100 protein-coding genes, 10 pseudogenes and 1 riboswitch are annotated in these 108,308 nt (G+C 71.1%); of the genes and pseudogenes, 56 read left to right on the top strand and 54 right to left on the bottom strand.

Annotation, left to right across the window (positions count from 1 at the left end):
* Window positions 1-186 (bottom strand): annotated as a pseudogene (locus IO33_RS51830) (hypothetical protein); the annotation flags it as partial.
* Between the two features lie 342 nt (window positions 187-528).
* Between IO33_RS51830 and IO33_RS0131890 the strand changes: the two are divergent.
* The 3 genes from IO33_RS0131890 (at window position 529) to IO33_RS0131900 (ending at window position 4,777) form a co-directional block, all read left to right on the top strand.
* Window positions 529-1,491 carry an SCO0930 family lipoprotein gene (locus IO33_RS0131890; RefSeq protein WP_031171424.1) on the top strand — a complete coding sequence of 321 codons (963 nt, stop codon included), beginning with the start codon at window positions 529-531 and terminating at the stop codon, window positions 1,489-1,491.
* Between the two features lie 332 nt (window positions 1,492-1,823).
* Window positions 1,824-2,636, top strand: a complete 813-nt coding sequence (locus IO33_RS0131895) for an SAM-dependent methyltransferase (protein WP_031171426.1) — start codon at window positions 1,824-1,826, stop codon at window positions 2,634-2,636.
* A complete protein-coding gene (locus tag IO33_RS0131900; RefSeq protein ID WP_031171428.1) occupies window positions 2,633-4,777 on the top strand; it encodes a putative bifunctional diguanylate cyclase/phosphodiesterase in 2,145 nt (714 codons plus the stop codon). The genes IO33_RS0131895 and IO33_RS0131900 overlap by 4 nt, the downstream gene beginning before the upstream one ends.
* A 360-nt stretch (window positions 4,778-5,137) precedes the next feature.
* On the opposite strand, the gene IO33_RS0131905 is transcribed toward IO33_RS0131900, so the two are convergent.
* Complete coding sequence (locus IO33_RS0131905) at window positions 5,138-6,022, bottom strand: LysR family transcriptional regulator (protein ID WP_031171430.1); 885 nt, start codon at window positions 6,020-6,022, stop codon at window positions 5,138-5,140.
* Between the two features lie 120 nt (window positions 6,023-6,142).
* Here IO33_RS0131905 and IO33_RS0131910 point away from each other — a divergent pair, with 120 nt between their 5' ends.
* The 7 genes from IO33_RS0131910 to IO33_RS0131940 all read left to right on the top strand — a co-directional run bounded on the left by IO33_RS0131910 (window position 6,143) and on the right by IO33_RS0131940 (window position 12,538).
* Window positions 6,143-6,814 (top strand): succinate dehydrogenase, encoded by a 672-nt coding sequence (locus IO33_RS0131910; RefSeq protein WP_031171432.1) that lies wholly within the window; start codon window positions 6,143-6,145, stop codon window positions 6,812-6,814.
* 1 nt (window position 6,815) lies between these two features.
* Complete coding sequence (locus tag IO33_RS0131915) at window positions 6,816-8,765, top strand: fumarate reductase/succinate dehydrogenase flavoprotein subunit (RefSeq protein ID WP_031171433.1); 1,950 nt, start codon at window positions 6,816-6,818, stop codon at window positions 8,763-8,765.
* A complete protein-coding gene (locus IO33_RS0131920; RefSeq protein ID WP_031171435.1) occupies window positions 8,762-9,511 on the top strand; it encodes a succinate dehydrogenase/fumarate reductase iron-sulfur subunit in 750 nt (249 codons plus the stop codon). The genes IO33_RS0131915 and IO33_RS0131920 overlap by 4 nt, the downstream gene beginning before the upstream one ends.
* Before the next feature lie 237 nt (window positions 9,512-9,748).
* Window positions 9,749-10,519, top strand: a complete 771-nt coding sequence (locus tag IO33_RS0131925; RefSeq protein ID WP_031171437.1) for a GNAT family N-acetyltransferase — start codon at window positions 9,749-9,751, stop codon at window positions 10,517-10,519.
* A complete protein-coding gene (locus IO33_RS0131930) occupies window positions 10,519-11,328 on the top strand; it encodes a lysophospholipid acyltransferase family protein (RefSeq protein WP_031171439.1) in 810 nt (269 codons plus the stop codon). The genes IO33_RS0131925 and IO33_RS0131930 overlap by 1 nt, the downstream gene beginning before the upstream one ends.
* A gap of 84 nt (window positions 11,329-11,412) precedes the next feature.
* Complete coding sequence (locus tag IO33_RS0131935; protein ID WP_031171442.1) at window positions 11,413-11,973, top strand: hypothetical protein; 561 nt, start codon at window positions 11,413-11,415, stop codon at window positions 11,971-11,973.
* A gap of 31 nt (window positions 11,974-12,004) precedes the next feature.
* A complete protein-coding gene (locus IO33_RS0131940; protein WP_031171443.1) occupies window positions 12,005-12,538 on the top strand; it encodes a hypothetical protein in 534 nt (177 codons plus the stop codon).
* A gap of 43 nt (window positions 12,539-12,581) precedes the next feature.
* On the opposite strand, the gene IO33_RS0131945 is transcribed toward IO33_RS0131940, so the two are convergent.
* The 3 genes from IO33_RS0131945 to IO33_RS0131955 all read right to left on the bottom strand — a co-directional run bounded on the left by IO33_RS0131945 (window position 12,582) and on the right by IO33_RS0131955 (window position 16,238).
* Window positions 12,582-14,933, bottom strand: a complete 2,352-nt coding sequence (locus IO33_RS0131945; protein ID WP_031171445.1) for an ATP-binding cassette domain-containing protein — start codon at window positions 14,931-14,933, stop codon at window positions 12,582-12,584.
* Window positions 14,934-14,961: 28 nt separating this feature from the next.
* Entirely contained in the window at window positions 14,962-15,156 is a 195-nt protein-coding gene (locus tag IO33_RS0131950; RefSeq protein ID WP_031171447.1) for an antitoxin, read from the bottom strand.
* A 74-nt stretch (window positions 15,157-15,230) separates the two neighbouring features.
* Complete coding sequence (locus IO33_RS0131955) at window positions 15,231-16,238, bottom strand: LLM class flavin-dependent oxidoreductase (RefSeq protein ID WP_031171449.1); 1,008 nt, start codon at window positions 16,236-16,238, stop codon at window positions 15,231-15,233.
* Window positions 16,239-16,318: 80 nt separating this feature from the next.
* On the opposite strand from IO33_RS0131955, the gene IO33_RS0131960 reads away from it, so the two are divergent.
* Entirely contained in the window at window positions 16,319-16,810 is a 492-nt protein-coding gene (locus IO33_RS0131960; protein WP_031171451.1) for a phosphatase domain-containing protein, read from the top strand.
* 4 nt (window positions 16,811-16,814) lie between these two features.
* On the opposite strand, the gene IO33_RS0131965 is transcribed toward IO33_RS0131960, so the two are convergent.
* Window positions 16,815-17,030: a dodecin gene (locus IO33_RS0131965; protein WP_031171453.1), complete on the bottom strand. Its 216-nt coding sequence runs from the start codon at window positions 17,028-17,030 to the stop codon at window positions 16,815-16,817.
* Window positions 17,031-17,241: 211 nt separating this feature from the next.
* Between IO33_RS0131965 and IO33_RS0131970 the strand changes: the two genes are divergently transcribed.
* Window positions 17,242-18,495, top strand: coding sequence for an extracellular solute-binding protein (locus IO33_RS0131970; RefSeq protein WP_031171454.1), 1,254 nt, complete (start codon window positions 17,242-17,244; stop codon window positions 18,493-18,495).
* 1 nt (window position 18,496) lies between these two features.
* Here IO33_RS0131970 and egtD read toward each other — a convergent pair whose 3' ends face one another.
* The 4 genes from egtD to egtA are packed head-to-tail and all read right to left on the bottom strand — an operon-like array spanning window position 18,497 to window position 22,933.
* On the bottom strand, window positions 18,497-19,456 hold the full coding sequence (gene egtD / locus IO33_RS0131975; RefSeq protein WP_031171456.1) for an L-histidine N(alpha)-methyltransferase: 960 nt from the start codon (window positions 19,454-19,456) through the stop codon (window positions 18,497-18,499).
* Window positions 19,453-20,232 (bottom strand): ergothioneine biosynthesis protein EgtC, encoded by a 780-nt coding sequence (gene egtC / locus IO33_RS0131980; RefSeq protein WP_031171459.1) that lies wholly within the window; start codon window positions 20,230-20,232, stop codon window positions 19,453-19,455. Before egtC ends, egtD begins: the two co-directional genes overlap by 4 nt.
* A complete protein-coding gene (egtB, locus tag IO33_RS0131985; RefSeq protein WP_031171461.1) occupies window positions 20,232-21,587 on the bottom strand; it encodes an ergothioneine biosynthesis protein EgtB in 1,356 nt (451 codons plus the stop codon). Before egtB ends, egtC begins: the two co-directional genes overlap by 1 nt.
* Window positions 21,584-22,933 (bottom strand): ergothioneine biosynthesis glutamate--cysteine ligase EgtA, encoded by a 1,350-nt coding sequence (gene egtA, locus IO33_RS0131990; protein WP_031171462.1) that lies wholly within the window; start codon window positions 22,931-22,933, stop codon window positions 21,584-21,586. The genes egtB and egtA overlap by 4 nt, the downstream gene beginning before the upstream one ends.
* A gap of 277 nt (window positions 22,934-23,210) precedes the next feature.
* On the opposite strand from egtA, the gene IO33_RS0132000 reads away from it, so the two are divergent.
* Window positions 23,211-24,080, top strand: coding sequence for a TIGR02452 family protein (locus IO33_RS0132000; RefSeq protein WP_031171463.1), 870 nt, complete (start codon window positions 23,211-23,213; stop codon window positions 24,078-24,080).
* On the opposite strand, the gene IO33_RS0132005 is transcribed toward IO33_RS0132000, so the two are convergent.
* From IO33_RS0132005 to IO33_RS0132020, 4 genes are all read right to left on the bottom strand, one after another.
* Window positions 24,065-24,511, bottom strand: a complete 447-nt coding sequence (locus tag IO33_RS0132005; RefSeq protein ID WP_031171464.1) for a type II toxin-antitoxin system PemK/MazF family toxin — start codon at window positions 24,509-24,511, stop codon at window positions 24,065-24,067. The genes IO33_RS0132000 and IO33_RS0132005 overlap by 16 nt on opposite strands.
* A gap of 117 nt (window positions 24,512-24,628) precedes the next feature.
* Entirely contained in the window at window positions 24,629-26,050 is a 1,422-nt protein-coding gene (locus IO33_RS0132010) for an amidase (RefSeq protein WP_031171465.1), read from the bottom strand.
* 147 nt (window positions 26,051-26,197) lie between these two features.
* Window positions 26,198-27,172: an alpha/beta hydrolase fold domain-containing protein gene (locus tag IO33_RS0132015; protein WP_031171467.1), complete on the bottom strand. Its 975-nt coding sequence runs from the start codon at window positions 27,170-27,172 to the stop codon at window positions 26,198-26,200.
* Window positions 27,173-27,281: 109 nt separating this feature from the next.
* Window positions 27,282-28,520: an MFS transporter gene (locus IO33_RS0132020; protein WP_051927095.1), complete on the bottom strand. Its 1,239-nt coding sequence runs from the start codon at window positions 28,518-28,520 to the stop codon at window positions 27,282-27,284.
* Window positions 28,521-28,576: 56 nt separating this feature from the next.
* On the opposite strand from IO33_RS0132020, the gene IO33_RS0132025 reads away from it, so the two are divergent.
* A complete protein-coding gene (locus IO33_RS0132025; protein ID WP_031171471.1) occupies window positions 28,577-29,554 on the top strand; it encodes an ArsR/SmtB family transcription factor in 978 nt (325 codons plus the stop codon).
* Between the two features lie 46 nt (window positions 29,555-29,600).
* Here IO33_RS0132025 and IO33_RS0132030 read toward each other — a convergent pair whose 3' ends face one another.
* Window positions 29,601-30,164, bottom strand: a complete 564-nt coding sequence (locus tag IO33_RS0132030) for an NAD(P)H-dependent oxidoreductase (protein WP_031171473.1) — start codon at window positions 30,162-30,164, stop codon at window positions 29,601-29,603.
* A gap of 99 nt (window positions 30,165-30,263) precedes the next feature.
* On the opposite strand from IO33_RS0132030, the gene IO33_RS0132035 reads away from it, so the two are divergent.
* Window positions 30,264-30,944 (top strand): TetR/AcrR family transcriptional regulator, encoded by a 681-nt coding sequence (locus IO33_RS0132035; protein WP_031171475.1) that lies wholly within the window; start codon window positions 30,264-30,266, stop codon window positions 30,942-30,944.
* Window positions 30,945-31,061: 117 nt separating this feature from the next.
* On the top strand, window positions 31,062-32,063 hold the full coding sequence (locus tag IO33_RS0132040; protein WP_031171477.1) for a LacI family DNA-binding transcriptional regulator: 1,002 nt from the start codon (window positions 31,062-31,064) through the stop codon (window positions 32,061-32,063).
* Between the two features lie 42 nt (window positions 32,064-32,105).
* Here IO33_RS0132040 and trxA read toward each other — a convergent pair whose 3' ends face one another.
* Entirely contained in the window at window positions 32,106-32,483 is a 378-nt protein-coding gene (gene trxA / locus IO33_RS0132045; protein ID WP_031171478.1) for a thioredoxin, read from the bottom strand.
* A 119-nt stretch (window positions 32,484-32,602) separates the two neighbouring features.
* Here trxA and IO33_RS0132050 point away from each other — a divergent pair, with 119 nt between their 5' ends.
* Window positions 32,603-34,033, top strand: a complete 1,431-nt coding sequence (locus IO33_RS0132050) for a dihydrolipoyl dehydrogenase family protein (RefSeq protein WP_031171480.1) — start codon at window positions 32,603-32,605, stop codon at window positions 34,031-34,033.
* 8 nt (window positions 34,034-34,041) lie between these two features.
* Here the strand turns inward: IO33_RS0132050 and IO33_RS0132055 are convergent, their stop codons facing one another.
* Window positions 34,042-34,686, bottom strand: coding sequence for a peptide deformylase (locus IO33_RS0132055; RefSeq protein WP_031171482.1), 645 nt, complete (start codon window positions 34,684-34,686; stop codon window positions 34,042-34,044).
* A 132-nt stretch (window positions 34,687-34,818) separates the two neighbouring features.
* On the opposite strand from IO33_RS0132055, the gene IO33_RS0132060 reads away from it, so the two are divergent.
* Genes IO33_RS0132060 through IO33_RS0132070 form a run of 3 tightly spaced genes read left to right on the top strand, consistent with a single transcriptional unit; the run spans window position 34,819 to window position 37,590 of the window.
* The gene (locus IO33_RS0132060; protein WP_031171484.1) at window positions 34,819-36,219 is read left to right on the top strand and encodes a PepSY-associated TM helix domain-containing protein; all 1,401 of its coding nucleotides are present in this window, start codon (window positions 34,819-34,821) and stop codon (window positions 36,217-36,219) included.
* Between the two features lie 36 nt (window positions 36,220-36,255).
* Window positions 36,256-36,654, top strand: coding sequence for a BlaI/MecI/CopY family transcriptional regulator (locus tag IO33_RS0132065; protein ID WP_031171486.1), 399 nt, complete (start codon window positions 36,256-36,258; stop codon window positions 36,652-36,654).
* Between the two features lie 6 nt (window positions 36,655-36,660).
* Window positions 36,661-37,590, top strand: coding sequence for a M56 family metallopeptidase (locus IO33_RS0132070; protein ID WP_031171488.1), 930 nt, complete (start codon window positions 36,661-36,663; stop codon window positions 37,588-37,590).
* A gap of 78 nt (window positions 37,591-37,668) precedes the next feature.
* On the opposite strand, the gene IO33_RS0132075 is transcribed toward IO33_RS0132070, so the two are convergent.
* Entirely contained in the window at window positions 37,669-38,016 is a 348-nt protein-coding gene (locus IO33_RS0132075; RefSeq protein WP_031171490.1) for a tetratricopeptide repeat protein, read from the bottom strand.
* A gap of 126 nt (window positions 38,017-38,142) precedes the next feature.
* Between IO33_RS0132075 and IO33_RS46155 the strand changes: the two genes are divergently transcribed.
* On the top strand, window positions 38,143-41,370 hold the full coding sequence (locus IO33_RS46155; protein WP_051927096.1) for an ATP-binding protein: 3,228 nt from the start codon (window positions 38,143-38,145) through the stop codon (window positions 41,368-41,370).
* A gap of 65 nt (window positions 41,371-41,435) precedes the next feature.
* Complete coding sequence (locus tag IO33_RS0132085; protein WP_031171494.1) at window positions 41,436-42,848, top strand: FAD-binding oxidoreductase; 1,413 nt, start codon at window positions 41,436-41,438, stop codon at window positions 42,846-42,848.
* Window positions 42,849-42,864: 16 nt separating this feature from the next.
* Here the strand turns inward: IO33_RS0132085 and IO33_RS0132090 are convergent, their stop codons facing one another.
* A complete protein-coding gene (locus IO33_RS0132090; protein WP_031171496.1) occupies window positions 42,865-43,185 on the bottom strand; it encodes a GYD domain-containing protein in 321 nt (106 codons plus the stop codon).
* Window positions 43,186-43,504: 319 nt separating this feature from the next.
* On the opposite strand from IO33_RS0132090, the gene IO33_RS0132095 reads away from it, so the two are divergent.
* Window positions 43,505-44,485, top strand: coding sequence for a LysR family transcriptional regulator (locus IO33_RS0132095; RefSeq protein WP_167349487.1), 981 nt, complete (start codon window positions 43,505-43,507; stop codon window positions 44,483-44,485).
* A 146-nt stretch (window positions 44,486-44,631) separates the two neighbouring features.
* Window positions 44,632-46,230, top strand: coding sequence for a M4 family metallopeptidase (locus tag IO33_RS0132100; protein ID WP_031171499.1), 1,599 nt, complete (start codon window positions 44,632-44,634; stop codon window positions 46,228-46,230).
* Window positions 46,231-46,689: 459 nt separating this feature from the next.
* Here IO33_RS0132100 and IO33_RS0132105 read toward each other — a convergent pair whose 3' ends face one another.
* Complete coding sequence (locus tag IO33_RS0132105) at window positions 46,690-47,517, bottom strand: oxidoreductase (protein ID WP_031171501.1); 828 nt, start codon at window positions 47,515-47,517, stop codon at window positions 46,690-46,692.
* A gap of 95 nt (window positions 47,518-47,612) precedes the next feature.
* On the opposite strand from IO33_RS0132105, the gene IO33_RS0132110 reads away from it, so the two are divergent.
* From IO33_RS0132110 to IO33_RS0132120, 3 genes are all read left to right on the top strand, one after another.
* Window positions 47,613-48,065: a MerR family transcriptional regulator gene (locus IO33_RS0132110; RefSeq protein ID WP_037686506.1), complete on the top strand. Its 453-nt coding sequence runs from the start codon at window positions 47,613-47,615 to the stop codon at window positions 48,063-48,065.
* A gap of 82 nt (window positions 48,066-48,147) precedes the next feature.
* Entirely contained in the window at window positions 48,148-48,957 is an 810-nt protein-coding gene (locus IO33_RS0132115; RefSeq protein ID WP_031171505.1) for an SMI1/KNR4 family protein, read from the top strand.
* An 86-nt stretch (window positions 48,958-49,043) separates the two neighbouring features.
* Window positions 49,044-49,111: riboswitch (guanidine-III (ykkC-III) riboswitch) on the top strand.
* A gap of 12 nt (window positions 49,112-49,123) precedes the next feature.
* Complete coding sequence (locus IO33_RS0132120) at window positions 49,124-50,002, top strand: MBL fold metallo-hydrolase (RefSeq protein WP_031171507.1); 879 nt, start codon at window positions 49,124-49,126, stop codon at window positions 50,000-50,002.
* A gap of 179 nt (window positions 50,003-50,181) precedes the next feature.
* Here the strand turns inward: IO33_RS0132120 and IO33_RS50640 are convergent.
* A pseudogene (locus tag IO33_RS50640) lies at window positions 50,182-50,283 on the bottom strand (VOC family protein); the annotation flags it as partial.
* Between the two features lie 337 nt (window positions 50,284-50,620).
* Here IO33_RS50640 and IO33_RS0132125 point away from each other — a divergent pair.
* From IO33_RS0132125 to IO33_RS0132135, 3 genes are all read left to right on the top strand, one after another.
* On the top strand, window positions 50,621-53,545 hold the full coding sequence (locus tag IO33_RS0132125; protein WP_245235936.1) for a SpoIIE family protein phosphatase: 2,925 nt from the start codon (window positions 50,621-50,623) through the stop codon (window positions 53,543-53,545).
* A gap of 170 nt (window positions 53,546-53,715) precedes the next feature.
* The gene (locus IO33_RS0132130; protein ID WP_031171511.1) at window positions 53,716-54,813 is read left to right on the top strand and encodes a PP2C family protein-serine/threonine phosphatase; all 1,098 of its coding nucleotides are present in this window, start codon (window positions 53,716-53,718) and stop codon (window positions 54,811-54,813) included.
* Between the two features lie 222 nt (window positions 54,814-55,035).
* Window positions 55,036-55,569 (top strand): GNAT family N-acetyltransferase, encoded by a 534-nt coding sequence (locus IO33_RS0132135; protein WP_031171514.1) that lies wholly within the window; start codon window positions 55,036-55,038, stop codon window positions 55,567-55,569.
* A 396-nt stretch (window positions 55,570-55,965) separates the two neighbouring features.
* Here IO33_RS0132135 and IO33_RS52850 read toward each other — a convergent pair.
* Window positions 55,966-56,136, bottom strand: a pseudogene (locus IO33_RS52850) (transposase); the annotation flags it as partial.
* A gap of 78 nt (window positions 56,137-56,214) precedes the next feature.
* On the opposite strand from IO33_RS52850, the gene IO33_RS0132145 reads away from it, so the two are divergent.
* Entirely contained in the window at window positions 56,215-56,976 is a 762-nt protein-coding gene (locus tag IO33_RS0132145; protein WP_031171518.1) for a maleylpyruvate isomerase family mycothiol-dependent enzyme, read from the top strand.
* A 117-nt stretch (window positions 56,977-57,093) separates the two neighbouring features.
* On the opposite strand, the gene IO33_RS0132150 is transcribed toward IO33_RS0132145, so the two are convergent.
* The 3 genes and pseudogenes from IO33_RS0132150 to IO33_RS0132155 form a co-directional block, all read right to left on the bottom strand.
* Window positions 57,094-57,426 (bottom strand): hypothetical protein, encoded by a 333-nt coding sequence (locus IO33_RS0132150; protein WP_051927098.1) that lies wholly within the window; start codon window positions 57,424-57,426, stop codon window positions 57,094-57,096.
* Window positions 57,423-57,662: pseudogene (locus IO33_RS51365) on the bottom strand (hypothetical protein); the annotation flags it as partial. The gene IO33_RS0132150 and the pseudogene IO33_RS51365, both read right to left, overlap by 4 nt.
* Window positions 57,663-57,687: 25 nt before the next feature.
* Window positions 57,688-58,005, bottom strand: a complete 318-nt coding sequence (locus IO33_RS0132155; RefSeq protein ID WP_209438953.1) for a nucleotidyl transferase family protein — start codon at window positions 58,003-58,005, stop codon at window positions 57,688-57,690.
* A 341-nt stretch (window positions 58,006-58,346) separates the two neighbouring features.
* On the opposite strand from IO33_RS0132155, the gene IO33_RS0132160 reads away from it, so the two are divergent.
* Window positions 58,347-59,357 (top strand): hypothetical protein, encoded by a 1,011-nt coding sequence (locus tag IO33_RS0132160; protein WP_031171524.1) that lies wholly within the window; start codon window positions 58,347-58,349, stop codon window positions 59,355-59,357.
* A gap of 544 nt (window positions 59,358-59,901) precedes the next feature.
* On the opposite strand, the gene IO33_RS0132165 is transcribed toward IO33_RS0132160, so the two are convergent.
* Complete coding sequence (locus IO33_RS0132165; protein ID WP_031171526.1) at window positions 59,902-61,374, bottom strand: alpha/beta hydrolase; 1,473 nt, start codon at window positions 61,372-61,374, stop codon at window positions 59,902-59,904.
* A gap of 330 nt (window positions 61,375-61,704) precedes the next feature.
* Between IO33_RS0132165 and IO33_RS50645 the strand changes: the two genes are divergently transcribed.
* The 4 genes and pseudogenes from IO33_RS50645 to IO33_RS52855 form a co-directional block, all read left to right on the top strand.
* A complete protein-coding gene (locus tag IO33_RS50645) occupies window positions 61,705-62,166 on the top strand; it encodes a hypothetical protein (RefSeq protein ID WP_157857944.1) in 462 nt (153 codons plus the stop codon).
* 262 nt (window positions 62,167-62,428) lie between these two features.
* Entirely contained in the window at window positions 62,429-63,268 is an 840-nt protein-coding gene (locus IO33_RS50650; RefSeq protein ID WP_157857945.1) for a hypothetical protein, read from the top strand.
* A gap of 834 nt (window positions 63,269-64,102) precedes the next feature.
* Window positions 64,103-64,831, top strand: coding sequence for an SDR family oxidoreductase (locus tag IO33_RS0132180; protein ID WP_031171530.1), 729 nt, complete (start codon window positions 64,103-64,105; stop codon window positions 64,829-64,831).
* Window positions 64,832-64,853: 22 nt separating this feature from the next.
* Window positions 64,854-65,107, top strand: a pseudogene (locus tag IO33_RS52855) (nitroreductase family protein); the annotation flags it as partial.
* A gap of 548 nt (window positions 65,108-65,655) precedes the next feature.
* Here the strand turns inward: IO33_RS52855 and IO33_RS0132185 are convergent.
* The 4 genes from IO33_RS0132185 to IO33_RS50655 all read right to left on the bottom strand — a co-directional run bounded on the left by IO33_RS0132185 (window position 65,656) and on the right by IO33_RS50655 (window position 67,365).
* Complete coding sequence (locus tag IO33_RS0132185) at window positions 65,656-65,925, bottom strand: DUF4235 domain-containing protein (RefSeq protein ID WP_031171532.1); 270 nt, start codon at window positions 65,923-65,925, stop codon at window positions 65,656-65,658.
* Window positions 65,926-65,930: 5 nt separating this feature from the next.
* Window positions 65,931-66,413 (bottom strand): DUF3618 domain-containing protein, encoded by a 483-nt coding sequence (locus IO33_RS0132190; RefSeq protein WP_031171534.1) that lies wholly within the window; start codon window positions 66,411-66,413, stop codon window positions 65,931-65,933.
* Window positions 66,410-66,856, bottom strand: a complete 447-nt coding sequence (locus IO33_RS0132195; protein ID WP_390989133.1) for a phage holin family protein — start codon at window positions 66,854-66,856, stop codon at window positions 66,410-66,412. Before IO33_RS0132195 ends, IO33_RS0132190 begins: the two co-directional genes overlap by 4 nt.
* A 125-nt stretch (window positions 66,857-66,981) precedes the next feature.
* On the bottom strand, window positions 66,982-67,365 hold the full coding sequence (locus tag IO33_RS50655) for an STAS domain-containing protein (protein WP_157857946.1): 384 nt from the start codon (window positions 67,363-67,365) through the stop codon (window positions 66,982-66,984).
* A 134-nt stretch (window positions 67,366-67,499) separates the two neighbouring features.
* Between IO33_RS50655 and IO33_RS44650 the strand changes: the two are divergent.
* Window positions 67,500-67,975: pseudogene (locus IO33_RS44650) on the top strand (ATP-binding protein).
* A 287-nt stretch (window positions 67,976-68,262) separates the two neighbouring features.
* Here IO33_RS44650 and IO33_RS0132205 read toward each other — a convergent pair.
* Window positions 68,263-68,574, bottom strand: a pseudogene (locus IO33_RS0132205) (ATP-binding protein); the annotation flags it as partial.
* Window positions 68,575-68,720: 146 nt separating this feature from the next.
* The gene (locus tag IO33_RS0132210) at window positions 68,721-69,716 is read right to left on the bottom strand and encodes an L-threonylcarbamoyladenylate synthase (protein ID WP_037686517.1); all 996 of its coding nucleotides are present in this window, start codon (window positions 69,714-69,716) and stop codon (window positions 68,721-68,723) included.
* Between the two features lie 351 nt (window positions 69,717-70,067).
* On the opposite strand from IO33_RS0132210, the gene IO33_RS0132215 reads away from it, so the two are divergent.
* The 8 genes from IO33_RS0132215 to IO33_RS0132255 all read left to right on the top strand — a co-directional run bounded on the left by IO33_RS0132215 (window position 70,068) and on the right by IO33_RS0132255 (window position 78,110).
* Window positions 70,068-70,787 carry a YqjF family protein gene (locus IO33_RS0132215; RefSeq protein WP_031171542.1) on the top strand — a complete coding sequence of 240 codons (720 nt, stop codon included), beginning with the start codon at window positions 70,068-70,070 and terminating at the stop codon, window positions 70,785-70,787.
* Window positions 70,784-71,146 (top strand): hypothetical protein, encoded by a 363-nt coding sequence (locus IO33_RS0132220; protein ID WP_031171544.1) that lies wholly within the window; start codon window positions 70,784-70,786, stop codon window positions 71,144-71,146. The genes IO33_RS0132215 and IO33_RS0132220 overlap by 4 nt, the downstream gene beginning before the upstream one ends.
* Window positions 71,147-71,171: 25 nt before the next feature.
* The gene (locus tag IO33_RS0132225; RefSeq protein ID WP_051927100.1) at window positions 71,172-71,858 is read left to right on the top strand and encodes a hypothetical protein; all 687 of its coding nucleotides are present in this window, start codon (window positions 71,172-71,174) and stop codon (window positions 71,856-71,858) included.
* A gap of 781 nt (window positions 71,859-72,639) precedes the next feature.
* The gene (locus IO33_RS0132235; RefSeq protein ID WP_031171548.1) at window positions 72,640-73,188 is read left to right on the top strand and encodes a ferritin-like domain-containing protein; all 549 of its coding nucleotides are present in this window, start codon (window positions 72,640-72,642) and stop codon (window positions 73,186-73,188) included.
* Window positions 73,189-73,392: 204 nt separating this feature from the next.
* Window positions 73,393-74,913: an FMN-binding glutamate synthase family protein gene (locus tag IO33_RS0132240; RefSeq protein ID WP_390989313.1), complete on the top strand. Its 1,521-nt coding sequence runs from the start codon at window positions 73,393-73,395 to the stop codon at window positions 74,911-74,913.
* 19 nt (window positions 74,914-74,932) lie between these two features.
* Window positions 74,933-76,660, top strand: coding sequence for a thiamine pyrophosphate-dependent enzyme (locus tag IO33_RS0132245; RefSeq protein WP_031171551.1), 1,728 nt, complete (start codon window positions 74,933-74,935; stop codon window positions 76,658-76,660).
* Between the two features lie 175 nt (window positions 76,661-76,835).
* Entirely contained in the window at window positions 76,836-77,021 is a 186-nt protein-coding gene (locus IO33_RS0132250) for a CsbD family protein (protein ID WP_031171553.1), read from the top strand.
* A 159-nt stretch (window positions 77,022-77,180) separates the two neighbouring features.
* Window positions 77,181-78,110, top strand: coding sequence for a YihY/virulence factor BrkB family protein (locus IO33_RS0132255; protein ID WP_078963985.1), 930 nt, complete (start codon window positions 77,181-77,183; stop codon window positions 78,108-78,110).
* An 84-nt stretch (window positions 78,111-78,194) separates the two neighbouring features.
* On the opposite strand, the gene IO33_RS0132260 is transcribed toward IO33_RS0132255, so the two are convergent.
* The 4 genes from IO33_RS0132260 to IO33_RS51370 all read right to left on the bottom strand — a co-directional run bounded on the left by IO33_RS0132260 (window position 78,195) and on the right by IO33_RS51370 (window position 80,267).
* A complete protein-coding gene (locus IO33_RS0132260; protein WP_031171557.1) occupies window positions 78,195-78,815 on the bottom strand; it encodes a PAS domain-containing protein in 621 nt (206 codons plus the stop codon).
* A gap of 275 nt (window positions 78,816-79,090) precedes the next feature.
* Entirely contained in the window at window positions 79,091-79,522 is a 432-nt protein-coding gene (locus IO33_RS0132265) for a PRC-barrel domain-containing protein (RefSeq protein WP_031171559.1), read from the bottom strand.
* A complete protein-coding gene (locus tag IO33_RS0132270) occupies window positions 79,519-80,124 on the bottom strand; it encodes a PRC-barrel domain-containing protein (protein WP_031171561.1) in 606 nt (201 codons plus the stop codon). Before IO33_RS0132270 ends, IO33_RS0132265 begins: the two co-directional genes overlap by 4 nt.
* Window positions 80,121-80,267: a hypothetical protein gene (locus IO33_RS51370; RefSeq protein ID WP_167349488.1), complete on the bottom strand. Its 147-nt coding sequence runs from the start codon at window positions 80,265-80,267 to the stop codon at window positions 80,121-80,123. Before IO33_RS51370 ends, IO33_RS0132270 begins: the two co-directional genes overlap by 4 nt.
* Before the next feature lie 149 nt (window positions 80,268-80,416).
* Here IO33_RS51370 and IO33_RS44655 point away from each other — a divergent pair.
* Window positions 80,417-81,109: pseudogene (locus IO33_RS44655) on the top strand (amino acid transporter); the annotation flags it as partial.
* 58 nt (window positions 81,110-81,167) lie between these two features.
* On the opposite strand, the gene glgX reads toward IO33_RS44655, so the two are convergent.
* The 3 genes from glgX to IO33_RS54215 all read right to left on the bottom strand — a co-directional run bounded on the left by glgX (window position 81,168) and on the right by IO33_RS54215 (window position 84,524).
* Complete coding sequence (gene glgX / locus IO33_RS0132285; RefSeq protein WP_031171566.1) at window positions 81,168-83,261, bottom strand: glycogen debranching protein GlgX; 2,094 nt, start codon at window positions 83,259-83,261, stop codon at window positions 81,168-81,170.
* A 271-nt stretch (window positions 83,262-83,532) separates the two neighbouring features.
* Window positions 83,533-83,982 (bottom strand): helix-turn-helix domain-containing protein, encoded by a 450-nt coding sequence (locus tag IO33_RS0132290; RefSeq protein ID WP_157857947.1) that lies wholly within the window; start codon window positions 83,980-83,982, stop codon window positions 83,533-83,535.
* A 35-nt stretch (window positions 83,983-84,017) separates the two neighbouring features.
* Window positions 84,018-84,524: an STAS domain-containing protein gene (locus IO33_RS54215; protein ID WP_078963986.1), complete on the bottom strand. Its 507-nt coding sequence runs from the start codon at window positions 84,522-84,524 to the stop codon at window positions 84,018-84,020.
* 188 nt (window positions 84,525-84,712) lie between these two features.
* Here IO33_RS54215 and IO33_RS51375 point away from each other — a divergent pair, with 188 nt between their 5' ends.
* The gene (locus tag IO33_RS51375; RefSeq protein ID WP_167349489.1) at window positions 84,713-84,889 is read left to right on the top strand and encodes a hypothetical protein; all 177 of its coding nucleotides are present in this window, start codon (window positions 84,713-84,715) and stop codon (window positions 84,887-84,889) included.
* 53 nt (window positions 84,890-84,942) lie between these two features.
* Window positions 84,943-86,109 (top strand): AI-2E family transporter, encoded by a 1,167-nt coding sequence (locus tag IO33_RS0132300; RefSeq protein ID WP_078963987.1) that lies wholly within the window; start codon window positions 84,943-84,945, stop codon window positions 86,107-86,109.
* 12 nt (window positions 86,110-86,121) lie between these two features.
* Here IO33_RS0132300 and IO33_RS0132305 read toward each other — a convergent pair whose 3' ends face one another.
* The 6 genes from IO33_RS0132305 to IO33_RS54220 all read right to left on the bottom strand — a co-directional run bounded on the left by IO33_RS0132305 (window position 86,122) and on the right by IO33_RS54220 (window position 92,877).
* Window positions 86,122-86,904: a phosphatase PAP2 family protein gene (locus IO33_RS0132305; protein ID WP_031171573.1), complete on the bottom strand. Its 783-nt coding sequence runs from the start codon at window positions 86,902-86,904 to the stop codon at window positions 86,122-86,124.
* A complete protein-coding gene (locus tag IO33_RS0132310; RefSeq protein ID WP_031171575.1) occupies window positions 86,905-87,858 on the bottom strand; it encodes a YihY/virulence factor BrkB family protein in 954 nt (317 codons plus the stop codon). It abuts the gene before it with no gap.
* Window positions 87,859-89,634: a bifunctional phosphatase PAP2/diacylglycerol kinase family protein gene (locus IO33_RS0132315; protein WP_031171577.1), complete on the bottom strand. Its 1,776-nt coding sequence runs from the start codon at window positions 89,632-89,634 to the stop codon at window positions 87,859-87,861. It abuts the gene before it with no gap.
* A gap of 163 nt (window positions 89,635-89,797) precedes the next feature.
* Entirely contained in the window at window positions 89,798-90,100 is a 303-nt protein-coding gene (locus IO33_RS48055) for an XRE family transcriptional regulator (protein ID WP_245235937.1), read from the bottom strand.
* A 711-nt stretch (window positions 90,101-90,811) separates the two neighbouring features.
* Window positions 90,812-92,353, bottom strand: coding sequence for a bifunctional phosphatase PAP2/diacylglycerol kinase family protein (locus tag IO33_RS0132320; protein ID WP_031171580.1), 1,542 nt, complete (start codon window positions 92,351-92,353; stop codon window positions 90,812-90,814).
* Complete coding sequence (locus tag IO33_RS54220) at window positions 92,350-92,877, bottom strand: sigma factor-like helix-turn-helix DNA-binding protein (RefSeq protein WP_078963988.1); 528 nt, start codon at window positions 92,875-92,877, stop codon at window positions 92,350-92,352. The genes IO33_RS0132320 and IO33_RS54220 overlap by 4 nt, the downstream gene beginning before the upstream one ends.
* Before the next feature lie 234 nt (window positions 92,878-93,111).
* Here IO33_RS54220 and IO33_RS0132325 point away from each other — a divergent pair, with 234 nt between their 5' ends.
* On the top strand, window positions 93,112-94,320 hold the full coding sequence (locus tag IO33_RS0132325) for a phospholipase D-like domain-containing protein (RefSeq protein WP_031171581.1): 1,209 nt from the start codon (window positions 93,112-93,114) through the stop codon (window positions 94,318-94,320).
* 135 nt (window positions 94,321-94,455) lie between these two features.
* Here IO33_RS0132325 and IO33_RS52865 read toward each other — a convergent pair.
* The 5 genes and pseudogenes from IO33_RS52865 to IO33_RS0132345 form a co-directional block, all read right to left on the bottom strand.
* Window positions 94,456-95,125, bottom strand: a pseudogene (locus IO33_RS52865) (glycogen debranching enzyme); the annotation flags it as partial.
* A 71-nt stretch (window positions 95,126-95,196) separates the two neighbouring features.
* Entirely contained in the window at window positions 95,197-95,718 is a 522-nt protein-coding gene (locus tag IO33_RS52870) for a hypothetical protein (protein WP_342448359.1), read from the bottom strand.
* Between the two features lie 235 nt (window positions 95,719-95,953).
* Entirely contained in the window at window positions 95,954-96,358 is a 405-nt protein-coding gene (locus tag IO33_RS0132340; RefSeq protein WP_051927101.1) for an STAS domain-containing protein, read from the bottom strand.
* Window positions 96,359-96,579: 221 nt separating this feature from the next.
* Window positions 96,580-96,939: pseudogene (locus tag IO33_RS48070) on the bottom strand (transposase); the annotation flags it as partial.
* Between the two features lie 146 nt (window positions 96,940-97,085).
* Window positions 97,086-97,571 (bottom strand): MarR family winged helix-turn-helix transcriptional regulator, encoded by a 486-nt coding sequence (locus tag IO33_RS0132345; RefSeq protein WP_031171588.1) that lies wholly within the window; start codon window positions 97,569-97,571, stop codon window positions 97,086-97,088.
* 161 nt (window positions 97,572-97,732) lie between these two features.
* Between IO33_RS0132345 and IO33_RS0132350 the strand changes: the two genes are divergently transcribed.
* The 7 genes from IO33_RS0132350 (at window position 97,733) to IO33_RS0132380 (ending at window position 104,863) form a co-directional block, all read left to right on the top strand.
* A complete protein-coding gene (locus IO33_RS0132350) occupies window positions 97,733-98,893 on the top strand; it encodes a PP2C family protein-serine/threonine phosphatase (RefSeq protein WP_031171593.1) in 1,161 nt (386 codons plus the stop codon).
* Between the two features lie 145 nt (window positions 98,894-99,038).
* Entirely contained in the window at window positions 99,039-99,917 is an 879-nt protein-coding gene (locus IO33_RS0132355; protein ID WP_031171595.1) for an STAS domain-containing protein, read from the top strand.
* 1 nt (window position 99,918) lies between these two features.
* Window positions 99,919-100,332 (top strand): STAS domain-containing protein, encoded by a 414-nt coding sequence (locus IO33_RS0132360; protein ID WP_031171597.1) that lies wholly within the window; start codon window positions 99,919-99,921, stop codon window positions 100,330-100,332.
* A complete protein-coding gene (locus tag IO33_RS0132365; protein WP_031171598.1) occupies window positions 100,332-100,775 on the top strand; it encodes an ATP-binding protein in 444 nt (147 codons plus the stop codon). The genes IO33_RS0132360 and IO33_RS0132365 overlap by 1 nt, the downstream gene beginning before the upstream one ends.
* Window positions 100,775-101,830, top strand: coding sequence for a SpoIIE family protein phosphatase (locus IO33_RS0132370; protein ID WP_031171600.1), 1,056 nt, complete (start codon window positions 100,775-100,777; stop codon window positions 101,828-101,830). Before IO33_RS0132365 ends, IO33_RS0132370 begins: the two co-directional genes overlap by 1 nt.
* Window positions 101,827-103,668 carry a PP2C family protein-serine/threonine phosphatase gene (locus tag IO33_RS0132375; protein ID WP_031171602.1) on the top strand — a complete coding sequence of 614 codons (1,842 nt, stop codon included), beginning with the start codon at window positions 101,827-101,829 and terminating at the stop codon, window positions 103,666-103,668. Before IO33_RS0132370 ends, IO33_RS0132375 begins: the two co-directional genes overlap by 4 nt.
* A complete protein-coding gene (locus tag IO33_RS0132380) occupies window positions 103,646-104,863 on the top strand; it encodes a PP2C family protein-serine/threonine phosphatase (protein ID WP_031171604.1) in 1,218 nt (405 codons plus the stop codon). Before IO33_RS0132375 ends, IO33_RS0132380 begins: the two co-directional genes overlap by 23 nt.
* 3 nt (window positions 104,864-104,866) lie before the next feature.
* On the opposite strand, the gene IO33_RS0132385 is transcribed toward IO33_RS0132380, so the two are convergent.
* From IO33_RS0132385 to IO33_RS0132400, 4 genes are all read right to left on the bottom strand, one after another.
* Window positions 104,867-105,373, bottom strand: coding sequence for a MarR family winged helix-turn-helix transcriptional regulator (locus IO33_RS0132385; protein ID WP_037686544.1), 507 nt, complete (start codon window positions 105,371-105,373; stop codon window positions 104,867-104,869).
* Between the two features lie 504 nt (window positions 105,374-105,877).
* Window positions 105,878-106,843, bottom strand: coding sequence for a pirin family protein (locus IO33_RS0132390; RefSeq protein WP_031171608.1), 966 nt, complete (start codon window positions 106,841-106,843; stop codon window positions 105,878-105,880).
* 155 nt (window positions 106,844-106,998) lie between these two features.
* Window positions 106,999-107,337: a hypothetical protein gene (locus IO33_RS0132395; protein ID WP_031171610.1), complete on the bottom strand. Its 339-nt coding sequence runs from the start codon at window positions 107,335-107,337 to the stop codon at window positions 106,999-107,001.
* On the bottom strand, window positions 107,334-108,017 hold the full coding sequence (locus tag IO33_RS0132400) for a SigE family RNA polymerase sigma factor (RefSeq protein WP_031171611.1): 684 nt from the start codon (window positions 108,015-108,017) through the stop codon (window positions 107,334-107,336). The genes IO33_RS0132395 and IO33_RS0132400 overlap by 4 nt, the downstream gene beginning before the upstream one ends.
* Window positions 108,018-108,308 lie beyond the last annotated feature (291 nt).

Below are 108,308 nucleotides of genomic sequence, written 5' to 3' on the forward strand. Positions count from 1 at the left end.
GGGTGGTGGCGGTGTGGGTGTCGGCGTCGGTGGGGTGGGTTGGGGGCAGGGCGGCAGGGCGGGCCGGTAGTGCCCGCCGGCGTAGGCCGTCGCCACCGGGCCGTCCGGGCCCGTGGAGGCGTACGCACAGGCGTCGGCCGACGCGCTGCCGACCGGGCAGCCCACCAGGGTCCAGGTAAGCGTCACCAGGGCCAACACCCGTGCTGCGGGCGCGCGTCGGGTCGCTTCGGGTCCATGCACGACGAAGATCATGGGGTGTCGAACCCGGTCGTACGCCGTAGTGCGCCGGGATTGCTCCGAAAGGGGTACATCGTGTGATCAATGGTTTGAACAGGTGAACTGTGCTGGTGGTGCGATGTGTACGTCTGTGCGAGCCGTCCGTGGCGGCACGTGTCACAGGATCCGGAAAGGATTTCCCGAAGAACTTCTCCCTCCCGTTGAACGCTCCGCCCCCCTCGGTGCGTACCCATGGCCGTGCGGCGACGCGGCAGAGCGCTGCAACATCCAGGCGATGATGGGGAGTTGGACATGAAGACCTCGTGGCGGACCGCCGCACTGGTGGCCACGGCCGCCTCGGTGCTGACGCTGACGACGGCGTGCGGTCAGGACAACAGCACCACCCCGGCATCGGCGGCCCAGAACGTCGGGGCCACCGCGCCCGCGGGCAGCCCGACCAACGGCGCCGGCACGGGCACGGGCACGGGCAACGGTTACGGTGCCGACGGCAACCAGGCCTCCAGCTCCCCGACCGCGGCCGCCCCCGCCGGCAAGCTGACCGTGGCCGCCAACCCCGACCTGGGCAACGTACTGACCGACGGCTCCGGTCTGACCCTGTACCGGTTCGACAAGGACACGGCCAATCCGCCCAAGTCGAACTGCGACGGCGACTGCGCCACCACCTGGCCGCCGGTGCCCGCCGACGACGCCACCGCCGGCGCGGGCATCGACAAGGCGCTGCTCGGCGAGGTCACCCGCGCCGACGGCAGCAAGCAGCTCACCATCGGCGGCTGGCCCGCCTACCGCTACGCCAAGGACGTCAACGCCGGTGACGTCAACGGCCAGGGCGTGGGCGGCAAGTGGTTCGCGCTCGCGCCCGACGGCAAGAAGGCCTCCCTCGCCTCCATGCCCGGTCTGTCCGTGCGCAAGGACGCCAAGCTCGGCGACATCGTCGTGGACAAGAACGGCAGGACGGTCTACCGCTTCCTCAAGGACAAGGCCTGGCCCAAGTCCGTCTCGAACTGCACCGGAGCCTGCCTGGAGAAGTGGCCGGCCGTCGCCCCGGTCAAGCCCGAGGACACCAAGGGCGTCAAGAAGAAGGGCCTGATGGGCTTCACCCGTCCCGACGGGGTGAAGCAGATGACCGTCAACTGCTGGCCGATCTACACCTTCTCCGGCGACAAGGCCCCCGGGGACACCAACGGTCAGGGCGTGGGCGGCACCTGGTACGCCGTCTCGCCCGACGGCAAGCCGGTCGGCGCGCCGGGCAACTAGATCACCTCCCCAGGGTCGATCGCCCCGCCCGACCCGGAGCGCCACCGCCGGCCCGCCCCCTCCGCACCGCACGGAGGGGGCGGGCCCTTTCGCGCGCCCGGAAGGGGCGCGGGCAGGCCGATACGCGGCTCCGTCGCGCGGGTCCGGCCGCCCCCCTCGCGACCCGCATCCGTAAGACGGGCAAACCCGGCACACGCGACAGCGATCTCGCAGGCAGTGACCGGGAACGGACGGTCAATTTCCGGTTTGGGTCGCTCCTTTGGCGGGCGATCAGTAGCCTCAGCTCGAACACCGGATCGCCTGTCCCTGTCGCCTACGCCTTGGAGTGATACATGGAGCGCCCCGCCTGGGCCCCCCGGAGCATCGACATCTCGGTGCCGAGCGTCTCGCGGATCTACGACTACTACCTGGGCGGTTCGCACAACTTCGAGGTGGACCGGGAAGCGGCCCGCAAGGCGATGGAGTTCATGCCGGGCCTGCCGAAGATCATGCAGGCCAACCGGGCGTTCATGCGCCGCGCCGTGCGGTTCGCGGCCGGCGAGGGCATCACCCAGTACCTCGACATCGGATCCGGCATCCCGACCTTCGGCAACGCCCACGAGGTGGCCCAGGCGGCCGTACCGGGCGCCCGCGTGGTCTACGTCGACCACGACCCGGTCGCCGTCGCGCACAGCCAGGCCGTCCTGGCGGGCAACGACGCCGCGGACGTGGTCGCCGCGGACCTGCGCAAGCCGAAGGAGATCCTGTCCAGCCCCGAAGTGGAGCGGCTGATCGACCTGAACCGCCCGGTCGCGCTCCTCCTCGTTGCCATACTGCACTTCGTGGAAGACGCGGACGACCCCTACGGTGCGGTGGCCGAGCTGCGCGACGCGCTCGCGCCCGGCAGCCTGCTGATCCTCACCCATGCCTCGTACGAGGGAATCCCGGTGCCTGCCGAGCGGGCCGAGGGCGCGGTGGACGTATACAAGGACATTCGCAACCCGCTGATCATGCGTTCGCGCGACGAGATCGCGCGGTTCTTCGAGGGGTACGACATGGTGGAACCGGGACTGGTGCCGATGCCGCACTGGCGGCCGGAGTCGGCGCCGGAGGACGAGGATCCGTTCGCCTTCTCCGGATTCGCCGGCGTGGGGCGCACGGCGTGAGCGCCGAGCCGGACGGGCCGGAGGACAGACTGCGCCGGTTCACGACGATCTGGAGCCGGGCGGTCTACCCGGTGACCTCCACGTCGCTGACCCGTGCCGAGTTCGAGCAACAACTCCTTCCGCTCGCACGCCGGTTGAGCGAGCTGCTGCGCGCGCACGGCTTCGACGCCGACGGTGCGAAGGCGGTGGGCGCCGCGCTGGTCGGCGCGCACTGCACCGACCCCGAGGCGCTCGCCCGCACGCTGGACTGCGTCGACGCCTACCTGGTGCTGTACTGCGCCGGCGACGGCCCCCAGGACGAGCCGCGCATACGGTGCTCACGGCTGCAGCACGCGATGGCCGCCGGATACGCCGAGGCGCTGCGCCGGCGCACCCTCGCCGAGCAGGAGTCCATCGCCCAGGCCGCGCTGCGGGCCCAGGGCGTGGTCGCGCAGGCGCTGCACGCCAGCGAGGCCCGCTTCCGCGCGGTCTTCGAGGGTGCGGCCATAGGGGTCGGCATCGCCGACCTCGACGGCCACGTCCTCCAGGCCAACCAGGCGCTGCTGCGCATGTTCGGCCTCTCCGAGCAGACCCTGCGCGGCCGCCGTGTCCAGGACTGGGTGCACCCCGAGGACGCCCCGCAGACCTGGAAGCTCTACGACGAACTCGTCCGCGGCGAGCGCGAGCACTACCACCTCGAAAAGGCCTTCAACCGGCCCGACGGCACGGTCCTGTGGACCAATCTGACCGTCTCCCTGCTGCGGGACGCCGACGGCAGCCCGCAGTACCAGCTCGCCCTCATGGAGGACACCACCGAGCGCCGGCTGCTCAACCTCCGGCTGCGCTACGAGGCGACGCACGACGCGCTCACCGGCCTGCCCAACCGCACGCTGTTCTTCGAACGCCTGGAGAAGGTGCTGAACGCGGGCGAGGGCCAGCGCTTCGGCCTGTGCTACCTCGACCTGGACGGCTTCAAGACCGTCAACGACAGCCTCGGCCACGCGGCCGGCGACCGGCTGCTGGTGGAGGTCGCCGACCGGCTGCAGTCCTGCGCGACCGCGCCCGGTGAGATGGTCGCGCGGCTCGGCGGCGACGAGTTCGTGGCCCTCACCACCGGCCCCGGCACCGCGCGCAAGGTGGACGAACTGGCCGATCGCATCATGAACGCGCTGATCACCCCGATCAGCATCGACGGCCGGGACCTGATGGTGCGCGGCAGCCTCGGCATCGTCGAGGGCCCGGCGGGGGAACGCACCGCCGCCGAGGTGCTGCGCAGCGCGGACATCACCATGTACCGGGCCAAGTCGGCGGGCGGCAACCGCTCCGAACTCGCCGACCCCGAGGCCGACGCCCGCGCCATCACCCGCCACGGCCTGACCACGGCCCTGCCGACGGCGCTGGAGCGCGGCGAGTTCTTCATCGAGTACCAGCCGCTCGTGCATCTCGGCGACGGCAGTGTGCGCGGCGCCGAAGCCCTGGTGCGCTGGCTGCACCCGCAGCACGGCGTGCTCGGCCCCGACCGTTTCATCCCGCTCGCCGAGCACACCGGCCTGATCGTCCCGCTCGGCCGCTGGGTCCTGGAGGAATCCATCCGCCAGGCCCGCGCCTGGCGAGAACGCCACGGTGAGGACGCCGCTGCCGGGCCCCTGCGCATCAACGTCAACCTGTCGCCCTGCCAGCTCAGCCATCCGGGCCTGGTCCAGGACACCGTCGACATCCTGGAGCGGGCGGGCGTGGCCCCGGACGCCCTGTGTCTGGAGGTCACCGAGTCCGCGCTCATCGGTGCCGACGACGATCTGCTCAAACCCCTGCACAGGTTCGCCGAGATGGGCGTCGACATCGCCCTGGACGACTTCGGCACCGGCTACTCCAACCTGGCCAACCTGCGCCGCCTTCCGGTGCGCATCCTCAAGCTGGACCGCTCCTTCACCCGGGGCATGCAGCAGTTCCCCGCCGACCCCGTCGACCTGAAGATCGTCGAGGGCATCGTCTCCCTCGCCCACAGCCTCGACCTCGCGGTGACGGTCGAGGGCGTGGAGACCGGCGCCCAGGCCGAACAACTCCGGATACTGGGCTGTGACACGGCCCAGGGCTGGTACTACGCCCGCCCGGGCCCACCGGAGCGGCTCCACGACCTGGCCCTGGTGGACGCCACGGGCTGAACGGGTCTCATGGCTGCGCGGTGGCGGCCGCCGACGGGGCCGGACGAGGCGGCGCTTGCGGCGTCGTCAGCTGGTCCGCCCAGGCGGTCGCGAGCACGGTCACGGCCGCCGTGACAGCGGCGACCAGGACCGTGCTCACCGGCGCGGCCAGGGAGGAGAGCCGGCGGAAGTGGCCCTTGCCGGGCCGGGAGCGTGCGAGGGTCCGGTCTCTCGACGAGCTGAGTGTCCTTGACGACGTGCTTCTCCGTGCGCCGCTCATACGTCCGGACCTGCGCCTGCAGTCCTCGGTCCACTGCCGAGACGCGCCGTGCCCGCCGCGCCACCGCAGAGCCGAACGACCTCCCTCCGCCGGAGGCGGCTTCAGCGTTCCAGCAGCATCCGCTGCAACTCCCTGGCGGCCCGCGGCGGAGCCACATCGCTGCGGTGCGCCAGCGCGATCGTCCGCTGCAGCCCGGGACGGGCCAGCGGCGTCACCCGGAGCCCCAGCCCGGCCCGGGTGGCCACCATCCGCGGCACCACGGCCACCCCCAGCCCGGCCCGCACGAACCCCAGCACCGCGTCCATCTCGCCCCCCTCCACGGCGAACTCCGGCTCGAACCCCGCGGAGCGGCACGCCGCCACGGTCAGCTCCCGCAGGTCGTACCCGTGCCGGAACATCACCAGCCGCGCGCCCTCCAGTTCGGCGATGTCCACCGCCCGGCCGCCGCGCCCGGGCGCCGGCGCCTCGGCCGAGGACACCACGACCAGTTCCTCCCGCAGCAGCTCCACCGTGGACAGCGCGGGCGCCGGCGTGGGCAGCGGCAGAACGACCAACGCGAGATCAAGGGCACCGCGCGCCAGCTCCCGCACCAGGTCGTGCGAGCCGCCCTCCTCGACCAGCAGCTGAATGCCGGGATAGCGGTCGTGGAAGGCGCGCAGCACATCCGGCAGCAGGCCGGTGCACAGGCTCGGTGTCGCGCCGAGCCGTACCCGGCCCCGCCGCAGCTGCACCAGCTCCTGCACCTCGTACCGGGCCGTGTCGGCGTCGGCGAGGATCCGCCGGGCCAGCGGCAGCAGCGCCTCGCCGGCGTCGGTGAGCGTGATGTTGCCCCGTGCGCGCAGGAACAGATCCGCGCCCAGCTCCCGCTCCAGCGCCTTGATCTGCTGCGACAGCGACGGCTGGGCGACATGCACCAGCTCGGCGGCGCGGGTGAAGTGCCGGGTCTCGGCGACGGCCACGAAGTATTGGAGCTGCTGGAACTGCATACAGCAATGATAGGCGCCACCTATGGAAACGAGCTGGACCATGTCTTGGACCGATCGGGTCACTCGCCCCTAGCGTGCTGTTCCATGGCTCTGGCAACGCGGACGGACCGACGGCCGTCCATGGCGCGCACGATGTGGGACTCCACCGTCGGCAAGAAGACGGTGATGGCCGTCAGCGGCCTGATCATGCTGCTGTACCTGGTGGCGCACATGATCGGGAACCTGAAGATCTACTTCGGGGCGGGCGAGTTCAACCACTACGCCCACTGGCTGCGCACCGTCGGCGAACCCTTCATGCACTACGAGTGGACGCTCTGGCTCATCCGGATCGTCCTGGTCGTCGCCGTGGTCGCCCACGCCACCTGCGCGTACCAGCTCAGCCGCCGCGACATCAGGGCACGGCCCAGCAAGTACGTGCACAGGAAGCAGCGGGCCACCTACGCCACCCGCACCATGCGCTGGGGCGGCGTCATCCTCGGCCTGTTCATCGTCTGGCACCTCCTGGACCTGACCACCGGCACCGTGCACTCCGGCGGCTTCCAGGAGGGGCACCCGTACCAGAACGTGGTCGACACCTTCTCCACCTGGTACGGCGACGTCGTCTACATCGTCGCGATGCTCGCGCTCGGCCTGCACATCCGGCACGGCTTCTGGAGCGCCGCGCAGACCCTCGGCGTCGGCAGCCGCGCCCGCGACCGCGCCCTGAAGACCGTCGCCGACGTCCTCGCGTTGCTGCTCACGGCCGGTTTCATCGCCGTACCCGTGGGCGTCATGACCGGAGTGGTGAGCTGACATGACCGACTACGTGAACTACGCGACCGGCGAGCCGGTCACCGACGCCAAGGCCCCGTCCGGCCCGATCCACGAGCGCTGGGACAAGCGCCGCTTCGAGGCCAAGCTGGTCAACCCCGCCAACCGGCGCAAGCACACGGTCATCGTCGTCGGTACCGGCCTCGCCGGCGGCTCCGCGGGCGCCACCCTCGCCGAACAGGGCTACCACGTCGTCCAGTTCTGCTACCAGGACTCCCCGCGCCGCGCCCACTCCATCGCCGCACAGGGCGGCATCAACGCGGCGAAGAACTACCGCAACGACGGCGACTCGATCCACCGGCTGTTCTACGACACCGTCAAGGGCGGCGACTTCCGGGCGCGCGAGTCGAACGTCCACCGGCTGGCGCAGATCTCCGTGGAGATCATCGACCAGTGCGTGGCCCAGGGCGTGCCGTTCGCCCGTGAGTACGGCGGTCTGCTCGACACCCGCTCCTTCGGCGGTGTCCAGGTCTCCCGCACCTTCTACGCCCGCGGCCAGACGGGTCAGCAGCTGCTGCTCGGCGCCTACCAGGCGCTGTCCCGGCAGATCGCCGCCGGGAACGTGGAGATGCACCCGCGCACCGAGATGCTGGACCTGATCGTCGTGGACGGGCGGGCCCGGGGCATCGTGGCGCGGGATCTGGTCACGGGCCGCGTCGACACCTACTTCGCCGACGCGGTGGTGCTGGCCTCCGGTGGCTACGGCAACGTCTTCTACCTCTCCACCAACGCCATGAACTCCAACGCGACCGCCGTCTGGCGGGCGCACCGGCGCGGCGCCTACTTCGCCAACCCCTGCTTCACACAGATCCACCCGACCTGCATCCCGCGCACCGGCGACCACCAGTCCAAGCTGACGCTGATGAGCGAGTCGCTGCGCAACGACGGCCGGATCTGGGTGCCCAAGGCCAAGGGCGACACCCGGCCGCCGAACCAGATCCCCGAGCACGAGCGCGACTACTACCTGGAACGGATCTACCCGTCCTTCGGCAACCTGGTGCCGCGCGACATCGCCTCCCGCGCCGCGAAGAACGTGTGCGACGAGGGCAGGGGGGTGGGCCCCGGCGGCCAGGGCGTCTACCTGGACTTCGCCGACGCGATCCGGCGCATGGGCCGGGCGGCCGTCGAGGCCAGGTACGGCAACCTCTTCGACATGTATCAGCGGATCACCGACGAGGATCCCTACGAGGTGCCGATGCGGATCTACCCGGCCGTGCACTACACCATGGGCGGCCTGTGGGTCGACTACGACCTGCAGACCACGATCCCGGGCCTGTTCGCGGTCGGCGAGGCCAACTTCTCCGACCACGGCGCCAACCGGCTCGGCGCCTCCGCGCTGATGCAGGGCCTGGCCGACGGCTACTTCGTGCTCCCCGCCACCATCAACGACTACCTGGCCCGCAACCCCCGCCAGGAGCCCGTCACCACCGAACACCCCGTCGTCCAGGAGGTGCTGGCCGAGACCGAGGACCGCCTCAACCTGCTGCTGTCCGTCGACGGCGACCGCACCCCCGACTCCTTCCACCGCGAAGTCGGCGAACTGATGTGGGAGTTCTGCGGCATGGCCCGCACCGACGCGGGGCTGCGCAAGGCCCTGGAGCGCATCCCGCAGATCCGCGAGGAGTTCTGGCGCCGGATCAAGGTGCCCGGCACCGGCGAGGAGTTCAACCAGTCGCTGGAGAAGGCCAACCGCATCGTCGACTACCTCGAACTCGCCGAGCTGATGTGCCTCGACGCGCTGCACCGCGCGGAGTCCTGCGGCGGCCACTTCCGCGAGGAGTCCCAGACCCCGGACGGCGAGGCCGCGCGCAGGGACGACGCGTTCGGCTACGCGGCCGCCTGGGAGTTCACCGGCACCGGTGAGGCCCCCGTCCTGCACAAGGAAGACCTCGTCTTCGAGTACGTCCATCCCACCCAGCGGAGCTACGCATGAAGCTCACCCTGCGCGTCTGGCGGCAGAAGAACGCCGGCGCCGAAGGAGCGATGTCCACATACGAGGTGGACGGCATCTCGTCCGATATGTCCTTCCTGGAGATGCTGGACGTCCTCAACGAACGGCTCATCCTCGCCGGCGAGGACCCCGTGGCCTTCGACCACGACTGCCGCGAGGGCATCTGCGGCGCGTGCTCGCTCGTCATCAACGGCGACGCGCACGGGCCGGAGCGCACCACCACCTGCCAGCTGCACATGCGGTCCTTCCAGGACGGCGACACGATCGACATCGAGCCGTGGCGGGCCTCGGCCTTCCCCGTGATCAAGGACCTGGTGGTCGACCGGTCCGCGTTCGACCGGATCATCCAGGCCGGCGGCTACGTCACCGCGCCCACCGGATCCGCGCCGGAGGCGCACGCCACGCCGGTGCCGAAGGCCGACGCCGACTTCGCGTTCGAGCACGCGGAGTGCATCGGCTGCGGGGCGTGCGTGGCCGCCTGCCCCAACGGTGCGGCGATGCTGTTCACCTCCGCCAAGGTCAACCACCTGAACGTGCTGCCCCAGGGGGCCCCCGAGCGGGAGACGCGGGTGCTGGACATGGTGGCGCAGATGGACGCGGAGGGGTTCGGCGGGTGCACGCTGACCGGTGAGTGCGCGACGGCTTGTCCGAAGGGGATCCCGCTGGTCTCGATCACCGGCATGAACAAGGAGTGGCTGCGGGCCGCCCGGAAGGCGGGGAAGAGGTAGCGCCCCCCTGAGCAGGAGACGTTCGTCGCACAGGCGAACGGGCGGGGCCGGGAGTGGTGCTCACCGGCCCCGTCTGGTCTTCACCGTGATCGCCGGACCCCGGCGTTCAGCAATCCCACATCCGCTCTCCCCGCTCAGGTCACGCGCACGCCAACCGGCGTCGGAAGAACAGGAGCGGCGGGCCGAAACGCAGTGCCCGCCGCCGTCGCCGAACCGGCCCGTGACCAGGAGAGAGCCATGACCGGCGTTTCCACCCTCGACCGCCCCCCACAGCCCGCGGCACCGACCCGCTACACCGTCACCCTCGCCCGCGACGAGGACGACGTGCGGGCCGCGCAGCAGCTGCGGCACGACGTCTTCGCCGGTGAGATGGGGGCCCTGCTGGCCACGCCGCAGCCGGGGCTCGACGTCGACGCCTTCGACGCCTACTGCGACCACCTGCTCGTCCGGGACACGGCGACCGGCCAGGTCGTCGGCACCTACCGGCTGCTGCCGCCGGAGCGGGCCGCGGTCGCGGGCCGGCTCTACTCGGAGGGCGAGTTCGAGCTGGCCGCGCTCGATGCGATCCGGCCCGGGCTGGTCGAGGTAGGCCGCTCCTGTGTGCACCCCGACCACCGCGACGGCGCCGTCATCGGCCTGATCTGGGCCGGGATAGCCCGCTACATGGTCGACCGCGGACACGAGTGGCTCGCGGGCTGCTGCTCGGTGCCGCTCGCCGACGGCGGGGCCCTCGCGGCGGCCACCTGGGAACGGGTGCGCGCCAAGCACCTGGCGCCCGAGGAGTTCCGGGTACGGCCGCTGCTGCCGTGGGTCCCGGACGCCGAGGCGCCGGCCGGGCACAGCGAGCTGCCCGCCCTGCTGCGCGGCTACCTCCGCCTCGGCGCCTGGGTGTGCGGCGAGCCCGCGCACGACCCGGAATTCGGGGTCGCCGACCTGTACGTGCTGCTGTCGATGCGCCGGGTCAACCCGCGCTATCTGCGGCACTTCCTCTCCCTCGTGCCGGCCTGATGAGCGTCTGGCTGCCCAGCGCGCCCTGCACCCCGGGCGCCTGTGTGGAACCGGCCCCGGCCGCCGCGGCCGTACCCCGTGCGGTGCTGCGGCTGGCCGCGGTCGTGGTCCTGGTGCTCGCCGGGATCGTGCTGTCCCCGCTCGGCGGGAGGATTCCCGCCGAGTGGGTCAGGCGGTGGTGCCGGGCGATCGTGCGGGCCGTCGGGGTCCGGGTCCGCCTCACCGGTGCCGCCCCACCGGCCGGCGGGCTGCTGCTGGTCGCCAACCATGTCTCGTGGCTGGACATCCCGCTGCTGACCGCCGTACGGCCGGCCCGGATGCTCGCCAAGACCGAGATCCGGCGGTGGCCGGTGGCGGGCGCGCTGGCCGCGCGCGGCGGGGCCCTGTTCATCGAGCGGGACCGGCTGCGAGCCCTGCCCGAGACGGTGGCCCGGATCGCCGGGGCGCTGCGGGCGGGGGCGGCCGTGGCCGCGTTCCCCGAGGGCAGCACCTGGTGCGGGCGGGCCCACGGCCGCTTCCACCGGGCCGTCTTCCAGGCCGCGCTCGACGCGGGCGTGCCCGTGCAGCCGGTGCGGCTCCGCTACACCCAGCAGGGCGGTACGGCCAGCACGGCCGCCGCCTTCGTCGGCGAGGACACCCTGCTCGCCTCCCTGTGGCGGGTGGCCCGTACCCGGGGAATGACCGCGGAGGTGGAGATCCGGCCGGCGATCCTGCCCGGCACCCACGCCGACCGCCGTTCCCTGGCGCGTGCCGCCCAGCCGGAGGCCTCGGAACCGGCGTGGACGCACGCGGCCCTGGTCACCACCTGACAGCAAAATAGCCGGTATGCCTAGAATTGCGCGGAAGGGGAACCTGGGAAGCGCACATCACTACTCCCCGAGGAGCGTGTGCCCATGTCCACGGGAACGCTTCTGGCGATCATCATTCCGATCGTGGTGGTGGTCGCTCTGGCCGCTGTGGCGGTCTCACAGCTGATGCGGCGCCGTCACCTTCGTGAGCGCTTCGGCCCGGAGTACGAGCGGACGGTCGAGGGATCCGACAGCCGGCTCGCCGCCGAGCGCGAGCTGAGGGAACGCGAGAAGCGACATGACTCGCTCGACATCAAACCGCTGCCCCCCGTCTCCCGGGACCGCTACACGCGGGAGTGGAGCAGCGTGCAGGAGGAGTTCGTCGACCGGCCGGAGGACGCGGTGCACGATGCCGACCGGCTGGTGACCTCCCTGATGCACGAGCGCGGGTATCCGACCGAGGGGTTCGAGCAGCAGATGAAGGATCTCTCGGTGGAGCACGGCGCCACGCTGGAGCACTACCGGGCCGCGCACGAGGTGGAGACCCTCTCCACCCGCACGCGGGCCACGACCGAGCAGCTGCGGGGTGCCATGGTGCACTACCGTGCCCTGTTCGACGAGTTGCTCTCCGACGGTGGCGGCCGCGCGCAGGCCGCCCGGTCCTGACCGACACCACGACCCCGCATGGAGGAACGCCATGCACAGAAACGAGGACGCGGACCGCACCACCAGCGGTCTGTCCACCGAAGACCTGGCCCGGCCGACCGGCGCCGACACGGACGCCGCACCGGACGCGGCCTCCTCGGAAGCGCCCGTCTATCCCGGTGAGAGCACCGGGACGGCGAGCGGGGAGGGGGCGTCCGGCGCCGGTGGTGCCGATGCGCAGGCAGCGGCCCCCGAGTCGTCCGGCACCGCCACGGCCGCGGACGCCACGGGTGCTCCCGGCGCTTCGGACGACGAGGCTCCGCAGCTGATGACGGACGACGAGGAACGGGCCTTCCGCGACCGCTGGCAGACGATCCAGAACAGGTTCGTCGACGACCCGCGCGAGGCCGTGCACGACGCCGACACCCTGGTCGCGGACGTCATGCAGAGTCTGGCCGCCACCTTCTCCGAGCACAAGAAGGGCCTGGAAGGGCAGTGGAGCCAGGGCGAGAAGGTCGACACGGAGGCCCTCCGCGGAGCGCTGCGGCGCTACCGGTCCTTCTTCAACCGGTTGCTCAGCACCTGACACCGGCCCGCTGTGCTAAGGAGCCCACGGCGCCCTGCCGACCTCAGGGCATGACCCGGGCCAGATAGGGCGCCGTCACACTGCCCGCCGCACGGGCCACCTGTTCCGGCGGCCCCGCCGCCACGATCCGCCCGCCCCGGTCACCCCCGCCGGGGCCCAGGTCGATCACCCAGTCCGCGGCCGCGACCACCGTCATGTCGTGCTCGACCACCACGACCGTGTGCCCGGCGTCGACCAGCCCGTGCAGCCGGTCCATCAGCACCTCCACGTCGGCGGGGTGCAGCCCGGTCGTCGGCTCGTCCAGCAGATAGAGCGTGTGGCCGCGCCGGCCGCGCTGCAGTTCGCTCGCCAGCTTGATCCGCTGTGCCTCGCCGCCGGACAGCTCGGTCGCGGGCTGGCCGAGCCGCAGGTAGCCGAGGCCCACGTCGAGCAGGGTGCCGAGGCTGCGGACGGCGGCCGGGATGTCGGCGAAGAACTCCGCCGCCCCCTCCACGGTCAGGTCCAGCACCTCGGCGATGTTCCTGCCCCGGTACGTCACTTCGAGCGTCGCGGGGTTGTAGCGGGCACCACCGCAGTCGGGGCAGGGCGCGTACGTGCTCGGCAGGAACAGCAGCTCGACGCTGACGAAACCCTCGCCCTGACAGGTCTCGCAGCGCCCACCGGAGACGTTGAAGGAGAAGCGCCCGACACCGTACCCGCGCGACCGCGCCTCCTCCGTTTCGGCGAACACCTTGCGTACGACGTCGAACAGGCCGGTGTACGTGGCCAGGTTGGAACGCGGGGTGCGCCCGATGGGCTTCTGGTCGACCCGGACCAGCCGGTCCACCCCCTGAAGTTCCTCCGTCAGCTCGCCGACGAGCGTGGACTTTCCGGAACCTGATACTCCGGTGATGGCGGTGAAGGCACCGATGGGGAACTCGGCCGTCACCGCGCGCAGGTTGTGCCGGGTCACCGGGCCCACCTTCAACCAGCCGCGTGCCACCCGGACTTCGCGAGCCGGTCCGGGCGACTCGTCGAAGAGGAACACGGCCGTCGCCGACTCCTCGACGGACGCCAGCTCGGCCGGCGGCCCGCTGTACAGCACGCGTCCGCCGTGCTCGCCGGCGCCGGGGCCCACATCGACCAGCCAGTCGGCGCCGCGCACCACCTCCAGGTGATGCTCCACCACGAACACCGAGTTGCCCGCGGCCTTCAGCCGGTCCAGCACGGTCAGCAGTGCCTCGGTGTCCGCCGGGTGCAGTCCGGCGGACGGCTCGTCCAGCACGTACACCACGCCGAACAGCCCGGAGCGCAACTGCGTGGCCAGCCGCAGCCGTTGCAGCTCGCCCGCCGACAGGGTCGGGGTGGAGCGGTCCAGGCTCAGATAGCCGAGGCCCAGCTCGACGACGGGCGCGATCCGGGACGTGAGGTCCTCGGTGAGCACCCGGGCCGTCTCGGTGCCGCCCTCGCCGCCGCCGTCGAGCAGTGCGGCCAGGTCGGTCAGCGGCAGTGCGGCCAGTTCGGCGATGGTCCGGCCGCCGAAGGTCACCGCGAGCGCCTCGGGCCGCAGCCGGCTGCCCCCGCACACCGTGCAGGGCGTGCTGGTCAGGAACCGTTCCGCCTTCGCCCGCAGCGACGCGGACCTGGTGTCCGAGAAGGTCTTCAGCACATACCGGGCGGCGCTCGTGTACGTGCCCTGGTACGGCCGTTGGATGCGGTCGGCGTCCCGGACCGGGTGGACGGTGACGACCGGCTGCTCGTCCGTGAACAGGATCCATTCCCGCTCCCTCGCGGGCAGCTCGCGCCAGGGCCGGTCCACGTCGTGGCCGAGCGCGTCGAGGATGTCCCTGAGGTTCTTGCCCTGCCAGGCGCCGGGCCACGCGGCGATGGCGCCCTCACGGACGGACAGCGAGGGATCGGGCACCAGCAACTCCTCGCTGGTGCCGTGCACATGGCCCAGGCCGTGGCATTCCCGGCAGGCCCCGGCCGCCGTGTTCGGCGAGAACGCGTCCGAATCGAGCCGCTCCGCGCCCGGCGGATACGTCCCGGCGCGCGAGAACAGCATGCGCAGGGAGTTGGAGAGGTTCGTGACCGTACCCACCGAGGAGCGCGCGGAGGGGGCCGAGCGGCGCTGCTCCAGCGAGACCGCGGGCGGCAGCCCGGTGAGCTCGGCGACCTTGGGCGCCCCGACCTGGTGGATCAGCCGGCGTGCGTAGGGCGCGACCGACTCGAAGTACCGCCGCTGCGCCTCGGCGTAGATCGTGCCGAACGCCAGGGACGACTTCCCCGAGCCGGACACGCCCGTGAACACGGCCAGGACGTCCCGCGGGATGTCCACGTCGACGCCCTTGAGGTTGTGCTCACGGGCCCCGCGCACGCGGACGTACGGGTCGTGCGGATCATGGGGGCTGCGCATGGGGGGCAACTCTATCCGCCCCCTTGCGCTACGACTGCGGCGGGTTGTCCCGGTTCGGACGTGTGCCGAACTCGTCCCTCATCTTGTCCTGGGCGGTGTCGACCTGGGACTTGTACGTGTCGCCGGTGCGCTGGTCGATGTAGTCGCCGCCCTTGTCGATGCCCTTGTCGGCCATGTCCTCATGGCCCTTGAGCATGCCCTTGATCTTGTCCATGAAGGACATGGCAGCCCTCCTCGTCGCTTACGGCTTCCTCTCCCAGGGTCACCGGCCCCGGCCGGGTTCGCATCCCGAGCCCGTCAGTGGTCCGGCGCGAACAGCGCGGCCAGGCGCCGGTAGGAGTCCGACAGGGCCGTACGGTCGTACCCACTGGTGGTGACGAGGACCTCGTCGGCCTCCGTCTCCTTCAGTACGGTCCGCAGCTCGTCGGCGACCTGCTCGTCGGTGCCGGCGACATGACCGGCGAGAGAGGCCTCGTAGAAGCCGCGCTCCTTCGCGGTCATCGGGCGGCCCTCGGTCTCCTCGGCCGGCGCGAGGGGCGGGAAGGTGCCGTGGGTGCGCGAGTACGCCATCGACCAGGCCTCCGGCACCAGCAGCCGCCGTGCCTCCGCCTCGCTGCCGGCGACGGCTATCGTGCCGGAGATCACGACATACGGCTCGGCCGCCCACGGGGACGGGCGGAACCGGGAGCGGTACACGTCGATGCCGCGCAGCATCTTCTCGCGGCCGCGCAGATCGCCGATCACCATGGGCAGCCCGGCGCGCGCCGCGATCAGCGCGCCCTCGCCCATGGCCAGCACGAACGGCGGCACCCGCAGCCCCTCCGCCGGGCGGGCCCGCACCCCGGTCGGCGAGCTGCCCTCGAACCAGCCCAGCAGCTCGGCGAGCTGTGCCGCGAAGTCCTCGGCGTCCTCCTTGTCCCGGCCGAGGGCCCTGCGGACCCCGTCCGTGAAGCCGACGGAGCGCCCGAGGCCCATGTCGATCCGGCCGGGGTACAGGGACTCCAGGACACCGAACTGCTCGGCGACGACGAGGGGTCGGTGGTTGGGCAGCATCACACCGCCGGTGCCGACCCGGATCGTACGGGTGGCGGCGGCGACCGCGGCGGCGAGCACGGTCGGCGCGGACCCGGCGACACCGGGCACGCCGTGGTGTTCGGACACCCAGAAGCGGTGGTAGCCGAGCGCCTCCGCCTCCCGCGCCAGGGCGACGGTGTCGCGCAGGGCCTCGCCGGGCGGGCGCCCCGCACGGGTGCGCGAACGGTCGAGGACGGAGAACCGGGTCCGGGCGATCACTGTGCTGCTCACGCACGGTTCAACGTCCTGGCGGGCCGGGGATTCCCGGGGCGGTCGCGGCCGGCCTCGGCGGGCCTGGCTAGGGTGGTCCCGTGACCGACAGCAACGGGCGTCCGCTCGCCGTGTTCGACCTTGACAACACCCTGGCCGACACCGCTCACCGGCAGCACTTCCTGGAGGGCCGGCCGCGGGACTGGGGCGCGTTCTTCGCCGCCGCGCCCGCGGACCCGCCCCTCGCCGAGGGAGTGGCGCTCGCCTTGGAGAGCGCCCGGGAGTGCGAGGTCGTCTATCTCACGGGCCGCCCCGAGCGGTACCGCCGGGACACCCTGGAGTGGCTCGCGCGGCACGGGCTGCCCGAGGGGCGGGTGTACATGCGGAGCAACGCCGACCGCAGGCCGGCCCGGTTCACCAAGCTGGAGATCCTGCGCCGGCTCGCCCGGGACCGGGAGGTCCGGATCCTCGTGGACGACGACGAGCTGGTCTGCGACGACGCCGAACGCGCCGGGTTCACCGTGGTGCGCGCCCGCTGGGCCGCCAAGTCCGCAGCGCTCGAAGAGGCGCAGGAACGCGAAGGGCGAACCTGACGGCTCAGTCGCCGCCCTCGATGCGGAAGCCCACCTTCAGGCCCACCTGGTAGTGCTCGATCCGTCCGTTCTCGATCTGGCCGCGGACCTGCGTCACCTCGAACCAGTCCAGGTTGCGCAGGGTCTGGTCGGCGCGGGCGATGCCGTTGCGGATGGCCTGGTCGACGCCCTCGTGCGAGGTGCCGACGATCTCGGTGACCCGGTAGGTGTGGTTCGACATGCGGGTGCTCCTCTCGTGTCACGCCGTACTCCACGGTGCCGCATCCGGGCCCGGACCGCACGGCGGTCGCGCGCCTACCGTGAGTAGCCCTTGACCTCCGTATTGGTCCATACCAAAATCCCAGCACACCCGTACGAGCCCCCCGCTCGTCCCCCCACGTCGGGCCCCCAGCCCTGTCCGCACCGCTCTGCCAGACAGAACAGGACCCCTCGTGAGACGTCGTCTGCTCGCCCTCGTGTGCGTCACCGCCTCCCTCGTCAGCGCCTGCGGGATGCTCCCGCACGAGCACCAGCGCAAGACGGTCACCGTGTGGCTGATGAAGGACAGCGCCTCGGAGGGGTTCCTCCGGCGCTTCACCGCCGACTTCGAACGCACCCACAAGGACCTGCGCCTCGACATCCGCGTCCAGGAATGGACCGGCATCGTCGACAAGGTCCGCAAGGCGCTCAGGGACGACTCCGGCAACGGGCCCGACGTCATCGAGGTCGGCAACACCCAGGTGCCGCTGTACGCCGACGGCGGCCGACTCGCCGACCTCACGCTGGAGTCGATGCGCGACTGGGGCCAGGACACCTGGCTGGCCGGCCTCGCCGAGCCGGGCAAGGACGGCAACAAGCAGTACGGCATCCCCTGGTACGCGGCCAACCGCGTCGTCGTCTACCGCAAGGACCTGTTCGAGGCGGCCGGTGTCAGCCGCCCGCCGAAGACCCGCGAGGAGTGGCTCACCGACACCGGGAGGCTCAACGCCGGCGGCAACCAGGGCATCTACCTCGCCGGCCAGGACTGGTACACCCTCTCCGGCTTCATCTGGGACGAGGGCGGCGACCTCGCCCAGCAGCGGGACTACCGGTGGAAGGGCGCCCTGGACACGCCGGCCGCGCTGCGCGGCATGGAGTTCTACCGGCGGCTGCAGTCGCTGGGCCGCGGGCCGGTGGACGCGGACGAGGAACACCCGCCCCAGGCCGGGGTGTTCGCCGCCGGCAAGGTGGCGCAGATCGTCGCCGTACCGGGGCTCGCCCGGTCCATCGTGGAGCAGAACCCGGATCTCAGGGGCAAGCTGGGGTTCTTCCCGGTGCCGGGGAAGACCGCCGCGCGCCCCGGCACGGTGTTCACCGGCGGCTCCGACCTGGTCGTCCCGGAGAACACCCGTGACCAGTTCGCCGCGACCGCCGTCGTCGGGGCGCTGACCGGCGCCCGCTGGGACACCGAACTGGCCCGCACCATGAACTACGTCCCCAACCGGACCACACTGGCGCGTGCGGTCGCCGGCGAGGAGGGGGTCGCCGCCATGGCCGCGGGCGCGGCCCACGGCCGGGCGACCCCCAGCACCCCTCAGTGGGCCGACGTCGAGGCCGACAACCCGATCAAGGGGTACATGACCCGGGTGATCGAGGGGGCGGACCCGGCGACGGAGGCCCGCCGGGCCTCCGCCAGGATCACCAGGGACCTCGCGCCGGACGTCTGACTCACCGCACCACGCTCAGCGAGAGCGCGAAGCGGTCCTGCGCGTCCGTCCACCAGTGGGTCAGCTCCAGCCCGGAGGCGGCCAGTTCGGAGGTCACGCCCTCCTTGCGGAACTTCGCCGACACCTCGGTGCGCAGGTCCTCGCCCGCCGCGAAGTCCACGGCGAGGTCCAGCGCGGGCACCTTCACGGTCTGCGCGGTCCGGGAGCGCAGCCGCATCTCGATCCATTCGCGCTCGGCGTCCCACAGCGCCACATGGTCGAAGGCGTCCGGGTCGAAGTCGGCGCCCAGCTCGCGGTTCACGACGGCCAGGACGTTCTTGTCGAACGCGGCCGTCACCCCGGCCGCGTCGTCGTACGCCCGGACCAGCACCCGCTCGTCCTTGACCAGGTCCGTGCCGAGCAGCAGCCCGTCCCCCGGCTCGAGCAGGGAGCGCACGGAGGCCAGGAACGCCGCACGCTCACCGGGCAGCAGATTGCCGATCGTGCCGCCGAGGAAGGCCACCAGCCGGGGCCCGGGCGTGGCCGGCAGCTCCAGCGGGGCGGTGAAGTCGGCGATCAGCGCATGCACGTCCAGGTCCGGGTGATCCTCGACGAGGGCCTTGCCGGCCTGGGTGAGGGCGCTCTCGCTGACGTCGACCGGGACGTACGCCGCCGGGGAGAGCGCCTCCAGGAGGAAGCGGGTCTTCTCCGAGGAGCCCGAACCGAGTTCGATCAGCGTGCGGGCACCGCTCGCCTCGGCGATCTCGCGGGACCGGGTGGCGAGGATCTCCCGCTCGGCGCGGGTGGGGTAGTACTCGGGCAGCTCGGTGATCTGCTCGAACAGCGCGCTGCCGCGGGCGTCGTAGAACCACTTGGGCGGCAGCGACTTGGGGTGGACGGTGAGGCCGTGCCGGACGTCGGCGCGCAGCGCGGCGTCCGTCGCGTCCTCGGGGAGGGTGCGGGTGACATACAAGGGGCTCACGTACAGGGCTCCTTCGATGGTGCGGATGCCGGATCCTCCAGCGATGCGAGCAGCACGCCGGCGCGGCTCGCGGTGAGCACGGTGCGGTCGGGGACCTCCTGCCACAGCGGGTCGTCGTCGTACGGCTCGGAGGCGACGACCGTGCCACGGCCCGGCTCCGTGCGGTACCACAGGCTGTCGCCCCAGGCGGTGGCGGTGATCGTGGTCCCGTCCGTCAGCAGCAGGTTGAGCCGGGAGGCCGGGGCCGCCTCGGCCAGCAGGCGGACCGACTCGCCGAGCGCCTGGTCCGGCTCGTCGCCACGGCGCAGCCGGTGCAGGACCAGCGCCCAGACGAACGCCGAGTCGGTACGGGCCTGCAGCGACAGCAGGTCCACGGGGGGCAGCGCGGACACCAGCGGGGCCGCTGAGTCGGGCCAGCCCGCGACGACGCCGTTGTGGCTGAACAGCCACCGGCCCGACACGAAGGGCGCCGCGGCGGCCTCCGCGTCGGCACCCGCGAGCGTCGCGTCCCGCACGGCGGCCAGGACGGCGCCGGAGCGCACCACCCGCGCCAGGTCGGCGAAGGACAGGTCCGCCCAGATCGGTCCCGCGCGCCGGTAGCGGGCCGGCAGCGGATCGTCCGGGGCGTACCAGCCGACCCCGAAACCGTCGGCGTTGACGGTCCCGTAGCGCTGCCGCCGGGGGGCCCACGACTGGCGCAGCAGGCTGTGCTCGGGCTCCACGAGGATCCGGCCGAGTGTCGTCTCGGGACCCACGTAAGCGAGGTGACGGCACATCAGACGGCCTCCGATCGGGCGGTGCGGAACCCGGAGAAGATCTGCCGCCGGACCGGGTAGTCCCAGTTGCGGAACGTGCCCCGGCAGGCCACCGGGTCCACGGCGAACGAACCGCCGCGCAGCACCTTGTGGTCGGAACCGAAGAACACCTCCGAGTACTCCTTGTACGGGAAGGCCGTGAAGCCCGGGTACGGCAGGAAGTCGCTCGCCGTCCACTCCCACACGTCACCGATCAACTGCCGTACGCCGAGCGGGGATTCACCGGCCGGGTAGCTGCCCGCGGGCGCGGGCCCGAGGTGCCGCTGGCCCAGGTTGGCGTGCTGCGGCGCCGGGTCCGTGTCGCCCCACGGGTAGCGCGTCGAGCGGCCGGTGGCCGGGTCGTGGCGGGCGGCCTTCTCCCACTCCGCCTCGGTGGGCAGCCGCCGCCCGGCCCAGCGTGCGTAGGCGTCGGCCTCGTACCAGCACACGTGCAGCACCGGCTCGTCCGGCGGGACCGCCTCGGTGACCCCGAAACGGCGCCGCAGCCAGCTCTCGCCGTCCCGGCGCCAGAACAGCGGCGCCGTGATCGAGTGCTGCCTGATGTGCGTCCAGCCCTGCGGGGTCCACCAGCGCTCGGTGTCGTAGCCGCCGTCCTCGATGAACGCCTGGTACGCCGCGTTCGTCACCGGGGTGGTGTCGATCCAGAACGGAGCCACCTCCCGGACGTGCGCCGGGCGCTCGTTGTCCAGCGCCCACGGCTCGGCCGAGGTGCCCATGGTGAACGGGCCGCCGGGCACGAGGACTTCGGCGGGACCTGTGAACAGCGGGGCCGGCTCCGGGTCCGGGGCGGTCAGCGCCTGCGGACCCTTCCTGAGCTGGTGGGTGATCAGCATCGTCTCGTCGTGCTGCTGCTCGTGCTGGGCGATCATCCCGAAGGCGAACCCGGCCTCGGTCAGACGGGTGCCGTGGAAGTCCGCGCCCTGCAGCAGGTCCATGACCCGCCCGCGCACCTCGGCCGCGTAGCGGCGGGCCTCGCCGGGCGCCAGCAGCGGCAGCGACGGCCGCTCGGCGCGCGGGTGCTCGAAGGCGTCGTACAGGCTGTCGATCTCCGGCCGCATGGCGTCCCGGCCGCCGACCGCCCGCAGCAGCCACAGCTCCTCCTGGTTGCCGATGTGCGCGAGGTCCCACACCAGCGGGGACATCAGCGGCGAGTGCTGGGCGGTGAGGTCGGGGTCCTCGACGCAGCTGGTCAGCAGCGTGGTGCGGGCGCGGGCCCTGGCCAGCGAGGCCAGCGCGCGCTCCCGCAGCGCCTCGGTGTCCCCGTCCGTCGTCTGCGTCGTCCCGGTCGTCGCGGTGTCGGTCTCGGGGGCGGTCATGTGCGGATGTCCTTCCTCCCGTGGGCGGTGGGGGTGCCCCCGGTGCGGCCGGGCCGGGACGGGGGCGGGCCGCCGCTGTCCAGCCGGTCCAGCAGGTCATGGGCCGGACAGCGGCCCCGGGCGACATAGCGGTCCCGGTACGCGGCCACCGCGTCCGTCACCTCGGCGGTGGCGCCCAGCCGGGGCAGGGCCTCCAGGGCCGCCGTGAAACACAGCGCGGCGACCTCGCGCAGTTCCGGGTCGGTGAGCCCGCCCCGGGCCGCGTCGGTCCACAGCGGGTTGTGCGGGGCGGGCAGGTTCAGGGCCCGCTCCGCGAGGGGTTTCACACCCCGGTACGCCGTCTCGGCGGCCTCCGGATCGTCGAACAGTGCCGCCGTCACCGCGAGCGGCACGATCCAGCCGTCGTCGCCGGGCTGCGCGTCGATCATCCGCAGCTCCAGATGACCGCGCGGCCGGACCGGAGGGAACAGGGTGGTCAGGTGGTAGTCGAGGTCCGCCCGGGTGGGCGGCCGCGGCGACCGGGAACGGGTCCACTCCCGGAAGGTGAGCCCCTCGGGCACCTGCCACGGCCCGCTGTCCTGGCGCACGCACATCACCGGCGCGTCCAGCACATGCCGGGCCCAGGCGGCCCGTGCGCCGCCGTCCAGCGGGGGAGCGCCCGCGCGGCCCGCGCCGATCTCCATCCACAGCAGCTGCCGGGTGGACAGCCAGCCCGTGGGCTCGCGGCCGAGCAGCGGGGAGTTGGCGAACGCGGCCACCAGGACCGCCCCGAGCTGGTGGGCCAGCCACCAGCGCCGCTCGTGTCCGAGCGGGCCGGGTTCCTCGTGGCCGGCGTCCACGCAGACCTGCACGGAGGCGGAGGTGCACATCATGTGCCGGCCCGCCGGGCCGGTGCGGTCCAGGCAGGCCTCCATCGCGTCGTAGCGCGGCTCGTGCAGGAACCTGCGGGGGGTGTGCCACGGGTCGTGGCCGATGCCGACGAGACCGAGACCCTCCTCGGCGAGGACGGCGCGGACGGTGTCCAGGTCGGCGGAGACGGTGCCGATGCACTCCATCAGAGAGGCGGCGGGCGGCGAGCTCAGCTCCAGCTGGCCGCCGGGTTCCACGGTGAGCGGCGACCGCAGGGGCACGGCCCGCAGCGCGGCGTACACCGCTTCGAGTCGTTCGGGTGTCACGGGGAGCTGCGGCATCCGCAGCTCATGGATGAGCCACTCCAGCTCGACACCGAGCGCACGGGGCGGCCCGGTCTTGAAGCAGATGCCCCGGACCAGGGCCTCCACCTCGGCTTCGGTGACAGCGGTGCGGTGGTCCGTACAGTCGCCACCGTCACTCTGTGAATCGGACATGTCGGGATCCTCCTGAGATTCCACCATGCCACCGGCCCGGTTCGGACGTGGGGCCGGGCGGGCGCGCGTTCCACCCAAGACCCTCGAGCCGATTCGCACAAGGGTGCCCCCGTGGACGTCCCGGATCGGTCATCTCCCTTTCCGTATGCGTTTCCGGGCGGTTCCGGGGGCGGGAAACTCCGTTGCACCGCATCACCAGCATCACCCAGGATGCGTACATGAGCACGACGGGGGAGACCGCGCGGGCCGCGGTCGCGGCGCCCACGGGGGTGGCGCCGTGAGCGCGCGCCTGCGCGGGATCGCCGCGGAGACGGAAGCGATCGTGGCGGCGGGCGGGTACCGCGCGCCGGACGGCCGGCAGGTGTCCCTGGCGGCGGAGATCGAGGCCGCGCGGGGCGGCACGCAGCTGTTCGGGCCGCAGCCGCTCTCCCCGCGGGAACCCTTGCCGCTCCCGCGGCAGGCCACCGTCGTCGAGGTCACCGGGGAGAGCAGTCTGGAGGCCGCCCGCCGGCTGGCCGGCGCTCCGGTCGCCGTCCTGAACTTCGCGTCCGCCCGGAATCCGGGCGGCGGCTACCTCAACGGCGCACAGGCCCAGGAGGAGGCCCTGTGCCGCGCCTCCGCGCTGTACGCCTGCCTGCTGACGGCCCGCTCCTTCTACGACCACCACCGCGCCCACCGCGACCCGTTCTACACGGACCGGGTGATCCACTCACCGGCCGTCCCGGTGTTCCGCGACGACCGGGGCCGGCTGCTGGCCGAGCCGTATCACGCCGGCTTCCTGACCGCGGCCGCCCCCAACGCGGGTGTCGTACGGCGTGCGACACCCAAGCGCGCGGGCGAGCTGCCGGGTGCCCTGGCGGTACGGGCCGAGCGGGTGCTGGAGACGGCCGCCGTGCACGGCTATCGCCGCCTGGTGCTCGGTGCCTGGGGCTGCGGAGTGTTCCAGAACGACCCCGCGCAGGTCGCGGGCGCGTTCCGGGCCCTGCTGGGCCCCGGCGGCCGCTTCGCCCGGACCTTCGAGCACGTGGTGTTCGGGGTGCTGGACCGGACGCCGGGGGCGGTCGTGCGGGAGGCGTTCACCCGGGCGTTCCCCGAGTCGCGCGACCGCACGACCGACGCGCCGTACGCCCGTCAGGTCCAGCCGTAGCGTTCGTGCAGCCGCTGCCGGACGAGGTTGAACCGCATGCGGTCCAGCGCGCACGCCTCACGGCGCATGCCCTCCTCGTGCAGCCGCAGCACCCGGTCCACGTCCACCCACGAGTCCCGGCCCGACCGGTCCCACGGCCCGCTGCCGATCGCCACCCACTCGCGGTCGCCGTCGTGCCGCTTGCTGGACAGCTGTACGGCGAGGAAGGTGCCGGCCGCCTCGCGGGCGACGACCAGCACCGGGCGGTCCTTGCCCCGGCCGTCGTTCTCCTCGAACGGCACCCAGGTCCACACGATCTCGCCGGGGTCCGGGTCGCCGTCGTGGGCCGGGGAGTACTCGGTGCGCACCCGTCCGACCTCGTGCGGGTCGGCCTCGGCGGTCGCATGGGGGCCGTGCCGGCCGGGTACGTTCTCATCGGTAAACGTGGTCACGGAGGCACCCTAGTGGGCCGCGCCGGGGCCGCAAGGGGCGCCCGCCGTCCGCAGGTTGCCGCAGGGGCGGCCTGACGGGCATGGCCCGGTGCTGATCGACCGCGCGCGGACCGGCCGTCAGGCGGCCCGCCACGTGCGGGCGGTGCCCGGCGGCCACCGTTCGTGCCAGCGCAGCTCCGCCTCCAGCTGGGCGGCGACGGACACCAGCAGCGGTTCGCTGTGGGCGGGCCCGAGCAGTTGCGCGCCCACCGGCAGACCGTCACCGACGAAGCCGGCGGGCACGTTGACGCCCGGCCAGCCCAGCACGTTCCACGGCCAGGCGTACGGGCAGGCGGCGATCATCGCGCGGTCCGTGGCCAGCCCGCGCAACCCGTACAGGGCGCCGATCCGGGGCGGGGGAGCGGCCGTCGTGGGTGCGAGGATCACGTCGTAACGCTCGAAGAACGCGCCGATACGGCGGTGCAGCACCGCTTCGGCACGCCGGGCCGCCCGCAGCGGGGCCCCGCCGAGCAGCCGGCCGAGCCGGGCCGCGTCCCGGGTGCGCGGATCGAGCAGTGCCGGGTCGGGGGCCTCGCGGACCCAGTCGGCGATACCGGCGGTGGCGCGCGGCACGAACGTCAGCCCGATCTGCCCGTACGGCGGATCGGCCTCCTCGACGTCGTGCCCCACTCCGGCCAGCCGCTCGGCCAGTTCGACGACCCGGGCGCGGACCTCCGGGTGCAGCCGGGCCGGTACGGCGGTGAACGGCGGCTTGAGGGACAGGGCGACGCGCAGCCGGCCCGGGTCGCGGCCGACCGCGTCCGCCACGGTCAGGGCGGGCGGCCGGTGCGGGTCCCGGTCGTGGTTGCCGCTCGCCGCGTCCAGCAGCAGGGCCGCGTCGGCGACGGTCCGGGCGAGGGTGCCGTTGACCGTGATGCCGTGGAAGGACTCGCCGCGCGGCCAGGTCGAGATACGGCCGCGCTGCGGCTTGATGCCGATCAGACCCGTCCACGAAGCCGGGATGCGCACCGATCCGGCGCCGTCCGAGCCGAGGGCGGCGGGGACGAGCCCGGCCGCGACGGCGGCGGCCGAGCCCCCGGACGAACCCCCGGGCGTGTGCCCGGTGTGCCACGGATTCCGGGTGTCGCCGAACGCCGCCCCCTCGGTGAACGGCCACTGCCCCAGCTCACAGGTGTTCGTCTTGCCGACGATCACGGCACCGGCCGCGCGCAGCCGCCGTACCGCCTCCCCGTCCTCGGCGACCGGCGGGAACGCGCCCCGGCAGCCGAACGCGGTCGGCTCGCCGGCCACGTCCATGTCGTCCTTCACCGCCACCGGCACCCCGAGCAGCGGGCGCCGTCCCCCGGCGGCCAGCTCCCGGTCGGCGGCGTCGGCTTCGGCGAGCGCGGCCTCGGCCCGCACGATCCGGAAGGCGTTCAACGTCCCCTGCGTCGCCTCGATCCGCTCCAGTGCCCGTTCCACCAGCACACGGGAGGTCACCGCTCCCTCGGCGAGCGCACGCCTGCTCTCCACCAGCGGGGCGGCACGGTCGTCCGACATGAGCGAGTACCTCCGCAAGGCTCCGGGACCGGTGTCTACCGAACGGTAACGTCAGAGGGGGCGGCCGTACACGGTTTTCACGCGGATGCCTTCGGTGCCGGTCACCGCACTCCGGCCCACGAGGCGTGCGCCGGCAGGGCGCGCGCCTCATCGCTCCCACAGCCGCCGCAGCCAGGCCAGCCGGGCCGCGCGTGCCGCGCGGGAGAGGGCGGCCTGAGGGGCGAGGGTGTCGAAGCCGTGGAAGGCGCCCGGCCAGACGTGGAGTTCGGCCTCGCCGCCGCACTGCCAGATACGGGACGCGTAGGCGACCACCTCGTCCCGGAAGGTCTCCGCGGAGCCCGCGTCGAGGTAGGCCGGGGGCAGGCCGGACAGATCGCCGGCACGGGCCGGGGCGGCGTACGGCGGAACGTCGGGGCCGCCGCGGCGATCGCCGAGCAGCGCCGTCCAGGCCGTCTCGTTGGCGGTACGGTCCCAGACACCGACGCCCGCCATCTGGCGGCTGGAGACCGATGCGCCGCGATCGTCGAGCATCGGGGCCATCAGAACCTGGCCGAGCAGGCGCGGGCCCCGCCGGTCCCGGCTCAGCAGGGCGAGCGCCGCGGCGAGACCACCGCCCGCGCTGGCGCCCACGACGACGATCCGGTCCGGGTCCCCGCCGATCTCCCGCGCGTGCCCGGCGGTCCACAGCAGCCCCGCGTACACGTCCTCCACCGGCGCCGGGTGCGGATGCTCGGGAGCGAGCCGGTACTCCACCGAGACCACGACCGCGCCCAGCTCGCGCGCCCACGCCAGAGGCTGGTCCACGCCGGCCCGGCACGTGCCGAGCATCATGCCGCCGCCGTGCACGTGGTACAGCACCGGCAGCGGCGCCGCGGACCGGGTGCGCGCGGGGCGGCAGAGCAGGAGGGAGATGTCCGGGGCGCCGTCCGGGCCCGGCACGGCACGGTCCTCCACCTCGAAGGCGCCGTCGAAGGTGAGGTCCAGCAGACCGAGCAGTTCGCGGCCCGTGGCGCGGGCGGACTCCAGCTCGTCCAGGGTGAACCCGGGCGCGGCCGCGTCCCCCAGCTGTTCGAGCGCGGCGGCGAGTTCCGGATCGAGGGGCGGCGGGACCAGGGGCGGCATGGACTCTCCTGACGTGGCGTGTCGGCATACGGCCGACGTGGCGCGTGGGCGTACGGGTGGTGGGGCGCGTGGGCGTACGAACGGTGGGGTGCGTGGGTGGACCGGTCGGTCACACGCCTACCCCGTCGCGGGGCCGTGACCGGCCTCCCGCGGCATTCGTTCGCCGGCCTGCCCGGACGCCCAGGTGCCGTACCAGCCCGAGCCCGGCCGACACGGCGACCAGAGCGCACACCCCGGACCAGCCGTGCCCCGCGTACGCGCGGGTGCCGAGCCAGGAGCCGAGACCGCCGCCCAGGTAGGCGCACGTCATGTAGGCGGTGTTGAGGCGGCTGCGGACGTCCGCGGCGAGGGCGTAGACGCGCACCTGGTTGGCGACCATGCCGGACTGCATGCCGACGTCCAGCAGCAGCGTGCCCGCCACGAGGCCCAGCAGACCAGGGGTACCGCCGAGAGCACCGAGGGCGAGGGGCGCCGCGCAGGCGAGGACCAGCAGGAAGCAGACCAGGTTCACCCGGTCGGCGCCCCGCCGGTCCACCAGCCGGCCCGCGAACGGCGTGACGAGCATGGTCACCGCGTTGACCAGTGCGAGCAGCCCGACCGCGGCCGCCCCGAACCCGTACTCCGGCCCCGTCAGCAGCAGCGCCACCCCGGTCCACACGGCGGAGAAGCCGGCGAACACCGTCGCCTGGTAGAAGCAGGAGCGGCGCAGGGCCGGTTCGGTGAACAGCAGGCGCACGGGCTCGGCGAGCAGGCGCGGGTAGCGCTGCCGGGACGGCGGGGCCGTGGCCGGGAGCGCGCGGGCCAGCAGCAGCGCGACGGCGAAGGTCAGCAGGGCCGCCAGGACGTACGGCGCCCGCCAGCCCAACCGGTCGCCGAGGGCGCCGCCGGCCGTGCGGGAGAGCAGCATGCCGGCCAGCGCCCCGCTCAGCAGGGTGCCGCCGGCCACGCCCCGCCGCTGCGGCGGGACCAGCCCCGCCGCCAGGGGGCCGGCCAGCGGGGCGATCACCGTGGCCGCGCCGACCAGCACGCTCGCCGCGAGCAGCGGCGGCAGCGCGGGCGCGGCGGCAGCGGCGCCGAGACCGAGGCCGGTCACGGTGAGCAGGGTGACCAGCAGCGGGCGGGCCGGCCATCGGTCGCCGAGCGGGACGAGCAGGAAGATGCCCGCCGCGTAGCCGAACTGGGCCGCCGTCACCACCCCCGCCGCCGCGCCGGAGGGGACGCCGAGGCCCGCCGCCACGAGCGGGACGACGGCCTGCGGGAAGTACACGTTGCCGACCGCGACCCCGCAGGCCAGCGCCAGCAGCGGCACGAGTCGCGGAGTACGCTGCGCGGTGTGGTGATCCGTCATGTCCCGAAGTCCACGCCCTGCGGGGGCCGTTGGCGAACGATGTAGACGGGGGCTAAATGATCAGCTTCCGGCTCGGGGTCGACGACCTCGCCGACACCCGCTTCGCCATCTCCCCGCTCGGCGAACTGATGGAGAGCCTGCGCGTCCTGCGCGCCCCGGCTCTGCACCCCCTGCACCGCGGCTGGCGCCGCACCGCCCTCGCCGCCCTCGCCCCCGCCGACCTGCCCCTGCTGTCCGCCCTGGTCGGTCCGACGCTCGCCCTGCCCGACTTCCTGACGCCCCGGCCCACGGCCCCCGCCCCGTCGCTCGACGAGGAGCTGACCGTCGTACGGGCCACGCCCCCGGAGACCGTACGGCGCGATCTGCGCGCCGCGCACGCCCCGCGCCCGCTCCCCGGCGTGCTGCGGCAGGCCGCCGAGCCCGGCGACGGCCCGGTCCTCGAACTCCTCGACGCCCTCTGCTCGTTGCTGTGCCGCTACTGGCAGACGGCCCTGCTGCCGTACTGGCCCCGGATCCGGCTGGTCCTGGAGGCCGACATCACGCACCGCGCGGGACAGCTGGCCACCGGCGGCGCGCGGTCGCTCTTCTCCGCTCTGCACCCGAACCTCGACTGGCGCAACGGTGTGCTGACCGTCGACAAGATGATCGGCCGGCACGCGGTGGAGGGCGCCGGTCGGGGGCTGCGGCTGGTCCCGTCCGTGTTCGCGCACAAGCCGGCGCCCCCGATCAGCGCCGAGGTGCCGCCGATGCTCGCCTACCCGGGCCGGGGCACGGCGACCCTGTGGGAACCGCGGCCCGCGCCCGACGGCTCCGCGCTCACCGCCCTGCTGGGCGCGCCCCGGACCACCCTGCTACGGCTGCTCGCGGAGCCCCTGCCCACGGTGGAACTCGCCCGCCGGCTCGGTGTGACCCCGAGCGCCGTCTCGCAGCACCTGCGGGTCCTGGACGCCACCGGCCTGGTGACCCGGGCCCGGGACGGCCGACGGGTGCTGTACCGGCGCAGCGCGCTGGCCGAGCGGCTGGTGTCGGGCTGAAAGGAGAAGGGGCCGGACGGAGCCGGCCCCTTCTCGGTGCTGTGCGTCAGGCGGCCGTGGCCTCGCCCACGTTGCCGTGCAGACGGGCGACGACCTCGGTCAGCTGGGCGGCGACCTCGGCGTCGTCCACCGGGTGGGTCTCGGCGAAGCGGGTCACGGAGCCGGGGATGGACAGCTTGATGTCCTCGATCACCTTGCCGCCGGCGATGCCCACGGCCTTGCGGGTGTCGTCCTGCGCCCACACGCCGCCGTACTGGCCGAAGGCGGTGCCGATCACGGCGACGGGCTTGCCGCCGAAGGCGCCGGCGCCGTACGGGCGGGACAGCCAGTCGATGGCGTTCTTCAGGACGGCCGGGATGGTGCCGTTGTACTCGGGGGAGAAGAGCAGGAAGGCGTCGGCGCCCTGCGCGGCCTCGCGCAGCTTCGCGGCGGCGTCCGGCACGCCGCCCTCGACGTCGATGTCCTCGTTGTAGAAGGGGACGTCGGCCAGGCCCTCGTACAGCACGACCTCGGCGCCCTCGGGAGCGAGCTTGACGGCGGCCTCGGCGAGCTGGCGGTTGTGCGAACCGGCGCGGAGGCTGCCGACGAGCGCGAGGATGCGAACAGACATGAGAACTCCAAAAGGGCTGAAACATCGCCGTTACGATCCGGACCAGGGTCCGCTTAATTCCTATCACCCTAAGCGGACCGCGGTCCAGTTTTGTTCCGGATGCTTTACGCTGGCTTCATGTCCAGCGTCCTGCCGCCCTTCCCGCCGTCTCGAGAGCCCGTCGACGTGCCGCAATTGCTGGAGGTCGGCCCGTCGCCCGAGGAACCGTGCCTGCGCGCCGACGCGGCGCGCAACCGGGCCCGGCTGCTGGACGCCGCCGCCCGGCTGATCGCGGAGCACGGGGTGGCCGGGGTCACCATGGAGGCGGTGGCCGCAGCGGCCCAGGTGGGCAAGGGGACGGTGTTCCGGCGCTTCGGTGATCGCACGGGGCTGCTGATGGCCCTGCTCGACCACTCCGACCGGCAGCTGCAGGCCGACTTCCTGTGCGGACCCCCGCCGCTGGGTCCCGGGGCGCCGCCCCTGGAGCGGCTGCGGGCGTTCGGTGTGGCGGTGCTGTACCGCTCGGCCGAGCGGCTCGATCTGCAGCTCGCCGCGCTGACGGAGCCGACCCGCCGGTTCTCCCACCCGGCCCACCAGGCCCTGCGCACCCACGTGGTCATGCTGCTGCGGCAGATCGTCCGGGACGCCGACTGCGAGCTGCTCGCCCAGACGCTGCTGGCCTCGCTCGACCCCGCGCTGATCCACTACCACACCAGGCAGTGCGGCATGCCCATGGAACGGCTGGAGGCCGGCTGGACCGACCTGGTCGCCCGAGTGACCGGCACACCGCAGCCCCGCTGAAAGCCGTGCCGCCGGAGCACCGGAGCACGGCTCAGCGAGGCCGGATTTCGTCGAATGATGAACCACGATGCCCCGCCTGCTCCCGGTCTCCGCCCCTCTGCCAAGATGCGGAGTGTCATGGTGCAGATACCGAACACGCCCACGAGTGCCGACGTGGCCCGCCTGGCCGGCGTCTCGCGCGCGACCGTGTCCTACGTCCTCAACAACACCAGCGCCGTACGGATCAGCGAACCGACGCGCCGGCGGGTGCGCGAGGCCGCACGGGAACTGGGGTACGTCCCCCACGCCGCCGCCCGCAGCCTGCGCGCCGGACACAGCCGCATGGTCCTGATGCCCGCCCCGGCGATCCCGGTGGGCCCCCTCTACAGCAGGTTCCTCAGCGAGCTGCAGTGGGCGCTCGGCCGGCTCGACTACACCGTCGTGCAGTACGGCACCCTCGGCCTCCGGGGGGACGAAGCCGCCCGCGCCTGGGCGGAGTTGCGGCCGGTCGCCGTCCTGGTCCCCGGCGCGGAACTCGGGCCGCAGGGTGTCGGCGTCCTCAAGCGCTCCGGCGCCCGAGCCGTGGTCACGCTCGGCCCCGGACGCGTCGAGGGCGCGCACGCCCTGCTGATGGACCACGGCACCGTCGGGCAGAGCGCGGCCGCCCATCTGTACGCCCAGGGCCGGCGCCGGATCGGTGTCGTGGTGCCCGAGGAACCCGGTCTGGAGGTGTACTCCCGGCCACGGCTCGCCGGAGCGCGCCAGGCACTGCAGGGCACGGACGCCGTCGTGACGGAGCTGCCGCTCGCGTACACGGAGGAGGCGGCCGCACAACTCGCCTCACAATGGCGGGAGTCGGGCCTGGACGCGGTGTTCGCCTACAACGACGAGTACGCGATGCTGCTGATGCGCGCCCTGCAGGACGAGGGTGTGCGCGTCCCCGAGGACGTGGCCGTGATCGGCGCCGACGACCTGATGCTCGGCCGGCTTCTGCGGCCCCGCCTGAGCACGGTCCACATCGACCTGCCCTCGGGCCGCGATCTCGCGGAACTGGTCGACCGGGCGGTGCGGAACCCCGGTGGAGAGCCGGAGGTCCACAAGGTACTGGGTGCCTCGGTGATCCGCCGCGAGTCCAGCTGACGCCGACCCCGTGCGGACACCCGGTGAAGCCCGTCGGGAGTGTTACCCGGCGTTGCCCTGCTGGGCGGCGATGCTCTTGCGGACCTCGTCCATGTCCAGGTTCCGGGCCTGCCCGATGATGTCCGTCAGCGCGGGCTCGGGAAGGGCGCCCGGCTGGGCGTAGACGGCGACCTTGTCACGGACGATCATCAGCGTCGGGATGGACTGGATGCCGAAGGCCGCGGCCAGCTCGGGCTGCGCCTCGGTGTCCACCTTGCCGAACACCAGGTCGGGATTGTCCTCGGCAGCCTTCTCGTACACCGGGGCGAACTGCCGGCAGGGCCCGCACCACTCCGCCCAGAAGTCGATGAGAACGAACTCGTTCTCCGTGACGGTCTGGTCGAAGTTCTCCTTGGTCAGCTCCACGGTGCTGCTGCTCATGGCGTGCTCCCTCGTTCCTAGGTGCGGGCGAAGCCGTGGGCACAACACGGTCACCCGGCGACGTATTCCGCGCCCCTACCCGTGTGGCCGTAGCGCACACCACCCACCAGACTGACCCCATGACGGAAACGGAAACCATCGCGTACGACGTCGTGGTGATCGGGGGCGGACCCGTGGGGGAGAACGTCGCCGACCGGACCCGCGCGGCCGGACTCAGCACCGCGGTCGTGGAGAGCGAACTGCTCGGCGGCGAGTGCTCCTACTGGGCGTGCATGCCCAGCAAGGCCCTGCTCAGGCCGGTCATCGCCCAGGCCGACGCGCGCCACCTGCCCGGCCTGGCCCAGGCCGTCCAGGGCCCGCTCGACACCCCGGCCGTCCTCGCCCGCCGGGACGAGTACACCTCCCACTGGAAGGACGACGGCCAGGTCGCCTGGCTGGAGGGCACCGGCGCCGACCTCCACCGCGGCCACGGTCGCCTCGCCGGACCCCGTACGGTGACCGTGACCGCTCCCGACGGCACGGTCACGACCCTCACCGCCCGGCACGCCGTCGCCGTCTCCACCGGCACCCGCGCCCAGCTCCCCGACCTTCCCGGCCTTGCCGAGGTGAGGCCCTGGACCAGCCGCGAGGCCACCAGCGCCAAGGCCGCCCCCGGCCGGCTGATCGTCGTCGGCGGCGGTGTCGTCGCCACCGAGATGGCCACCGCCTGGCAGGCCCTCGGTTCCCGGGTCACCCTGCTGGTGCGCGGCAAGGGCCTGCTGAACCGGATGGAGCCGTTCGCCGGGGAACTGGTCGCCGAATCGCTCGCCGACGCGGGCGCCGACATCCGCACCGGCACCTCCGTGGAGTCCGTCCGCCGTGAGAACGGCACCGTCGTCGCCGTCACCTCCGCCGGCGACCGGATCGAGGCCGACGAGATCCTCTTCGCCACCGGGCGCGTCCCGCACACCGACGACATCGGCCTGGACACCGTCGGCCGGGAACCCGGCTCCTGGCTGGACGTCGACGACACCCTCCGCGTCACCGGCACCGACTGGCTGTACGCCGTCGGTGATGTCAACCACCGTGCCCTGCTCACCCACCAGGGCAAGTACCAGGCACGCATCGCCGGCGCCGCCATCGCCGCCCGCGCGGCCGGCGACCCCGTGCTGGACGAGTCCTGGGGCGCCCACGTGGCCACCGCCGACCACCACGCCGTACCCCAGGTCGTGTTCACCGACCCGGAGGCCGCCGCGGTCGGTCTCTCCCTCGCCGAGGCCGAACAGGCCGGGCACCGCGTCCGCGCCGTCGACGTCGAGTTCTCCTCGGTCGCGGGCGCCGGCCTGTACGGCGACGGCTACAAGGGGCGCGCCCGCATGGTGGTCGACCTGGAGGACGAGATCCTGCGCGGCGTCACCTTCGTCGGTCCCGGCGTCGGTGAACTCGTCCACTCGGCGACCGTCGCCGTCGCCGGCCGGGTCCCGGTCAGCCGGCTGTGGCACGCGGTCCCGTCGTACCCGACGCTGAGCGAGGTGTGGCTGCGGCTGCTGGAGGCCTACCGGGACAACTGAGCCCGGAATCAGGGGAGTTCGAAGCCGAGGGCCTCGGCCGCCGCCCGCGGTGTCGGCTGGGCCCACAGGGCCGCCACCGCCTCGTTCGTGGACAGGGAGCGCGGCTCGGCGCGGTCCAGGTAGAGCGTGCCGTCCAGGTGGTCCGTCTCGTGCTGGACGATCCGGGCGGGCCACCCGGTGAACAGCTCGTCCAGCGCGCGGCCGTGCTCGTCCTCGCCGCGCAGCCGCACCTCGGCGTGCCGGGCCACCACCGCCTGCCAGCCCGGCACGCTCAGACAGCCCTCGAAGAACGCGACACGCGCGGTGCCGACGGGCTCGTACACCGGGTTGACCAGGACACGGAACGGCTGCGGAACCCGGCCCCGGGCCACCGCGACCTCCTCCGGCACCGGCGCCGGATCCTCGATCACCGCGATCCGCAGGGGCACGCCGACCTGCGGTGCGGCGAGGCCCACCCCGGGGGCGGCGTGCATGGTGGCGCGCAGAGCCTCGATGAAGCGGGCGAGCAGGGCGGGGCCGAGCTGGCCGTCGTACGGCTCGGTGCCGCGCCGCAGCACCGGCTGCCCGGCGGCGACGATGGGCAGGGGGCCGCCGGCGGCGAGGAGTTCCTCGACCCGCTCGGCGAGCGGTGCGTGATCACGGGGAGGTGCCATCGCGTCAGCATGCCATGCCCTCCCGGCACCCCCTGTGGCACAGGTCACCAACACCCCGGGGAACTCCGCCCCTTGGCGGTCCGACCACTGGACCGTCCCCGCTCGCGCCCCCGCCTCCCGGAGAACTCCCCGATGACCTCCGCTCCTCCCGCCCCCAGCGCCGAGGCGTCCGGCCCCGGCGCCCGCAGCCGCTGGGCCCCCCTGCGCCCGCTCGTCCTGCGCCTGCACTTCTACGCCGGTGTGCTCGTCGCCCCCTTCCTGCTGGTCGCCGCCGTCACCGGACTGCTGTACGCGGGCTCCCTCCAGGCCGAGAGACTCGTCTACGGCCATGAGCTGACCGTCCCCGCCGGGAAGACCCCGCTGCCGGTCTCCGCCCAGGTCGCCGCCGCCCGCAAGGCCCACCCCGAGGGCGCCGTCGCGGCCGTACGCCCCTCGCCCGAGGCCGGCGCCACCACCCGCGTGCTGCTCTCGGGCGTCCCGGGCGTCGACCCGGAGCACACCCTCGCCGTCTTCGTCGACCCGTACACCGGCAAGGTCCGCGGCGCGCTCGAACAGTACGGCTCGACCGGCGCGCTGCCGCTGCGCACGTGGATCGACGGGCTCCACCGCGATCTGCACCTCGGCGACACCGGCCGCCTCTACAGCGAGCTGGCCGCCAGCTGGCTGTGGGTCATCACGGCCGGCGGGCTGGTCCTGTGGTTCTCCCGCCGCCGCGCCCTGCGCAGGGTCCGCGGCACCGGCGGCCGGCGCCGCACCCTCGGACTGCACGGCACGGTCGGGGTGTGGACCGCCGCCGGATTCCTCTTCCTGTCGGCGACCGGGCTGACCTGGTCGGCGTACGCCGGTGCGCACATCGACGAGCTGCGCACCTCGCTGGGCCAGGCCACCCCGTCCGTCTCCGCGTCCACGACCGCGGGCGAGCACGCGGGCCACGGCACGGCGGCCGGCCCCGGTGGCGCTCCCGGACGCGGTGCCGGCCTGGACCAGGTGCTCGCGGCGGCCCGCACCGCGGGTCTGGGCGACCCGGTGGAGATCGTGCCGCCCGCCCACGGGCACAGCGCCTACGTCGTGCGGCAGATCCAGCGCAGCTGGCCCGAGAAGCAGGACTCCGTCGCCGTCGACCCCGTCACCGGCAAGGTCACCGACGAACTCCGGTTCGCCGACTACCCGGTGCTCGCCAAGCTCACCCGCTGGGGCATCGACCTGCACACCGGCGTTCTCCTCGGTCCGGTCAACCAGATCGCCCTCGCCGTGCTCGCCGTCGCCCTGATCCTGCTGATCCTGTGGGGTTATCGCATGTGGTGGCAGCGCGGGCGCGGCTCGGCCTTCGGCCGGCCCGTGCCGCGCGGCGCCTGGGCGGAGGTGCCGCCGTACCTCCTGGTCCCGGCACTCGCCGCGGTCGCCGTACTCGGCTGGTTCGTGCCGCTGCTCGGCATCCCGCTGGCCGCCTTCCTCGCCGCCGACATCGTCCTGGGGGAGATCGCGCACCGGCGGGGACGCCGTACCTACGGGGGTGCGCCCGGCATGAAGTAGCGTGGTCCGACACGCCGACGCCGGAGGGAGACGGAGATGGCTCGGGAAGACGGCCGGGGCCGGCGGCGCGGGCAGGGCGAGCTGGAGGGCCAGGTCCTCGGCGCACTGCGCGAGGCGCACGGACCGGTCACCGCGGCCTGGGTGCGGCAGCACCTCGGCGGCGACCTCGCCCACACCACCGTCGTCACCATCCTCACCCGGCTGCTCGCCAAGGACGTCGTCGCCCGCGAACGGCACGGCCGCTCCTTCCTATGGACGCCGACGGGCGACGTCGCCCGGCTCGCCGCCCTGCGCATGCGCCGCCTGCTGGACGGCGAGCGGGACCGCGAGGCCGTCCTGGCGAGCTTCGTCACCGCCCTGCCGCCGGGCGACGAAGAAGTCCTGAGGGCACTGCTCGACGCCCCGCACGCGGACGGCGCGGGTACGGAAGACTGACCGCCCATGGGGGTCTTCGTCTTCCTGCCACTGGTGCTGCCGCTGTCCGCGTGGCCGGTCGCCCGGCTCGCCGAGACGCGGCTGCATCCGCGCACCGCGACCCGGCTGCTGACGGCGGTCGCCGTCGTCATGGCCGGCTGCAGCACGCTCTGCCTGGCCCTGCTCATGGTCGTCGGCACCGCCCAGCTGCCCGGCAACCCGCTCCCCGACGGCTGGTCGGACCCGCAGGTACGGGCCGCCGTCCCGTACGACGAGATCGCCGGCCGGGCCGCCATCCCGGCCCTCGCCCTGGTCGCCGCCGCCTGCGCCCGCTCCCTGCTCCGGCACCGCCGGGTCACCCGCCGCGCCCGCCGGGCCGTCGCCGCGCTGCGGGGCCCGACGGTGGCGGTGCTGCCCGACAGCACCCCGTACGCCTACGCCCTGCCCGGCGGCCGGGGCCGGATCGTCGTCAGCACCGCGCTGCTGGCCGGGCTCGCTCCCGCCGAGCGGCGCGCCCTGTTCGCCCATGAACGCGCCCATCTGACGGCCCGCCACCACCGCCATCTGCTCGCCGCGCACCTGGCCGCCCGCGCCAACCCGTTCCTGCGGCCCCTGCGCACCGCCGTCGTCTACACGGCCGAGCGCTGGGCGGACGAGGAGGCGGCCCGGGCGGTCGGCGACCGGCGTACCGTCGCCCGCGCCATCGGCAGGGCCGCGTTGCTCCTCGCCGGCACCCCCGCGCCCACCCTCGCAGCGCTCGCGGCCACCGGTCCCGTGCCGCGCCGGGTGGCCGCGCTGCTGGCCCCCGCACCCGTGGCCCGTACCTGGCCGCCGGCCTGCACCTCGGCCGGCCTCGCCGTGTGGGGCGCCGCCGCCGGGGCGCTGGTGTCCGCGATGTCGTCGGCGAACTCCGCCGTCACCCTGTTCCTGATCCTGCACGCGACGGCCTCGCTCTGACGCCGGGCACCCGCCACCACCGCGCGCGGTCATGCCGAGGGCCCGGTTCCGTGCCGGAACCGGGCCCCTCCGTACGGCTCACTTTCGCGGGAAGTCGCCCGCGAGTGCCGAGGCGATCCGCAGCTGCCGCTCCGCCTCCTCGTGCCGGCCCTGCCGCTGGAGCGTGCGGCCCAGCATCAGCCGGGCGTAGTGCTCCACCGGTTCACGTTCGACGATGAACCGCAACTCGGCCTCGGCGCGGCGCAGTTGGGCCGAGTGGTAGTAGGCGCGGGCCAGCAGCAGCCGGGGTCCGGTCTGCTCCGGCGCCTCCTCGACCAGCCCGGTCAGCACCCGCGCCGCGCCGGCGTAGTCCTTGGCGTCGAAGAACCGCCGCGCGCGCTCCCAGCGCTCGGCCGGCGTGCCGTGGTCGTAGTACGTGCTCTCCACCTGGGTCTCCACTCGTGACCTCCTTCGGCGGGCACAACGGGAGCCAGTTGTTGAATATTCCACCAACTGTTCCGCGCGGGGGAAACCGTCCCACGGTGAAGCGGTAGCCTGCTCGTGAGGGCAGCCATGGCCGATGAGGTGAGCATCCGGCTCCTCGGCGGGTTCGCCGTGGCGGTCGCGGACCGCCCGGTCGCCGCCGGGGCGTGGCGGCTGCGCAAGGCCCGGAGCGTGGTGAAACTGCTGTGCCTGTCACCGGGCCACCGCCTGCACCGGGAGCGGCTCTACGACCTTCTGTGGCCGGGCCTGGACCGGCCGGCCGCCGCCAACAACCTGCACCAGGCGCTGCACTCGGTACGGCGTGCCCTGGCCTCCGCGGGCGCCTCGGGCGATGTCGTCGTCCTCCGCGACGACATGGTGCTGCTCGGCCCGGACGGCGGCGTGCACATCGACCTCGACGCGTTCGACGAGGCCGCCCGGCGGGCCCTGGCGGACGGCGCGACCGCGGACTACCGTGCCGCGCTCGCCCTCGCCGCGGTCGGCCTGCTGCCCGAGGACCGCTACGAGCCCTGGGTGAGCGAGGCGGCCGAGGCGCTGCGGACGCGGCGCACGGCGCTCCGGCTGGGCCTCGCCGAGGCGCTGGAACACGATCACCAGGAGGCCGACGCGATCGAGGTGCTGCGGACCCTGATCGCCGACGACCCGCTGCACGAGCCCGGCCACCGGGCCCTGATGCGGATCCTGGCCGCCGCAGGCCGCCGCCGGGAGGCGCTGACCGGCTACGAACAGCTGCGGGACGCGCTCCGGCGCGACACCGGCGCCGACCCCGACCCGCGGACCCGCCGCCTCTACCGCGAGCTGCTGGCCGACTCGGTCGAGACGCCCGCGCAGCCCGGGGACGACGCCCGGCATCCGCTGCCCGCGCCCGCGACCGCCCTCATCGGCCGGGAGCGTGAGATCGCCGAGGTGGAGCACCTGCTCGCCCGCGGCGGACTGCTGACCCTCACCGGGGCCGGCGGCTGCGGCAAGACCCGGCTCGCGCTGGCCGTGGCGGCGCGCCGGGGCGAACACTTCCGGGACGGCGCCTGCTTCGTGGACCTCGCCGCACTGGCGGAACCCGACCTCGTGCCCGAAGCCGTCGCCTCCGCGCTGGGACTGCACCTCCCGCCGTCCGGCGACAGCCTGGAAAACCTGGTCGCACAGCTCGGTGCCCGGGAGATGCTGCTGGTACTGGACAACTGCGAGCACCTGATCGACGCGTGTGCGTCGCTGGCCGCACGGGTCACCGCCCGCTGCCGGGGCGTGTCCGTCCTCGCGACCAGCCGGGAGGCACTGCGCAGTTACGGCGAGCGCACCTTCCGGGTGCCCTCGCTCGGGCTGCCGGATCCGCGCCGGCTGCCCACCGTGGCGGAACTGGGCCGTTTCGCCTCCGTCCGGCTGTTCACGGAGCGCGCCGCCGACGCCGACCCGGGATTCCGGCTGTCGCCGCAGAACGCGGCGGCCGTGGCCCAGATCTGCTTCCGGCTCGACGGGATGCCCCTGGCCCTGGAGCTCGCGGCGGCCCGGGTGCACGTCCTGGCGCCGCGTCAGATCGCCGAACGCCTGGACGACGCGCTGGCGCTGCTCAGCCGGGGCACCCGGCACGGCGTGACGCGGCAGGAGACACTGCTGGCCACGCTGGAGTGGAGCCACCGGCTGCTCGACGACGAGGAACGGCGCCTGTTCCGGCGGCTGGCGGTCTTCGCGGGCGGGTTCTCCCTCGCCGCGGCCGAGGACGTGTGCGCGGACACCGCACAGGACACCGCCGTGCTCGACGTCCTGGGCCGGCTCGCCGACAAGTCCCTGGTCTCGGTGGAGGCCCGGCAGGACGAGGTCCGCTACCGGCTGCTCGAGACGATCCGCCAGTACGCCGCGGACCGTCTGCGGGCCGCCGGGGAACAAGCGGCCACCGAGGCCCGGCACCGGCGCCACTACCTGGCACTCGCCGAGGCCCGGGACCGCGAGCCGCCCACAGGGGTCTCGGGAGCGGCGTCGCTGGAACTGGAGGCCGACCACGGCAACCTCCGGGCCGCGCTGCGCTCCCTGCTGCGCCACGAACCGGACGACGCGCTCCGCCTGGCCGCCGCCCTGCGCTCGTTCTGGCCGGAACGCGGGCACCTCGCCGAGGGCCGCCGGTGGCTGGAGGACGCCCTGGCCGCCGCACCGGAGCCCTCCCCGCAGCGGGCGCGGGCGCTGATGGGGCGGGCCGTGCTGGCGATCCGCCTCGGGGACGGCTCCCCCCTGGAGGACATCGCCGGGCAGCTCGTCCGGATGCACCAGCGGCGGCCGGACCCGGCGGCGCTGGCGTACGCGCACGGACAGCAGGCGGTCCTGCTCTGGATGAGCGGCGCGTGGGACGGCGCCAGCACCGCCCTCGGACTGGCCCGCACCCTCGCCCACGAGGCGGGCGCCCCCGCGGTCCTCGCCGCCGCCGCGCACCTGGAGGGCGTCTGGGCCGTGTGCCGGGGCGAGGGCCGCGCGGCTCGCCGGGCCTGCGCGGAAAGCATCCGGCTGCTGGAGGACGTCGAGGCCGGCACCGAACCGTTCTTCCCGGTCATGACACCGGGCTACGCGGTCGGGACCGACACGGCCGGGCAGGTGTCGCTGTTCTTCGAGGAGACGGTCCTCGCCGGCCGCACGGTCGGCCCGGCGCGGGCACGCGGGTACGCCCTGGCCAACCTGGCATGGGCGGGCCGCCTGGACGATGACCCCGGCTCAGCCGTCGCGGCGGCCGAACGCAGCGCCGACTGCTTCCGCGCGCTCGACGACCCGCACGGGGAGTCCCTGGCTCTCAACGTCCTCGGCAACGTCCACCGCGGCCACGGCGACCACGACACGGCCAGGAAGCACCTGGAGACGGCGCTGGCGATCAGACGCCGGCTCGGCGACCGCCGGGAGGAGGGCATCACCCTCGGTTGCCTGGGCCTGCTCCACCTGGCCGAGGGCGACACCGACGGCGCGCGGGCGACCATCGCCCGGGCCCTCGCCGGCTTCGAGGAGACCGACGACATCCCGGGCGCCACCAACAGCCTGCTCCACCTCTCCCTCGTCGCCCGGGCCGCCGGTGACCCGGCGCGGGCCCGTACGCTGCTGACCCGCGCCCAGCGCCTGGAGCACATCGCCGGATCGCGCCCCGCCGCCGGATGGGCCGCCCTCATGCTGGCGCAGCTGCTGTGGCGGGCGGGCGACCGCGAGGCCGCCGACGCGGCGGCGGCCCGGGCGGGTGACCTCTTCGCCCACTTCGGCGACACCCGTGGCCAGGCCGTCCAGCGGCGCTCGACGCCCCGGGCACCCACCGGCAAAGCGGCTGCTGAGTGACTGCTAAGAGAGGCTCCCTACGGTCCTGGGTGTCAGCGAAAAGCACGCACACCAAGGAGCCGACCATGTCGATCGACACGGCCCGGGGCATCCTGGGGGACGCCACCCTCGCCGAACTGGAGACAGGCCTGCGCGGCAGCGTCGTCCGTCCCGGCGACGCCGAGTACGACCAGGCCCGCGCGGTCTGGAACGGGGCCCACGACAAACACCCGGCCGTGATCGTGCGCTGCGCCGGGACCGCGGACGTGATCCGTGCCGTCGAGTTCGCCCGCAGCCAGGACCTGCTCGTCGCGGTGCGCGGCGGCGCGCACAGCATCGCCGGGTTCTCGACCTGCGACGACGGGATCGTCATCGACCTGTCGCCGATGAAGGGCGCCGTCGTCGATCCCGCACGGCGCCGGGTGGTCGCCCAGGCCGGCATGACCTGGGGGGACCTCGACCACGAGACCCAGGCCTTCGGACTCGCCGTGACCGGCGGCCTGGTGTCCACCACCGGCATCGCCGGATTCACCCTCGGCGGCGGGGTGGGCTGGCTGCTGCGCCGCCATGGGCTGGCCTCCGACAACCTGACGGCGGCCGAGGTGGTCACCGCGGACGGCCGCGTGGTCCGCGCCGCCCCGGACGAGCACCCCGAGCTGTTCTGGGCCCTGCGGGGCGGCGGCGGCAACTTCGGCGTCGTCACGTCCCTCGAGTACCAGCTGCACCCGGTGGGCCCGCAGGTCCTGGCCGGCCTGATCGTCTATCCGCTCGAAGAGGCCCGGCAGGTCGTCACCGGCTGGCGTGCACTGATCGGCGACGCCCCCGACGACCTGACGACACTCGTCAACCTGACGACGGCGCCCCCGCTGCCGTTCCTGCCCGAGGAGGTCCACGGCACCCGCGTGGTGGCCGTACTCGGCATGTACGCCGGCGACCTGGCGGCCGGCGAGGCGGCGGTCGGTCCGCTGCGCACGCTCGGGACGCCCGTCGCCGACGTCATGGGCCCCATGCCGTACACCGCGATGCAGTCCCTGCTCGACCCGCTGTGGGCGGCCGGCGCCCCCACCTACTTCACGTCCGCGTTCATCGAGCCGTCCGACGCCGCCCTCGACGCTCTGCTGCGACGGCACCTGACGACACCCACCCCGTTCAGCGAACTGCACCTGCACCAACTGGGCGGTGCGTTCGCCCGTGTTCCGGCCGAGGCCACGGCCTTCAGCCAGCGGGAGGCGAGCGTGCTGTGCAACGTGATCGCGCGGTCTCCCGACAGGGTGGGTTTCGACGCCCGCGTCGCCTGGGCCCGCGGAGCCCGCGAGGAGATCGCACGCCACGGGCACGGGGCCATGTACGTCAACTTCACCGGTGACGCCGCCGAGGACAAGGTGCGCGCCTCGTACCCCGACGCGGTGTACGAACGGCTGGTGAGCGTGAAGGACACCTACGATCCGACCAACCTGTTCCGCCTCAACCAGAACATCCGCCCTTCGGCGTCGGTGTGACCGGGGCTCGGGGGGTCTACCGGCCGGGTGCGCGGAAGGGCACCCGGCGGCGGGCGGCCTCGTCGACCTCGTCGAGGGTGAGCAGGGGTGTGGCCCGGGTGGTGAGGGCGCCGCTGGCCTTCACGGTGAGGCTGACAGCGGCCATGGACACCGGGTCGGGGAAGTCGACGATGAGCACGATGTCGTCCTCCCCGAAGGCGAAGTACACGGCCTCGACCTGACCGCCGAGGCCGGCGACGACCTGGTCGACGGCCGCGCGGCGGCCGCTCGCGCCTTCTTCGAGCAGCCCCTTCGCGCCCTCGGGTGTGTAGGTGGCCTGGATGAGGAACTTCGGCATCGGGGGCTCCCTGACCGTTGACGTGTCCGGTACCCAGAGGGGCTTCCCGTGCCGCATCGGCCGCCGCTCACCGCACGCCCGGTTTCACCCGTTGGAAGGCGTGGCCCCAGGACATGATCACCGCGCGGAACGCGGTCCCCTCTCCCGGCTGCCCGAGCGGCACCGGGCACCGGTATGTCCGGCTCGGAACCCGAGGTTTTACCGTTCCGTGGTTGCCGCCCGCACAGGCCCGGCACACCCTTGATCACCACTGCCGTCGGGCAACGTGTTCTGCTGGTCACGGGGGTTCGGGTGCCCCCGCGCTGAGCGGGGAATGGTCATGCACCTCGAGTTCCGGCACCTCCGTATCCTGCTCACCGTCGCGGAGGCCGGCAGCATCCGCAAGGCCGCCGCACGGCTGCAGCTCTCCCAGCCGGCCACGAGCGCTCAGCTGAAGCGGATCGAACACGAGCTCGGCGGCCCGCTCTTCGTCCGCGGCGCCGACGGGGTGAAGCCGAACGAGAACGGCCAGTACGTCCTGCGCTGCGCCCGTGACCTCGTCGTCGGCTTCGACCGGCTGCGCGAGCACGCGCGCTCGGCGGCCGAGACGGACAGACAGGCCACCGCCCCGCTGCGGGCGGGCGGAACCGCCGGCTCCCTGATGTCCCTGCTGGTCTCCGCGCTCTTCGAACTCGTCCCGGAGCGACGGCTCACCATAGACGCCCGCCGCTCCGTGCACACCCTGGTGAAGGCACTGGGCCTGGCGAAATGCGACATCGCGGTGTACGGCGAGTTCCCCGGATTCCCCCTTCCGGCCGGCGAGTCGGTGGCGACGCGCACCCTGCTGCGCGAGCCGGTCTTCGTCCTGCTCCCCGAGGACCACCCGCTGGCGCGCCAGGAGACGGTCAGCCTCGCCGAGCTGGCGGGCGAGGACTGGGTCATGCCGGAGGCCGACGAGAGCGGTGTGCACGCGTACCTCCATCTCACCTGCCAGTCGGCGGGATTCACTCCGCGCATCGCCCATGTGACGCCGGATCTGTCCGTGGCGCAGATCCTGGTCGCCGGCCGGCGTGCCGTCTGCGGCGTGTGGCCGACCGCCGATGTCGCGGCCCAGGGCACCGTGCAGCGGCCGCTCGTGGGCGTGCCCTTCCACCGGCGGCTGCTGCTGGCCTGGAACAGGGACTCGGTTCCGCCCGAGCTCGCCGACGCGGCGTGCGAGCGTCTGCTGGCCGGATATCTGTCGCTGGTGCGACAGCGGCCGCAGTACCTGGCCTGGTGGGAGGACGGAGGCCGGGGGTTCGCCCTCGGCGAGCGCGGGTGACCGGACGGGCCGCGGCTCCCCCCGCCCTATAGCTCCGTCGTTATAGCCCAGATGAAGTCACGTCAGGGACATGTCACCTGTTGAACACTTCGCGTCAACGTCTCAGGACGTCGTCACCCCACGACGAGCGAAGGAATCACCCCGTCATGCCCCGTCCCCTTCTCGCCCTTTCCGCGGTGGTCGCCGCCGGTGCCCTCACCACGGGTGCGATGGCCGTACCCGCGCACTCGCAGACCCGTGCGGTGCGCGGAACCTCCGTCCGCGACACGGCGATATCCCACGCCAAGGCCAACGTGACCCGGCACGCCGACATCTTCGGCTTCGGCCCGGGCCAGAGACTCAGAGTGAAGGACGTCGTCGTCGACGCCGACGGCACCCAGCACGTGCGCTTCGAACGGACCTACCGCGGCCTCCCCGTCGTGGGCGGCGACTTCGTCGTCCACCAGAAGGCCGACGGCTCGCTCAAGGGATCCACCCGCGCCAAGGCCCACCGGGTGGCGGTCGGTTCCGTCACTCCCGCCGTCGGTGCCAAGGGCACCGCAGCCAGTGCCCTCAAGCGCTCGCGCGGGTCGGTGCACAAGGCCACATCCTCGCCCCAGCTGATCGTGTGGGCCGCCGACGGCACCCCCCGGCTGGCCTGGCGCACCACCGTGCAGGGCGTGGGCGACAAGGGCCAGCCGCACGGCGAGGTCTTCGTCACCGACGCCACCACCGGCGCGGCGATCGAGCACTACTCCGCCGAGCGCGAGGCGACCGGCACCGGCCACTCCGAGTACACCGGTGACATCTCCATCGACACCACCCAGCAGGCCGACGGCACCTTCGCCCTGATCGACCCGGTGCGCGGCCACATCACCAAGGACGCGCACAACCTGTCGTCCTCGTCCCTGAAGAGCTCCTCCGGCACCGTGTTCACCGACGCCGACGACATCTGGGGCGACGGGAGGAAGTTCTCCACCGACCGCGCCACCGCCGCCGTCGACGCGCACGCCAACACCGCCGAGACGTTCGACTACTACAAGACGACCTTCGGCCGCAACGGCATCAAGAACGACGGCCGCGGCGCCACCGTCTTCGTCCACGTCGGCACCAACTGGGACAACGCCCAGTGGTCGGACTCCTGCTTCTGCATGATGACCGGCGACGGCGACGGCACCACCGACCCCGAGCAGGTCGACCTCGACACCATGGGCCACGAGATGACCCACGGCGTCACCTCGGCCACCGCCAACCTCCGCTACAGCGGTGAGTCCGGCGGCCTGAACGAGGCCACCAGCGACATCCTCGGCACCATGGTCGAGTGGTACGCCGACAACCCGGTCGACACCCCCGACTACCTCTTCAGCGACCAGTCCACCCCGCCGTGGCTGCGCCGCTTCGACAAGCCGTCCCTGGACGGCCGCTCCGCCGACTGCTGGTCGAAGTCGGTGGGCCGCCTCGACGTGCACTACTCCTCGGGCGTCGGCAACCACTGGTTCTACCTCGCGAGCGAGGGCAGCGGCGCCAAGACCATCAACGGGGTCTCCTACAACAGCCCCACCTGCAACGGCTCCACCGTCACCGGCATCGGCAACCAGAAGGCCTCCGCCATCTGGTACCGGGCGCTGACCGTCTACATGACCTCCACCACGGACTACAAGGGCGCCCGCACCGCGACTCTGAACGCGGCCAAGGACCTCTACGGCGCCACCAGCCGGGAGTACGCCACCGTGGCGGCGGCCTGGAGCGCGGTCAACGTCTCCTGACGCACCGCCCGATCCGCGAAGAGCCGGCCCGGACGGCGAGACCCGTCACAGCCGTCGTCCGGGGCGGCAGCCCGCGCCGCCCGTTCCCCGACCGCCTGCACCGTGTCCCTCCTCGGCCGCCGCTGCGGACGGCGTCGTACCGCGGCGACCTGCACCTCCTGGTCGAAGCGCCGGACGGGACGTCGGCATCCTCGACGATCATGTGGCTCGACGAGGTGAACAGCACCGCCGAGTTCGAGCCGGCCGGCACGCATCCCGACCACCGGCGGCTGGGGCCGGCCAGGGCGATGCTTCTGCACGGGATGCCTCTGGCACGCGCGGCCGGGGCCACGCACACGACGGTCGCCTGCCTCGGCGTGCCGGGTCATCCCGAGGCGCGCGGGCTCTACCACGGCGTCGGGTTCCGGGAGTTCACGCCGGGACGCGCCGCTCATCAGGACCAGGACCGCGGGCTGAGACTCAGACGGTGGTGGACAGCGCCACGTGCCGCCACTCGTCGAGTTCACGGCGCACCAGATCCAGCTTCGCCTCGACGCGCTCCACCGCGTCCGCGCCCAACTGCAGGCGCAGCGGGGGCTCGGCGACCTCGGTGACGTCGACGATGGCCCTGGCCCCCTTCGCCGGATCTCCCGGCTGACGGCCGTCGTTCCCGGCCAGTGCCTCGCGCACCGGCCCGGCGCCGGCATCGTAGTCCGCGATGGAGGCCGGTTCGACCTGGATGCTGGAGCTGTTGAGGAAGTCCGTGCGAAACCCGCCCGGCTCCACGATCGTGACGCGGACGCCCAGCGGTGCGAGTTCGCCGTGCAGCGCCTCGGAGATGCCCTCGAGGGCGAATTTCGAGGCCCCGTACAGGCCCACGGCCGGAGCGGTGGCGAAGCCGCCCACGGAGCCGATGTTCACGACATGTCCCGATCGCTGGGCCCGCAACGTCGGCAGGGTCGCCCGCAACGTGTTGAGCACGCCGAACACGTTGACGTCGAACAGATCCCGGACAGCCTTGTCGGAAGCCTCCTCGATCGCGCCCACGAGGCCGTAGCCGGCGTTGTTGACCACGACGTCGATCCGGCCGAACTCCGCCAGAGCGGCCTCCACCGCGGCCGTCAACTGCTCCGGCTCGGTCACGTCCGCCTTCACCGCCAGCAGCCCCTCCGGCTTCCGCGGGTAGGCCCGGAGCACCGCCGACACGTCCCTCGCCGTGGCGACCACGCTGTGCCCCCGCTCCAGCGCCTCACGGGTGATCTCCGCGCCGAGTCCACGCGCCGCACCGGTGACAAACCACACGCTCATTGCTCTCCCGAGTTCCGATCGCCTGATGGGCCAACAGCTCGACGCTAGAAGCTAGAGTCGGGTCTAGATCAAGCGCTGTGTGACGGGGGTCGCTCATGGATCTGAGCATCGGTGAGGTGGCGGAGCGCAGTGGGCTGAGCGTTCACGCCCTGCGGTTCTACGAGCGGGAGGGCCTGTTCGCCAACCCGGTGCGCCGCCTGTCCAACGGCCGTCGGATCTATCACGAGGAAGATCTGGAATGGCTGGCGATCTGCACGAAGCTGCGCTCCTCCGGCATGCCACTGGCGATGATCAGGCAGTACATCGAGCTGGTCCGGCAGGGCCCGGGCAACGAGCATGAGCGGCTGGAGCTGCTGCGCCGCCACGAAAGCCATGTGGAGGGGCGGATCCGGGAGTTGCAGGAGAGCCTGGCCGTGATGCGGTACAAGGTGAGGATCTACGAGGAGCATGTCGCCCGCGGTGAGGCCGACCGGCTCTGGAATCCGTCCCACCCGGATGCCGCCCGGACCGACTCTCACCAGGAGTGCCGTCCGCCGCAGGGCGCGTGACGGTCCCGGCGGTCGCGGAGTCGTGATGGTCGCTCGCAGGACGGTCCGGCCGTTGTCGGTGCGGTCCGCTCTACTGTCCGCCATGGAGCTCACCCAAGCGAACGTCAGCGACCTGCTGGCCCGGCTCGGCCCGGTGAACGACTGGATGTACCTGCCCGGCGACCTGGATCTGCAGGAACTGACCGACCTGCTCGGCGGCAGGTACGGCGCCTCGCGCACCCTCGTCCTCGACGGCTTCACCGATCCGACGGCCGACGAGTCCAGGGGCGCGGCCCTCCTCGTCCCCTTCGAGGACCGGGCCGTGACCATACGGGCGTGGGCGTACGGGGACCAGTGGGTCGGTACGGGTACGGCGCGGGACGCGGAGGGGATCGTGCGGCCGGTGCTGGTGGTGGCTCACCGGGAGGTGCCCGCGGAGGTGCCCGCATCCTCGGCGGTCGCTTCGGACGAGGACGTCGACTGGACGGAGCGGCTCGTCCGGATCACCGGGTGGACCCAGCCCGCCCAGCGGCCCGACGTGGACTGGGCGGAGGCGGAGTCCCGCCTGGGCACCGCGCTGCCGAGCGACTACAAGCGCATGGTCGAGACGTTCGGCAAGGGTGCCTTCGACGGATTCCTGGACCTGAACCAGGTGCCGTGGACGGATTTCCGGGAGGACGGCCTGTTCGTCTGGGCGAGCACGGAGCACGAGAACCTGTACTGCTGGAGGGCCGACGGCGACGACCCCGACCACTGGCCCGTGGTGATCCGGTCCTGCGACGGCGAGGACGTGCCCTTCGACTGCCAGACCGCGGAGTTCGTCTGCCGCATCCTCACCGACCCGCACCACCCGTTCACGATGGCCTGTTTCTTCGACACCCACTGGTTCATGAACTACCGGCAGAGCAGCTGAACCGCACCGCCGGCGGCATCCGCGGCCAGGCCGGCCGGCGCCTTCGGACGAGGAGAGGGGCCGGTCAGCGCCGTGGTAGCGTCACCGCGGAGGCGCACAGGTGCCTGCCCCGGACGAGATGTGCGCCGTACCCGGCCCGCCAAGACGACGCACTCGTGGAGGCGTCATGGACACGGGCAGCGCTTGCATCGACTTCGCCGGCCGGGTTCCCCCGTCCCGCGGGCTGGACGTCCGCTGGATCCACGGCTCGCCGTCGGCCAAGCACAACACCGACCCGGACATCCAGGTCCACGCGTACGACGAGCACACGTACATCCTGCGGCAGAACATGGCGATCGACTACGAGGCGCCGTTCCTGTTCCTGCTGTTCGGAAACGCCCGGGCGGTGTTGATCGACACCGGCGCCACCGCTTCCGCCGCGTTCTTCCCCCTGCGCCGGGTGGTCGACGAGCTCATCGACGGCTGGCTCACCCGAAACCCCCGGCAGGGGTACCACCTGCTGGTGCTGCACACCCACCCGCACGGCGACCACATCGCGGGCGACGGCCAGTTCGCCGACCGCCCCCGCACCACGCTGGTCGGCGCCGACCTCGCCACCGCCTGGAGCTACTTCGGATTCGACGAGGATCCCACCGGTGTGGCACGCGTCGATCTGGGAGGCCGCGTGGTCGAGTGCCTCGCCACCCCGGGGCACCACGAGGCGGCGGTCACGTTCTACGACCCGTGGGCCGGGTTCCTGCTCACCGGCGACACGGTCTATCCCGGCCGGCTCTACGTCCAGGACCGGTCCGCCTTCGCCCGGACCATCGACCGCTTGATCGAGTTCTCCGAACGCCGACCGGTCACCCACGTTCTGGGCTGCCATATCGAGATGACCAACGCACCGGGCGTGGACTACCCGGTGCGCACCACCTACCAGCCCGACGAGCCACCCCTCCAGATGACCACCGCTCACCTGCACGAGATCCGCGCCGCGCTCGACGAGACCGGCGCCCGGCCGGGCCGACACGCCTTCCCCTCGTTCGTCATCTGGCCGGCCGAGTAGCCGCCGTACGACGGGGCCCTGCCTGGCGTCGTCAGGTGCGAGGTGTCCGCCGGCGCCAGAACTGGTCGGTCCAGGGGCCGTACTCCTCGACCTCGATCAGCGTTTCGTAGTCCCGCAGGCCTCACGGGGCGGGACGCCGCTGACCGAATGGGTCAGCAGCTGCGCCCCGTTGGTCCCTGCGGCGGCGAGATGACGTACCCCGGCACCTCGCACCAGAAGCGAGCCACGCGCTCGGGTTCCGCGCAGTCGAAGGTGACTTGGAAGTGCCTGATCAATGGCAGGGGCTGTGTCAGCTGGTATTGCTCTGCCCATGAGGCCTCAACGGCGACAGAGAGTGAGTCGACGCCACATACGGTCGATCTATTGCGGAAACCTGTAAGAGCGGGGTTAAATCGCCGAAATTCATTCGGATTAGGATGTATTAGACCGATATGGATCACACGGTCCGTATGCGATCACATCCAGCCCAGTGAACAGCCGAGCGATGAGCGGAGGCGAGAGTCGGCCGTGGTGAACACCAGAGGAAGCGATGCGCATGACATCGGCTCGTCCACGCCCCCCACTCCCCGTCCGCTGCACCAGCCGCGAGGACTGCGGACCATACAGACCCTGCGCCCCTTGGAACGCCACCGCATGCGGATGCGGCTGCTCGACGCCGTGGACGAGGACCGGCACGATGTCGAGGTGCTGCTGACCGCGCTCCAGCAGGCCGTGGCCGAGGTGCAGGGTCTGGGCGGCATGGTGCATCTCCCCGGCGGTGGCATGAGCGGCATCCTCTACCTGGTCGCCGACAGCGGCCTGCCGGAGTCGATGACCCGGCCCTGGCTGATCATCCCGGCACGGGGCACGGCGCCGCCCAGCACGGCCGCCCGCGACGACACCATCGCCTGGCAGCCCGACCTGGCCCCGCCCGACCCGGTGCCCGGCCGGGACCCCGCCGCCCTGTGGCCTTCCCGGCTGCCCGCCGGGATGGGTCACCTGGCCGTCCCCGTTCCGGGCGGCGGCCGGCGCCGCGGCGCGCTGTCCGTCCTCTTCGCCCGGGGTGACGAGCCCGGGGCCGCGGAGTGCGCGTTCCTGAACGAGGTGGCGGCCTGGATGTCCGGCAGGCTCCGGTCGTCCGGGATCCTCAACCCGTCCCCCGCCCTGCTGCGCGCCCTGGAGAACGGTCCGGGGCCGCGCAAGACCGCACCCGCGTGGGACGTGGAAGGGGTGCCCTCCCTCACGTACACCTGGGACCTGCGCACCGGCGAGCTGACCTCCGACCGGCCCGTCGAGGAGGTGCTGGCCGGCATCGATCCCGCGGTGATGACCGGCGGCATCGAAGCGTGGGCGGAGCTGATCCACCCGGACGACCTGCCGAGGGCGGTAGCCGGTTTCGACACGGGCATCCAGCTGCGCGGCGGCTTCCAGAACGAGTACCGCGTACGGCGCCAGGACGGCACGTACCTCTGGATCGAGGCCCGTGCCCGGACGGTCACGAACGAGGAGGGGACGCCGGTCAAGGTGATCGGCACCCTCCGGGACAGCAGCGAGACGCACGCCGCCGCCGAGTCGGTGGGGCGGGCCCTGCGGCACATGAGCGACGGCTTCGTCTCCCTGGACACGGACTGGCGCATCGGATTCCTCAACCAGGCCGCCGAGCGGCTCCTGGGCGCCGCGGGGGATGTCGCCGGAGCAGTGCTCTGGGACCTTCCCGCGGTACGTGCCGTACCGGGGCTGGAGGAACGCTGCCGGGCCACGGCGGCCGAGGGCCGGCCGGCCGGATTCGACGTACCGGGGCCGGACGGGACGTTCTGGTACCACCTGCGGCTGGTGCCGGTACCGGAAGGCCTCACGCTCTACATCACCGACACCACCGAGCGGCATCTGCGCGAGGCCGAGCGCGCATCCGCGGAGCGGGCGGCCGAGGAGCGGGCGGCCCTGGTGCAGCGGATCACACGGGAGCTGGCGGAGGCCGTCACGGCCCAGGACGTGATGGCGGCGGTGGCCGACGGCGTGATGACACCCCTGGGGGCCACCGGACTCATCATGCTCGGTGCCGTCGGCGACCGGCTGACCGTGGTCGGCTCCCGGGGATACGCGGAACGCTTCACCCGGCTGCTGGACGGCGAGTGGACCGTGGGGGACACCTCGAACCCGGTGGGGGACGCCCTGCGAACCCGCACCCCCCTCTGCATCTCCTCTCCGGAGGAGTTCCTGCAGCGTTACCCGGCAACGAAAATCCTGGTACGGGAGGACGGCAAGCAGGCGTGGGCCTTTCTCCCCCTGGCTGTCTCCGGGCGCGGGATCGGCGCCGCGGTGATCTCCTTCGGCCGGCCGCGGGTGCTGGACGATGACGAACGAACGCTGCTGACCGCGCTCAGCGGACTCATCGCACAGGCCCTGGAACGGGCCGGGCTCTACGACGAGGCGACGACCCGGGCCCGCACCCTCCAGCGCAGTCTGCTGCCGCAGGCACTGCCCGAGCTGCCCGAGGTGACGACCGCGGCGCGCTACCAGCCGGCCAAACAGGGAGCCGACGTCGGCGGCGACTGGTACGACGTGATCCCGCTCTCCGCGGCCCGGGTGGCGCTCGTGATCGGCGACGTCATGGGCCACGGCATGGCCGAGGCCGCCACCATGGGCGGGCTCCGCACGGCCGTCCGCACCCTCTCGGAGCTGGAGCTGCCACCCGACGAGATCCTCGACCACCTCAACGACATCGTCGGCGAGCTGGGCACCGATGCCTTCGCGACCTGCCTGTACGGCGTCTACGACCCGGTGACCCGGCTTCTGTCGTACGCGAGCGCCGGCCAGCCGCCCCCCGCGGTCGCCCACCCCGACGGCACCGTCACCTTCCTGTCCATGGCCCCGGACCCGCCCCTGGGGGTGGCCGCTCCGCCCTTCGAAACCCGCGAGACCCTGCTGCCGGCCGGCAGCCTGCTCGCCCTCTACAGCGACGGCCTGGTCGAGAGCAAGGCCAGGGACGTCACCACGGGCATGAGCCACCTCGCCGAGCTCCTCTCGCGGTCCGTGAACGCCATGCCGGCCTCCCCGGCCGACGCGTCCGACCTGGACGCTCTCTGCGCCGCCCTCACCTCCGCGCTCCTGCCCGCCCACGGCGCGCTGAGCGATGACGCCGCCCTGCTGCTGGCCCGCACCCACCCGCTGGACGCGCAGAACATCGCCGAGTGGCCGCTGCCGGAGGACCCGATGGCGGCGAGCCAGGCCCGCGAGCTGGTCCGCGCCCAGCTCGACGACTGGGACCTGGCCGACGAGGACCTGGTCATGACCACCGAACTCCTGGTCAGCGAACTGGTCGGAAACGTCGTGCGGCACGCCTGCGGCCCCATCCGGCTGCGCATGCTCCGCAGCCGCGCACTGATCTGCGAGGTCTCCGACGCCAGCCTGACCACGCCGCACATCCGCCACACCTCCGCCACCGACGAGGGCGGCCGCGGCCTGCAGCTCATCTCCGCACTCTGCGAGCGCTGGGGCACCCGCCACACCCGCACCGGCAAGTCCATCTGGACCGAACAGCCCCTCCCCGAGCTCAGTCGGTGACACAGCGGCGGCACCGGCCGCGGACGGCCCGACGGAGCGCCCGCACCGGCCGCGGACGGCCCGGCGGAGCGCCCGCACCGGCTCTGCGGTGACCGACAGATGCTCCAGCGGAGGACGACCTCTGATCCGCCAGAGCGCTATGCCCCCCTTGCGTAGATATTCTGTGAAGTGTGATCGAGTCTGGACGGCCGCGGCTCCGTCGCAGCTACGGCCGGGGGAGTTTCGTGCGGCTGTCGCCGGTCATCCTGACCGTCGTCATCGCCAGCCTGGCGTACGCCACGCCTCCGGAGATGGCCTTCAGCCGCCTCCTGCCCGCGGCGCCGGCCCTCGCCGCCGCCATGTGGCCGGTGCTCCCCACCATCCTGCTGGGAACGGTCTGCCTCTTTCTGATGATCGGTCTCAGCCTCGTGTTCCCCGGTCTGGGGACGTGGTGGACGGCTGCGGGGATCATCGCGGTCACCGTGGCGGCCGCGTACGGGAGCCATGTCCGGCTCCAGCGGGAGCGGACCCTCTTCCAGGTGCGGCTCGTCGCCGACGCGGCGCAGCAGGTGGTGCTGAGTCCCATGCCGCGCCGCTTCGGGAGCGTCGAGGTCGAGTCCCTGTATCTCGCGGCCGCGGCGGAGGCCCGTATCGGCGGGGACTTCTACGAGGTGGTCGACACGCGCTACGGGGTCAGGCTGCTCATCGGTGATGTGCGGGGCAAGGGCCTGCCGGCCGTGGGAGCGGCCGCGGCGATCGTCAACGCCTTCCGGGAGGCGGCCTACGGCGAGGCCGACATCGTCAGCGTCGCGCGCAGGCTGGACGCCAGCAGCACCCGGTACAACGCCGCCTTTCCCCCCGAAGGGCCGATGGAGCGCTTCGCCACCGCCCTTCTCGTCGAGATCCCGCACGAAGGCAGACGTATCGAGATCCTCAACTGCGGACACCCCCCGCCGCTGCTCCTGCACCGCGGGGAACTCCGTGCCCTTGAACCCACCACCCCCTCGCCTCTGCTCAACCTCGCGGAGCTGATCGGCGATCACTACACCGTCGACACCTTCGACTTCGCCCCAGGCGACCTGTTGCTTCTCTACACCGACGGGGTCGCCGAGGCCCGCGCCCACGACGGAGAGTTCTTCCCGCTGGCGGCCTGGATGCGCCGACAGCCCCCGACGCCACCCCATGAGCTGCTCACGGCTTTGCACCGCGACCTCCTCGACTACAGCAGAGGACGCCTCGACGACGACATCGCCGCCCTCGCCGTGCGCCTGCGTGAGCCCTCGGAGTAGGCCCGGCTGCAGTTCCGCGCGGTGCCGGTGCCCGAACTCGCAGGGTCAGCCGACAGTTCTGCGTCGTGAACGGCACGCGTGCGTCCCGCCGGGCCTGCTGGGTGACGGGCCGTCGGCCTGGCCGTGTCCGGACCCGGTGGCCGCGCGGCCACCGGGGGTGATCCACCGCCCCGTCTGGCGCCGGATTACCGATGCGGCGCCTGCTTTCGGCAGGATGGGCGCATGACCGAGATCCGCACCCCCCGTCTCCTCCTCCGCGACTGGCACGACGACGACCTCGCACCGATGGCGGACATCAACGCCGACCCACGGGTCATGCGCTGGATCGACGACGGCTCGGTGCGCGACCTGGACCACACGGCCGAGGACATCGAGCGGTGGGAGGAGGAGTGGGACGAGGAGGGCTTCGGGCTCTTCGCCGTCGAGCTGCTGGCCTCGGGCGAACTGATCGGCTTCACGGGACTGTCCGTGCCCGAGTTCCTGCCGGAGGTGATGCCCGCCGTCGCGATCAGCTGGCGGATCGGCTCACAGTTCTGGGGCCAGGGATACGCGTCCGAGGCCGCCCACGCCACGCTGGAGTTCGCTCTCCAGGACCGCGGCCTGGACCGCCTCATCAGCATCAACCGGGTGGGTGACAACGCCTCCGAGAACGTCATCCGCAAGCTCGGCATGGTGCCCGAGCGGGAGACGGCACACCCGGTGTACGGCTACCCGCTGCGTGTGCACGCCATCGATCTCACCGAGTTCCAGGCGTGAACCGCCGAGCCGTCGATCAGCACAGGTAACTGGTCCGCAGCGCGCGCAGGTCCACCGGAGAGTCCAGGGCCCGTGGGATGTCGAGTCAACGTATGTCGCCTGTGGCTTCGCGGTCGCCGGGTGTGGTGGGGACCTGCCGAGCGAACGGCGGGATCAGATGCTCTCCGAGTACGGACCAGCGAGGTTGCAGGTGATCAGTCCGTCGTGCCCTTCGACCACGCCCGAGCCGTGGGCGAGGGTCAGTCCGGCCGCGACGGCGTCGCGGATCTCCCAGCGGATCCGTAGTAGCCATCGGAAGCCGTGGATCCACGCGTTCGTCCGCTCGACCACCCAGCGGAGCGAGCCCGGGCCGGAGCCGTGCGGAACTCCGCGTGATGTCGTGGCGGTTGCCACCGGCCGGCGCCAGCACGTCATTGCGGACCCGAAGCCGAGCTCCTGCGGCAGCCACTCCCACTGGATCCCGGTGTGCAGCACGAACAGGATGCCCCGCAGGCAACCACGGTCGTCCAGTGACAGCCGGCCGGGATGGCGCGGACGCCGCTGCCTGACCGGCGGCAACGGCTCCATCAGGTGCTCCGACTCCCGCAGCTGGCGGCCTGGAAAAACAGGGTGCGGTCGGCTGAACCGGGGTGATAGGTAAGCGATGTGACAGAGAGTCTTGAGTTCTCCACCCTGCTGCAACTGATCGACGAGCGGTCGGCCGCGTTCCGGAGTGCGGTTGCCGCCGCGCCCAGCCTTGACGCGCCGGTGCCGTCCTGCCCCGAGTGGACGTTGTTCGATCTGGTGCGGCACCTGGGTACGGGCCAGCGCTGGTGGGCCGCGATCGTCGCCGCGGGCCCGGCCGAGGCTCCGCCGGCCAAGGACGCCGCGGAGGTGCCGCGCGAGCTCGAGGCGCTGCTGGCCTGGTACGCCGAGTCGAACGAGCTGCTGCTGAGTGCGCTGCGCGAGGCTGGCCCGGAGCGCGAGTGCTGGGCGTGGTGGGGCGCCGGCGTGTCGCCGGCGAATGCCTGGGGCGTTGCCCGGCGCCGGGTGCACGAGGTGCTGGTGCACACCTACGACGCCCAGCTCGCCGCAGGGGCCGTGCAGCCGATGCCGGCGGACGTCGCGATCGACGGCGTGGCCGAGTTTCTCGACACCTGCAACTCCACCCCGGCGGCCTGGCCGCACGAGGCCGCCACCATCCACTACCACGCCACCGAGGGCCGCTCCTGGCTCCTCGCGTTGGACGGCACCGGCGCCTGGCCCGCCCCCCTCACGGCGGACGCCGCGCCCGCCTCCGCTTCAGCCACGGGCACGGCCGAGCAGCTGCTGCTCTTCGTCTGGGGCCGCCTCACGCTGAGCGACCTGAAGATCGAGGGCGACCAGCAGGTGTTCGAGCGGCTGATCGCCTGGGAGCCCGAGGAGTAGCCGGTCAATACCGCCAGCGGACGGCCTCGTACAGCTCGGGCCCGAGCGCCTCCCGCGGCACTGCCGACTCAGCCAGGAAGGGGATATGGCTACGACCCGGCTTTCCGTCAGGTGCTCTCAGCCGTCGTGTCCCTGGTGAGGCGTGGGCCGAACTGTGAGGCGAGTCGCCAGTCGGTGCAGGCGCATGTAGTAGCGAAGCTCTTCCGCGTTCATGAGGAGGGGCAGGACCTTGTCGAGTTCGGTGATGCAGTGGCGCAGTATCCGGAGGCGCTCCGCGTCGAGGAACCCGCCGTTGTCGTGCCAGGTCGTCACGCAGCCGGCGATGTCCGCGTCCAGCATCACCAGGTCGATGCCGTCCCGTTCCGCGCCGCGCAGTCCGGCGGGGAACTCCGCGTCCAGGTGCTCGTGCCACAGACGGGCTACGGCTTCGTACTCGCTCTCTTCGCTCACGAGTGACCATCCTCCTTCACGCGCAGTCGGCCCGGACGGCGGCCGGGTGGGAGCCGGCGGCAGATCAGAGCCGCAGCGATGCCGGTGAAGGCGAGGAGGCGCTCGGCCTTGCGCTCGTAGCGGCGACGCAGGCGGCGGAAGCAGCCCAGCCGTCTCACCGTGCGCTCGACGGCCCAACGGTGCCGACCGAGCCGGGCGAGGACTTGCCGCAGCCCTCTGCTGCTACGAACGGCTCGTCCGCCTCACCACGCAGGGCACGCCTCAGGGACCCTCGCTGCTGCCCCCACCTGCTGGAAGAGGCTCGCTCAAATCATCATGCGGGACACGAGCCTGTTGACTCATCGCGGTGACGAGGGTGGAGGAGATGTGGGCCAGGGCGGGGTCGGCAGCGATGAAGAACGTTTCGACTCCCGCCAGCTCGTGGTTCATGCGGGCCATCGGCATTTCGTAGCCCAGGTCGGAAACGCCGCGGACCTCGCGGATGACGACGTCGATTCCGGCTCGGCGGCAGTAGTCGACCAGCAGGCCGCCGGCCTGCCACGCACCGGGCTGGAGGGGATCCGGTCGGGCGGGTCCCACAGCGGGACATGACCGGGTGGTCCCAGGCTGCCATCCCACGCCACCGTGGTGGGCGTCGTCGCGGGCGGTGTGGTCGGGAGGCGCAGCCAGAACCGGAAGTGGCCCGAGGAGAGTCGGACCGCCTGCCTACGAGCGATTTCTGCGAGCGCCCGCCCGCCTGTTACATGGCAGTGACGATTCCGGCGCAGACCGGCACAAGTTGGAAGGAGAGGATGATCACGTCGCGCCTGACCAGTGTTGCGGCGACCGAGGGACATCGTGACCGGATGGCCCGCTCCGGCGCCGGAGGACACAGCGCGAGGGGATGAACCACCGACCGTTACCCATTCCCAGGGGGAAACATGTCCTTGACCCGTCCGACCGCCCGGCGCCTCGGCCTGCTGTGCGCCGCCTCCGTCGCCGCCCTCCTCCCGGTCGTGGGCGCCGTTCCGGCCGCCATGGCCGCACCCGCCGCGCAGCAGGGTGTCGTGGCCGCGCAGAACCCGGGTGGCACCATGGTCCGTACCGAGCAGCTGGCTTCCGGTGGCGGATTCGTGGAGATCTACCGTGTCTCGGCCTCCCACTACTGGGGCCGGATCGTCACCTACTTCGGCACCAGCGTCATCGACGCGAACGGTGAGACCGTGGCGGGCCAGGACAACGGCGAGTATGTGTTCCTCACCCCGCAGGGGCACTTCGGGTCCTGGATCGCCGTCTCGGGCAAGAACCAGTTCCGCGGACCCGGTACGTTCACGATCGCCCGCGGCTACACCGCGGTCGTCGAGCAGACCGGCAGGAACCAGTGGCGGGCGAAGCTGAAGCGGCCTGCGGGCGGTGCGTTTCTGACCCTTCAGACGCACGCGGCCGACGACGGCCACGGCGGGCTGTCGCACGTCTACGCCGGGGAGGAGATCGTCGACCCGGGCGGTAAGGCGATCTACGTCGTCCTGAGCGCGGACGGCACCATCACCTCTTTCGACCCGCAGGCCGCCACGGGCGGTGAGCCCCCGGCGGACAAGTGCACGGCGACCCGCGTGCAGTCCATCGGGGCGGGCACCCTGGCGCACCTGAGCAACCGCCCCAGCGGCCCCCGGGTCTCCTTCACGTCGGTCTACGACGACGGCAAGGAGCGACCGGTGCTGATGCCGCTGGACAAGAACCACCCCTCGCTGCCCGCTGACGCCGGCATCGTGGCGCGGATCAAGGGCGCGAACACGGCGGCACCCCAGCTGGTCACCCGTGTCGAGGGCGGCAAGGGCGCGCCGGAGGCAGTCACAGCGTTCCCGGCGATCCCGAAGGACTGCCGCGGCACGGGCACCGGCACCCCCACTGTCTCGGCCACATCTGGTCTTCCGGTACGCACGGCACGCTGATCGAGACCGGCCATCGCCGTGCGGTGTCGTTGTCCGCCGCACGTGGGCTGAGCCCCTCCAACCCCTGTGCGCCTGCTGGTTGTGTCGGGCCGGCGTTCTACGGCCGGGGTGGTCTCCTTGCGAACGACCCATGCGGCGATCCGCAAGGCGTACGACGGCCCGCAGGCGCACACTCCGGGACGGAATCCTCGGCGGGGGAGACCCTTTCATCTTCCCCGCGTTCCAGCTCGACAGGAGTCCGCCAGCCCTCCGGGGCGAGACCGCCAGCCCGTTCCGCACAGCGCCACTGCACAACGGCGTACCTCGGGATGCCGGATGTTCGTCGAAGCAGCGCCGCGCGACGAACATCCGGTTCCCTGCCGATGGTTGCGGCTCAGCAGGTTGATGACACCTTCGGCAGGGAAGACCACCGCAGCCGCGGAGCCAGGGCTTGTCGCACCATTACCGGTGCAGCGCACAGGACGCGGTTGCCCTGATGGCAATCCTTTGCCGTTCACGTGGCGACTGGCTCAAGTGCCGCTCCTCGACCCTTGGGAACGCGTCGTCAGGGGGTCGGCGAGGGAGTGCCCTTGCAGGTGGCGTCCGCCGCGGGGAGCTTCCCGGTGAGCAGGTACCGGTTTCCGTATCCGTCCATGCAGGCGTTGCCGTCGAACAGGTACTGGCCGTGGTTGCCGCCGCCTGCGACCACCAGGCGGGAGCCGGAAAGCGCCTGGCGCATCCGCTGCGCGCCGATGAGGGGTGTCGCAGGGTCGTCGTGGGACTGGAGCAGCAGCACCGGGGGGACCTTCACCGACCCGATTTTCACCGGTGCGGCGGTGGGCGCCTTCCAGAAGGCGCAGGGCGCGGTGATCCAGGTGTACATCCAGGCGAACAGAGGTGCCTTCTTCGCCGCCGCAGTGGTGTCGTCGTGCCAGGTCTTCCAGTTCCGCGGCCAGGAGTCGTCCACGCAGTTGTAGGCGAGTTGGGCGGGGTTGACGGCACCGGCCGCCAGTTGCTCGGAGGCGGCGACCAGAGACGAGGGGTCTCCCTTGCGGTAGTCCGCGACCGTGCTCGCCATGTCCGGCCAGGACAGGTCGGTGTAGAGGGACGACGCCAGCAGGTCGTCCAGTTCGGTCGCGCCTGCCCGCCCGCTCGCGGGGGTGGTACGCAGCTTGGCTCGAACCGCTGTCCAGGTGGCCGACACCTTGGCCTCGGTGGCGCCCAGATGGTAGGCGTGGTCGTTGCGGGCGGCCCAGGCGAAGAACTGGCGGGTGCGCTGTCCGAGTGCCGGGTCCTGCTCGTAGGTGGCGGCGTATTCGGTGACGTCGGGGTCCACCACGCTGTCGAGGATCATCCGGCCGGTGTGGGAGGGGAACAGCGTGGCGTATGTCGCCCCCAGCTTGCTGCCGTAGGAATAGCCCAGGTAGTCGAGCTTGGACCGGCCGAGCGCTGCCCGGACGCGGTCCATGTCGCGCGCGGCGTTCGCGGTGGAGATCGAGTTCAGCAGGGCGCCGGACGCGGTGGCGCACCGTTCAGCGACGCCCCGGGCGATTGCCACCCGGGTCTGCTCGGCTTTGGCATCAGCCGGTGTGTAGTCCGGAGCCGGGTGCTTGATGAGCTTGCCGGCGTCGCCGCAGGAGACCGGGGAACTCTCGCCGACTCCCCTGGGATCGAAACTGACGACGCTGTACTTCGCCGAGACCTCGGGAGACATCGCGGCCCATACAGGCTGCGCAGCCTCGATGCCCGACTGCCCGGGGCCACCCGGGTTGACCACCAGGGTCCGCTCGGCGTCCCGGCTGCCCACCATCGACAAGGTGAGGGTGATCTGACGTCCGGTCGGCTTCGCGTAGTCCAGCGGAACCTTGATCGTGCTGCAGTAGGTGCCGCGCGGCGCCTGTGACCTGGCTGGACAGGCACCCCAGGTGAGTGCCGTCGCGCCTTTGGGGCTCGCCGTCGCGGTCACCGGTCCGCTGAGCCCGGTCAGGCTCAGGGCTGCGGCCGCCGAGAGGGTCAGGAGCCGCCTTTTCGAGGTCATTTGGTTCCACCTTCCGGAAGATGCTGGGGACGGGTGGGGCGCGAGGGGCCTGGTGTCACGGCCACGCCGCCGTCGACCTGCAGGACGGACCCAGGTGGCGTTCGGTTGCTGGACGGCACTGGCTCGCGGTGATCGGTGATCACGGCTGGACAGGAGTCTGGAGCACTCAGTCCCAGCGGCCACTCGAAGATCACGGAACTCCGCACCACTACGCGTCGAGGCTGTCTTGAATAGCCCTTGCCTCGAATTGCCTTATCGGAGAATTGTGGATCACAACGTGACGGGCTCCTTGAGAGCGCTTCCCTGACCGACCTCCCCACCTGGAGACTTATGAGGATCGGCAAGTTAGTGAATTCGCTGATGGCGCAGTCCAGGCTGGCCGCCTGTGTGGTCGGTGCAGCGACCGCCATCACCCTCACCGCGCCGACCGCACATGCCGACCCCATTAATGTGTGGTCAAACTGGTGGCAGCCCTGTGGGCAACTCTGTATCTACTACAGTCCTGGGCTCCAGAACGGCTGCTTCAAGGCGGACGACGATGTCCCCGACCTGCTTGCTGTCAGGTTTTCGAACTGCGGTACCGGAACAGCTGGTGTCGGTCAGGTGGTGGGCAACAACGGCGCCTCCATGGGAAATCGGACCAACCTTTGCAACGTCACTGCGTGGTACCACGCGAACTACACCGCTCCGAGTTACGCCTACGAAAACTGGCTCGGTCCGGGGTGGTCCGGAAACTTCACCAGCACCCTGCGCAACAACGAGCGGTCCGTCAACATCAACAGCTGCGTATGACGGATACTCCAGTCGTACACGAAACGGCGGTCAGCGTCATCAGGCCTTGGAAGGACTGACAGGCTGCGTAAGCCGATCGCCGGACAAGATGCGAGTCTGAACCGAGCCATCGACTGCTTACGGCATGCTTGCAGGAAGGGCGTGCAACTGGCCCGACGCCACGGGTCCCAGCGGGCATAGGCATGCCCTTCCTCTTACCGACCCCAGCCGGACTCCGGATAGGACAAGGGAACCTCGAGTGCATGTCCCCTATCGCCAGAGCATGTTCGCAGTGCTGTGCATTCTGTGGGCTGCAACTGGGGCCGCTGGTTGCGGAACAAGCGACAACAGCACCGCGGACAAGGCGAAACCAAAGGTTGTCGCGCCAGTAAGGCCACATTACCCACTGCGGGAATACGAACCAACACCCCGCGACCAGGCTGAGCGTGACTATCTGTACCGCAAGGGCGTATGGGACTGTATGGCCGGCCTCGGTTACCACCATCTGCCCACGGTGTCGGAACGGCTAGTGGCTCAGGAAGTACGCACCACCGCCGAGTTCGATTCCCGACGCTATGGGATCACGGATTTGTCGATAGCCAGCCAGTACGGCTACCAGCTCAGCCCCGCAGTCAAGGGAGCAGACGGCACTAAATCACTCACGAAATCTGCCGTGGAGCGAAAAGCCCTCAGCTCCTGCGCCCGATCGGCAAACAGCGGCTTGCGGATTGATTCAGCCACCCGGGCAGACATGGCAGTGGTCGTGCAGTTGGATCAAAAGGGATTTCAGCAGGCCGAGACCGATCCCCAGGTGAAAGCGGTCTTCAATGCCTGGTCCCGCTGCATGGCCGGCCTGGGATACTCATATGCCGACCCGTACAAGGCGGCGGCAGACCACCGATTTGAGCACAGCTCTATCAAACCCAGTGCCCTCGAAGTGGCTGTGGCCCGGGCCGATATCTTCTGCAAGCAGAAAACAGACTTGGTGCGGATTGTCACCTCCGTCGAGTCCGAGCATCAAAGCACTTTGATCGCTCAGAACCGGGCCACACTCGCTAGGGCCAAAAAAGAGGTTGCCCACCAAAGGCAGATTCTGGCTTCACTGTTGGCGGGAGCCGGATAGCGCAGTCGCCACTCGCTCCGGGCCGGCGCCAGGCCTTCGAGCCACTCGTCCGAGGCATACTCCGTGGAGTTTCACCGGGCGGCGTCGGCGTGGGAGCTTGGGCGACGTATCGGTAGCCTGCGAGATCCCGGCGTCCCGGGTCGGGCAGTGCACGCAGCCGTGTTCTCGGAACCACCGCAGCACCGGTACCGCCTGGCGGAACGGGCCCAGGGCGCGAGAGCCCTTCGGTGTGCCGATCCCGCGTCCTGCGACGCCAAGGCCGTGCGCGCCGACCTGACCTCCGACGACCTGGTTCCCCTGATGTGCGGAATCGCCTGCGCGGCGAACGTCCATGGCGACCCGGCAACCCGTATCGAGACCGCCCGTCGCCATCTGACCGCGCTTCTCGAAGGCTTGTGCCTCCATTATGGATCCAACGCGATATGGGCCGGCCGCCGTGCCGACAGGGACGATGGTGAATACCCCTCCCGGCCGGGCAGTGACCATCGCGTGGACCACCTCGTCACCCGGACACCTTCCACGGTGAGGAAGGAGCCTGTGGGGGCTATGGCCGGCGATGCCAGGGGGGCGGTGGCGCGCGTGCTTTCCGGGGCCGCCTCGCCGTCATCGCCGCCCAAGTGACACGGACGGTCCGGCCCGGCACTTCGCCGTGATCTCCCAGGGCGCAGCGGCATCGACGGATTCCGACGCCGCCCTTCCATGGCCGACCGGCGAACCTGGCCGATCAACGAATTTGGTCAAACGGTGAACTCAGTCGATCTGCGAGCCGTTTCATGCCCTGCGCATAGCGTTGCATATGCCATATTGTGCAGTAATCCCCATGAAAGGCACGTCGTGAAGATCGCAGTCATTGGCGGTACCGGACTGATCGGTTCGCAGGTCGTCAAGAACCTGAACGCCGCCGGACACGAGGCCGTACCGCACTCGAAGTCCACCGGAGTCGACATCATCGGCGGCCAGGGGCTGGACGAGGCGGTGGCGGGAGCCGATGCCGTCGTCAACCTGACCAACTCCCCGACCTTCGACGAAGCCTCGCTCGCCTTCTTCCAGACCTCGATGGACAACCTCCTGGCCGCGGCCCGGAAGGGCGGCGTCGGCCACCTCGTCATCCTCTCGATCGTCGGCGCGGACCAGGTGCCGGAGCTGGACTACTACCGCGCCAAGGTGCTTCAGGAGAAGATCCTCGCGGCCGGGCCGATCCCTTACTCGATCGTGCGGGCCACGCAGTTCATGGACTTCATGGACGCGGTCCTGTCCTGGACCGCCGACGCCGACACCGTCCGGCTGCCCGTCACGCCCATCCAGCCCATCGCTTCCAAGGACGTGGCCGCCGCGGTGGCGGAGGTCGCCGCCGGGGCTCCGCTGAACGGCATCCACAACATCGCAGGACCCGAGGTCTTCCCCCTGGACGAGCTGGGCCGGATCACCCTGTCCCACAAGGGCGACAGCCGTACCGTCGTCACCGACCCCACCGCCGGCATGTTCGCCGTCGTCAAGGGGGACGTCCTCACCGACAAGAACGCCCGCCTCGCCCCCACCCACTACGCCGACTGGCTCTCCTGACATCCCTGCCTCCTGCGTGTCCATGGAGCAGTTGAGAGCGGTGGATGATCGAGGGAGGTACGTGATCACGGATCTCTATGAGGCGGTGACGACCCGACGGGCGGTGCGCGGGTTCGCCGACCGGCCCGTCCCGCCAGGGGTGCTGGAGCCGGTGCTGTCGGCTGCGCCTGGGCGCCGTCCGGATCGAACCTCCAGCCATGGCGCTCCTACCTCGTGACCGGTGGGCCGCTGGCCGAGCTCAAGAAGCGCGCCGACGAGCGGGTGGCGCCGGGCGACAGGCCGCCCTCAGCGCGAGCCGGCCGCCGGGACGACGTGAACACCTGTGCAGCCAAGGCGTTGCCGGTGTCGGGTTCGGCTCCCACCCGTGGACGAGAAGGTGCATCCGGCGCGGCGGCAGCCCCGTGCCGTGCAGGGCCGTCGATGACCGGCGGCCCGGGCATCGCCCATGCCCACGGGTGGGTCACTCGGAGGGGTCGGCGCGGGTTTGGAGCTGCTGCCAGCAGTGGTGGACGTGTCGTTCAGCCTCTCGTACCGCGCAGGAGGCGGCATCGAAGAGCGTGGCCGCAGATGATGCGACGGTCTCGGCACGAGGAGCGGTGCGACGGCGCAAGAGGTGTGCTTCGCGGGTGACACGCCTTCGGCCGCCCTGCTGGAGGACGACGGCTCGGGCTACCAAGACAGTGGCGATGACTGCTGCAGCGGTCATCGCGGCAGCTGCGTGCTGGTCGGACATGACTGTGAGAGGCCCTTCGTACGGGTACTGGCGGGGGCGACGGGAGGGCCGGTGCTCGTGTCCTACCGGCCCTCCCGCCTCCTCGTGCGCGTCAGCCGGGCCAGGTTCCGGTCAGGCGGCGGACGGCTGTGGCGCCGGCACGGTCGACCGCCGCTTTGACTCCGGCGAAGATCGCGCCCTGGAGCGTGGCGGCGAGCAGCACCTCGCGCCAGGAGCGTTCTTCGTCGGTGGCGTCCGGGGCGGCGTCCTCGTCGTGGCCGAGCGTCTTCCACGTTTGCTTGAACAGTGCTCCCGCGGCCATGCCGCTGACGGCACCGAGGGCGAGTCCGACCGGCTTGTAGGCGATCTTCGATGCCTTCACCCGGCTCATCCCTTCCAGCGGCGGCAGGCCAGCCACACCACGGCGGCCCCACTCGCTGCCACCAGCAGCAGCTTGCGGTTGTCACGCGCCAGCTGCGCCCCCCGGGCGGTCTTCTCGCGCACCGGCTCGGGCGCCTTCTCCTGCCACAGCTGACCGGCCTGGGCGGCCCTGGCCCGGGCCTGCCCGGCGGCCTGGGTGGCCTTGTCCTTGACCGGATCGGGCAGCCGGTCCTGTGCCTGGTGGGCCAGGTCGGCGGCCTTCGCTTTCAGTTCCCCGGCCTTCACCGCGGCTTGTTCCTTCAGCTCGCCGGCCTTCGTTGCAGCCTGCTCCTTGACCTCGGCGGCCTTCTCCTGGGCGCGCGCCTTGACGTCGGTCTTCGCTGCGAGCGCCTGGACCGTCTCCCCGAGCGCGGTCCGGGTCTGTTCGACCTGCTCGCGCAGTTCCTCGGTGCTGGTGGCGGTGGGTTCGTCGTGAGGCGGCTGGGTCATCGGTGTGCGCTCTCCTTGATCTCGGCCACGTCGGCCTTCACGTTCTCGACGGTCTGCTCGGGCGTGGGCGGCGCGGCCTGGTCGACCTGCTTCTTCCCACTCATGGCCAGCACCGCGGCGATCACACCCAGCACCGCTGTGACGATCAGCCCCGCGGCCCACACCGGCAGCGCCACCGCCAGTGCGGCGATCACGGTGGCGACCAGCGCCTGCGCCATCAGGAAGCCGACCACGCCGGCGCCGCCGAACAGGCCGCCGCCCTTGCCGTAGCGCCTGCCCTTCTCCTTCATCTCCGCCTGCGCCAGGCGCAGTTCGCCTCGCACCAGCTCGGTCAGCTGCTGCGAGGCCCGCTGCACCAGCTCGCCCACCGGCTCCTGGCCCAACGGGTCCCTGCCCGGAGCGGACGCGGCGTGGTGCGGCTGCGTGCTCGACACTGCGGTCACCTCCTGTCCCTCTGATTCCTGTCGGCCGGACCGCGTCACGCGCCCGACCATCCGATGAGGGCGCGAGTACCCCGAGCAGGCGAGTTCAGGACGGCCGGTTCGGCCGGCGTGTCTGCCCGCCTTCGTCAGTCCCCGGCTCGCTCACCCGACCTGCTGTGTCGCTGACGTGCACAGGGTGGCGGCGCGGGGCTGACGACGGTTGATGCCCGATCGGCGGCTTGGTGACCTCTTTCGGCGTCACGCTTGGTGAGGTGCGGGTGCGGGTGCTCGGTGCCTGTGTGGTTCCACTGGTTCGGGCAGGTGCAGACGGGCATGATCGGGGCTTCGAGGGCGTAGCCGCAGAACGACACATCCGCCAGGTTCAGCACGACGGCACGCTCCGCGCCATCGATCACCTGCGCCAGCCGCCCGCTCAGCTCATGCCGCGGGATATAGTCCATGACCCCGCGCACCTTCGCCACCAGACAGGGGCCCGACGTGGTCGTCTCGACCGAGGGCAGATCATCCACCAGGCGTGCCCCAACCGTCTCGCCCTGGACCTGAAGAGATGCCCCAGCGAGCCTGTCGGCTCAGTGGGCGTGCCGGTGGCGGGGCCGAGAGGGTATGTGCTGTAAGTCGGCGGGGGTCAGTGTGGGGTGGCTGGATGGACGAGGCTGCGGAAGGCGACAGCAGAGGGTCGCTGGTCGACAGGCCGGCGTCGGTGGTTGCGGCGTTCGAGGGCAGTGAGGAGATCGCCCAGGCCCGTGACCTGGCCCGGTCGTTCCTCGTGAGGCTGCAGGCCGTGCATGGGCTGCCGGTTTCCGGCCGGGCGATGGGCATGGTGCAGCTGGTGGTGAGCGAGCTGGTGACCAATGCCCGCAAGTACGCGCCTGGCCCCTGCCTGCTGACGCTGGAGGTCGAGGGGGGGCCGTCGCGGTCAGTGTGTGGGACAGCAGCACGATGCTGCCGTCGGTGCTGGCAGCGGACCCGGACCGGATCGGTCAGCACGGTTTGGAGATCGTGATGGCGGTGTGCCGGAGCTTCGCCGTCCACCGCGAACCGGTGGGCAAGCGGATCACTGCGGCTGTCGTCCTCGCCGACGATCCCGGCGGAGACCTTGCCGGCCGCCAGGTGCTGTGAGTCAGGCCGCCGGATCCGGCACGGCGCAGACAAGCTGGTAGCGCTGGGATGGCCCCGCTTCCACTGGCCAGCAGACTGGTCGTGATCGCCAACAGGAATACGACTGCTTCGAGATGGCGCAGCAGTGCGTGCACCGTCTCGGTCCAGGGCTGGACGGGTCGGCGGACGGTGTCGCCGATCCGCACGACCTGCCGGTGAGCGTGATCCTGCAGCATGTCCTCGTTCGCCACCCGCAGAGGCTATCCACCGCCGACAGCACGACACGTGGATTATGCGGACCCGTCCTGGGACTTTCCGGTGCCGGAATCGCCGATCAGACACAGCGGGTATCCCTCGGTGATCCGGTCGGTGGCAAGGCTATGGATGACGGCCGGGTCGATGTCGGGGTTGGTGCTGTGGTCGAAGTCGCGCAGGGACTTCTCGCGAGGGAAGTGAGCAGCTCGGATGCGGCGTTCGGCCCGGCGGCGGTCGCGGTCCTCGCACTCGGCCGTCAGCAGTTCGGCAAGGAACCCGGCGGAGGAAAGCCCTTCCCGTTCCGCGCGGGCGATGGTGTCGGCGGCCCGGGCCCGCGTGGTGGGCAGGCGCGGCATCCGGCAGGCGGCCGAACGCGTGGCCGCCGGCCGACTTGCCTTGGTGGGTGTGTCCTACCGCCTGGCCGACGGCGGTGCACAACTGGTCGCCTCCCACGGCTTGAGCAGGGCTGCTGCTCGCACACGATGAAGCCCGCTGCCGGCGACCCCGGTGTTCAGTGCTGCTGGAGGCCGGGGACCGAGGAGGGCCGGGGTCCTGCGGCGCGGCGGAGCCGGTTGGCGATCGCCAGTCCCAGGCCCTCATCCGCCGGCAAGGAGGCGACGATGAGGTCGCACCCCTGCTGGTCGAGTTCGCGCAGGAACCCGTACAGCCCGCGGGCGTAGGCGGCCGTCGAAGCGGGGACCGCCACCACGGCGTGCGCCTTCACCGGGGCGTGGGTGAAGGTGGGGGGAAGGAGGACGCCCACCTGGTGTCCCTGCTCCTGGGCGAGCTCCGCTTCGGCGACGACCTTCTCGGGCTCGACGAGGATGACCCGTGCCCGCGGCGCGTAGTGCGACGGATGCTGGCCCGGCACCCGGACACGGCTCGTCGAGGGGACCGCGAGCGGGTGCCCGAGCAGTGCTTCGAGATCCTCGCGTGTCACTCCGCCGGGCCGCAGGATGCTCGGGATCCCGCCGGTGACGTCGACGATGGTCGACTCCACCCCGACCTGGCAGGAGCCGCCGTCCAGCACGAAGTCGACCGCCTCGCCGAGCTCCGCACGAACGTGATCCGCGGTGGTGGGGCTGACCGAGCCGAAGCGGTTGGCGGACGGGGCAGTGACACCGCCGCCGAAGGCCGCCAGCAGCGCGAGGGCGACAGGGTGGTCGGGCACCCGCACGGCCACCGTCTCCAAGCCACCCGTCGCTTCGAGGGGCACCCGGGGACCGCGCCGCAGGACCAGCGTGAGCGGCCCCGGCCAGAAGTGTTCGGCCAGCAGGCGGGCCGTCGCGGGCACGTCCTGGACCCAGTCGTCCAGTTGCTTGGCGCCGCCGATGTGGACGATCAGCGGGTGGGAGGGCGGACGTCCCTTGACCTGGAAAATACGCGCGACCGCGGCGGGGTCCTCGGCGTTGGCGCCCAGACCGTAGACGGTTTCGGTCGGGAGGGCCACGAGACCGCCGGCGCGCAGCACACCCGCCGCCTTCTCGATGTCACTGGTTCTTGCCATCACTCTCGCAATCCTAGGAGCACAAAGGACCGGCGACGGTCGTGATCAGTCTCAGCGCCACCCGGCACCAGCCGTCGCACCAACGGCTCCGCCCCAACGTGCGGGACCCCGGGCAGGTGACGGCTTGCCGATCCGGGCGCCGGGCGGGAACGGCTCGGTGCGGAATCGCAGCGCGGGCGCTGTTGGCCCGGAACACCCCGTTCGTCGTCCACACGCGTACAACGAGCGGGGCGCTGCCCACGCTGTCGGCCGGCTTCTGTCCTGGTCTGTTGGGGGCAGGTGAGAGACCCAGGCCCGTCCGCATCGGGTCGTGCCGAGTTTTGACGCGGACCTCCTGGGGAGTCGGTGCGCGTGGTGTCCTATGGACCGGAGCAGCGCGTGTACCTCCCGGCGCTGCGCGCCGGCTGGCTCACCCAGACGTTCGTGCACTGGGCCTACTCAGCCGACCAGGTCCAGCGTCTGCTGCCGGAGGGGTTGACGGTGGACACCTGCGATCGATGGGCGTGGGTGAGCCTCACACCGTTCGTCATGGCCGGAGTGCGCCCGCCGGGCGTCCCTGCCGCCCTGCACAACTTCGCGGAGACCAACCTGCGCACGTACGTGCGCGAGCGGGACGGCCGGGACGGGCTGTGGTTCCTGTCCCTCGACGTGAGCTGCCCGGTCATGCTGGCCGCCCGTGCGATCGGCGCGCCGTACCACCGCGGGCACCTGACCCTGTCGCGCGGCGGTGATGTGCTGACCTATGCCGGGGCGCGGGGGCGTGGCGGCCCGTCGTACCGCGTGGTGGTCCGTCCGGGCGAGCCGGTCCGGCCGAGCCCGCGGGATGTCTGGCTGACGTCGCGGTGGCGGGCCTTCACGCGGAGCTGCGGCGTGCTCTGGCAGACGCCCGTCGAGCACGAGCCCTGGCCGCTGCGTGCTGCGCGCCTGGAAGACGTCCAGGAGACCTTGACCCGGGCGGCCGGGCTTCCGCCGCCCGCGCAGGAGCCGCTCGTGCACTTCTCCGACGGGGTCCACAAGGTCCGCTTCGGCGTCTCCCGCCCGGTGCGGCCGACCATGAGGAGACAGGGATGAACCCGGTGCTCGTGGCGCGGGCCCAGGGGCTGTTCAACCTGGCCGGCGGCGGCTGGCCGCTGCTGCACCTGCGCAGCTTCGAGTGGGTCTTCGGACCCAAGTCCGAGGAATGGCTCCAGTACACGACGGCCGGGCTGCTGGCCACGGCAGGCTGGAGCATGCTGTTCACCCCGGCCGGTGGGGTGCGCCAGGCCCGCCGTACGGGCCTGGGGACTGCCGTGACCCTGCTGGCCGTCGACCTGGTGTACGTGCCCGTCGGCCGGATCCGTCCGGCCTATCTGCTGGACGCGGCGATGCAGACCGGATGGCTCCTGGCCTGGCGCCGGTGCGGCCGACTCGGGCCGGCCGCGGGCGGATGAACTCGACCGCCACCGAGGCACCCTGATGGGCTCATCCGCACGCACTACCCGGCTGCGCTTCGACGGTTGGATCGCCGGGATCGGCACGGTCTCCGGCGCCCGCCTGATCATCGGCCACTGGCCCCGCTCCTCCTTCGGGGCATTCAGCGATGTGATGCTGGAGCGGGCCGACGGCCACCGTCTGCTGCTCGCCCCCACCCGGCGGACGGCGGACTTCATCGCCGGCACCTACGCCTTCGACGAGGTCCGGATCGAACCCGTACGTGTGCGCCTCACGGGCGACGACTGGACGGTCACCGCAGGCCCCCTGCTCGACCTCCGGTTCACCGCCGGCCGGCGCGGCCCCGCGGGGCTGCTGCTGCGAGCGGTTCCCGGTGTCCTGGCCGCCCGGCCCCTCTGGACGCTCGTGACGGATCCGATCGCCCGCCTCCTCCTGGGCGTGCGCACCCGTGGAACGGCCGGCAACGGCCGATACGAGTGGTACGGCGCCCGCGACCTGCACCTGATCACGGCGGCGACCGCGATGCTCGAGGGGCGCCACCTCGGCGCCCTCACCGTGGTGCAACCGCCCGTACGGTTCGGCTTCGGCTCGGCGCCCCGCACGCCCTGCCTCGTACGTGTCACGACGACGGTGAGGACGCCGGGCACGCCCGAGCCTCTTGCATCCCCGGCCAAACGGCAGCCACGCACGCAAGAAGGAGGCTTCCGCTGAACGCCCCACCACGGAGTGCACGACGCTCTGGACACTGGGCTTGTGGAGCAGGTCAAGCGAGGGAACCTGGACGGGCTGACCGACCTGGACGCGGCGCAGGGGATTGCTCGGCCGGCTCGTCAGGAGCTGCTGCAGTACGGCACCAACCAAAGGGAGTGCAAGCTCGACAGCGACGAAACGGCCGAGGTGTGTGGGAAACGCGGGCAGCCTCGGAGGCGTCCCGGAGGCAGCATCCAAGGGCCCGCGCCACCAGCGATCGTCAACGTGCCCCCTTCATCCAGTCGGCCCGGGACCCACCACCCGGCGGCTGCGTCGCCGATTCGGCGGCAAGGAGAAGATGTGCCGCTGCCCATCGGCCGGGGCGGGTTGAGCGCGTTGCAGCGGACGGCCAGGCAGTCCGGGCGGATCACGTGGCCCGGGAAGCGGATGAGCGCCTGGGTTGTCGATGACACAGGCCGACCGCAAAGGCTCCTCTCGCCAGCCGGGCGTGGCAACGTTCCGGAGCCCGGTGCCGCGCAGCGCCGGGCTCGGGCCTGCGGCAGGTGCCGGCCGGCGGATCCTGCCCGGCCTGGACGCCGAGGCTGCCCTGGAGCGGAAGGTCGGCGTCGGCTGTTCGGCCGTCGCCGAGACGGAAACCGCCCGCCCGCTCCACCGGGCAGAGACGGAGCATGGCTGATGAGTGCCGGAGTAGTACATGCCTGCGGAGCGGGTAAGCGGCGAACCAATCAGTAGTCATGCCGGGACGTATCCGGTGTGCGTCGAGAAAGGCGGTTCGTCTGTCGTGGCCGAGTTTCTGACCGACATCGAAACCATCCGGAAGCGGGCTCGTCAGGAGATCGACAAAGGGCCGGTGACCGACGCGTACGGCGCGGATCGCGAACGTGTCCTGAAGGTGCTGAATGAAGCGCTGGCCACGGAGATCGTGTGCACGTTGCGGTACAAGCGGCACCACTACACCGCGTCCGGTCTGTACTCGGAGCCGGTGGCCGCAGAATTCCTGGAGCACGCCAGGGAGGAACAGGAGCACGCGGACAAGCTCGCGGAGCGCATCGTCCAGCTCGGTGGCGAGCCGGACTTCGATCCCGACACACTCACCAAACGTTCCCACGCCGAGTACGACGCCAGTACGGACCTGGTCGAGATGCTCAAGGAGGACCTGGTGGCCGAGCGCGTCGCCGTGGCGTCCTACACGGAGATCGTGCAGTGGCTCGGGAACGATGACCCGACGACCAGGCGGGTGTTCGAGGAGCTGCTCGCCCAGGAGGAAGAGCACGCCGACGACCTGCGTGGCCTGCTGGAGCGGATTCCCCCGCGCAGCAAGAACGCCTGACGTTCATCGTCTCGGCTCGTCGGTGCGTCGTGTCCGCCGGGGGGAGTTCCCAGATCCGCGTCGTTGACGGTGCGGCGTGTTTCCAGGATGTGCGGTGTGGGCCGCGTAGGAGAGTGAAGAGTGCGGGCGTTGGTGTCGGGCTTGGTCCGGTTGCTGTTCTTCGCGGTGGTCGCTTGCTGCGCCATCGTCTTCGTGGTTCTCGCGCTGCTCGTCAGCGGGTGGTGCTGGGTGCCGGCAGCGGTGCTGCTGGCGCTGACGGCGGTTGGTGTGAGGGACCTGCTGCAGCGCCGGCACTCCGTCCTCCGCAACTATCCGATCCTGGGACACATGCGGTTCCTGCTGGAAGCCGTGCGGCCAGAGCTCCAGCAGTACTTCGTCGAGCGCAACTTCGACGGCAGGCCCTACGACCGCGACGTGCGCTCCATCGTCTACGAGCGGGCCAAGGGAACGGACGCCGAAGAGCCGTTCGGCACCGAACGCGATGTGGACGCCATCGGGTACGAGTACCTGGTCCCGTCGATGGCACCCAAACCGGTCGCCGATCGTCCCCCGAAAGTGCGGGTCGGCGGGCCCGGCTGCACCCGTCCCTATGACATGGCGCTGCTGAACGTGTCGGCCATGAGCTTCGGCGCCCTGTCCACCCGCGCGATCCTGGCGCTGAACGAGGGCGCCGCACGCGGCGGGTTCGCCCACGACACCGGCGAGGGAGGCCTGTCCGCGTACCACCTGAGGCCGGGTGGGGACCTCGTCTGGGAGATCGGAACGGGGTACTTCGGCTGTCGGACCAAAGACGGCGACTTCTCCGAGGGGGAGTTCGCGGACAAGGCCGCCCACCCCCAGGTCAAGTGCGTGTCGCTGAAGCTCTCGCAGGGCGCCAAGCCGGGTATCGGCGGGGTTCTGCCCGGCGGCAAGGTCAACGCCGAGATCGCCCGCGTCCGCGAGGTGCCACAGGGACAGACGGTGATCTCACCGCCGTACCACCGCGTCTTCGACACCCCGCGGGAACTGGTGCAGTTCATCGCCCGCATGCGGGAGCTGGCCGAGGGCAAGCCCACCGGGTTCAAACTCTGCCCGACCTCCCGGAGGCAGTTCCTGGCGGTGTGCAAGGCGATGCTGGCCGAGGACGTCACCCCGGACTTCATCGTGGTGGACGGCGCCGAGGGCGGCACGGGCGCTGCGCCCTTGGAGTTCGCTGATCACCTCGGCATCCCGCTGACCGAGGGCTTGACCACCGTGCATGCCGCCCTGGTCGGCACCGGTCTGCGCGATCGGATCAAGATCGGTGCGAGCGGGAAGGTCGCCACGGGCGCCGACATCGTCAAGCGCCTCGTCCAGGGCGCGGACTACACCAACGCCGCCCGCGCCATGATGTTCGCACTCGGCTGCATCCAGGCCCAGCGCTGTCACACCAACACGTGCCCGACCGGAGTGACCACGCAGGATCCCCGCCGGGCCCGCGCCCTGGACGTAGCCGACAAGGCCGAGCGGGTGCGCCGTTTCCAAGAGGCGACCGTGCACAGCGCCCTCCAGATCATGGCTTCCATGGGCGTCACCGATCCGTCGGAGCTGCGCCCGCACATGCTGCGGCGGCGCGTGAACTCGACCACCGTCCTGCCGGGTGACCGGCTGTACGACCTGCTCCAGCCGGGGCAGTTGCTCGCCGAACCGCCACGAAGCTGGGCCGAGGACTGGGCCGCGGCCGACCCCGACCACTTCACCATCTAGCCAATGAGGGAAGAGACACATGGCTCGCACGGTCGCGCACGTACTCGTCGACAGCCTCGCCGAACTCGGCGTCCGACAGGTGTTCGGCGTGGTCGGTGACGCGCTCAATCCCATCACCGACGCCATCCGGGGTGCCGACTCGGTTGAATGGGTCGGCTGCCGGCACGAGGAGGCGGCCGCATTCGCCGCCGGTGCGCAGTCCCAGCTGACCGCCCGGCTCGGCGTATGCATGGGCACCGTCGGGCCCGGCTCGGTCCATCTGCTCAATGGCCTGTACGACGCGGCCAAGAGCCACGCGCCCGTTCTCGCCATCACCGGACAGGTACCGTTGGCGGAGGTGGGCACCGATTACTTCCAGGAAGTCGACAACGACCTCCTCTTCCGGGACGTCGCCGCCTTCCGAGCCACCGTCACCTCCCCGGAGCAGTTCCCCGGTCTGCTCGAGATCGCGGTACGCACCGCTGTCGCGCGCCAAGGCGTCGCGGTCCTCACCGTCCCAGGCGATGTCGGCGGCCTAGAGGTGCCCGACGACCGCGCACCGCGCTTCTTCCTGGCCGACCACCGCACCCGCCCCGACGAACCCGACCTCGAACGGGCGGCAGAGCTGCTCGGCGGCGCGGAGAAGGTGACGCTCCTCGTGGGACGGGGCGCACGCGCGGCCCGCGACGATGTACTCCGGCTCGCTCAGCGGCTCGCCGCTCCCATGGTCCTCACCCTGAAGGCCAAGGAGGGCTTCGAACACGACAACCCCTACGAGGTCGGCCAGACCGGCCTGATCGGCAATCCGGCGGCCGCCGGCGCGATGGAGGACGCAGACACCCTGCTCTTGCTGGGCACCGACTTTCCGTACCGCGACTGGTATCCCATCGGCAAGAAGGTCATCCAGGTCGACACGGCCGCCGAGCACATCGGCCGTCGCGTGCCCGTGGACCTCGGCCTGGTGGGCGACGTCGGCCCGACGGTACGCGGCCTGCTCGACCGCCTTAGCGGCGATCACGACGGCGATCACCTCGCCCGGGCCCAGGAGAAGTACGCGGAGTGGCGCAAGGGCCAGCAGCGGCTCGCGGCTCCGGGACACGACCGCGGCCTCGTCGGGCGAGTGCGCTCCGCGCTGGACAACAGGGACCACCAGATCCGCCCCGAGGCGCTGGCGGCGGCCGTCGACCGGGCCGCCGCCGACGACGCCGTCTTTACCTCCGACACGGGCATGGCCACGGTCTGGCTGTCGCGTTTCGTCCGTATGAGCGGCACCCGACGGCTCCTCGGCTCCTACAACCTCGGTTCCATGGCCAACGCCATGCCCCAGGCACTCGGCGCGCAGTTTCTCGACCGGGAGCGGCAGGTGGTGGCCTTCTGCGGGGACGGCGGACTCAGCATGCTGCTGGGCGACCTCATGACGATCCGCACCTATCGGCTCCCGGTCAAACTCGTCGTGTTCGACAACCGGCGCCTGGGGATGGTCAAGCTGGAACAGGAGCAGGCCGGCCTTCCCGAGTTCGGCACCGAACTCGACAACCCGGATTTCGCAGCCGTCGCCGCGGCCATGGGTATCACCGGCATCCGTGTCACCGATCCCGACGACCTCGACGACGCGGTCCACCGAGCCTTCACCACCGACGGCCCCGTCCTCCTCGATGTGCTCACCAACCCTGAGGAGATCGCGGTACCCGCGAAGCCGACCGTGTCCCAGGGATGGGGCTTCGCCATCGCCAAGCTCAAGGAGACCCTGCGCAGCCAGGGGGACTAGCGCGGTCTACGACTGTGACGGGCTTGCGCGGGGCCGCGGAAGGGGCGCTCTGTCACCGGCGGGTCGTCGGTGCTGAGGCCGTGTGGGTGGTCCGGGAGCGGAGCGGACATCACATGAGGCGGCGGGGTAGAGGGGCAGGGACCGCGACGAGCGTGGGCTTAGGAGGACGGGTTCGATGAGCACTGCGGACAAGGCCGGCAACGCCGGCGACAAGATCAAGGGCAAGGCGAAGGAAGCGGTCGGCAAGGCGGTCGGCAACGAGCGCCTGCAAGCGGAAGGCAAGGCCGACCAGGTCGAAGGCGACGTCAAACAGGCCGGAGAGAAGGCCAAGGACGCGGCGAAGGACCTCTTCAGGGACTGAGTCGCATTCCTGACGAAGGCGGGCCAGGCGGGCCAGGGCTCATCGGGCTGCGGCCCGCCTTCCGCGCGCAGCCCACGGTTCGACAGCGGAGTCGCGCGGCAGCGGACCGGCGCGGCGGCTGTGAGAGTGCCTGGTCATTCCTGTGGGGAGTAGGCGAACATGGATGATGCTGACGGTCGAAAGCAAGAGTGGTGGGCGGCACTGTGCCGCACACCGCTGGCCATCTGGAACGACGACGTCACCGACTGGGCCGCCGCTCTGACCTACTACGCCGTCCTCGCCCTGTTCCCCGTCCTGCTGGTGATCCTCTCGGTTCTGGGACTGACCATGCCCACGGCGACCCCCGACGTGATCGACCGGGTGACGGGAGTCGTCCCGGCCACATCCCGCGGGCTGCTGCGCAGCGCTCTTCTGCAGATGGCCCAACAGTCGTCCGCCGCATGGATGCTGGTCTTCTTCGGCGCTGCAGGGGCGCTGTGGTCGGGCTGCAGCTATCTGAGTGTCTTCCGCAGGGCCTTGCACGCGATCCACCACGCCGACGCGCACCGGCCGGTGTGGCGCACCGTTCCCCGCATCGTCATCACCGCGATCGTACTGATCAGCCTGCTGCTGGCCACGACTCTCGCGCTGTTGGTGAGCGGGAGCCTGGCCAGGCGCCTGGGACGGGCGTTCAACCTGGGCACCGTGCCTCAGACCGCGTGGGACGCGCTGCGCTGGCTAGTTCTGGCCGCGGTGGCGGTTGCCCTGGTCTTGGTGCTCTACCGGTCGGGTCCTGCTTCTTCGCGGCCGGCGCGGAAAATGGCGCCGGGTGGTGGTCTGGCGATCGTCCTTCTGCTGACCATCTCCCTCGGCTTCACTCTCTACGCCTCGCACGTGAGCACCTACCACCGTCTGTACGGCTCACTGGCCGGCGTGGTGGTCTTCCTCATCTGGCTGTGGCTGTCCAACCTGGCCCTCTTGATCGGCGCGCAGTTCAACGTGGAGCTGGCGAAACCCACCCCGCATCGGTCGAAAGCGATGACCGCTCGGCGTCGCCGACCCCACAGCCGCCCGGCTGATCGTCTCCTGCATGACGACCACGGCGCCTGAGCGGCCTGGTCCCCGGTAAACGGAAGGGCCCAGGCAGCTGCCTGGGCCCTGGAGTGATCTGCGAAGGGGATTGGCTCTCCGGTTTCAGTTGTTGAGTTCCTTGCGGTCACCTCCGCCGCGTCGTCTCTCCGGTGCCCGAGCGGTCTGCTCCAGTGCGAGGGTGGTGCCGATGCGGACGGAGGCGTCGGCGACGAGAGCCAGACGGCGGCGTGATTCCTCGGCTTGCAGTGCCGTCAGGTACCGGTCGGTGATGTCGATCAACGAGATGGTCACGCCCAGTACCTCGCCGCTTGAGGCCTCCAAACGGGACATGGACAGCGACCATGCGTGGTCGGCGCCGGGGTCGGCGGGTGTCCGGCCGACGACCTCCTGGTCCAGAATCGGCACGCCGCTGTCGCGGACCTGCCGCAGCAGCGCCTCCTCCTGCTCAGCGTCGACCCGGGGCAGGACTTCGCCGGGCTTGCGGTCCAGGCGCTGCTCCGCCGGGATACCGTCCATGTCCGCCAACACGGCGTTCACCGCCACGTACCGCACCTCGCGGTCCAGGACCGCCGGTCCGATCGGAGACTGTTCCGCCACCTTCGTCGCCAGGGCCGCATTGCCTTCGAGTCTGAACAGTGTCTCCCGCTCCGCGCACAGGCCGAGGGCGTAGTAGACGCCGAGAACGTCCTGCAGGCGCATGTTGCGGAACTCCGGCAGCCGCATCCCGCCGTCCTTGTGCCGTACCGGAAAAGGCCCCGGCCCAGCTCTCACCCGTCCGCATCACCCGATCGAACAGGCTCAGGACCAGCTCGAAGTCCTCCTCCGCGACAAGCAATCCGACGGTGGGGGCCGTCGACAGGCTTGAGCTGCTGGATTCCAAACGCAAGAGCGGAAACAGCGACACGGTTGCCGTCAACGACCGGCTCGCCGATTCCGCTGACCGCCGACCTGGTGCGCGCCGTCGCTGGTCCGACCAGCGGCGACGAGCGTGAACCTCGTCAAACGGAGTCGACGCGTACCACGACGGCGTAGGAGCCGAGACCGATGAGGCGGTCTCCGGAGATGTCGCCGAGAGCTGTGTACAGCGTGCGGATGTGTCCGGTCGTGTCGTCGAAGGCGATGTCCTTGACAGTACCGTGGGCGGTGCCGTCCTCGGTCAGGACGGAGTGTCCGATCGCCTCTTGGTGAGCAGGGAACGTGTTGTGATCGGGATCGGTGGCGGCGCGGGAGTGCACGATGACGGCGTCCCGTCCCATCCCTTCGATCGCGTCCCAGGCGATGGTCGTAGCGTGCTTCGGGGCTCCGGAGAGGTGAAGGCAGGCGACGCTCCTGGTGTGCGCGTCGATGGTCAGGCCTTCCACTCGTCCAAGCGGTTCGGCCTCTTCCGCGGTGATCACGGGAAGGCCCTGGGCCTGGGTGAACAGCATCATGCCTGGCCTCCTTCTCCGAGAGCGGCCGTGCCGGCGTACGGCTCGGCGGTGTGCGTGCGGAAGGCTTCGACCTGGGCGCTGAAGCTGGGCAGGTCGTCGGCGACGAAGTGGCGGGCGTGCGAGGGGGCCACCAGGGCCTGTCCGGAGACGGCCAGTGTCTCTCCGCGTGGGATGAACACCTTCTGCTCCTGGTCGTCCAGGTTCGCGTCGGCGGCGATCTCAAAGCCGATCACCCGTCCACTGCTGCCGGCCTCGATCACGACATCCAGGACCGTGCCGATCTCCGTCCCCTGATCCGTGAGGACGGGCGCGCCGATGACCTGGCCGTGTGCGGCTTCGCCGGCTCCCACGACCAAGTCCCGCTTCTCCAGGACCGCCTCACTGAGAATCATCACGGCGGACGGTCCGATGGCGTGTACTTCGGAGAAGGGCAGGCTCTCTTTGAGGGGGCCGGCCAGCAGGCCGCGCCCGCTCAGGGTGAAGCCGGTGATCCGTCCCGCCTGAGCGTCGAAGACGGTGTCCCGGATCTGTGCGACGGCTTCGCCGCCCAGCGTCACGACCACCCGCTTGGTCAGTTCCGAGGCCAGCATGAGCGTGTTCACTGCGGACCCTCCCGACTGGGCCGGTTGCCCGTACGTACCGCGATCACCGTGCCGCTGCGGCGTCTGGCCTGAACCGCCAACGTCGCGGCGGTGAGCAAGCCCACCGCCGCGATGAGGAAGATCACCCAGCTCCACCACTCCATCGCCGACCTCCTCCTACCGTCCGTCTTTGCCGTTGACTGTCGTTCTGTCCGGCGGTCCCCGGGCTATCCGCTTGCCCGCAGTACGGGTTCGCACGCCTTCCGCGGTAGGAGTCGGCGGACCAGGTCACCCCTGGGAGTGACTCCGCCGCATGTCCGGCTTCGAGACCGGAGTTGCTGTGATGCCCCAGGTCCAGGCTGATCCGTCGGACACATATGAGGAGCCCGAGGGCCGCATCCGCGAGACCCGTCGGCTACTCACCACGGCCGCCGTCACCATGAGCTGCCTGCTCCTGCTGTCCCGTCTGACGACGGTGATCCTCATCCCCGCAGGACGCCTTCAAGAGCGGCGGACCGGCCAACGGCCGCGCGCTCGCCTACCTGGCGCACCAGTACCTCGGGGAAGCGAGCGGCACGGTGTACGACGTCTCGACCATCGCCATCCTGTGGTTCGTTGGAGCGTCCGCGCTCGCCGGCCTGCTGAACCTCGTCCCGCGGTATCTCCCGCGCTACGGCATGGCTCCCGAATGGACGCGGGCGGTCCGCCCGCTGGAGCTCGTTTTCACGGCGGCGGCCGTGTGCACACCGTTTGGTTCCATGCCAACGCGGACAAGCAGAGCGGCGCGTACGCGACCGGCATGCTGCTGCTGTCTGCGTCGTTCGCTGCCACGGTCGCGGCTCGCCGTCGATGCCACCGTTGGGCGACCGTCGCCTCCGCGGTCATCACCGCTGTTTTCGGCTACACCCTGGTCGCCGACGTGGTCGAACGGCCCGGCGGTACCAAGATCGCGGCGATCTTCATCCTGGCGATCCTGGCCACGTCCTTCGGCTCGCGTGCCGCGAGGTACTGCGCCGCGCCCAGCGGGACCCGGAGCGACGGCCGCGGGTCCACGTGAGCTGAGTTCAGCTGTCCTGATGGGCCCGGAGGGCGAGCATGGAGCGGCCCTCGACCTCCACCTCGCTGCCGCCCTTGATCAGCGGCCGGTACTCGGTGTACGGGATCGCGGTGTCCACCTCCACCGCCCACCACGGATCGAGCCCGTCGGGAACGGTGAAGCCGAGAGCCTGGCTGTGGGCGTTGAAGAGCAGGAGGAACGAGTCGTCCTCCACCCGCAGGCCCCGCAGGTCCGGTTCCGTGATGGCCCTGCCGTTGAGATGGACCATCAGGGACCTGGCGAAACCCGTGTCCCAATCGGTGTCGGTCATCTCCCGCCCGGCAGGGGTGAACCAGGTGATGTCCTGCACCGCCTCGCCGGATGCCCGCGCCGCCCGCCCCCTGAAGAACCGTCGCCGACGGAAGACCGGGTGCTCGCGGCGCAGGGAGATCAGTTTGCGGGTGAAGTCGAGCAGCTCGCTGCCTTCGGTGACCTGTGCCCAGTCGATCCAGGTCAGTTCGTTGTCCTGGCAGTAGGCGTTGTTGTTGCCGCGCTGGGAGCGGCCGAGTTCGTCACCGTGCAGCAGCATGGGTACGCCCTGGGAGAGCAGCAGGGTGGCGAGGAGGTTGCGCTGCTGGCGGACGCGGAGGGCGAGAATGCCGCGATCGTGGATGGGGCCTTCGGCGCCGCAATTCCACGAGCGGTTGTGGTCCTCGCCGTCGCGGTTGCCCTCGCCGTTGGCCTCGTTGTGCTTGCCGTTGTACGAGACGAGGTCGCGCAGGGTGAAGCCGTCGTGGGCGGTGACGAAGTTGACCGAGGCGTAGGGCCGGCGGCCGTCGTTCTGGTACAGGTCGGAGGAGCCGGTGAGGCGGGAGGCGAATTCACCGAGCGTTCCGCCCTCGCCGCGCCAGAAGTCGCGTACGGTGTCGCGGTACTTGCCGTTCCACTCGGTCCACAGCGGCGGGAAGTTGCCGACCTGGTAACCGCCGTCGCCGACGTCCCAGGGCTCGGCGATGAGCTTCACCCGGGAGATCACCGGGTCCTGCTGGACGAGGTCGAAGAACGACGACAGCCGGTCCACCTCGTGGAACTGCCGGGCCAGGGTGGCGGCCAGGTCGAAGCGGAAGCCGTCGACGTGCATCTCGGTCACCCAGTACCGCAGCGAGTCCATGATCAGCTGCAGGGTGTGCGGGTGGTTCATCCGCAGGCTGTTGCCCGTGCCAGTGGTGTCCCAGTAGAAGCGCGAGTCCTTTGGGGACAGGCGGTAGTACGCCGCGTTGTCCAGTCCCCGCAGCGACAGCACGGGCCCGAGGTGGTTGCCCTCGGCGGTGTGGTTGTAGACGACGTCGAGGATGACCTCGATCCCCGCCTCGTGCAGGGCCTTGACCATCGAGCGGAACTCCTGCACCTGTTCGCCCCGCTGCCCGGACGAGCAGTAGGCGTTGTGCGGGGCGAAGAAGCCGATGGTGTTGTACCCCCAGTAGTTGGACAGCCCCCGCTCCACCAGCGCGTGGTCCTGGACGAACTGATGGACCGGCATCAACTCCACCGCGGTGACACCCAGCTTGACGAAGTAGTCGAGCATGGCCGGGTGCGCCAGTGCGGCGTACGTGCCGCGCATCGCCTCCGGTATCGCCGGGTGCGTCTTCGTCATGCCCTTCACATGGGCCTCGTAGATGACGGTCTCGTGATACGGGGTGTGCGGTGGGTGATCGTTGCCCCAGTCGAAGAAGGGGTTCACCACCACCGACTTCGGCGCGTACGGCGCCGAGTCGAGGTCGTTGCGCCGGCCGGGAGCGTCGAAGTGGTAGGGGAACAGTGCCTCATTCCACTCGACCTCGCCCTCGATCGCCCTGGCGTAAGGGTCGAGCAGCAGCTTGCCCGGGTTGCAGCGCTGACCACGCTCGGGCCGGTACGGGCCGTGGACGCGGAACCCGTAGCGCCGGCCCGGGCCGACGTCCGGCAAGTAGATGTGGTGGACGAAGCCGTCCACTTCCTTCAATGGGACGCGCTCCTCGGCGCCGTCCTCATCGAAGAGGCAGAGCTCTACGCGCTCCGCCACTTCGGAGAACACCGCGAAGTTCGTCCCCACACCGTCGAAGGCCGCGCCCAAGGGCGACATCTGTCCCGGTCGCGGGCCTACCTCGGTGCTTTCCTGCCAGATACGCACGTCACGCCCCTCCCCAACACGGACGGTGGGCAGCCCCGCCTTGTTCGTTCCCTTTTGCCCTCGTCCCCGGTGAGCATGCGCATGGCGCGCCCCGTACGACCAAGGATGACGAGTATGACGTCGCAGCACATCGTTGACGTACGTCCAAGGGAGGCGCCTGAGTGACGGAGTCTGCTTTCCAGGGCCACGGTGGGACAGGCGGGTCTTGAGCGGCCCTTGTCGATCAGAGCGGCGAGCGGCTGCGCGGCACTCGCGTCAAGGGGCTCACAGCTCCGTACAGCTGGTTGAACACGTCCCGCAGTACCGGGCGGTCCGGTGGCGCGGCGGTCACCAGTGTCTGTTCCAGAAGTTGCCGACGGCGCTGACGCGTCGCTTCGAGCACACACTGTCCGGCGCCGGTGACAGAGAACTCGCCGGACGGGAGCCGCCGAGCCAGCGTGCGCTGAGCCAAGTGGTCGAGCAAACGGGTTGCCCACATGGCGCTGACACATAGGTCCTTGGCAATGCGATCAGGATCGGTTGGCTCGGTGCCCAGGGCGAGCAGAACGCGCATCTGCTCCTCGGAAACCGTGGGAGCGACGTCCTCATGGGCTCGCTTCCACAAGTTGATCATCGCTTCGGCGGCGTGTTCCGCAGCAGGGCTCGCTTCGGCACGTTCGGGTTCCACTGACATGGCTTCCCCTTTCCTCGACGCCGTTGCGTACGCGTTTACCCGACCGAAGGACCGTCAGCCCCGTCTATGTGTTCGAAAATGCTATGAGCTGGGGCGGGAGGTGAATAGTATGCAGAATCGGTCGGTCGTCCGGGTGATGCGGTCCTCGTTCGAAGGTCGGCATTTCCCTCGTTCCCCGAATTGTTGTCACGGCGGCTCGCAAGGTCCGTCATGGCGTCTTCCGTAGCGTCGTAGACGTCAAGAATCCTATCGACGCCGGTGAGCTTCAGCAGCTGTCGTGGCTGCACCTGCACCCTCGCCAGCGCCAACCTCGCACCGGTCTCATGTGCATGCCGACGGGCCGCCAGAAGGGCATTCAGCCCAGCCGAATCGCAAAATGGGACACCAGCGAGGTCTAGCACGATGAACCGTGCGCCAGAATCGATGAGGTTCAAGAACTCGGTTCGAAACATCGGTCCGGTCAGGCAATCCATGTCGCCACTGAAGGAAGCCATTAGACAGTGGCCGGCGTGGGTCTTCCTGACCGAAGGAACACTGGACATCCGACGTCCTCCCCGCCATCCTTCACGGTACGCAGGTCGCACCCGTGAAGCACTTTCTGCCCTAAATGTCTCCGCCCAACCGCGACGGTGCCGACGCGACTCGGCATCTCACAGCCGGTGTGAGTTGCCAGGTGCTGGGAATTCGCAGTGCAGTGCACCACGGACGTCACCCGTCTAGGAGACAAACCATGCTGGCCATTGTTTCTGCTGTCCTGTTCTTCTTCGCCTTTTTGATCAACGCGGCGGATATCACGACCAACCACACCTTCACCTCGACCAACGTCATGCTCCTTGGCCTCACCGTTCTGGCCCTGCACCTCGCGGGACTGGGAGGCGGCTGGACTGTCCGCGGTCGCAGGCGCTGAAGATTGCCGTGGCTCTGAGAAGACCGTCTGACGCGCGCCGAGGAGGGCTGCTCATGACACGCATCTACGCCGCCCGCGCACGCCGGCGTGGGCGGGCGGCGAACGGAGCGGTACGGGGAACCCGGGCCGCTGCCAGGGAGTCAGGCGTCGGCGGGCAGGGGAGGAGAGGACTCGGAACCATCCGGCCACGACCCGTTGAACGCAGCGGGTCGTGGCTGCGGGCCGGCTTCGCTCTGGGACTCGGTGGGACTCTGGCCTGGCTGCTGGTGCACACCGTTCTGCAGATCGGACAGCTGCTGTCATTGTTCTTGGCGGCCGTCTTCATCGCGATCGGTCTGGAGCCGTTGGTCGCCCTCCTGAGCAGGCATCGCGTACGTCGCGGCTGGGCGGTTCTGGTCGTTCTTCTCGCATCCCTGCTGTGCCTGTCGGGGTTCGTCGCGCTGATTGCTCAGCCGGTCACGGATGAGATCAACTCGTTGGTCAAGGCGATTCCGAAGTGGCTGACGCAGCTGCATGACAGACACACTGCCCTCGGCCATCTGGAAGACCGCTACCACCTGATCTCCAAGGTCCGCAAAGCTCTGGCCTCCGGCGGCTCGAGTGTGCTCGGCGGGCTGCTGGGAGCGGGGAGGATGGTACTCAGTCTGGTCACATCGGCCGTCATCGTCGTGGTCGTGACCATCTACCTGATGGTCGCCCTGCCCGAGATCAAGCAGTTCGGATTCCGCTTCGTCGCCGCGAGCAGGCGCGCGCGGGTCGAGACGGTGACGGACGAGATCCTGACCCGGACGGGCCGGTTCATGCTGGCCAACCTCGCGACGTCGGGCATCGCCGGGCTCGCGACCTTCGCCTGGTGCGCGGCCATCGGTGTCCCCTATCCGGCCGCCCTGGGCTTCTTCGTGGCGCTGATGGACCTGATCCCGGTCGTCGGGTCGACGGTGGCCGGGGTAGCCGTGAGCCTGGTCGCCCTGTCGGTTTCCCTGCCGGTCGCGGGTGCCACAGCCGGCTTCTACGTGGGCTTCCGACTGGCGGAGGACTACCTGATCATGCCCCGCGCGATGAAGTATGCCGTCGACGTGCACCCGGTGGTCACGGTCGTGGGCGTCCTCGTCGGCGGCGCTCTGCTGGGCATCATCGGTGCTCTGGTCGCGGTACCGGCTGCCGTTGCCATCGGCATCCTGCTGGACGAGTACGTATTCCCCCGCACCGACGCATCCTGACCGCCCGAGTCCCTACCAGCGTGACCGGCCCGGCTCAGGCGTGGCTTCTGCGAGTTCGGGTTCCAGGCCCTCGCTCACCGGGGGGTGCCCCAGACCGGCTTCGATACGCCACGCTTCGAAGGCCCAGGTGGTGAGGGCGACGACGGCCAGGCCGAGAAGCCAGCCGCCCAGGACGTCGCTGAACCAGTGCACACCGAGGGCGACTCTGGTCAAGCCGACGCCGAGCACGCTGAACACGGCGACGCCCCAGCAGGCAGTCCGCCACACCCTCGGTACCAGGGGCAGGAGCACCAGGATGAGGATGGCGAAGGACGTGGTGGCCGTCATGGCGTGGCCGGACGGGAAGGAGTAGCCCGGGGCGTGCGCCACCGGGTCCCGCAGAGCCGGTCGGTCACGTTCCACCACCGCCTTGACCAGCAAGCCGATCAGCCCGCCGGCCACGGCGGTCACCATCGCCCAGGCGGCCAGGCGCCACGCCCTGCGGTGCAGCAGCCAGGCGGTCAGGACTCCGACGGCCAGGCGGAGAGTGACGGGGGCCCAGACCCGGTCGGACAGCAGGTGCAGGACGCCGGTCCAGGACGGGTGGCGGACGGCGACTTCGTGCAGGCGTTGCGCGGCGCCGATGTCGATGCGCCGCAAGGGCGCCCACCGCCCCTCGACCAGTACCAGGATCAACGCGAAGGGCACCGCGGCCACAGCGGCGACGACTGTCGAGGCGAGCAGCCGCGCGCCGAACCTACGATCGGCCTGTCGGCGACGTTCACGAAGCTGCCGTAGGGCGGTCAGCGTGCCCATTCAGACTCCTGGATCTTCTTGGACGGGGCCGGGACGCCGGCCGCGTGTCGCTTCCAGCTGGGCGGCGAAGGACAGTCCGAGGAACAGGGCTATCGAGGTCAAGTAGGCCCACAACAGCAGCGACATGAAGGCGCTCAGCGGGCCGTAGATGGTGTCGAAGGAGCCGCTGAGCTTGAGGTAGAGGCTCAGCAGCCAGGTCAGTGTCATCCACAGCACCAGGTACACGGCCGCACCGAAGGCGAGCCAGGTGTAGCCGGGCTGCCTACGGCGGGGAGAGCGGCGGAAGACGGCGCTCGCGGAGATCAACGCCAGCAGCAGCCCGAACGGCCAGCGCAGGATGTCCCAGTCCCTCTGGGCGTGGCCGCCGAGGTGGTAGACCGTGACCGCCGCCGAGGCCAGGTCGTCGCCGGCGACCATGGCGACGAACCCGAGGCCGAGCGGAAGACCGGCGCTGACGGACATCACCAGGCCGCGCAGGTACTTGTGGTGGAAGGGGCGATCGCGTTCGTTGCCGTAGATCCGGTTGGCGCCACGTTCGATCTGGCCCATGGCGGTGGTGACGTTGACCAGGGAGAACGCGGCGCCGAACCAGAGGGCGACCTCTGCGCCGCCGCCCGACGTGCGGCGACTGCGGTCGAGCGCGTCGTCGACGACGCCGGCGCTGGGACCCTGTGCCATCCGGTGGATCGTCAGTTCGGCGAGCCGGCCGACATTCTCGGTGTGGAGGGTGGTGGACAGACCGACGAAGGCGATGACCAGGGGGACCACCGCGAGTACCGTCTGCAGGGCGAGAGCCCGGGCGTGACTGAAGCCGTCGGCGTAGCGGAAGCGGATGAAGGCATCGCGCAACAGCGACCAGCCGCCGTAACGGCGCAGCGCGGCCCAGGCCTCGTCGGCGGACAGTTCTTCTCCGCTCATGTCCCGTGTCTCCGGGACCTTGGTGGCGGTACCCATTCATTCCCCCCGTGCCGGCAGCAGCATGGTCAGCGCGCCCGGCCTGACCTCTGCGGTCAGGCGGCGGCCGCATGCTATGGGGTCGCCGTCGAGTTCGCGGGGCTGTGGGTCGTCGAAGATGATCTCGGCACGCTGGAAGGCGAAGAACTCCACGGGTGCGCCGTCCGTGCGGCCGTTCTGTGCGGGAACCGTGGCCGCGGCTGACGGTGGTTCCATGGTTCTGCCGCGCAGGAGCGCCCATACGGCGCGCGTCCAGCCGCTGGTCCCTCGTGGGTCCAGGATCAGCAGGTTGAGCCGTCCGTCGTCGGGGCGGGCACCCGGGAGCAGCGTCATACCGCCCTGTACGGTGCTGATATTGCCGAGGAGCACCATGCGAGCCGTACGGCGCAGGGCCGGCGCGTCGTCGAGGCGGATGCTCACCCTCATCCGGGGGGCGCGCAGCACGTGGAGAAGTGCCACGGCGTAGGCGGGCCAGCCCAGAACGGCTTTGGTGCGGTCGCTGCGATTGGCACGCTCCAGCATCGCGGCGTCGAGGCCGGCGCCGCACATGGCGGCGAAGTGTGTGGCGGCCAGGCCGTCGCCGTCGATGCGGCCGAGGTCGACGCGGTGCGTCGTACCGCGCAGCGCGGCATCGAGGGCGTCGGCAGGGGACAGCGGCAGGCCGAGGTTGCGGGCGAGGAGGTTGCCGGTTCCGCAGGGCACCAGGACGAGCGGGACCTCGCTGCCCGCCAGGGCGTCGGCAGCAGCCCGAAGTGTGCCGTCGCCGCCGCAGACCACCACGAGCACGGCACCTTGGCGGACAGCGTCGGCGGTCTGGCCACCCCCTGGGTCGTCGGCGGAGGTCTCCTTGAATACCGGTGCGTCATAGCCGTGTCGTTCCAGGACCCGGCGCAGGGCGTCACGGTCGGTCCGGTCGGTGACGGTGGGATTGAAGATCACGGCGGCGTGACCGGGCGGCCGCCCCGCGCGGTCGGCGACGGCGGGAAGCGGGGAGGCGGCGGCGGGGAGCGGGGAGGCGGCGGGCGGAGCAGTCACGAATCCGTCCGTGAGCAGGGGGCGTCCGACGATCAGCAGGGACAGGCAGCCGTTCACGAGCCCGCCCACGACATCGGTGGGGTGGTGCATGCCCCGGTACAGTCGGGCGAGGCCCACCGCGACGGGCACGAGGAACAGCAGGCCGGCCATGACTCTCCGCCAAGGACCGCGCAACCGGGACAGCACCAGCACCGCCAGGCCCCCATAGAGTGCCGTGGCCGCACCGGTGTGACCGGAGGTGTAACTGGAGGTGGGCAGCGAGCCGTCGAGACGGTGCACGTCCGGACGGTGGCGGTCGACCGCCACCGTGATGACCAGGAAGACCAGCGACTGCAAGGACACGGCGACAGCGAGGAAGGCGGCCTGCCGCCACATCGGCAGCCTGGGGATCAGGATCAGGCCCAGACAGCTCAACAGAGTCACGGTGATCACCGTCGGGGTGTTGCCGGCCTCCGACGTGACCGAGGACAACGCGGTGAGAGAGCCGGTGCGCATCCGCTCGAAGGCCTCGTCGACCTTGTCCTCGACCGTCAGAGGCCACAGACCATGGGCGGGGCCGGTGATCAGCAGGCCGATGCCCACCATCAACGTCGCCTGACAGGCGGTCAGCGCGCCGATCCATCCAGCGGACCAGCCGATTCCGTGCGGCACTGCGGAATGGCCGCTCCTGGCGACGCCGGGGCGGTGTCCAGGTCTTTCACCGGGCAGCTCGGCAGGTGTCCCCGATACAGCGGTCGGCATCCGTACCCCCTGATCACGTCTCTCGGCATGTCCGGCCGGAGGGCATCCTCTGGCTCACCGCCGTATGCCCGCTCAGCTCCGAAGCAGGCAGGCCCAAGTCCGGCCCACTCCCTGGTTCAGCAGTGCAATGCGCGGCGTCCAAAGCAGAGTTCGGCAGCCCGTATCAGTGAGCCCCCCGAGCTGGTGCCCTACGACCGCCGGCGTGCTGTCGCAGCCTCCGCGCTGCGGAAGCCGCCTTCGACTTGACCGAGGGGTGTGCGCCTCCCAGAACCGCTGACAGCGGCAAGCAGAGCGCGCGGGCGAGTTCCCGCAGTTCGTCGTCGGTGGGATGGATAGGGCCGTTGGCGCCGTCTTCTGCGAACGCTTTGACCCGAGGGGTACGAATGCCGGTCTGCTCGGCGATGGCCTGGGCTGTCAGGTGGCGGCGGCGCATCGTCTGCTGGATCAGTTGCGCGAGGTCGTCCATCTTCTCTGTCCCGTCCGGTCGGCCACATGAGGCCCGGCTTGTGCGGATCGTGCAGCCGCTGCCGCCGATTCCCGTGGCGCCCTGATTCGCTGGGTCGTCCCAGCCTGGTGTGGTTTTGCTGTGATGACGCGTTTACCCTCAGCACTCGGCAAAACGCCACGGTCACCCGAACGGTTGAGGCCAGCGATCCACGTCACTAGGGCATGACTCATCAAGACCGGCCCAGTTGCTGGTCCAAGGCGCCATGTGCCGCCGAGGTCGTTTTGGATGCCCTCCTACGCTGGCGTCAGGTGCACGCAAGCACAGGCTCTCAGCGCTCAGTGCGGCAAACGGACGTGCGTGCGGCGCGCTGGCACCGCATCCACCAGGCTGCTGGATGTGTCGCGGCGTGCGAAGGCTGCTCCAAGGCGGAGGCGTTGGCCTGGCTGCAAGCCGTCAGTGCGCGTGACGGACTGTCGTTGCTCGAAGAGGCTGACGGCCTCCTGCAGCCCCGCACCGAGCCAGAGCTTGGGCTACCGAGGCAGGACAGTCGAGCCGCCGAGACTGTCTGCCGCGCGTAGCGCGTTTCGCCTGCCTGGCGTGGCCGACCTGGGCGGATGACCCATCCCCTCAGATCCCGTGGGGCCGGCCAGCTCCGCCCGAGGACGCCCCACCGATGCACCGATGGTTTACACGTCCTGCAGCTTGCAGGCGCGAGTCACAGGCTTGTGTTCATGGGGCGGCGAGCGAGTAGCCGGGGTGGTCGTCCGCAGCCGGGCGGTACACGGTCAACGCCTCGTCGAGCTTGTCGAGGACGAGGGCAGGAGGCGCGTCGGTCACCTCGCCGTCGTAGGCCATGCAGGCTTCTTCGGGCAGGCCGGAGATCACGAGACGCTTCGGCGTCGCCGCTGCGTAGAACGGTGTCCTCGCCAGTCGACCGACGCAGGCTGCTGCCAGCAGGCGGGTGCGGGCGAAACGGCCGGCATGGGCAACGCGCACGTCGAGCATGCCGTCGGCCAGGTCGTGGCGTCGGACCGGGGCGATGCCGACGCTACGGTACACACCGTTCCCAGCGAAGAGCAGCCACAGCGACCGGCGGTGTCCGTTCACCTCGACCTGTAGCGGACCGGCCTGGCGCAGAATCCGCATGACGCCGAGGATGGTGGCTGGCGGTCCGCCGATCCTGGGGGACCATCGTTCGCGCAGCCGTACCAGTTCCGGATAGACGCCGATGCTGAAGGTGTTGAGGAAGTAGGCCGGATCGACGTCGTCGCCCACCGCCTGCAGAGGCCTGATCCGGCCGACGTCGGCACGGACGGCCTGGCCTTGCACCACCGCGGTGCAGGCGTCGGCTACTGTGTCGACGCCGAGGTCGGCGGCGAAGTGGTTGAACGTACCGCCGGGGAGCACCATGAGAGGCACGCCGACTGCGAGCGCGGCCGCCGCAGCGGCGTTCACGGTGCCGTCGCCACCGCACACGCCCAGCGCGCCGCCGCGGTTAGCAGCCTCCCGGGCGGCCTTGGCGAGCACCTTGGACAGAGGCCCGGAGGCATCGTCGTAGAGCACGACCTCGGCCCGCGGCAGCATCGCTCTCAACTGCTTGATGGGGTCGGCGAGCTGGGGCTGACTGCCGGAGGACGGGTTGACGACGACGGTCAACCCCTCCCCGTCGGGAAGCGCGGGTACGTCCGCCCGTGGCCTGGCCGGCGGAGGCATCTGCGAGCGGGACGGCACCAGGCCGCGCACCGCATAGGCTGCGCCTACCCCGAGAGCCGCGCCGGCAAGGACATCGCCTGGACAGTGGACGCCGGTGTAGACGCGGGAGAAGGCAACTGATGCTGCCAGCGGCGCCAATGCGGCACCCAGCTGCGGTGCCTCCAGGGCGATCCCGGCTACGAACGCGGCGGCCGAGGCGGCGTGCCCGGAGGGAAAGGAACTTGTGAAGGGCTGGCGGGGCAGATGCCGGACGACCGGGAGGGCATCCAGTATGGGCCTGGCCCGGCCGACGGAGCGTTTGCCGACGGTGTTCACCGTGATGGAGGCCAGCGCCAGTGAGGTCATCCCGCGGACGGCGGCGCGACGGCCGCGCACGCCCCCGAGAACCCACACACCAAGAGCGACCCCTCCCCACAGCAGACCGTGGTTGGCGCTCCGGCTCAGCCTCGGCAGCACCGTTTCGGCTGCTGGCCACTCGCGCGCTGCCACGCTCTGGAACAGCGACTGGTCGACGGCGCGCAGGAGCCTCCCGATGCGATCCCGGGCTCGATCACTCATGGACCCCCCTTACCCCCAACTGCGTGCCTCGCACCCGTTCCCACTGCGGTTCGCGTCACTCGGCCTCCGCCGAGGGCGCCTTCCGTGCAGGCACCGCGCCCGGGAGCGGGCAAACGCCCGCTCCCGGCGGCACGCAGCCGGGCCGTCTCGGACGCCCCCGGCGCACAGGCCGTCTGGCTGCTTTCCGAACCAACGTGGCCTGTCGTCCGTGTACCCCTGGCACAGAAGGCCAGGTGTCGGTTCACTCTTCCGGCGCTGCCTCGTCTGGGGCCGCCCAGAAGGCGGACGCGCTCCATTCCGTCAGCGAGTGAACCAGAGGCGTGCATCTGGGTGAGACCGAGCTCGGCGGCGATCTCGCGCTGCGTCATGTCGTTGCTGAACCTCATGGCGAGGATCTTTCGATCGCGCTTCGGCAGTGCTGCGACCACCGGCTTCAGAGCCGTCAGGGCCTCGCACACCTCGAGGTCGTGATCCTCGAAGCCGACGTGGTCGGCAAGAGCGGGCTGTGGCCGGCCCCGGTGCATGTCGGGCCAGGGACAGGACCGTCGAGTGATCGGTCAGCAGACTCGTCATGGCTCTCGCCCTTCATCCAGGGTCTTCGGGGGATCGCCCCTGATCTCCGGGATCGCGGAAATCGCGGGCAGAGCCACGATCGAGCCGCCGCCGACATGCGGCGGTGCCCGCCGGGCATGTTGCTTCTCAGGCCCCAGCAGCAGTCCTCAACGATTCGTCCTCGTGGGTCGAATGGGAGATACGGCGTGATCCTCGACGGCAAACCGGCAGCCCCGGCGCATGGCACCGCATCCGACGCGGCGCTACGCAAACAACGACTGCGCCGTCGGCTCGAGCGGCTGATCGGGGTGGCCGCCACCGAAGGCAACGACCTCGTTCCCCTGCGCAACGGCGATGAGATCTTCCCCGCGATGCTCAGGGCGATCCATTCGTCCCGGTACACGATCGACATGATGACGTTCGTGTACTGGCGTGGTCAGATCGCCCGGGACTTCGCCTTCGCTCTCGCCGACCGCGCCCGGGCGGGGGTGCGAGTCAGGTTGCTGCTGGACGGCTTCGGCGCCAAGGAGATCGAACAGCAACTGCTCGATCTCATGTGCACGGCAGGCGTCCAGGTGGCCTGGTTCCGCAAGCCCGTCTGGCTGTCGCCGTTCAAGCAGAACCACCGCTGCCACCGCAAGGCTCTCGTCGTCGACGAGCACACCGCATTCACCGGCGGTGTCGGCATCGCGGAGGAATGGTGCGGCGACGCCCGCAACCCGGCGGAGTGGCGCGACACTCACGTCCAGGTGCGCGGACCAGCCGTGGACGGCATCGCGGCCGCGTTCGCGCAGAACTGGGCTGAGTGCCACGACGAGCTCTACGACGACCGTGACCGTTTCATCGAGCACCCGCAGGCCGGCTCATCGGTCGTCCAGGTCGTACGCGGTTCCGCCAGCATCGGCTGGCAGGACATGCAGACCCTCATCCGCGTCATGCTCACCTCCGCAGAGGAACGCTTCCGCCTCGCCACCGCCTACTTCGCACCCGACACCTACTTCATCGACCTGCTGTGCCAGACCGCCCGCCGAGGGGTACGGGTGGAGATCCTGCTTCCGGGCCCACACACCGACCAGCGCGCCTGCCAGCTCGCCGGCCAACATCACTACACACGTCTGCTGGAAGCAGGTGTGCACGTCCGTCAGTACCAGCCGACCATGATGCACGCCAAGATCATCACCGTGGACTCGGTCGCCGCCCTGATCGGGTCCACCAACTTCAACCGCCGTTCCATGGATCACGACGAGGAGGTCATGCTCGCCGTCCTGGACGAGACGTTCACCGCCGAACTGGATCGCGACTACGACGCGGACCTCCTGCGCAGCGTCGACATCGACCTCACTCGATGGAGACGGCGGAAGCTACTTCAGCGCGTCGAGGAGGCCGCCGTCACCCCGATCCACCGCTTCCTGTGATCGGACGGATGCCAGGTCAGACCCTGCCAGAGGTCGACTCGCCGCCTTCGGCCGCCGACGTCCATGACGGATGCGTATGGCAGGAGTGGCGTCGAGTGGTAGGCGGGTTCCGCACCAGGCCCTGCTGCGGGAGGGCTACGACGTGCGGCGCAGCACGACTGAGCGGTGTGGCTCCAAGGTCGTGGCCGCCTGCGCTTTGAGTTCGGTCTCGTCGGCGCCCTGGGGCTGCGCAGTGTCGCCCGGACTGTCTTCATGTCTGCGCGTGTTGTGCCTCGGGGAGCGTGAAGTCCACGTTTGCGGCACAGGCGTTGAACAGCAGCAGAAGGGAGTCGTCCTGGACCTTTTGACCCAGCGGGTCCGGTTCAGTGATGGCATCCCCGTTGAGGTAAAGGCCGACGGCATGGGCGTCCGGTCGTGCCCAGTCGTCCTCGTTCATCCTCCATAGGCCGGAGTCCTGCTCGGCCAGTGACCGGTCGACCCACGACAGCGGACCGTCCTGGCAGCAGGCGTTGTTGTTGCCGCGTTGGCTTCGACCTGATTCGTCGCCGTGGGCGAGCATCGGGATGCCCTGGGCCACCAGGAGGGTGGTCAGGAAGTTGCGTTGCTGCCTGGCTCGCAGGGCCAGCACGGCGGAGTCGTCGGTGTCGCCCTCGGTACCGCAGTTCCCCGAACGGTTGCGGTTCTCGCCGTCCTCGTTGTTCTCACTGTTCGCCTCGTTGTGCTTGTCGTTGTACGACACGAGGCCACGCAGAGTGAAGCCGTCGTGGGCGACGACGAAGTTGACCGCCGCGCAAGGAGGCGCCCGTCATCGTGGAGGTCGCGCGAGGCGGTGGCGCAGGGAGTCCATGATGAGCTGCAGCACGTTGGGGTGGCGCATCAGCAGGGAGTTGCCGGTGCGCGATGCCGGCCTCGTGCTGTGTAGGTGCCGCGGAGTTCCTCTGGGACATCGGGACGGGGTGGTGAGGCCCTTGACGTGTGCCTCGTAGACGACCGTCTCGTGCCAGGGCCGGTCCGGCGGCCGGTCCTGGCCCAGCCGGAGGCGGAGTTGACCACGACGGAGTGTGCTTGGTGTGCCGCGCTGTCGTCGTGGTTCGGCTCGTCGGGCGCGTCCAGCTGGTAGCCGAACAGTGACAGGTCCTGATCCACAGTGCCGTCGATCGCTCGCGCGCAGGGGCCCAGCAGGAGCTTGTCGGGGTTGCAGCGGTGTCCCGCGGCGGGGTCGCAGGGGCCGGGGACGCGATAGCCGTAGAGCTGTCCCGGCTGCACGTCTGGCACGTACCCGTGCCAGACGTGACCCGCGCGCTCGGTCACCTCCAGCCTGCGCTCGGTGCCGCCGTGGTCGAGGAGGCACAACTCCACAGGGCCGGCGACCCGTGATTGGTCATGAAGCATAAGCATGTCTAGCCCGGTCACATCGGAATACGTCCTTCAGTAAGGCGTGCACTGTCCGGGTGAGGGTGTCGATAATCTATGGAGGACTGGCGGGTATTGCGCAGCCCAGACACTGGGCGACGAGTCGCCGCGTCGCAAGCCAGGAGCTTCTCGAACAGGCGCTGGGGACTGCTGCACCTGATCGAGTGCCTTGCCGTGGCTGGCTGGCCCGTCGTCGCCCTCTTGGTAAGGACTTCATCGTCTATCGAGCCGCCTCGCCCGCCACGGTGTTCACGGCATCACCGCCTTGACCGAGGAGGGCCTCGCAGGCTGCGTCCGCGCTGTCGAATATCCGGCAGCTCATGCCGACGCCGGTCAGATCGAGAAGACGTCGTACCACTTGACTGGGGGCGGCCAGGGACACGGATCCGTCGATGTTACGCACCTCGTTGGCGGCCCGGATGATGACGCCCAGCCCAGAGGAGTCCATGAACGGCACTTCCGCCAAGTCCAGCACCAGATGACGTCGTCCGTGCACTGCCTGGCCGGCGAGTTGGTGCTGCAGGACGAGGCCAGTGTCGACGTCCAGCTCCCCATAGACGGTGATGATCGCGGCGTCGGAGCCGATCACGGACACCTCGACACTCAGACCTGCTGGTTCGGTCACAAGCTCTCCTCGAACGGGCTCTACACGGGCAGCAGCTCTGTTACCCCGCCCGGCTACCTTCATCCATGGACCCACCGAGGATGTTGCCGCCGCCGCAGGAGGGAGTCGGCGATGACACCCCCACGCGGATGGTCCGCAGGTGGGATCAGGCCCTTAGACGCCATTTCACTTGGTGAGTCCGCGGTGGCACATGAGGGTCGCTGCGACGGAGGTGAAGGCGACGCCTGGCTGTCGTGGAGGTTGGCGGCGGAGATGCCGAGCGACAGGGGTAGGCCCTCGGAGTCGATCGCGCACCGCGACCAGTCGAGCTCACCCCGGGCGCCGAGTTCGTCCAGGACCAGGCGGTGGAGCTTGGCCCACACCCTGGCCTCCGTCCACTCGGTGAACCGTCGGAAGGCGGTGACCCCCGACAGTCCGAACCCGGGCGGGAGTTGGTTCCAGGTGCAGCCCGAGGTGGCCACGAAGGCCCTCTTCAGGCCTGCCGACCAGGCCTTTCGGACTTTGGGGCGTGGCCCACAGTCGACTGCGGGCCGTCTTGGGGTATCCGGGGTCAGGAGGGACCCCAAGGCGTCTGTTGCCATTTGACAATAATGGCCTTAGGGCAAGAAAGTAGCCGTGTCGTGCTGCAGTGGGAAGGATGTGGAATGTTCCGGTGGGCGGAGGTTGCTCCGTGCGCTGGCCACCAATGCCCCGCAGTGTCGGGGAGTCGGGTGGGGCGGTCGTGCGTTCAGGCGCTCCGGTCGTCCGGTTGCTGTGCTTTGTCGTGTATCTGCAGTGCTGCCGCGCGGCAGAATGCCTCGAGACCCTCCCGCAGCGCCGTTCGCTTGCCTGCGGGCATGAGGGCCAGTACCGCCTGCAGCTCCTGCTCCCTGCGTGTGCGAAGGTCGTCCAGGAAGGCTCGGCCCCGGCTGCTCAGGTGCAGCTGTACTTCGCGCCGATTGGCCGCACTGACCACGCGCTCGACGAGGCCGGCGGCCACCAGGCGGTCACACAGTCGGCTGGTGGACGGAGGGGTGGAGGCAAGTGCGTCACTCAGCGTGCGCAGGTTGATACCGTCCTGGTGCTCGAGGGTCAGCAGCACCCGCATCTGGGAGGCGGACGCCGGGGCGGTGGATGCCCGGCCCCACAGGACTTCCAGCAACTCTGCGGCCGTGGCGGTCACACGGGCGACCTCGACGGGTTCCGGGTGGGGGCGGAAAGCAGCCACTGTCACACTCTCGCAGGCACTGGGACGGCCGCCAGCCTACTAGGCGCACGCAGCGGCTACAGAGGGTTTGGACGGTCCGGACGGCTTGGCGCGGCCTCAATCGTACGACCTCGTTGCATGAGCGAGGTCGGTTAAGTGTCCGTCGAAAGATTGGTGTATTTACCATCGTGAACAGATTTGTGGCCGTCGAGCGCGCCCTGCGTACGGCGGCACCCCACGAGTTGCTCGACGCCGTCCGTCGTGTACTGGTTGAGCAGTACGCCGCGGAGTCCGTGGAGCTGTTCATGGCCGACTACGGCCTGACCGTGCTCCAGCCACTGTCGGTGCTGCCACACACCGTGGAGCCGGTGTCCGTGCACAACAGCGTGGTGGGCCGGGCTTTCGGCGCTCAGGAACCGGTCGTCGAATCCAAGGGGGACGGCCGTGTGCGCGTTCACCTGCCGGTCAGCGTGCGCGGGGACCGGCTGGGCGTCCTGGCTGTGGCCTTGCCGGACGACGGCCAGGTGCAGAACCTGCTGGGCGAGCTCATGGACATCGCCGAGGTGCTCGGGCATGAGGTGGTCGTCGCCGAGCGGGACACCGACATCTACCTGCAGGCACGGCGCAAGGACCGGCTCACCCTGGCCGCCGAGATGCAGTGGCAGCTGCTGCCCGGCCGCTCCTGCTCCCGCCCCGAATACGAACTGGGCGCGCAGCTGGAGCCGGCGTACGCGATCTTCGGTGACAACTTCGACTGGTCAGCCACGGCCGACCACCTGATGCTGTACGTCACCAACGGCATGGGCGAGGGCATAGAGGCCTCCCTGCTCACCAACCTGGCCATCAACGCTCTCCGCAACGCGCGGCGTGCCGGGATCGCCATCGACGACCAGGCGGCCTTGGCCGACCAGGCGGTCTACGCCCACTACAGCGGCCGCTGCTACCTGTCGATGCTCATGTTCGACTTCGACCTCGCGACGGGCCGGGCCAAGGTCGTGGACGCGGGCTCGCCCCAGATGCTGCGACTGCGTGACGGCGTTGTAGAACGCGTCACCTTCGAGGCGCAGCTCCCGCTGGGCATGTTCGAGGAGACCGACTATGTGGGCCAGGAGTTCCATGTACAGCCCGGCGATCGGCTCGTCTTCGTCAGTGACGGGGTGTACGCAGTCGCCGACCCCAAGGGCGAGGCGTACGGCGACGCCGCGCTGACCCGGGCGATCCAGGCCACCCGGCTGCTTCCCGCTGCCGAGGTGCCGCGCGCCATCCTCCGGGAGCTCACCGGACACCGCGGCCGGCCCGCCCCCGACGACGACGCCCTCGTCGTCTGCCTCGACTGGCACGGCCGCTGACCGGATCGCGAACCCCTCTCGGCGAGATGTGTCGATCGCGTGTTGGTTGGGTCACGGCCCCGGCGCTAACGTTTGCCATGCGGCAATAATCGGCTCTTGGCAAGTGTGGCCGAGTGACGGCCGCTGGGCCGGTACGAAGGAGACGATGCAGGTGTCGGAGCAAGAGTCGGTCGCATCCACGGCGCGCCAGCTGGGGAGCTTCCTGGAGCGCCGCCGGGAGCAGATCGCTCAACGCTGGGCCGATGCCCCGCTGTTCCGGGCGGTCTTCACCGTTTCGCGCGACGAGGCCGTAGAGGCGTGCAAGGCCGTTGTGGACGCCCTGGCCGACGTGGCGTCGGCCGGGCGGCTGGAGGACATCGAAGCACCCGGTTTTGACAGCGTCCGCGAGCAGCTTGGGAGCATGGCTGGTTCCCGGACCCGCACCGGATCGAGCCCCGCCCAGATCGTGGACGAGGTCGCCGCCCTGCGCACGCCGGTTGCCGAGCTGCTCCGGGCGGATTTCCCGGACTCCTCCGCTCCGGCAATGACTGAGAACCTGCTGGCGCTGACCGCCCTGATGGGCACCTTGCGCCTGGTGGTGATGCGGACGGCGCTCAGTGCGGGGGAGGAGCTGATCGCCCGGCAGCGGCAGCAGCTGCTCGAGGTGGCGACCCCGGTGATCAACCTGTGGGAAGGCGTAGTCGCTGTTCCGCTGATCGGCACGCTGGACAGTGCCCGTAGCCAGGTCGTCATGGAATCCCTGCTGGAGGGCATCGTCACTCAGCGTGCCCGCTATGCCATTCTGGACATCACGGGTGTCCCCACGGTCGACTCGCTCGTCGCGCAGCATCTGATGAAGACGGTCGCCGCGGCCCGCCTGATGGGCGCCGAGTGCATCGTCTCGGGCATCCGTCCGGCCATCGCGCAGACCATCGTGCAGCTCGGCATCGACCTGGGTTCCGTACCCACCCGTGCCTCGCTCGCCGACGCCCTTGCCTACGCCCTCGGTCAGCAGGGCATCGAAGTGTCCCCGAGGGCGGCCTGACGTGACCGCTCGCATCCCGGACCGCGCAACCGCGGTGCCGGTCCTGGCACTGGGGGAGACCCTGCTGGTCAGCCTCCAGGGCGAGCTGCACGACAGCCTGGCCGAACAGCTCCAGCACGACATCGCCCACCGAATCGCCCAAAGCAAGGCCAGCGGTGTGGTCATCGACATCTCCGGAGTGGAGATCGTCGACTCCTTCCTGGGACGCGTTCTCGCCGAGATCGCCGCCGGCGCCAGCCTGCTGGCGGCCCGCACCGTCCTGGCCGGCATGCGACCGGCCGTGGCGATCACGCTGGTCGAGTTGGGCCTCACCCTGCCCGGCCTGGCCACCGCCCTCGATGTCGAACGCGCACTGGAACTGCTCACGCAGCCGTCCCCGCCGAGCGCATCCAACAGGCGCGAGAGGGGGACGTGATGCCGGACTCCGACCCCGCCACGGTGACGCGTCTGTCGATCGGTTCGGACGCGGACCTCGCATGGGTCCGTCAGCAGGTACGCCAGTCCGCCGCCGAACTCGGCTTCGGTCTGGTGCAGCAGACGAAAGTGGTCACCGCGGCCAGCGAACTGGCCCGCAACACCCTGGTCCACGGTGGCGGCGGGCACGTGAAGATCAGTTCGCTCGTCCAAGGTGTGACCCGTGGTCTGCGCCTCTCCTTCGTTGACACCGGCCCAGGAATCCGTGATGTCCAGCTGGCCATGACCGATGGATACACCACCGGCGGAGGCTTGGGGCTCGGGCTGAGCGGCGCCAAACGCCTCGTGAACGAGTTCGAGATCGACACCGAACCCGGCCGGGGCACCACAGTCAACATCATCGCCTGGGCTACAGGCGTACCCGCAGCTCGCCTGGGGGCGTGATGACGCGCGTTTGGGACGTTCCGGTGCACGACTCCACGCGTGTAAGGGATGTCCGTGTGGCGGCCGAGGAGGCCAGCCTCCTGGCCGGCCTCGACCCGCACCGCACCGCGGTCGCCGCTCTGGTGGCCACCGAGCTGGCCACCAACCTGCTCAAGCATGCCAACGGCGGCCGCATGGTGATCGGCCTGGTCGACCGAGTGCGGGAGGAGACCCGCGCTCCGGTGGTGCAGCTCACCGCTCTCGACCACGGCTCCGGCATTCACGATGTCAGCGCGGCGATGCGTGACGGCTACACCACCAGCGAGGCGTCGCTCGGTGCCGGTCTGGGCACCTGCCTGCGCATATCCAGCGCGTTCGACCTGTACAGCACGCACCGGGGCACCGTTGCCGTGGCCCGGATCGACCAGGCGCCCGGCACCACCGGGCCTGGAAACGGGCAACCGGGCCCGACCGTAGGAGGGATCAACGTACCGCTGGCACAGGCCGAGCACTCCGGAGATGCCTGGAGCTTCGTCCGCCGGGGCTCTCGTCCGACCCTGATGCTCGCCGACGGCCTGGGCCACGGCGCCAAGGCCGCGCACGCGTCCAACGCGGCGGTCGACGCACTGCACCGCACTGCGCACCTGCCGCCCGCGGAGATCCTGCGCCAGATGCACCCGGCCCTGCGGCCTACGCGCGGGGCGGCCGTCGCCGTGGCTCAGTTGGACCTGGACAGCGCGGAACTCACGTTCACCGGGGTCGGGAACATCGGCGCCCGGTTGTACACCGCGGGCTCATGGCAGCACCTTGTCTCCCACCCTGGCATCGTCGGCGCCCAGTTCCCGGCGACGGTGCCCGTACAGCGACGGTCCTGGAAGCCGGGCAGCCTGCTCGTCCTGCACAGCGACGGATTGCCCAGCCGGTGGGTGCCCCCCGATGATCCCGGTCTCCTCGCTCAAGATCCGGCGGTGGTGGCCGCAACCATCCTGCGGGATGCCAACAGCGCCGCCAGCCCCGTGCGCGACGACACCAGCGTGGCCGTCCTGGCCTCCGACCCTGCGGACCGGCACCCATGATCACGCCTGAGGTTCGGAAGATCACCTCGGCCGCGGAAGCCGCTCGCGCCCGGATCTTCGCTGCGCGCCTCACGGCCGCCCTGGGCGCGCCCGAGGTCGAGCGGGCCCGCTTCCTCACCGAGCTCACAGCACGGCTTCGCCAATCTCTCGGCCAAGGTGGTGCGGAACTCACCCTCACCGTCCGGCGGACCGGCCCTGACCGCGCCGGGCACGTCCGGGCCGTCGTACGACCTACCCCGCCGATATACGACCCGATGCCGCCCTGGCAGCTCACTCTCGCCTGCCCCGGCCCCGTGACGGAGAACGTGCCGGGCCTGGCAGCCCTGGACGACAACCCTGTCGAGGCCGTCCTCTCGGCGGACGAGGAGACCGCGGCGATCCTGGCGAGGCTGGATGAGACGGAAAGGCTGCTGGGCGTCCACCGCGAGGAACTGCACCAGACCAACCAGGGGGTCTTCGCCCTTCACGCCGAACTGGACGCTGCCGTGCTCACCCAGCGGGAACTACTCGAAGCCGAACGGACCGCGCGCGGCGAGGCGGAGAAGGCACGGCGCCTGCTGACCTTCCTCGCCGACGCCAGCGCGGCCGTGACCGCGTCCCTCGACCACAGGGACATCCTGCGCCGGCTTCCCGAGTTGCTGGTCCCCGAGTACGCCAGCCACGTCGACGTCTGGATCTTCGACGACGAGCAGGCGGCCGGGAACGGTGCTCACTCAGCCGCCGCGGTGGCCGCCGCTCGCACCGACCGCCCTCACCACGCGGCACCGTACCCAGGGGAGCTCCCGGGTATCGACGACCTTCCGCCCTCCGCACTGAACCCCACCGGGCCCGTTCTCAGCATCCCCCTCACCGTGCGCCGGAGCCTGGGCGTGCTGACACTCACTCGCTACGGTGACCGCTTCGACGCGGACACCAGCGTCATGCTGGTCGAACTGGCCCGCCGCACCGCCATCGCCCTGGACCACGCCCTCCGATACGAGCAGCACCGGGAGACCGCCGAGGCCTTGCAACGCGCTCAGCTCACCGACCTGCCCACCGCTGACGGCCTCCGGCTGGCCGCCCGCTACCTGCCCGCCACCCGCGGGCTCAACATCGGCGGCGACTGGTACGACGCGTTTCCCCAGCCCGACGGCAGCCTGCTGACGGTCATAGGAGACGTCACCGGACACGGGCTGAACGCCGCCGTGATCATGGGCCAGCTGCGTACCGCTCTGCGCGTCTACGCCGTAGAGAACGACAGCCCCGCACAGATCCTGACCCGCTTGCACCGCATGCTGCGCCACCTGCAGCCGAACCTGTACGCAACCGCCATGATCGCCCGCTTCCGGCCCGGCGACCCACAGGTCGCGTGGGCCGCAGCCGGACACCCGCCGGCCGTTGTCCGCGCGCCCGACGGCAGCGTACGAATCCTGGACACCAAACCCGGTCTCATGCTGGGCGTCCCCCTGCCCTACGCATACGAAGACCACACGGCCGAACTGCCGCCCGGTTCGATGCTCGTCCTGTACACCGACGGCCTGGTGGAACGGCGTGCCCACGGGCTCGATCCGGGTATCGAGCTGCTCAGCCGCACCCTGGCCGCTTTGAGCGAGTCCGACCTGGAAGATCTCGAAACCTGCGCCGAGTCACTCCTCAAGCCATTGGTGCACGACTCCGAACGCGACGACGACGTCTGCCTCCTGCTGTGCCGCACCACGCCGCAAGCGATGCCGGACACAGTCGGTAACGAATCCCTGCAGCGGCTGGCCGTGGTCCTGTCCGACCGGTCCGGATCCAGCCTTCACCGCGATAGCGTGGAGGCCACAAGGGGAGAGGGTGGACGCCGTGAATGCCTTTGAACCGTTCTCGTCCGCGGAGAGCCGACTGCGCGCCGTCCCGCCCCACGCGCTGGTCGCCACCGCCGGATCCCTCCTGGCCGAGGGCTTCGGCGCACGGGACGTCACACTGCTCCTGGCCGACTACGGTCTGACAGTGCTGCAACCCGTCACACACCTGCCACACACCGGCGAGCCGGTCTCCGCGCACGACGGCCCCGCCGGCACCGCGTTCACCACCCAGAGACCGGTGGTCGAGGTCATCCCCGACACGACCATGGAACGGGTCCACTTGCCCATCACCGTCCGCGGTGACCGGCTCGGCATCCTCTCCATCCGCGTACCCGCCACCTCCGCGGACCCGGCCACCGTGCTCAGGCTCGGCGAGTTCGCCACAGCGCTCGGCCACGAGGTCGCCACCGCCGGTCGGGACACCGACCTGTACCTGCAGGCCCGTCGTACCCGCCGCCTCACCCTCGCCGCCGAGATGCAGTGGCAGCTCCTGCCGGGGAGCGGCTGTGCACGCCGGGAGTACACGATCGGGGCCCACCTGGAGCCGGCTTACGCCGTCGGCGGCGACAACTTCGACTGGTCCACCAGCGCCGACCATCTCACCCTCACTGTCACCGACGGCATGGGCCAGGGCATCGACGCCTCGCTGCTCACCAACCTCGCGGTGAGCGCCCTGCGCAACGCCCGCCGCGCCGGTATCGGCCTCGCCGACCAGGCCGCCCTGGCAGACCAGGCCGTGTACGCCACGTACGGCGGCAAGGTGTACGCCTCGACGCTGCTGCTCCGCTTCGACCTGGACACCGGAACCGTGCGCGCTGTCGACGCCGGCTCCCCCCAGCTGTACCGCCTGCGGGCCACCGGCATCGATCTGATCGAGTTGGAAGCGCAGCTCCCACTGGGCATGTTCGAGGAGACCCCGTACGAGGAGCAGACCTTCCAGGTGGAACCCGGGGACCGCCTCGTCGCCATCAGCACCGGCGTGCACGGCACCCGCTCGGCGACCGGAGACATCTTCGGGGAACGCGCCCTGCGCCAGATCCTGAGCGCGACCCGCCAGACCCCGCCGCACGAGACGGCGCGGGCGGTCGTCGCCGGCCTGATCGAACACTTCGGCAGCAAGGACCTCACCTCCGATGCCGCGGTCGTCTGCCTCGACTGGACCGGCAGAGCCGCCGAGAGAGCACCGCTCACCCCGGAAGGCGCCTGACCCTCACCGCGCGTCCGGTGGCTCGGCCGGAGGCAGCGCCCCACTCCGAGCGGCGAAAAACGCCTGCATCCCACGGCTCAGCGCTGACCGTTCCGCCGGCTCCATGGCCCTCAGTGCAACCGTCAGAGCCTGGGTCCGCCGCTCCGCCACATCGTCCAGCACACGGCGCCCCTGCACGGTGAGACTCAGCCGGACCTCGCGGCGCTTCTCCGGATGCAGCTTACGCTCCAGCATCCCCGCCGCCTCCAGTCGGTCGCAGAGCCGGCTGGCCGTGGGAAGTCCTATGTCCAGCCGCTCTGCCAATCCGGTGAGATTCAGATCCGGTGCCGCCTCAAGCGCACGCAGAGCCCGCAGCTGGTGCAGAGACAGGCGCAGGGCCGACTCCTGCGCAGCCAGCGACCACAGGTTCGTCAGACTCTCCACGGCATCGGCGATCTCCAGCGCGACTGTGTCCGGGCTATCGCCCGGTCCCTCCACACGGTCGCCGCCGGAGTCGTCGAGACGGGTCACGAACACATCGCTTTCAGTGAGTTCCGCATGCTGCCAAGGCAATCCTCATTCAATCGCTGTACCCGAAGACAAGGGGTACACGCTGTTTCTGCAGTGACTGGTACCGCCCGGACAGTGAAGGGCACGGCGCCTGCTTGAGCACCACCGCGCCCGGCTGGCCACCGTCGGCCACCCACCCCCGCTCCTGTGTCACCCCGACGGCCAAACCGCAGGGGCGACCGTCTCCGTGTCGAGCTGCCCTCCCGCCATCCGGTCTCCGTGGCCTGCCAGGCCGTGGCCCCATCGCAGGACCTCCGCGTACCGCGCGGTCGGGGTCCCGCCCGACTGTCCGTGGTCTGGCCGGTCACGCCCCCATCACAGGGGCGAAGAGCTCCGGAAGCGCGGGCGGCCTCGGAGCCGTCCCCGAGGCCGCATTCAAGGGCCGCGCCACCAGCGATCGTCGTGGGACGACAGGCGAAGAGACGGTCTCGAATGCCCTGGACCGCAAATCCGAGTTTTCCCAGGTCAGCGCACCCTTCCGCGCGGTTTCAACGGCACCGGCGGCAGCTCGGGTGCTGGCAGCGGAGCACCGTCGTAGCCCTTCACCTCGCCGAACCGGGTGCCCTTCATCCAGTCCTCGCGGGCCTGTACGACCTCGTCCTGGGAGCGGGCGACGAAGTTCCACCACATGACCAGCTCCTCCGCGAACGGCTCGCCGCCCAGGAGCATGATTGCGGCGTCCGACTCGGCGCGCAGCGGGAGTTCGGAGCGGCCGCAGCCGAGGTAGAGCAGGGAACCGGGGAGCACCGGTACGCCGTCCACGTGGACCTCTCCGGACATGGCCAGGACGCCGTACTCGAAGTCGGGCTCCAAGGGCAGGCGTACGTCGGCGCCCCGGGTGAGGGCGAGGTCGGCGCCGACGATCGGGGTGTACGTCGTACCGGGCGAGGCGGAGCCGTCGAGGGCGCCCAGGATCACCGTGGCGGTCAGGCCGGGCGCGGTGACCGTCGGCAGGTCCGGGTGGTACTCGAACCTCGGGTCGGTGTGGCGGTGTTCGTCGGGCAGCGCGACCCACAGCTGGGCGCCGTGCAGGAAGCGGGCGTGCGGGCGCGGGCTCTCCTCGGAGTGGCTGATCGCGCGGCCCGAGGTCATCAGGCCCAGCTGCCGGGGCCCGATCGTCTGCAGGCTGCCCGTCGAGTCGCGGTGCAGCACCTCGCCCTCGTGCAGCCAGCTCACCGTCTGCAGCCCGATGTGCGGATGCGGCGGGACCTGCATCCCGGGTTCGTCGGCGATGTCGTCCGGGCCGTAGTGGTCGACGAAGGCCCACGCGCCGATCATGCGACGTCCGAGGTTCGGCAGCAGCCGGCGTACCTCGGTCGACTCGCCCAGCCTCACCTGACGCGGGCTCAGCAGTTCGCGGACGGGCTCGGCGACGACGAATCCGCGACCGCCGCAGACACTGGGCACGGGCGCGCGGTCAAGATTGCTCATGCCGCCCAACCTAGCGGGGCCGGCGTCCTACCGGTGAGTGCGGAAACACCTATTTTGCGTGGCCGGGTCAATCGGCTGACTTGTCTCCGGCGGGCCCTGGGCAGGCCGTGGCCGACCATCCCGGCTCGCCGCGTCGCCCGCTGACGGCGCCGGAGTCACGGGTGCGGTGCGCTCGGCGACGGCTCGGCCGTGGACGGGGTGACCGTGCTCGGTACCGGGGACGGGGTGCCGATCGTCGGACGCGGGACGCGGGCCGGTTCGGCCGGGCGGGACGTGCCGTCGCGCACGGTGAAGAACACCAGCGCGGCCACCGCCGCCAGCACCAGCGCGCCCACGACGGCCCGGCGCAGCAGTACCCGGCGGGACCGTGCCGCCGTCGGCGGGCGCAGGGGCCGCAGGTCGGCGGGGCCGACGGAGTGGGCCCGCGCGGCCAGCGCGGACCGCAGCCGCTCCTCGACCGGCGTCCACGCGGTACCGGTACCGGACTCGTTCATCGCAGCACCTCCAGACGCCGGCCGAGAGCGTCCAGGGCCCTGCTGGCCGTGGACTTGACGGCACCCCGCGACAGACCGAGCGTCGCCGCGATCTCGGCCTCGCTCAGGTGCGACCAGTAACGCAGCACCAGTACCTCCCGCTGCCGCCGGGTCAGCGTGCGCAGCGCCGCCAGCACCTCCCGGTGGTCCTCGTGCAGCAGCACGTCCTCCTCCGGGGCGGGCGCGTGCTGTTCGGGGGCGGGGGTGTGCGCCCGTACCGTCCTGCGCCGGCGCAGCACCGAGCGGGCCCCGTTGACCACGCTGGTCCTCAGGTACGCCTCCGGGTCGTCTAGCGAGGCGAGCCGGTGACCGTGCCGGCGGAAGAGCGCGGTGAAGGCGTCCTGGACGACGTCCTCGGCCGTGGGCAGGTCGTCCACCAGCAGCACCGCCAGCCGGACCAGGGAGAGCCGGCGATGGTGGTACAACTCCTCGATCCCGGTCGGCTGTTCGGGGCCAGACATGGCGACCGCGGCGGTGCCGGTGCCCGTACCGGGTCCTGCCGGGCCGGTGGGTGTGTCCGTACGGGCGCGGGCGAGCAGACGCGTCCGCAGCGCCCGTCCGAACCGTCGCCAGGGTGCGGGATGTTCCGGGGCGCCGGCCCGGTCCCAGGGCAGGGCCGCCGGTGCTGTGGCTGTCGTCATGGGGCTCCCGGAACCGGAAGCGGGGCGCCGAGGGACGCCGGCCCGCTTCCGGTACCTGACTCGGTGGTGCTCAGTGGTGCTGCGGAACCGGCGCCGGTGCGGCGGGACCGTGGTGCGGGACGTGCCCGTGCCGCTTCGGTGCGGGCACGTGGCTCGGGGTCGCGTGTGCGGGAGGGGAGGGTAGGGGGCTCGGCTGCGCGTGTGCCGGTGCCGGCACCGGGGTGGGAGTGGCCGGTACGGGGGACGGGGCCGCGGTGCGCACCGGCGAGGGTACGGGGGAGGGGGTGGCCG

Origin of the sequence: Streptomyces durhamensis, from assembly GCF_000725475.1 — a bacterium.
Lineage (GTDB): Bacteria > Actinomycetota > Actinomycetes > Streptomycetales > Streptomycetaceae > Streptomyces > Streptomyces filipinensis.

Coding starts and splice junctions, on each gene's coding strand:
- IO33_RS0131890 (WP_031171424.1), top strand. CDS start 529: ATGAAGACCTCGTGGCGGACCGCCGCACTGGTGGCCACGGCCGCCTCG.
- IO33_RS0131895 (WP_031171426.1), top strand. CDS start 1,824: ATGGAGCGCCCCGCCTGGGCCCCCCGGAGCATCGACATCTCGGTGCCG.
- IO33_RS0131905 (WP_031171430.1), bottom strand. CDS start 6,022: ATGCAGTTCCAGCAGCTCCAATACTTCGTGGCCGTCGCCGAGACCCGG.
- IO33_RS0131910 (WP_031171432.1), top strand. CDS start 6,143: ATGGCGCGCACGATGTGGGACTCCACCGTCGGCAAGAAGACGGTGATG.
- IO33_RS0131915 (WP_031171433.1), top strand. CDS start 6,816: ATGACCGACTACGTGAACTACGCGACCGGCGAGCCGGTCACCGACGCC.
- IO33_RS0131920 (WP_031171435.1), top strand. CDS start 8,762: ATGAAGCTCACCCTGCGCGTCTGGCGGCAGAAGAACGCCGGCGCCGAA.
- IO33_RS0131925 (WP_031171437.1), top strand. CDS start 9,749: ATGACCGGCGTTTCCACCCTCGACCGCCCCCCACAGCCCGCGGCACCG.
- IO33_RS0131930 (WP_031171439.1), top strand. CDS start 10,519: ATGAGCGTCTGGCTGCCCAGCGCGCCCTGCACCCCGGGCGCCTGTGTG.
- IO33_RS0131935 (WP_031171442.1), top strand. CDS start 11,413: ATGTCCACGGGAACGCTTCTGGCGATCATCATTCCGATCGTGGTGGTG.
- IO33_RS0131940 (WP_031171443.1), top strand. CDS start 12,005: ATGCACAGAAACGAGGACGCGGACCGCACCACCAGCGGTCTGTCCACC.
- IO33_RS0131945 (WP_031171445.1), bottom strand. CDS start 14,933: ATGCGCAGCCCCCATGATCCGCACGACCCGTACGTCCGCGTGCGCGGG.
- IO33_RS0131950 (WP_031171447.1), bottom strand. CDS start 15,156: ATGTCCTTCATGGACAAGATCAAGGGCATGCTCAAGGGCCATGAGGAC.
- IO33_RS0131965 (WP_031171453.1), bottom strand. CDS start 17,030: ATGTCGAACCACACCTACCGGGTCACCGAGATCGTCGGCACCTCGCAC.
- egtC (WP_031171459.1), bottom strand. CDS start 20,232: ATGTGCCGTCACCTCGCTTACGTGGGTCCCGAGACGACACTCGGCCGG.
- egtB (WP_031171461.1), bottom strand. CDS start 21,587: ATGACCGCCCCCGAGACCGACACCGCGACGACCGGGACGACGCAGACG.
- egtA (WP_031171462.1), bottom strand. CDS start 22,933: ATGTCCGATTCACAGAGTGACGGTGGCGACTGTACGGACCACCGCACC.
- IO33_RS0132010 (WP_031171465.1), bottom strand. CDS start 26,050: ATGTCGGACGACCGTGCCGCCCCGCTGGTGGAGAGCAGGCGTGCGCTC.
- IO33_RS0132015 (WP_031171467.1), bottom strand. CDS start 27,172: ATGCCGCCCCTGGTCCCGCCGCCCCTCGATCCGGAACTCGCCGCCGCG.
- IO33_RS0132020 (WP_051927095.1), bottom strand. CDS start 28,520: ATGACGGATCACCACACCGCGCAGCGTACTCCGCGACTCGTGCCGCTG.
- IO33_RS0132025 (WP_031171471.1), top strand. CDS start 28,577: ATGATCAGCTTCCGGCTCGGGGTCGACGACCTCGCCGACACCCGCTTC.
- IO33_RS0132030 (WP_031171473.1), bottom strand. CDS start 30,164: ATGTCTGTTCGCATCCTCGCGCTCGTCGGCAGCCTCCGCGCCGGTTCG.
- IO33_RS0132035 (WP_031171475.1), top strand. CDS start 30,264: ATGCTTTACGCTGGCTTCATGTCCAGCGTCCTGCCGCCCTTCCCGCCG.
- IO33_RS0132040 (WP_031171477.1), top strand. CDS start 31,062: ATGGTGCAGATACCGAACACGCCCACGAGTGCCGACGTGGCCCGCCTG.
- trxA (WP_031171478.1), bottom strand. CDS start 32,483: ATGAGCAGCAGCACCGTGGAGCTGACCAAGGAGAACTTCGACCAGACC.
- IO33_RS0132050 (WP_031171480.1), top strand. CDS start 32,603: ATGACGGAAACGGAAACCATCGCGTACGACGTCGTGGTGATCGGGGGC.
- IO33_RS0132055 (WP_031171482.1), bottom strand. CDS start 34,686: ATGGCACCTCCCCGTGATCACGCACCGCTCGCCGAGCGGGTCGAGGAA.
- IO33_RS0132060 (WP_031171484.1), top strand. CDS start 34,819: ATGACCTCCGCTCCTCCCGCCCCCAGCGCCGAGGCGTCCGGCCCCGGC.
- IO33_RS0132065 (WP_031171486.1), top strand. CDS start 36,256: ATGGCTCGGGAAGACGGCCGGGGCCGGCGGCGCGGGCAGGGCGAGCTG.
- IO33_RS0132070 (WP_031171488.1), top strand. CDS start 36,661: ATGGGGGTCTTCGTCTTCCTGCCACTGGTGCTGCCGCTGTCCGCGTGG.
- IO33_RS46155 (WP_051927096.1), top strand. CDS start 38,143: ATGGCCGATGAGGTGAGCATCCGGCTCCTCGGCGGGTTCGCCGTGGCG.
- IO33_RS0132085 (WP_031171494.1), top strand. CDS start 41,436: ATGTCGATCGACACGGCCCGGGGCATCCTGGGGGACGCCACCCTCGCC.
- IO33_RS0132090 (WP_031171496.1), bottom strand. CDS start 43,185: ATGCCGAAGTTCCTCATCCAGGCCACCTACACACCCGAGGGCGCGAAG.
- IO33_RS0132095 (WP_167349487.1), top strand. CDS start 43,505: ATGCACCTCGAGTTCCGGCACCTCCGTATCCTGCTCACCGTCGCGGAG.
- IO33_RS0132100 (WP_031171499.1), top strand. CDS start 44,632: ATGCCCCGTCCCCTTCTCGCCCTTTCCGCGGTGGTCGCCGCCGGTGCC.
- IO33_RS0132105 (WP_031171501.1), bottom strand. CDS start 47,517: ATGAGCGTGTGGTTTGTCACCGGTGCGGCGCGTGGACTCGGCGCGGAG.
- IO33_RS0132110 (WP_037686506.1), top strand. CDS start 47,613: ATGGATCTGAGCATCGGTGAGGTGGCGGAGCGCAGTGGGCTGAGCGTT.
- IO33_RS0132115 (WP_031171505.1), top strand. CDS start 48,148: ATGGAGCTCACCCAAGCGAACGTCAGCGACCTGCTGGCCCGGCTCGGC.
- IO33_RS0132120 (WP_031171507.1), top strand. CDS start 49,124: ATGGACACGGGCAGCGCTTGCATCGACTTCGCCGGCCGGGTTCCCCCG.
- IO33_RS0132135 (WP_031171514.1), top strand. CDS start 55,036: ATGACCGAGATCCGCACCCCCCGTCTCCTCCTCCGCGACTGGCACGAC.
- IO33_RS0132160 (WP_031171524.1), top strand. CDS start 58,347: ATGTCCTTGACCCGTCCGACCGCCCGGCGCCTCGGCCTGCTGTGCGCC.
- IO33_RS0132165 (WP_031171526.1), bottom strand. CDS start 61,374: ATGACCTCGAAAAGGCGGCTCCTGACCCTCTCGGCGGCCGCAGCCCTG.
- IO33_RS50645 (WP_157857944.1), top strand. CDS start 61,705: ATGAGGATCGGCAAGTTAGTGAATTCGCTGATGGCGCAGTCCAGGCTG.
- IO33_RS50650 (WP_157857945.1), top strand. CDS start 62,429: ATGTTCGCAGTGCTGTGCATTCTGTGGGCTGCAACTGGGGCCGCTGGT.
- IO33_RS0132190 (WP_031171534.1), bottom strand. CDS start 66,413: ATGACCCAGCCGCCTCACGACGAACCCACCGCCACCAGCACCGAGGAA.
- IO33_RS0132210 (WP_037686517.1), bottom strand. CDS start 69,716: ATGGCAAGAACCAGTGACATCGAGAAGGCGGCGGGTGTGCTGCGCGCC.
- IO33_RS0132220 (WP_031171544.1), top strand. CDS start 70,784: ATGAACCCGGTGCTCGTGGCGCGGGCCCAGGGGCTGTTCAACCTGGCC.
- IO33_RS0132225 (WP_051927100.1), top strand. CDS start 71,172: ATGGGCTCATCCGCACGCACTACCCGGCTGCGCTTCGACGGTTGGATC.
- IO33_RS0132245 (WP_031171551.1), top strand. CDS start 74,933: ATGGCTCGCACGGTCGCGCACGTACTCGTCGACAGCCTCGCCGAACTC.
- IO33_RS0132250 (WP_031171553.1), top strand. CDS start 76,836: ATGAGCACTGCGGACAAGGCCGGCAACGCCGGCGACAAGATCAAGGGC.
- IO33_RS0132255 (WP_078963985.1), top strand. CDS start 77,181: ATGGATGATGCTGACGGTCGAAAGCAAGAGTGGTGGGCGGCACTGTGC.
- IO33_RS0132260 (WP_031171557.1), bottom strand. CDS start 78,815: ATGCGGCTGCCGGAGTTCCGCAACATGCGCCTGCAGGACGTTCTCGGC.
- IO33_RS0132265 (WP_031171559.1), bottom strand. CDS start 79,522: ATGATGCTGTTCACCCAGGCCCAGGGCCTTCCCGTGATCACCGCGGAA.
- IO33_RS51370 (WP_167349488.1), bottom strand. CDS start 80,267: ATGGAGTGGTGGAGCTGGGTGATCTTCCTCATCGCGGCGGTGGGCTTG.
- glgX (WP_031171566.1), bottom strand. CDS start 83,261: ATGTCGCCCTTGGGCGCGGCCTTCGACGGTGTGGGGACGAACTTCGCG.
- IO33_RS0132290 (WP_157857947.1), bottom strand. CDS start 83,982: ATGTCAGTGGAACCCGAACGTGCCGAAGCGAGCCCTGCTGCGGAACAC.
- IO33_RS54215 (WP_078963986.1), bottom strand. CDS start 84,524: ATGTCCAGTGTTCCTTCGGTCAGGAAGACCCACGCCGGCCACTGTCTA.
- IO33_RS51375 (WP_167349489.1), top strand. CDS start 84,713: ATGCTGGCCATTGTTTCTGCTGTCCTGTTCTTCTTCGCCTTTTTGATC.
- IO33_RS0132300 (WP_078963987.1), top strand. CDS start 84,943: ATGACACGCATCTACGCCGCCCGCGCACGCCGGCGTGGGCGGGCGGCG.
- IO33_RS0132305 (WP_031171573.1), bottom strand. CDS start 86,904: ATGGGCACGCTGACCGCCCTACGGCAGCTTCGTGAACGTCGCCGACAG.
- IO33_RS0132310 (WP_031171575.1), bottom strand. CDS start 87,858: ATGGGTACCGCCACCAAGGTCCCGGAGACACGGGACATGAGCGGAGAA.
- IO33_RS0132315 (WP_031171577.1), bottom strand. CDS start 89,634: ATGCCGACCGCTGTATCGGGGACACCTGCCGAGCTGCCCGGTGAAAGA.
- IO33_RS48055 (WP_245235937.1), bottom strand. CDS start 90,100: ATGGACGACCTCGCGCAACTGATCCAGCAGACGATGCGCCGCCGCCAC.
- IO33_RS0132320 (WP_031171580.1), bottom strand. CDS start 92,353: ATGAGTGATCGAGCCCGGGATCGCATCGGGAGGCTCCTGCGCGCCGTC.
- IO33_RS54220 (WP_078963988.1), bottom strand. CDS start 92,877: ATGCACCGGGGCCGGCCACAGCCCGCTCTTGCCGACCACGTCGGCTTC.
- IO33_RS52870 (WP_342448359.1), bottom strand. CDS start 95,718: ATGCTTATGCTTCATGACCAATCACGGGTCGCCGGCCCTGTGGAGTTG.
- IO33_RS0132355 (WP_031171595.1), top strand. CDS start 99,039: ATGCAGGTGTCGGAGCAAGAGTCGGTCGCATCCACGGCGCGCCAGCTG.
- IO33_RS0132365 (WP_031171598.1), top strand. CDS start 100,332: ATGCCGGACTCCGACCCCGCCACGGTGACGCGTCTGTCGATCGGTTCG.
- IO33_RS0132370 (WP_031171600.1), top strand. CDS start 100,775: ATGACGCGCGTTTGGGACGTTCCGGTGCACGACTCCACGCGTGTAAGG.
- IO33_RS0132375 (WP_031171602.1), top strand. CDS start 101,827: ATGATCACGCCTGAGGTTCGGAAGATCACCTCGGCCGCGGAAGCCGCT.
- IO33_RS0132390 (WP_031171608.1), bottom strand. CDS start 106,843: ATGAGCAATCTTGACCGCGCGCCCGTGCCCAGTGTCTGCGGCGGTCGC.
- IO33_RS0132395 (WP_031171610.1), bottom strand. CDS start 107,337: ATGAACGAGTCCGGTACCGGTACCGCGTGGACGCCGGTCGAGGAGCGG.
- IO33_RS0132400 (WP_031171611.1), bottom strand. CDS start 108,017: ATGACGACAGCCACAGCACCGGCGGCCCTGCCCTGGGACCGGGCCGGC.